Source organism: Mesorhizobium sp. M0991, assembly GCF_040318915.1.
In the GTDB taxonomy this organism is placed as follows: Bacteria; Pseudomonadota; Alphaproteobacteria; order Rhizobiales; family Rhizobiaceae; genus Mesorhizobium.
Window position 1 is genome coordinate 7,501 of the sequence record NZ_JAMYNE010000006.1, and the last position, 110,619, is coordinate 118,119.

Sequence of the window (110,619 nt, forward strand, 5' to 3'; positions counted from 1 at the left end):
TATGACGGCATCTACCGCACCGCCTATTCCTACGGCATGTCCAAGGCGATGACGCAACGGCTGATCAAGTTGCTGGCATCCAGTGTCGACTTTCAGTCGCGCCTCAATCCCACGGACCGTATCGAGGTGCTGTTCTCGCAGCCCGATGGCGACGACCAGGCGTCCGACGAATCCGAGCTGCTTTACGTCTCCGCGACTTTCGGCGGCACGACGCGAAATTTCTATCGTTTCCAGATGCAGGACGGCAGCACCGACTATTTCGACGAAAACGGCAGCAGCGCCGAGCAGTTTCTGCTGCGCAATCCCTTGCCCAATGGCCGGTTTACGTCCGGGTTCGGTGCCAGGCGTCACCCCATTTTGGGGTATGTGAAAATGCACACCGGCACCGATTGGGCAGCTCCCGTGGGATCGCCGATCATTGCCGCGGGCAACGGCGTCGTCGAAAAGGCCGGCTGGGCCGGCGGCTATGGCAAACAGATCATCTTGCGTCACGCCAATGGCTACGAGACGTCCTACAATCACCAGAGCGCCTTTGCTAAAGGCATCGAGCCGGGTGTTCGCGTTCGCCAGGGTCAGGTTATCGGCTATCTCGGCTCAACCGGCCTCTCCACCGGTCCGCACCTTCATTACGAACTGATCGTCAACGGCACCAAGGTCGATTCGATGCGCGTCCGCCTGCCGGTCGGCAAGACGCTGAATGGCGACGACCTCGTCGCCTTCAAGCGCGAGCGCGAACGCATCGACGACCTGCTCAAGCAGGAAGACAGCAATCAGTTGAAGGTAGCGAGCGCCAAGATCGAAGGCTGAGCCGACGTTTTCGTCGTCAGCTCTGCTGATTCGCCGTGTCGCGTGCCCATGGCAGCCGCTCGCCGGAAACCGTCGTCCACGCGGTGATTGCCGAAAGCAGGCAAAGCAGCGCGGTCACCGCGGCAACGGCCGCGAATGCCGCGTCGCTGGCGGCAAGTCGTGCCGCATCGAGGCCGGGCGCCAGGCCGGCGGGCGGCGGTTCGCCGAAGCCCGGAATCCCGGAGCCGGCACCGGTGCCGAGCACGCCGGCATAAACCCAGGCCGCCAGCGATCCCATCGCCGCCACGGCGATCAGGCCGCCGATGCGCGAGACGGCGTTGTTGATGCCCGAGGCCGCACCCGTATCCTTGTCCTCGACCGCCGTCATGATGGCGGTCGACAGCGGCGATACCACCAGCGCCATGCCGAACCCCATCAGAGCCATCAGCGGGAATACCCCGATCCAGAAATTGTGGATGCCCCAATAGGCCAGCAAGGCAAGTCCGGCAAAGGCAAGAGCCACAACCAGACTGCCGCTGGCGATCGGAAAGCGAGGCCCGATGCGGTCGGACCACTGGCCGACCGGTCCGGACAACAATGCGATCAATGCCGACAGCGGCAGGAAGATGAAACCGACCTCGGCCGCGCTCAGCCCCCATCCGGCGATCATGAGCATCGGCAGATAGAACAGATTGGCCGACAGCGCGAAATAAAGGAAGAAGGTCGCCACATTGGCGCCCGCGAACGCGCCGATCCGAAACAGCGACAGGTCGATCATCGGCTCGCGCCGCCGGCGCTCGAAAAGGATGAACACGACGAGCAAAACCGCACCGGCGGCAATACTCGGGCCGGACATCAGCCCCTCCCCCTCGCCGCTCATCGAGGTCAGGCCGTAAGCGAGAGCTCCGAACGCCAATATGGCGAGTGCAGCGCCGCCGAGATCGAGGCTGCGCTTTTCCGCCGGCGCGTCGGCAGGGACCTTGGCCAGCAGAAGATAGATCGAGATAAGGCCGAGCGGCAGGTTGATGGCGAAAATCGCCCGCCAGATGCCGTCGCCGAACGCCGACAGCACGAAGCCGCCCAGCACCGGGCCGAGCGCCGTCGTCAGTGCCGATGCCGCGGCCCAGATGCCGATCGCCCGCCCGCGTTCCTTTTTTGGATAGGCTTTGGCGATAATGGCCAGGCTGCCCGGCACCATGATGGCCGCTCCGACACCCTGGATAGCCCGAAACGCAATAAGCACCGCCGGGTTAGGCGCCAACGCGCAGGCGAGCGAGGCGGCGATGAACAGGACGATGCCGGCGACAAAGGAGTGGCGCAGGCCGAAGCGATCGCCGGCGGCGCCGCCGACGAGAATGAGGGCTGAAAGCGTCAATGCATAGGCATTGGAAATCCATTGTGCCTCGGCAAGGCTGGCGCCGAGGTCGAGGCGGATCGCCGGCGTCGCGATGGCCAGGACCGATCCGTCGATGAAGCCGAGCGCGGAAGCCAGGATCGCGGCGATCAGCACGAACCGCCGCTGCGCCTGCGGACAGAACGTATCGGCCGGAAGTGAGCCGGTCAGGGGAACGGCGCCGGTACCGACTTTGGTTGGCGTGTGCATGCCGCCTTACCTAGACCGCCCCCACGCCGGCGACAACCGGCCAGCAGGTTGTTCTCGTTGAAACCAGCCCGAACCTGGCCACACAGGCAGGGTCACGCCGATCCGGGTGCAAACGGCAGATGCCGTGCTAAGCTTCTCGCAGCGCTACAGACAAGGGGGAAATACCGCATGAAACGACCGCTCGAACCCTCGGCGGAAGGACGCGGGCGCGTCGTCGGCATCACCGACGGCGTGTTCGCCATCGCGCTCACCCTGATCGTTCTCGAGATCAGGGTGCCGTCGCATGAAACGGTACATTCCGAAAGCGAGTTGATCACCGCGATCACAGCACTGGCACCGCGCTTCCTGACCTATGCGCTCAGCTTCCTGACGCTGACCATCTTCTGGTTCGGCCAGCAGGCGCAGCCCGGGCTGATCGCAAAATCCGACAGACGGCTTGCCACGCTGAACCTCTGCTTCCTCGGCTTCATCGCCTTGCTGCCGTTCTCGACCGACCTTCTCGCCGACTTCCTTGAATTCAGGACCGCGGTGCTCGTCTACTGGCTCAATCTTTTGATGCTCGGCCTGACGCTGCTCGCCAGTTGGCGCTATGCGGACAAGAATGGATTTCTGGCCGAAGGTGTCGACGCGGAGACCACCCGAACGGTCTATCTGCGCATCGTCAAGGCACAGGTCCTGTGGGCGATCGGCGCCGCACTGTGCCTCGTCAGCCCGTTGCTCAGCGTCGGCTTTATCCTGGTGGTGCAGCTGATCTATGCGGCAGCGCTGCGCGCGCCACTGCTGCGCAAGGCCATCGGGAGAATGGAGCGACGCCTGTCCGCTTTAGGGTGTGTTGAGATTCAGGTCAGGCCGAGCCGAAAATGGTGGCTTCCGAGAACCGGAGCGGAGCGTACTTTTGGGTACGTGAGCACCGGAAGCGCAGGAAGCCGCCGTTTGCAGGCCGGCATCACCTGAATATCAGCATACCCTACTCGACGAACTCCACCGTCACGCCGGGCGTCACGATCTTGGCGAGCTCGCGCGCATCCCAATTCGTCAGTCGCACGCAGCCATGGCTTTCGGTCTTGCCGATCTTGGACGGATCCGGCGTACCGTGAATGCCGTAGGTCGGCTTGTCCAGCGCAATCCAGACCGAGCCGACCGGGCCGTTCGGCCCTGGCGGGATGGTCAGGATCCTGTCGTTTTCGCCCTGCTTGAAATTGATGTTCGGGTTGTAGGTGTAGTTCGGGTCCAATGCGACACGCGACACCGTATGCGTGCCGGACGGCGACGGTGTGTCCGACGAGCCGATAGTCGCCGGATAGGCTGCGACCAGCTTGCCCGCCGCATCATAGGCGCGGACCTGCTTGTTGGCCTTGTCGGCGATGATGCGCGCAACCGGCGTCGCCACCAGCCTGCCGAAATTGGCAACCTTGATGATGGTGCCCGGACGATTGAAATTGGCCTCCGGATTGAGCGATTTCAGATAGGTTTCATCCATATGGAAGCGCTCGGCCAGCGCTTCGGGTACCGACGTGTAGCCCATGCGATCGAGTTGGGCCTTTTGGCTGTAGTCCTCCGGTATCGAGGCGACATAGGGACCGGCCGCATCCTCGGGCGTGATCGTATAGGAGGCGAAGGCATCGCCGCCGGATTGCGCCAGGGCGGCCTGGATGCCGATCGCGTCGGTCGATTTCAGATTGCTGCCGGTGATCTCGTTATAGGCGGCGAGCGCCTTGTCGACATTCGAGCCGAAGCGTCCGTCGATGACACCGGGCGACGCACCGGCACGGTCGAGCAGCACCTGCAGCGCCGCCACGTCCTGGCGGGCGCCGAGCGAAAGCGACGGGTCGACCGCCGTCTTGCCGCCAGTGCTTGGCGGCGGGGCTGTGTCTGGCGGCAAGGCCGCCTGCTCGTTCGGCACTGTCGGCTCGACCGGCTCGATCGAGGCCTCGTTGAGCGGCTGGCGCTCGATGGTGCGTGGCCTCACCGGCAGCGCTGCCTCCGGATAATCGTTGCCGTAGCCGTCATCCCGTGGCGCTTCGGGGAAGGCTTCCACCGAATCGTCGCCATTAAAGTCGTAGTCGTCGGCCGGCGGCACGATGATCCTGCCCTCGTCTTCCAACTGCCTGCGGCGGTAGCGCGCCATGTCCTGCGGGTCGTCGAGATAATAGCGGTCGTCCTCGACCGGTCCGAGATTGCGCAAGCGCTCGCGGCGCAAGGCACGGCGGTCGAGCCTGGTCTGCGGCGGCTGGATAGCGATAACCTTGCCGGTCTCCGCATCGACGATTACGCGGTTTCCCCTGGCGTCGTAATAGATGTCGAGATTGCCGTTCTGGGCAATCAGAATGCCGCCCGGATCGGCAGCGCGAACAACCCCTGGCGCGGTGTCCGCCAGGGGTGAGGCCATCGCATTAGACGCCAGCAGCCCGGCAGCAAGCGCTGAAAGGGTGAAGATGGTGCGCAACATGGTGGCCAAGATTCTCCGGTCCGTAAATGCCGCCGTCGGCGTTGTCCTCGTAGGGCGCCGTGCGTCCTTTCGGACGCGCAAAGGTCGCTCCAACGCCTAAATCTCCGCATCGTGCTTTCCGAACATCGAATTCGATCTTCGGGCCGATGCGGCAGGCGAACCCCTTCGACGGCAAATCAGTTGTCAACCATAAGGTTCCAATATGAACCGGGCATGAAGATGGCGGATTTCTGGCCGATCATCCGACAGTGAGCCGCAATTCCTTGCGTGCCTGCTTCGTCAGCTTCAGCGCGACAAGACGGTGGCTTTCGCGCAAATAATCCTTCAGCGCCTCATCATCCATGCTTTCGCTTGTCCGGCGCTGGATCCATTTCATGCCGCGCGAGGCGAGATACGGCGCCGGCCGAAGGCCCGGCTGTTCCCTCAGCACATCATAGGCGATATCGGAGCATTTGAAGGTGACGAACGGCTCCTTGCCTTCACTCCAGCCGCCGATTGCAAACACCTTGCTGCCGACTTTCCAGACATGGGCGCCGCCCCACTGCACGACGTGGGTCGTCGAAGGCAGCGAGGCGCAGAAACTGTTGTAGTCGTCCAACGTCATCTGCGCCCCGCCAGTGGTGTTAGACCATGAACCGAAGGTCGGCCGATTTTTCGGAAAAGATCATGGTCAAAATTGAAGATAGGAGTTCCATCCCGATTCGATCGGGATGGAACAGGCACTTGGCTTGAAGTCAGGCGGCCGCCTCGGTTGCCACGACTGCCGGCTTCGAGCGGAAGTTCAAGCGGTCGGAGCCGGCGGTGACCTTGACGGTCGAGCCGTCGAGGATCTCGCCGAGCAGGATCTTTTCCGCCAGCGGATCCTGCAATTCCTTCTGCATCACACGCTTCAGCGGCCGCGCGCCATAGGCCGGGTCGTAACCCTTGGCCGCCAGCCAGTTGATCGCCTCCTGATCGAGCGAAAGCGATATCTTGCGGTCGACAAGCAGGTTTTCCAGCCGCTTGAGCTGGATTTGGACGATCTGGCCCATATCCTCGCGGCGCAGCCGGTGGAACAGAATCACCTCGTCGATGCGGTTGAGGAATTCCGGCCGGAACGAAGCCCTGACGACATTCATCACCTCGTCGCGCACGACGTCGACATCCTGGTCCTCGCCAAGATTGACCAGATATTCGGCGCCGAGATTGGAGGTCATGATGATCAGCGTATTGCGGAAGTCGACGGTGCGGCCCTGCCCGTCGGTCAGCCGGCCGTCGTCGAGCACCTGCAGCAGCACGTTGAAAACGTCCGGATGCGCCTTTTCGATCTCGTCGAACAGCACGACCTGATAGGGCCGGCGCCGTACCGCTTCGGTCAGCGCGCCGCCTTCCTCATAGCCGACATAGCCGGGAGGCGCGCCGATCAGCCGGGCGACCGAGTGCTTCTCCATGAACTCCGACATGTCGATACGCACCATGGCGCTCTCGTCGTCGAACAGGAAGCTGGCCAGCGCCTTGGTCAATTCGGTCTTGCCGACGCCCGTCGGCCCGAGGAACATGAACGAGCCGAGCGGCCGGTTCGGGTCCTGCAGGCCGGCGCGCGCACGGCGAACCGCTTTAGACACCGCCTGTACCGCCTCACCTTGGCCGACGACGCGCTTGCCGACCTCGTCTTCCATGCGCAACAGCTTGTCGCGCTCGCCTTCCAGCATCTTGTCGACCGGGATCCCTGTCCAGCGCGAGACGATATGGGCGACGTGGTCGGGGCCGACCACTTCCTCGACCATGCCGGCCTTGCCATCCCTGGCTTCGGCCTGCTTCAGCTGCTTTTCGAGTTCCGGGATTTTGCCATAGGCAAGTTCGCCGGCGCGCTGGAATTCACCCTTGCGCTGGGCAATGGCAAGTTCGTTGCGCGCCTCGTCGAGCTGCTTCTTGAGGTCGGCGGCAAGCCCGAGCTTCTGCTTCTCGGCCTGCCATTTCGAGGTCAGCTCGGTCGATTCTTCCTCGAGGTTCGAGAGTTCCTTCTCGAGCCGGGCGAGCCGGTCCTTCGAGGCATCGTCCTTCTCGACCTTCAGCGCCTCGCGCTCGATCTTGAGCTGCATGATGCGGCGGTCGATCTCGTCCAGCGCCTCGGGCTTCGAATCGACCTGCATGCGGAGCCGCGACGCGGCCTCGTCGACCAGGTCGATCGCCTTGTCCGGCAGGAAGCGGTCAGCGATGTAGCGGTTGGACAGGGTTGCGGCCGCGACCAGCGCCGAATCCGAGATGCGCACCTTGTGGTGCTGCTCGTATTTCTCTTTCAGGCCGCGCAGGATCGAGACGGTGTCTTCGACCGTCGGCTCATTGACGAAGACCGGCTGGAAGCGGCGGGCAAGGGCCGCATCCTTCTCGACATGCTTGCGGTATTCATCGAGCGTGGTGGCGCCGACGCAGTGCAGTTCACCGCGGGCCAGTGCCGGCTTCAGCAGGTTCGACGCATCCATGGCGCCATCCGCCTTGCCGGCGCCGACCAGGGTGTGCATCTCGTCGATGAACAGGATGATGCCGCCGGCGGCAGACGTGACTTCGGAAAGCACCGCCTTCAGCCGCTCCTCGAACTCGCCGCGGTATTTGGCGCCGGCGATCAGCGAGCCCATGTCGAGCGCCATCAGCTGCTTGTCCTTGAGCGATTCCGGCACATCGCCATTGACGATGCGCAGCGCCAGCCCTTCGGCGATCGCCGTCTTGCCGACGCCGGGCTCGCCGATCAGCACCGGATTGTTCTTGGTGCGCCGCGACAGCACCTGGATGGTGCGGCGGATTTCGTCGTCGCGGCCAATGACGGGATCGAGCTTGCCCGCACGGGCGTCCGCCGTCAGATCGCGCGCGTATTTCTTCAGCGCGTCGTAGCCCTGCTCGGCGCTCGCCGAATCGGCGGTGCGACCTTTACGCACGTCGTTGATGACCTGGTTCAACGCCTGCGGCGTGACACCGGCCTTGGCCAGGATGTCGGCGGTCTTGGCCGACTTTTCCATGGCCAGCGCCTGCAATAGCCGTTCGACGGTGACGAAGCTGTCACCGGCCTTCTTGGCCAGTTCCTCGGCGGTCGAAAACACCTTTGCCAGCGGCTGCGCCAGATAGAGCTGGCCATTACCGCCTTCGACCTTGGGCATTGCCTCCAGTGCCGTTTCGACGCCGAGCTTGACGTCACGGACATTGCCGCCGGCGCGCTCGATCAGCGACGCAGCCAGGCCCTCGTCGTCATCGACAAGGACCTTGAGGATATGCTCGGGGGTGAATTGCTGGTGATTGCGGGAAAGCGCCATGGTTTGCGCGGACTGGATAAAGCCGCGCACGCGCTCGGAATATTTTTCAAGATTCATGCCTGTCTCCTTCCGTCACCGGCCCGCTTCGCGGCACCGGATCAGATTGCGGTGACGGACCCGCCCGTTCGAGCCGGATCCTGTTCACGCAAGATATGGGACGCAAACCACGGACCCTCAAGACGCCTCGACACTGGCGGACGCATAATATCCCGAGCGCGCAAAACAAAAACGGCGGAGATTTCTCTCCGCCGTCTATGCATGTCGCGCAAAAGTGTGCAGCGGTTTTGCGATAACGACATGCATCAAAACAAGAACCTAAAGCGCGTCGCATGAGGCCGGTCGACGCGACGCGCTTTAGAAGGATGCGCTAAGATCGGCTGAACGTTTTTTCGATCAATTCTCGACGTCTGCGATCACAGCTTGACCGCCGGGGCCTTCAGCCGGCGCTGCATCGACATTGCCAGCGTCGGTGTTGCCAGTTTCGGCATTGCTTGTCTCGGCACTGTCAGGGCCGGCGTTGTCGTTGCCGCCATTTGCCTGTTCGACATCGAGGCGCGGGCGACGCGGACGCCTGGGGCGGCGGGCCGGGCTGTTTTCGGCAGCGGCTTCGTTGAGCTCGGCCTGGGCGGCGAGACCCGCCGGCGAAAGGTTGTCGAATTGCGGTGCGGGCTCACCCACAAAGACCGGCTCAGCGGCCGGCACGGGCTCCGCCTGCGCCGGAACCTCGTCGCGCCGTGGCTGTTCGACGCGCTGGCCACCCTGCTCGCCGCGCGAGGCATATTCGCCGCGCTGGCCGTTCTGGCCGTAACCGCCATTGGGGCGACGGTCGCGGTGGCGTCCGCTATTGTTGTCGCGGCCGTCACGGTTATCGCGGCCGCCGCGATTGTCGCGGCTGTTTTCCTGGTTCAGCGCCAGCTCGGCCGGCGTGCCATCGATGACCGGCTGCGGGCCGGCACCGTGATTGGCCGAAGCCGAAGCCTCGTTGGCATTGTTGTTGCCGGCATTGTCGAACTCGTCGCGATCCTCGTCGCCGTCATCGTCGAAATCGTCGCGATTCTGCTGCGCGTTCTGGATCGGCATCTGCGCCTGAGCGGCTGCGATGATGCGGTTATAGTGCTCTGCATGCTGGAGATAGTTTTCCGCCATCACCCGGTCGCCGGAGCTTTGCGCGTCACGGGCAAGGGTTGCGTACTTCTCGGCAATCTGCTGAGCCGATCCGCGGATCTTCACGTCCGGGCCGTTGCTCTCATAGTTGCGCGTCAGGGGATTCGGCCCCTTACGGTTGTTGTTGTTATTGTTGTTGCCGCCGCCGCCATTGTTGTTGCGACCGCGCATGCGCCTGTTTTGCTGTTGTGGCCTCATTAGACTCTCTTCACTTTGAAATTTTCGAAAAACTCTTCACGAACGGAGGCGCTCATGCGGCCAGCCGTTTCGTTCCTTCACCGGCGTTCGCCCGCATCAATTGCGTTGGCGCCACGTGCCATCCTGTTCCGGTTACTTCACTTGCCGGACGATTCCCGCACGAAGCTTGGGCGTCGTTTGCGCAAGAAGGCAGCTATTTCCAAGGAAAACCGAATCGCTAAGAGCACTGCCTGCTTCGTCTCATCCGGTTAAGGCGACCCTAGCCGCATTCCCCGGTATTGCCAAGCGCTTTTTTCGCACTGCATCACGGCTTCCACCGTTCGAACGCAAGAACTCTGTCGTTTCCGCCGAGATCACGAAACGCCCCGACCGAACGGAACCCGGCCGCGGAGAATATCTCCGTAACCTGTTGGTGCTGCGTATGGCCGATCTCGACCGCAATCCTGCCTTGGAGTTCCAAATACGCTGCCGCTCCTGCGGCGATCTTCCTGTAGGGGCTCAGACCGTCCACGCCGCCATCGAGGGCCTGGCGTGGATCGAAACCGCGGACCTCGTCCTGCAGATTTCCAATGTCGTCTGAGGGTATATAGGGAGGGTTTGCGACAATTACATGGTACCGGCCAGAAACTTTTTCAAACCAGTCGGATTTGAGCGGCGTGAACCGGCCGGCGAGCCCCAATTCCCCGGCATTACGCATGGCTGTGGCCAGCGCCTCCTGCGAAATGTCGACGCCGGTGGCGGTCGCGGCCGGAACGGCGCTGAGCAGCGCCAGCGCGATGGCACCGGTTCCGGTCCCTAGATCGAGGATGCGGCAGCCGCCCTCGCGTGCCGCCATTGCCTTGACGAAGGGCAGTATAGCCTCGACCAGCGTTTCGGTATCCGGCCGCGGCTCCAGCGTTTGCGGCGAAAGCGAAAGGCGCAAGCCGTAGAATTCGCGGTAGCCAAGGATCCGGTGTACCGGCTCGCCGGCGATGCGCCGCCGCAAGGCGGCTTCGATTGCCGCGGTCACGTCCGCATCGACCGCGCGCCCGGGATCGGCGATGGCCTGCGTGCGACTGGTGCCGGAAAAATGCTCGACGATCAGCCTCGCATCGAGCGCCGGATCCGCAACCCCGGCTGCGGCAAGCCGGTTTCGCGCCTCCCGCAGCAGCGGCGCAAGCGTGGCGGGCAGGCTGTCAGCCATCGATGCCGATATCGGCGAGCAGCTTCGACTGGTGATCGGCGATCAGCGCGTCGATGATCTCGTCGAGCTCGCCCATCATCACCCGGTCGAGCTTGTAGAGCGTCAGGTTGATGCGATGGTCGGTGACGCGCCCCTGCGGAAAATTATAGGTACGGATGCGCTCCGAGCGGTCGCCCGAGCCGACCTGCGACTTGCGCGATTCGGAGCGTTCCTCGTCCGCCTTGCTGCGCTCGAGATCATAGAGCCTGGCGCGCAGGATCTGCATGGCCTTCGCCCGGTTCTGGTGCTGCGACTTTTCCGCCTGCACCACCATGATGCCGGTCGGCAGATGTGTGATGCGCACGGCCGAATCGGTGGTGTTGACGTGCTGGCCGCCGGAACCCGAGGCGCGCATCGTGTCGATGCGAATGTCTTCTGCCCTGATCTCGATATCGACCTCTTCGGCTTCCGGTAGCACCGCGACCGTCGCCGCCGAGGTATGAATGCGTCCGCCCGCCTCGGTCGTCGGCACGCGCTGCACCCGGTGCACGCCGGATTCGAATTTCAAATGGGCAAAGACGCCCTTGCCCGAAACGGTGGCGATGATTTCCTTGTAGCCGCCGACCTCACCCTCGCTGGCCGACACCGTCTCGAAACGCCAGCCATGCGCCGCGGCATAGCGCTCGTACATGCGAAACAGGTCGCCGGCGAAAAGCGCCGCCTCGTCACCGCCGGTGCCGGCGCGGATTTCGAGGATGGCGTTCTTGTCGTCGGCGGCATCCCTTGGCAACAGCAGGATTTGGATGTCCTTCTGCAGCGCCTCGATGCGATCTTTGACCTCCGGCAGGTCGGCCTCGGCCAAGGCGCGCATCTCGGCGTCGGTGCCCTTGTCGGCGAGCATCGCCTCCAGATCGGCCTGTTCGCGCTCCGCGGCACGCAGTGCCCTGATCTTTGCCGCCATCTCCTGGATGTCGGCATATTCGGAGGCCATCCTGACATAGGCGTCCGGCGCCGGCCCGGCCGACATCTGCGCTTCGAGCATGTCGAGACGCTTGACGACTTGATCCATACGGTCGCGGGGCAGGTTGATCATGGCGAAGTCTATAGCGGTATAGAGCGGTCGTCGGCAAAGGCTTGCAGCAGCGCCCGCATCGGCAGGCCATGCGCCGGCGCCATCAGATTGTCGTCGAAGAACGCTTCCAGCTCGCTGAGCGGCAGTTCCGTCAGCATCGCCTTGACCGGGCCGATCGATGCCGGCGACATCGAGATCGAGTGGTAGCCAAGGCCGATCAGCGCCATCGCCGAAATCGGCTTGCCGGCAAGTTCGCCGCACAGAGTCACCGGCGTATGGTTGCGCGCCCCGGCGTCGGCAATCTGCTTCAGGACGCGCAGGAACGGCGTCGAGAGCGGGTCGAAGCGGTCGGACAATTGGGTGTTGCCGCGATCCACCGCCATGACGAACTGGAACAGGTCGTTCGAGCCGACCGAGACGAAATCGACCGCCTTCATCAGCTCGTCGAGCTGGAACAGCAGCGACGGTACCTCCAGCATCGCCCCGAGCTTCAGGCTGGTCGGCAAATGATGGGCAAAGCGCGACAGATGCCGCACCTCGCGATCGATGATCTCGCGCGCCTGCGCGATCTCGCCGAGTTCCGTCACCATTGGCAGCATCAGCTTCAGTTCGCGTCCACCGCACGCCTTGAGCAGCGCGCGGATCTGGGTGCGCAGCAATCCGGGCCGGTCGAGCGTCAGGCGGATGGCGCGCCAGCCGAGCGCCGGGTTCTCTTCCTGAATCGAGCCCTTGAAATAGGGCAGCACCTTGTCGCCGCCGATATCGATGGTGCGGAACGTCACCGGCTTGCCGCGCGCCGCCTCGAGCACGTCGCGATAGAGCCGCTCCTGGGCTTCGGCGCGCGGAAAGGTCGAAGCGACCATGAATTGCAGCTCGGTGCGGAACAGGCCGATGCCGGCCGCGCCCGCTTCGGCCAGTTGCGGCAGATCGACCGCCAGCCCGGCATTCATCAGAAGATCGACCTGGACACCGTCCTTGGTCACCGACGGCTTCTTGCGCAGCTCGCGGTAGACCTCCTGCCGCCGCGCCCTGAAGCGCACTTTCTCGGCATAGGCCGCCTCGAGGTCGGGCTGCGGGCGCAGATGGATCGCGCCTTCCTCGCCGTCGACGATGATGGCATCGCCGTTTTCCGCCATGGAAACGGCGCCCTTCATCTGGCCGGCGACCGGTATGCCCATGGCCCGCGCCACGATGACGACATGGCTTGTCGCGGCGCCGTCCTCCAGCACCAGCCCGCGCAGCTTGTCCCTGGGATAATCGAGCAGCTCGGCAGCACCCATGGAGCGGGCGACGATGATGGCGTCCTTGGGCAGCGAGGCCGCGACGTCCTCCGGCCCGCGCCCCATCAGCTGCCGCAGCAGCCGATTGGCGAGATCGTCGAAATCGCTCATCCGTTCGCGCAGGTATGGATCGGTCATGTGCAGCATGCGGGCACGCATGTCGCTCTGCACCTTTTCGACCGCCGCTTCGGCCGTCAGGCCGTTGCGGATCGCCTCCTCGAGCCGGCGTACCCAGCCACGGTCGTTGGCGAACATGCGATAGGCTTCGAGCACCTGGCGATGCTCGCCCTCGAAGGCGACGTCGCGGCGCTCCAGCATGTCGTCGATGGACAGCCTGAGCGAGCCGAGGGACGCGTCGAGCCGCCTGACCTCTTCCTCGCTGTCCTCGTTGAAAAGATTGGTGACGACGATGCGCGGCTCGTGCAGCACCACATGGCCGAGACCGACGCCTTCGTTGAAGGACAGGCCGGTAAAGCTTACCGGGCGGCGCAGATCGAGCTCGAGGCCGGGCCTTGTCAGCCGCTCCAGATCGCCGGTGGCGATCATCTCGGCGATCACCATCGCCGTTGTTTCCAGCGCCTCGACCTCGTCGTCGCGATAATGGCGCATGGTCTTGTTCTGCACGACCAGAACGCCGAGCGTCCGCCCTGCCCGCAGCACCGGCACGCCGAGGAAGGAATTGTATATTTCTTCCCCAGTCTCCGGCAGGTAGGCGAAGGCAGGATGCTCCTGCGCATTGGAGAGGTTGAGCGGCCGTGCCGAGGCCGCAATCGTGCCGACCAGGCCTTGGCCCAGCCTGAGCTGCGCCAGGTGGACGGCGTTCGGGTTCAGGCCTTCGGTGGCGTAGAGTTCGAGCACCGAATCGGCGCGCAGCACATAGAGCGAGCAGACCTCGGCAACCATGTTGGAGGCGATGTCGCGCACGATTCGGTCAAGCCGCTCCTGCGGCTCCAGCGGCTCTTGCATGAGCTCGCGGAGCCGTTTCAGCAAAACGCGCGGGCCACTGGCCGAATCACGCATCGCGGCTTCTTCTCCAATAGCGTTTCAACCGGTGCAGGTTGCCCTGCACAGCGGCACAAACGCAACAACTCAATTAGAGCGCCATCGTCCAATTGGACGCATAAAGGCCGCTCCAAGACTTTCGATCCGCTGCATCCTGCCTTCCGAAAATCGACTCCCGATTTCGGGCCGATGCAGTCTGCTACTGCTTATCCAGACCGTACACGGAATGCAAAGTGCGAACTGCAAGTTCCGTATAGGGACCGTCGATCAGGATCGAAATCTTGATTTCGGACGTTGTGATGGCGCGGATGTTGATCGCGCGGTCGGCCAGCGCCTTGAAGGCGGTGGCGGCGACGCCGGCATGGCTGCGCATGCCGATGCCGATGACCGAGACCTTCGACATGCCGGCTTCCGACTGCACCACATCGTAGCCGATCGTCGCCTTCAGCCGCTCGAGCACGGCAAGCGCCTTGTCGACGTCGCCGGATGGCACGGTGAAGGTCATGTCAGTGAACTTGCCGTCCTCGGAAATGTTCTGGACGATCATGTCGACATTGATGTTGGCCTCGGCCAGCGGCCCGAAAATGCCGGCGGCGACGCCCGGCCGGTCGCCGACGCGGCGCAGCGAAATCTGCGCTTCGTCCTTGGCATAGGCAATTCCGGTGACGACCTGCTGTTCCACGATCTCTTCCTCGTCGCAAATAAGCGTTCCCGGCGGATTGAGCAAATCCCCCATTCCGGGTGCATCGGGATCGTCGAAGGACGACCGCACAAAGGTACGCACCCTGTGCACCATGGCAAGCTCGACCGAGCGCACCTGCAGGACCTTGGCCCCGAGCGAGGCCATTTCTAGCATTTCCTCGAAGGAAATCTTGGCCAGCCGCCGCGCCTTCGGCTCGATGCGCGGATCCGTCGTGTAGACCCCGTCGACGTCGGTGTAGATGTCGCAGCGGTCGGCCTTGACCGCCGCCGCGATGGCGACTGCGCTGGTATCGGAACCGCCGCGGCCGAGCGTTGCGATCCGATTGTCCGGCCCGATGCCCTGGAAACCGGCGACCACCGCCACCTGGCCTTCGCCGAAGCGCTTGATCAGGAACGCACCGTCGATATCGAGAATGCGCGCCGCGCCATGCGCGTTGTCGGTCTTGATCGGGATCTGCCAACCTTGCCAGGAGCGGGCATGCACGCCGATATTCTGCAGCGCGATCGCCAGCAAGCCGGCGGTGACCTGCTCGCCGGACGCGACGACGGCGTCATATTCGCGCGCATCGTGCATCGGCGAGGCCTCGCGCGTCCATTGCACGAGCTCGTTGGTCTTGCCAGCCATCGCCGAGACCACGACGGCGACCTCATGGCCGGCGTCGACCTCGCGTTTGACGTGACGCGCCACATTGCGGATGCGGGCGATGTCGGCGACGGAGGTCCCGCCGAATTTCATCACAATGCGCGCCATGGAAGCGAAATGCCTTTGACTGGATGCCGGACCGAAGGCCGAAAAGAAATGCGCCAAGCTGTGGCCGGGCGCTCAATACGCGGCCTCCTTAGCCAAATGACAGTCGTTTCGCAAGGCGTGCCGCCGCTGCCGGCCGGGCGACACACCAGCGCAGCATCACGCCTGCACTGCTTCTTGCCAAAATGGTGCGCGCTTCAGCCCAGCTGTGCCGTGGCTCTCCACAGGCGCGGATAGTCGAGGATGAAACCGAGCGGCGAGACCTCCAGCATCTCGCTGTAGCCGAACATCGGGGCGGCATAGGCGTAATGTGCCGCATCGACGCGCTGATAGGTCTGTTCGAGGCGAACGAGCCTGAGTTCGGGAAATGTCAGATAGGCTGCCGGTGCGGGCGTCGCCGTGCCGACATTGAGGACAAAACGGCGAAGCGCCAGCAGGTTCGTGGCGGGCGTGAAGCCGAGATCGACATCGATGAGACCGTCGACTTCCGCTTGATGCTCGCCGTTCAGCGTCCATTGGCGATCGGTAAGCCGGTCGATGCCATAATGCAGCTCTTGCGTGCCGAGAAAACCGTCGGCGCGCGCCGAGCGCGTATGCCAGCCGGTATCGCAGTCCACCTCGTAGGCGATGCTGCACGGCTTGCCGTCATGGACGAAAAGCGCGTGTCCCCTGAGGTTCCACCCGGAACCCGCTTCCGACAGCAGGCAAGCGTCGTGGCCTTCCTGGTCAAGCCGGTGCCAAAGAATGGAAGCTTCCGTCCGCATCGTTTTGCACTCCTTCGAACACGATGTCTCTGCTTCGTCCGCCAGAGCCTAGGTGTTTCCTTCCGGCACACCATCAACTGACACGTGCTGACACAAATGCAGTCGGCAAAAGGCGGCGCCGACAGGCATCGCGCGCATCGCGCCGCCGGCGGTGAATTTCGCGCCTTGACATTCGCAGCCTCGCGCCCGACTTCCTAGCGTCCGAGGAGACCACACCATGCCAGAGCCCCGACGATCGACGATCGATGCCGGAGAGGTGGAACGCTTTTCCGCCCTTGCCGCCGAATGGTGGAACCCGAACGGCAAGTTCCGCCCGTTGCACAAGTTCAACCCGATCCGGCTTGCCTATATCCGCGACCAGGTGGCGGCCCGCTTCGGCCGCGATCCGCGTGCGGCACGGCCGTTCGAAGGCCTGCGCTTCCTCGACATAGGCTGCGGCGGCGGGCTTTTGTGCGAGCCGATGGCGCGGCTTGGCGCCGACGTGGTAGGCGCCGATGCCTCCGCCACCAACATCGAAGTGGCCAAGCTGCATGCGGCGGAAGTCGGCGTGAGCGTTGATTACCGCGCCACCACCGCGGAGGACCTGGCCGACGCCGGCGAAAAATTCGACGTCATCCTCAACATGGAAGTGGTCGAGCATGTCGCCGATGTCGATCTGTTCCTGGCCAAATGCGGCGAGATGGTCAAGCCCGGCGGCATCATGTTCGTCGCCACCATCAACCGCACGCTGAAGGCCTTGGGCCTGGCCATCATCGGCGCCGAATATGTGCTGCGCTGGCTGCCCCGCGGTACCCACCAGTTCGGCAAGCTGGTGCGCCCCGAGGAACTGGAAAAGGCGCTTGCCGGCGCCGGCCTGACCGTCATCGACCGCACCGGGGTCACCTACAGCCCGCTCGCCGACCGCTGGCAGCGCTCGAAGGACATGGACGTCAACTACATGGTGCTGGCGGAGAAGGCATCCGTCTGAAACTTACGCCTTCTGGCCCCTATGTCTTCTGGCTTTGCGCCTTGGTGGTGATGAACACGCCGGCGGTGATGATGATGGCACCGGCCCAGGTCAGTAGTTGATAGCGCTCGCCGAGGAAGAGCGTCCCGGCAAACAGCCCGACCGCCGCCGCGACATAGCCGATCTGGCTGAGATAGACCGGGCCGCCGACGGCTTGCAGCCGGAAGAAGAAGGCGAACATCGCCGAGGCTGATGCCACCTGTGCCGCAGCGACCAGCGGCACGCCGCCGAGCGAGCCGAATGCATCGCCGCCCAGCAGGACCAGAATGCCGGCAAGCAGCATCAAGGCTGCTGCCAGATGGCTGCCGACGGCAAGCTCGATCGGGCCGGTGCCTTCGGGCCAGTCGACGGTGCGGTAGATGTTACCGGCGGCGAGGCTGACCGGGATGAGCAGGCCCATCGCCACCCAGAAAAATTCGGCCGGCTGGCCCGCTTCGCCGCGCGTCACCGCCACCATGACTGCGCCGACGAAACCGACGACTATGCCGACGATGCCCAGCATGGTCGGGCGCCTGACGCGGAGCAGCATCGAGAACACCAGCGTGACGACCGGCGACAGCGTGAACATGATGCCGTTGTAGCCGGCGCCCAGATGCGGAATGGCTGAAAACATCAGCAGATTGGGGATAGCGTAGGAGACGGCCGCGGTGACGAAAAAATAGCGCAGCCTGTGCGGCGTAAGCCGCATGCGCTTCCCGTTGAGCAGCAATGCGCACAAAAGCACGCCGCCGGCACCAAGCGAGATGACGAAGGCCCAGACCATGGCGGGCACGCCGGCCGCCGTCGCGATCTTGCCGAACGGCAGCGTCAGGCCGAGCAGTCCGCCGGTGACAACCAGAAGGCCAAGCGCCGAGTCCCAGAGAAATTTCATCGCCGTCCCATCGCCTGTTCGCGGCACTTGGCCAAATATCGCAAGCTGAGGTAAGATAAGGTAAAGATTCTTCACGTCAAGATACATAACGGTGAGAGACATGGATCGCGCAGCAAAAGCGATCGAGCAATGGAAAAAGGAACGGCCGGATCTCGATGTCTCGCCGATGGCCGTGCTCGGACGGTTGAACGAGGCCGCCTCGCTGATCTCACGAGAGCGGCTGGCGCCGCTGTTTGCAAGTTACGGGCTGCAATCCGGAGAATTCGATGTGCTGGCGACGCTGCGTCGTTCCGGGCCGCCATACGCGCTGACGCCGACGGCTCTGTACGAGGCGACGATGGTGACGTCGGGCGCGATGACCAACCGCCTCGATCGGCTCGAGAAATCCGGCCTGATCAAGCGCGGGCCGCATCCCGACGATCGCCGCGGCATTGTCGTGCAGCTGACCGGGAAGGGCCTCGCTCTGATCGACGAGGCGGTGGCCGCCCACGTCGCCAACGAGCACCAGATACTTTCTGGGTTAGCACGCCCGGAGCAGACCATGCTGGCACGCCTGCTCGAAAAACTGATCGCGAGCCTGAGCTAACCGAACCGGCCAAGCGGCGGGCCGAGGGGATGGAAAAGCTCAAATCTTGGCCGCAGAGCCTCGTTTGGGCCGGCGAACAGCCCTGATCTTGCCGCTGTTTCCGCCGCCACAGAAAAACTGGTCATCGCCATCGGATTCGAGCCCCGACACGCCTGTTCCCGGCGGCATATCGAGCTTCTCCAGGACCTTTCCCGTTTCAGGATCGATCCGCCGGACATCGCTCTCCTCACCCTCCCAGGTGCCATGCCACAGCTCGCCGTCGACCCAGCTGACCCCGGTGACGACGCGGTTGGAAACGATGGTGCGAAGGATTGCCCCTGTCTCGGGATCGACCTGATGAATCTTTCGGCCCCGATGCTGCCCGACCCAGAGCGTTCCTTCGGCCCAGGCGAGCCCGGAATCACCGCCGTTGCCAGGCGCCGGGATCGTCGCCAGCACCTGGCCATTCTTCGGATCGATCTTCTGGATGCGATCCTCGGCGATCTGATAGAGGTGCTGGCCGTCGAAGGCCGTTCCGGCGTGTGCCGCAACATCGATCGAGCGCACCACTTTGCCGCTCGCTGGGTCGAAGGCGTTCAATCTGTCGCCTGACGCAAACCAGACATGCTCACCGTCGAAGGTAACGCCGTCCACGTGGTCGACACCCGGAAAGGGTCCATATTCACGGAGGATTTCGGCAGAGGATCGTTTCATAATTCCATCCTAGTAGCCCGGCAGTGGGCCGGGGAGTAACAAGATTGTCGGGAAACCCGGCAGCGGCGGGGTCATCCAGCGACGCGCCCGCCCGCGGCCGAACGACTGCACCTTGCGGGCCTGGGCGAGCTGCTCGAGCGCCCGCTGCACGGTACGCGAACTGGCTCCAAGCGCAATCGCCAGGGCCGAACTCGACCAAGACTCGCCGTCGGCGAGGAAGGCGAGTACGGCGGCATGCTCTTCTTCGACGGGCGGCGCTAACACGACGACCTCACCTGCGCGGCGCGGCGCCAGCGCAAAGCCCCGCTTCGTCGCGCTCACATCGGCCAACGTCCGAAGCTCCGCGCGAAGCCGCCCGGCTTCGACCCGTAACCGTGCGCGATGTGATTCGTCCGCGTCCTTTCCGCGGAAAGCGCGCGCAATAAGCGTCGATCTTGCCACGTCCCCCGGCCAGGCTTCGGCCAGCGCACGGGCCAGCGCGAACAGCACCGGGCGGGTCGCCAGCGAGACGACGGTGTCTGCGACTCGAACGACATTGCGACACGCATCCACCACGAGCGCCCCCGACGCCAGGAGGGCTTCGACTTCGTCGAGCAGGAGGGGCCGTTCCTCGCCACGCACGACAAGGCGTGCGGCCGGCGTGTCCAGCACCAGCGATGCGCTCTCCACCTCCGCCATCAGCGCGGGGATGCCGGACGCTCGCGCCGCCCGCGCCGCCAGGCCAAGTGCAGCGCGCGCAGGGCCGGTCCGCAAGCGGCGGATGGCGATGCCGGCGACAGCCAGCTCGTGGGCGGCACGCGATGCCGGCGGCAGCGGCGAGGGATCGAAGCCGTCCAGCCTGCGCTCGGCTTCGTCGAGATGGCCGATCAGCAGCAAGCGCCGAACCTCGAGGTTGCGCGCATGCGCGGCGTTGACTCGGTCGCCATGCTTTTCAAGCGTCGCCCGCGCGGCGTCGAGTGCCTTGGCCGGCCAGGCGAGGTCGCGCGAGACGAGCGCGATCTCGGCCTCGGCGACTATACACCTCGCGCGGGCCACGGCCTCCCTAGGGCTGAATGCGTGCGCCGCCCTCTTGAGGAGAACCTTCGCCCTATTCAGGTCGCCAAGCTGCGCCATCGCGATACCGCGCAACGCCAGTGCCGGCGCATCGTCGCGCAGCGCAACCCGCTTCAAGGCACCGAGCGGATCGCCCGCCGCAAGCGCATGGGCCGCGGCTGTGATCAGCGAGTCCATCGGAATCCCGTCACACTTGTCACTCCCATGGCTTCGACATCCGGCGCTAAGTCCATCTCACCAACCAGTCGTATCGACAACAGCGACTGTAGCCAACCTGAGTTGCGGCGCGATTATGCACTGAGTTCGAACGCAACGATAAGCACTAGGAGAGACGCAATGAAGATCGAAGGTTCAACCATCCTGGTGACTGGAGCCAATCGGGGCATCGGTCGGGCACTGGTCGAGGAAGCCCTGAGCAGAGGCGTAAAGCGCGTCTATGCCGCAACCCGCCAAGCCATGGCCCACCCGGACCGGCGTGTGACGTCCCTGACCATGGATGTGACCAACGCTGCGCAGATCCGGGAGGCCGTCGAGAAGATCGATGCTCTCGATATCCTCATCAACAACGCCGGCGTATCGCCCTTCGATGACCTCAGCGACCGTCGTGTGCTCGAACAACAGCTCGCCGTAAACCTCTTCGGCTCGTATGACGTTACCCAGGCTCTGCTGCCGTTGCTGGCCCGGTCGCGGGGAGCCATCGTCAACATTCTGTCGCTGGCTTCGATTGCCGCCGTGCCGTTCAGTCCGGCTTACTCGGTCTCGAAGGCGGCCTCATTCTCCCTGTCACAGTCGTTGCGCACCCTCCTGGCCGGACGGGGTGTCAGCGTCCACAGGGTCCTTCCCGGCCCGGTGGACACGGACATGACCCGGGGGCTGGACATCGCGAAGGCCTCTCCGGAGTCTGTTGCGCGGGCGATCCTGGACGGCGTGGAGAACGGCGAGGAGGAAATCTTCCCCGATCCCATGTCGGAATCCCTGGCAGAGGGCTGGCGCAGCAGTGCGGTCAAGGCGCTTGAACGCCAGTTTGCAGCCTATGCGGAAGCAAGCCCGTCAAGTGAAGCAAGCCCGTCAAGCAGTGGGCATGAAGGAAAGAGCGAAACGATTACCCGCGAGCCCCATCCTTGCTGCTCGGCCTGAAACTGCGAACGCTTGTGAAAGGGGGCGGCAGCATCGCCGCCCTCGACGCAGCCGGTCGGCTGTCGCAGGCGACGGCGCCGACCTTCACGATCACCGCGCTGCCTGGCGAAGAGATGCCTCGCTATGGCTGGAGCAGGTTGACGGATCAGTTGCGGTCGTCGGGGAAGCTTGGAATAGGCAAGAACTCGACGCCGTCGTCGGCGAGGCTCTTGGCCTCCTCCAGCGTCGCCTCGCCATAGATGCCGCGCGGATCGCTCTCGCCAAAATGGATCTTGCGCGCTTCCTCGGCAAATTTGTCGCCGACATAGTCGGCGTTCTCGCGCACCTTCTCCGCCATGGCCTTGAGCTGGGCCAGCGCCTGCTTTTGCGCCTCGCCCATGGCCAGCGCGATCTTTTCCTGGTTGCGCCCGGTCGAGACGGCAGGCGCCATCAGCGCCTTCTCGACCTTGTGCGAGCCGCAGGCCGGGCAATCGACGAAACCGCGCTTCTTCTGTGTGTCGAAATCGTCGTTGCTGCGGAACCAGGCCTCGAATTCGTGCTCGTGCTCGCAGATCAGGGAAAAGCGGATCAAGAGGCGGCACCCCTGAGCGGCATTGCCTCCGCCGAACCGGCGTTTACGGCAAAATCGCGTGCGTTTTTGAGATTCGGTATCTTCTTGCGTGCGGCGACTGACTGCGCCGCGTCGATCTCGGTGACGATCACAGCCGGCTCGTCATGGGCAGCCTCGGCGACGATGCGGCCCCAGGGATCGACGATCAGCGAATGGCCATAGGTTTCGCGGCCGTCCTCGTGCACTCCGCCTTGCGCGGCGGCAACCACATAGGCGCCGTTCTCGATGGCGCGCGCCCTGAGCAGCACATGCCAATGCGCTTCGCCGGTCTGGCGGGTGAAGGCGGCGGGCACCGAAAGCAGATCGGCGCCGGCCAGCGCCTCGGCACGGAACAGCTGCGGAAAGCGCAGATCGTAGCAGACGGCAAAGCCGAGCTTCGCGCCATCGATTTCGGCGACGACGGCCTCGGTGCCTGGCTCATAGGCGGCGGATTCGCGCCAGCTCTCGCCATTGTCGAGATCGACGTCGAACATGTGAATCTTATCGTAGGTGGCAATCGTGGCGCCGTCCGGCCCGAACAGAAGGGCGCGGTTGGCAAGCTTGCCGTCGGCACGCAGAATGGCGGTCGAGCCGATATGCAGGAAGATACCGAGCTCCTTGGCCAGCCTCCGCGACGTCGAGACGACGATGTCCTTGTCTTCGGAGGTGAAGGAAGCGGCCCGCGCTTGGCTGTCGCGGATCAGCGCGCCGGTCATTTCCGGGGTCTGGACATAGGTCGCGCCAAGGGCTGCTGCCTCGCGCACCAGCCGTTCCAAATCGACCGCATTGCGCTCCGGGCTGGTTCCCGAACGCATCTGGATCGCCGCCGCCTTGAAAGCACCCCCCGACTTGATGGCACCCATGGTCATGTCCTTATCTGGTCGAGCCGTTGGCGAGCAATCTGTCCAGCCGTCCTTCCGCCTCCAATTCGTGGAGATCGTCGGAGCCGCCGACATGCGTGTCGCCGATGAATATCTGCGGAAAGGTGGAACGGCCATGGGCCCGGGAGATCATTTCCTGGCGCAGTTCCGGCGAGAAGGAGGCGTCGTGCTCGGTATAGGCGACACCCTTCCCGTCGAGCAGCCGCTTGGCCGCGGTGCAATAGCCGCACATCATCCGCGTGTAGATCGTCACATCGACCATCGGTCAGCAATCCTGCCTCGTTCCGCTGTCATCTAGGCTATATAGGCGCCGATTCGTCGGCCCGAAAGTCCCCCGGCAGCACACGCGCGAAGGTCAATACGTCGACTGAGCCGGCACCGCCCTTCTTCAATGCTCTGGCGACCGCGCGGACGGTCGCGCCGGTGGTGTAGACATCGTCGATCAACAGCACCCGACGGCCAGCGATTTCGATCTCCGCCTCGTCAGGCACTTTGAATGCGGCGCGAACATTTTCCTCGCGTTTCCGCCGCTCCAGCCCGACCTGCTGGCGCGTGAGTTTGACGCGCTTGATGGCTGATGGCGCGAAAGACCGCTCCCCGAGCTGCGCCACCGCCCGCGCCAGTTCCGCCGACTGGTTGAACTGCCGCCTGAAGAAACGCCGCCAGTGCAGCGGTACCGGCACGACCACGTCGGCCTCGGCGATGAGCTCGGCACCGGCGCGAAGCATCCAGCGCGCCATCCACGGCGCCAGATCGGTGCGGTCCTGGTATTTCAGCCCTTGCACCATCTGGCGGGCAACGCCGGAATAGGCGACCGCCGCCCGCGCGCGCTCGAACGGCGGCGGGTCGGCTATCGCCTCCGCCGACAGGAAACCCTCACCCATACTGTGGGTGAACGGCGTGCCCATCACCGGGCACCATGGCCGTTCCAGCAGCCTGAGTTTCGGCCAGCAGGCGCCGCACAACACCCCGGGCTGCGAGACATGGCGGCGGCAGCCGGCGCAGACCGGCGGGAACAAGAGGCGCGCCGGCCAGCCCAGTGCCTTTCGGGCAATGCTCTTGATCGCAATACGCTTGATCTCTGGCATCGGATCGGCCACGTGGTTGGTCCTCCGCATCACTATATCAGAGAGCGAAGCACAAGGACCTGCCCATTGCAGCCTGTAATCGACACCTCGCTCTGGCTGGCGCGCAAGCGCCGGGCACTGGCCCGTCCCATCGCCGGCGCGGATTTCCTCATGCGGCGAGCAGCCGAGGATCTTGCCGACCGGCTCGGCGCCGTCGAACGCAGGTTCGGCAAGGCGGCCTCCTTGTTTTGCCAGACGCCGGCAGCAGCAGAGGTGCTCGCCGAAAGCGGCAAGGTGACGGAAAACGTGCGCGTCGAGGCCGACGCCGCTTTCCTGGGCGGCCAGCCAGGAGTGGTGGCGCCGTTGGAAACCGTGCCATTCGAACCGGAGAGCCTCGACCTCGCAGTCTCGCTGCTGTCGCTGCAGGCGATGAACGACATTCCCGGCATGCTGGTGCAGATCCGCCGGGCTCTGAAGCCGGACGGGCTTTTCCTCGGCGCCTTCGCCGGCACAGGCACGCTTTCCGAGCTGCGCGAAAGCCTGCTTGCCGCCGAGACCGAGCTCTATGGCGGCGCCAGCCCGCGTGTGATCCCGTTCACCGACGTCCGCGACGCCGGCGCGCTGCTGCAGCGCGCCGGCCTGGCGTTGCCGGTTGCCGACGTCGAGACGATCACGGTGCGCTACGATTCCCTGTTTGGTCTGATCGCCGATCTGCGCGCCATGGGCGAGACCAGCGCGCTTGTCGACCGCACTAGGCGGCCGGGCACGCGAGCGCTGTTCGCGCGCGCCGCCGAAATCTATGCGGAGCGGTTTTCGGATGCCGATGGCCGCGTCAGGGCGAGTTTCTCGGTGGTCTGGATGTCAGGCTGGGCGCCCGATGCCTCTCAGCAAAAACCGCTGAAGCCGGGCTCCGCAAAAATATCGCTGAAGACGATCCTGGAAAATCCCGGCGGCCCCTGACCGGATCCTTGCGCAAAAAGCTAAGCGTATCCCACGCAAAAACTAAGCGGGTCACTGCGCAAAAGCGTTGGCAAGCTTGCTGCTGTTGTCGCTGAATAGCCACTGAATCGCACCGGCAGCCCGGCCGACGCCAGCGACAATGGCAAGCGACAGCACGGCAACGATCAAACCATATTCGATAGCCGTCGCACCCCTCTCGTCTTCTAAAAATCGTTGCAGCAAGACTTTCATGGGCGCCCATCCCTCTTGCCCGAACCTAGCGCCGACCCGTTAAGAAAGGTTAACGCGACAGGCTTAACGGGCAGTGAAACAGCTGCATTGTAGAGATCTGTTGAGGACGTCAGCAGTCGCCGCTGCTTCTGCCATCGGCCCGTATAACGCAGACCGAACTGGGCAGCGGCTGCAGCACGCTCTTGCGTACCGTATAGCTATCGCGCTGGCCGATCGAGCCGGTGCTCATCGTATCAAGGCCGTCGCGGGCAAACTGCGACCGGGTCCGGCTGTCGAGGTAGGGCGTCGCGATCAACGCCAGCGCCACCGCGGCCGAGCCGAACAAAAGGGTGATGCGCAGTATTCCCATGCCGGCATTGGCGGCGCCAGGAAGGCGGTCGGGCCAAGGCGAGTCCCAGTCCTTGTCGAAGCTCATGCAAATCGCTCCCCAGCGGTGGAATCGGCGTAACCGCCTTGCGTCAATTTTTCACGGCCAGATAAATCTTTCATTAACGCTGCCGATATCGCGTTGCGGAGCTGCCCGGTTTACGGAGGTCGGCCGTTACAGCAGATCGATGAGGAACTGGATCAGCGGGGCATCGGCCGGCGGCATTGGAAAATCGCGCATCTGGCGCGGCCGCACCCATTTCAGCACCTGGCCTTCCTTCGGCTGCGCAATGCCACGGAAGCGACGGCAGACGAACAGCGGCATCAGCAGGTGAAAATCATCGTAGGAATGGCTGGCAAAGGTGAGTGGCGCCAGGCAAGGGATGTCGGTCTCGATGCCGACCTCCTCGTACAATTCGCGGATCAGGCATTGTTCCGGCGTCTCGCCAGGCTCGACCTTGCCGCCCGGAAACTCCCACAGGCCGGCGAGCTGCTTGCCTTCGGGCCGCTGCGCCAAAAGCACGCGCCCGTCGGCATCGACCAGCGCGCAGGCCGCGACCAGGAGCAGGCGCTTGCCGGCCGTGTTTGAGCCGCTCATGCGCCTTGTGGCCGGCGATAGTGATAGCGATAGACTTCGTCGAATCCGAGCGAACGGTAAAGCGCCAGCGCCGGCGCGTTGTCCGCCTCGACCTGCAGCCAGGCTTCCCGAGCCCCGCGCAGCCGCGCCCATTTCAGCGCCGACCGGATGAGATGGCGGCCATGGCCCTGGTTGCGCACCGATCTGTCGGTGGCGATCTCGAACAGGCCGGCAAGGTCGCCGTCATGCACGCAGATCAACGTTGCCAGCGGCTCGCTGCCGGCCTCCAGCGCAAACAGCCCCGCCTCCGGCTGGATGGCGCCGATGATCTCCGACAGGCCGGGCCGCAGCGACACATGCGAACCGCTCACCTTGAGCGCCGCGCCGATGAAACGGCTGATGTCCTTCAGCGGAATCTGGTCCATGGCATCTTCGAGCGCGGCGTCCGCCAACGGCAGCCGCATGACCAGCGATTCAGCGAATGTGCTCCAGCCCTCGCTGTCGAGGTACTTTGAAAGATCAGGCCCTGACAGCGGCGAGATGCGAAAGGTCACCGGCCTGCCATAGGCGTCGAAGCGGCGGCTGGCGCGGCCGATGCGCTCGGCAATGTGCTGGATGTCGCCCGGATCGAGCGGATTGACCGAATTCAGCCGCTTGGCCGGGTGGCCGGCCGTCAGCCGCACCACCCAGGTACCATCATAATGGACGGCGGCCGCCGGCCAGGCACGAAAGCCGGCCGCCTCGTAGCGGCGCACGATCGCCAACACGCTTGCCGGATGTCTGGAAGCCAACGCCATCAGCTCCGATAGTCGCCATTGATGGCGACATATTCCTTGGTGAGGTCACAGGTCCACACCGTCGCCTTGCCGCGGCCGATGCCGATATCGGCGCGGATGCGGATCTCGTCGCGCTTCATATACGCCGAAGTCGCCGCTTCGGAATAGGCGGCGTCGCGCTCGCCCTGATACGCCAGGCGGTTGTCGCCGAACCAGATCGACAGAAGGTCGCGGTCGGCCGGTTCGCCGGCCTTGCCGACGGCCATGACGACGCGGCCCCAATTGGCGTCCTCGCCGGCGACTGCCGTCTTGACCAGCGGCGAATTGGCGATCGACAGCGCGATGCGCTTGGCCGAGCGGGCCGATTTGGCCCCGGTGACGGTGACCTCGACCTGCTTGCGGGCGCCCTCGCCGTCGCGTACCACCTGCAGCGCCAGCGATTTCAGCACCTTGCCGAGGGCACGGCGGAAGGCGCCGAGGCGCGCATCCTTGGGGTCGGAAATTGCCGGCGCGCCGCGCCTGGCGGCAGCACCCGTGGCGAACATCAGCAGCGTGTCGCTGGTCGAGGTGTCGCTGTCGACGGTAACCGCGTTGAAGGTCTTGGACGTGCCGCGCGACAAGAGATCCTGCAGCACGGGTGCTGCGATCGGCGCATCGGTGGCGATGAAGGAAAGCATCGTCGCCATGTCGGGCGCGATCATCCCGGCGCCCTTGGCGATACCGTTGATGGTGACGTCGGCATCGCCGAGCTTGACCGTCGCGGTCGCCAGTTTGGGATAGGTGTCGGTGGTCATGATCGCCTTGGCGGCTTCGGTCCACAATTCCGGCTTGCCGTCCTTGACCAGCCCGGCCAGCAGATGGCTGAACTTGCCGGTGTCGAGCGGTTCGCCGATGACGCCGGTCGAGGCCAGGAACACCTCGCCTGCTGTGCAGCCGGCTGCTTTCGCTGCCACCTCGCCCGTGAGTGCCGTCGAGGCCCGGCCCTTCTGGCCGGTAAAGGCATTGGCATTGCCGGAATTGACGACCAGCACACGTGCCTTGCCGGCCACGAGGTTCTGCCGGCAGAAATCGACGGGCGCCGACGGGCACTTTGATTTGGTGAAGACGCCGGCGACGGTGGTGCCGGCGTCGAACACCATGGCCAGCAAGTCGGTGCGGTTCTTGTATTTTATGCCGGCCTCGGCGGTGGCGATGCGCACGCCCTCGATCACCGGCATCTTGGGATATTTCTTCGGCGCGAGCGGCGAAACCTGTGTGGACATGGAAGACCCCGGGCGGGAAAAATCGCGAAAGGAACGCCGGTTTGCCCGATAGCGCGCGCCGGCGCAAGGCGTTTTCACAGCCGTTGTGGGTGCCGGAAGCCTGACACCTGCCCCGGCCGCAAGCAAGACTGTTGCAAATTTGTTGGCGTCGCTGCGGCCGATAGCGCTATGATCCTGCCCGATGGGCAGGCTTGTGGTCTTGGCACTGGCGTTTCTGGGCTTTCTGCTGCTGCGCGCGGATGCGCAGACGGCGCGGCGCGTAGCGCTTGTGGTAGGCAACGGCAGCTACGCCGAAGCCGGCACGCTGGCCAATCCCGTCAACGATGCGCTCGACATCGCCGACAAGCTGCGCGCCATCGGTTTCGATGGTGATCGAAGGCAACGATCTCGGCAAGCGCGAACTCGAACGCAAGATCGGCGAATTCTCCGATGCGCTGCAAGGTGCCGGTGCCGGGCTGTTCTACTATGCCGGCCACGGCCTGCAGGTCGACGGGCGCAACTTCATCGTGCCGGTCGACGCCCGGCTGGACATGCCGGTCAAGCTGCAGCTCGAGGCGGTGCCGATCGACGAGGTTCTCGACATCATGGAGCAGCAGACCAAGGTCAGCCTGGTCTTCCTCGATGCCTGCCGCAACAACCCGTTTGCCCGAAGTCTCAGCCGCAGCGCCACGACGCGCTCGGCGACGGCCCTCGCCGGCCTTGCCCAGTTCGAGTCGACACGCGGCTCGTTCATCGCCTTCTCGACGGCACCCGGCGCCGTCGCAATGGACGGGACGGGGCGCAACTCGCCCTTTGCCGCGGCACTTTTGCGGCATATGGCCGAGCCCGGACAGAGCATCAACGACATGATGATCGCGGTGCGCCGCGACGTCGTTTCCGCAACGCGCGAGGCGCAGCGTCCGTGGGAGCAGGGATCGCTGCTCGAGCGTTTCGAATTCGTTCCGGGCGGAGACACTGCCCAGCAACCGAAACCGGCCGTCAGCCCGGCTCCCGCGTCGCAGGTGGCGGCGCTTGAGCGCTCCGTCGGCGACAAGGGTGCCATCGAAAAATTCCTGCGCGAAAACTATCTGGCGCCTGATGCCAGGAGAATGCGCGAAACGGTCAAGCGGCTTTACGGTTCGTCGGCCACCATCTACGGCACGCGTTACGACAGCGAGGCCATCGTCAAGGTCAAGACCGACTGGTTCGCGCAATGGGCGTCGTGGTCGTTCGGTCTTGAGCCCGGCAGCCTTGAGGTGACGCCGCATGGCAAGGACCGCGCCGACGTGGTTTTCGCCATGAGCTACGACTATGTGCCGAAAGGCAAATCGGCGCAGCGCCTGACCGGCAAGGCGCGCGTGACGCTGGAACTCGTGCTGGCCGGTGGCGCGTGGCGCGTTGCGTCGGAAACGTCGCAAGCGCTGGAATGAACATCACCGGACCGCTGGGTTGATGAACCCGCGAAACACCCGCTGCACGCCCGGAATCAGCCCCCAGATCATGATCGAGACCATCAGCGGCGCGATGACCAGCGTACGTTGCCAGATTTGCCATTCCTGCGTCAGCGGAAAAACCACGTACAGAATGGCAGTGATCAGCGGATAGACGCCGAGCAGCACCAGCAGGGCGAAGCGCAGGCGCGAAAAGCGGGTGGCGGCGGTCGAAGTCATTGTTGTTCTCTCTGTCGTTACGGAACGTTTCGTTCCATATAAAACGGATCGTTCCGTTTCGTCAAGAGGTCGTGTATTGTGGCTGCTGAAATCGCGGGTAAGGAAGCGGGTAAGGAAGAAGAGATGGGCGAAACCACCGATCCCGGGCGCAAGTCAGCCGGCGCACGGCGCAGCCCCGAAAGCGCCGATGCCATTCTCGATGCCGCCGAAGCGGTACTGGTCGAAGCCGGTTATTCCGGCTTCTCGATCGAGGCGGTGGCGCGGCGGGCGCGCGCTGGAAAACCGACGATCTATCGCTGGTGGCCAAGCAAGGCCGCCTTGCTGCTCGACGTCTACCAGCGGCAAAAGCGCGTCGACAATCCCGATACCGGGAACCTTGAGCAGGATCTCGTCGGCTTCCTGAAGAGCTTGTTCGCGCACTGGCGCGACACATCGTCGGGCAGCGTGTTCAGATCGCTGATTGCCGAGGCGCAGTCGGACGAAAAAGCCGCCGCCGCCCTCGCCGAATACGCAAGCGGGCGTCGCGTCCACACCGGCCAGATGGTCGAACGCGCCAAGGCAAGGGGAGAGGTGGCAGCCGATGTCGATGCCGCTGTCGTCGCCGACCTGATCGCCTCGTTTGCCTGGACGCACCTTCTGACAGACCGCCTGGACGAGGACGAAGCGATCTTACGCAGGGCAGTCGGCTATATCTTGAAAGGCATAGTCGCTGGCGACGCCGGCGACGCCACGGCGGTCCGGCGGCGGCGTCGACGCATCATCGCTCGCCCTACCAAATAGAAGCGACAGGGCGGCAGCGCGCCCTGTCGTAGCTCAATCTCGCCTACTTCGCGCTTTCCAGCGCGTCGACCGTCTTCTTCAGGTTCGCATCGGGGATGTCGACCTTGGCATTGGCGCGCAGCGATTTGACCAGCGCGAAATACTTGTCGCGGATAACCGCCTGACGGGCCTGGTCCTTGACCTGGTCGAACGCCGGCGGCTGCTTGGTGCGCTTGTCCTCGACCTTGATGACGTGCCAGCCGAACTGCGACTGCACCGGCTGCTCGGTGTATTTGCCGACCGCCAGCGCAAACACCGCCTTGTCGAATTCCGGCACCATCTGGCCAGGTCCGAACCAGCCGAGATCGCCGCCGCTGGTCTTGCCGCTCGGATCGCTGGTGTGCTCGTTGGCGAGTTTCTGGAAGTCGGCGCCGCCGTCGAGCTGCTTGATGATGGCGTCGGCCTCTTCCTTCGTCTTCACGAGGATGTGACGGGCGTGCACCTCGTTGGTGGGCGGCGTGTTGGCGATTTCCTGGTCGTAACGGGCGCGGACCTCGGCATCGGTGACCTTGTCGACGACGCCCTTCTCGACCATTTCGCCATGCAGCGCGCGCTGCTGCAGGAAGGCCATGCGGCGCTGGAAGTCGGGATCCTTGTCAAGGCCGGTGGTCACCGCCTGAGCCGCCATGACGCGGATTTCGATCGCCGCCGAAAGCGCCGCGGCGCGGCGCTGCTCGGGCGGAAGCTGCGCGAACTGCTGCGACAGCTCGCCCTCGGCAAGCCCAAGGTCTGCCTCGGTCAGCGTCTGGCCATTGATGGTGGCGACCACGGCGTTCGGATCGACCGGCTTGGCCGCCGGGGCGGGTGCTGCCGGCTGGGCAGGGGCGGCTTCCTGCGCCATCAGCGGCGACAGCGAGAGGGCCGACAGCCCGAATGCCAGACCAAGGCTGGCGAGCGACGCGCGGCGGAACAACAAGGACATTACGATTATCTCCAAAGCGGGGTAGCTAGAGCGGAATGGCTTCCAGACCAGCAGGATTGTGGCGGAATTTGGCGCGGTCGACAGGGCGAGCGCGGCGTTGACATCGAATGAGCCCCCTCTTATCTGTCCAACGACTTTGCGTCCAGAACCGTTTTCCGGGCGCTTTTTGCGCTTGTCCGCGTTCACGCGGATTTGATGGGGCCGGCCGGCGCCCGTCGCAATGACTTGGAATGCTATCGAAAGGGCCATTGGATGGTCAGTCTCGGCGGTCTCGCCCGTAAGGTTTTCGGCTCCTCCAACGATCGTCGGGTCAAATCGACCCGGCCGCGCGTCGAGGCGATCAATGCCATGGAAAACGAGATGCGGGCGCTCTCCGACGCCGAGCTTCAGGCCCGCACTGACAAATTCCGCCAGGACATCGCCAACGGCGCCAGCCTGGACGACCTCCTGGTGCCGGCCTTCGCCACTGTGCGCGAGGCCGCCCGCCGCGTGCTCGGCATGCGCCCGTTCGACGTGCAGCTGATCGGCGGCATGGTGCTGCACAATGGCGGCATTGCCGAGATGCGCACCGGCGAAGGCAAGACGCTGGTGGCGACGCTGCCGGTCTACCTCAACGCGCTCGCCGGCAATGGCGTCCATGTCGTCACCGTCAACGATTACCTGGCCACGCGCGACTCCGAATGGATGGGCCGCGTCTACAAATTCCTCGGCCTTAAGGTCGGCGTCATCGTCCATGGCCTGTCCGACGAGGAGCGCCGCGTCGCCTACGCCGCCGACGTCACCTACGCCACAAACAACGAGCTCGGCTTCGACTATCTGCGCGACAACATGAAATACGAGCGCGCCCAGATGGTGCAGCGTGGTCACAGCTACGCCATCGTCGACGAGGTCGATTCCATCCTGGTCGACGAAGCCCGCACGCCGCTGATCATTTCCGGTCCGCTCGAGGACCGTTCGGAAATGTACAACACCATCGACACCTTCATCATCCAGCTGCAGCCGCAGGACTACGAGATCGACGAGAAGCAGAAGACCTCGATCTTCACCGAGGAAGGCACCGAGAAGCTGGAGAACATGCTGCGCGATGCCGGCCTGCTCAAGGGCGAGTCGCTCTACGATGTCGAGAACGTCGCCATCGTCCACCACGTCAACAACGCGCTGAAGGCGCACCGGCTGTTCCAGCGAGACAAGGACTACATCGTCCGCAACGGCGAGATCGTCATCATCGACGAGTTCACCGGCCGCATGATGCCCGGCCGGCGCTATTCGGAGGGCCTGCACCAGGCGCTCGAAGCCAAGGAGCATGTGGCGATCCAGCCGGAGAACCAGACGCTCGCCTCGGTCACCTTCCAGAACTATTTCCGCCTCTACAAGAAGCTCGCCGGCATGACCGGCACGGCGCTGACCGAGGCCGAGGAATTCGCCAACATCTACAATCTCGACGTCACCGAGATCCCGACCAACCTGCCGGTCATCCGCATTGACGAGGACGACGAGGTCTACCGGACGGTCGAGGAGAAATACAAGGCGATCGTCAAGGAGATCAAGGAAGCCCGCGCCAAGGGCCAGCCGACGCTGGTCGGCACGACTTCCATCGAGAAGTCCGAGCAACTGGCCGAACGCCTGCGCAAGGAAGGTTTCAAGGATTTCGAGGTGCTGAACGCCCGCCACCACGAGCGCGAGGCGGCGATCGTCGCCCAGGCGGGCAAGCCCGGCGCCATCACCATCGCCACCAACATGGCCGGCCGCGGTACCGACATTCAGCTCGGCGGCAATGCCGACATGCGCATCGCCGAGGAGCTTGGCGACATGCCGGCCGGCCCCGAGCGCGAGGCCCGGGAAAAGGAAATCCGCGACGACATCGCCCGGCTGAAGGAAAAGGCGCTCGCCGCCGGCGGCCTCTACGTGCTGGCCACCGAGCGCCATGAATCGCGCCGCATCGACAATCAGTTGCGCGGCCGCTCGGGCCGCCAGGGCGACCCCGGCCGCTCGAAATTCTTCCTGTCGCTGCAGGACGATCTGATGCGCATCTTCGGTTCCGAGCGCATGGACGGCATGCTGCAGAAGCTCGGCCTCAAGGAAGACGAGGCGATCATCCATCCCTGGATCAACAAGGCGCTGGAAAAGGCGCAGAAGAAGGTCGAGGCGCGCAACTTCGATATCCGCAAGAACCTGTTGAAATATGACGACGTCTCCAACGACCAGCGCAAGGTGGTGTTCGAGCAGCGCATCGAGCTGATGGACGGCGAGGGCCTGTCCGAGACCATCACCGAGATGCGCGAAGGCGTCATCGAGGAGATCGTCGCCAAGAACATTCCCGAAAACGCCTATGCCGAGCAGTGGAACGTAGCCGGCCTCAAGGCCGAAATCGCCGAATTCCTCAATCTCGATCTGCCGGTCGAGGACTGGGTCAAGGAAGAAGGCATTGCCGAGGACGACATCCGCGAGCGCATCAGCCAGGCCGCCGAGGCCGCCGCCAAGGAGCGCGCCGAGCGTTTCGGCCCCGACGTGATGTCCTATGTCGAGCGCTCCGTGGTGCTGCAGACGCTCGACCATCTATGGCGCGAGCACATCGTCAATCTCGACCATCTGCGCTCGGTCGTCGGCTTCCGCGGCTATGCCCAGCGCGATCCGCTGCAGGAGTACAAGGGCGAAGCGTTCGAGCTGTTCCAGGCCATGCTGGGCAATCTGCGCCAGGCCGTCACCGCGCAATTGATGCGCGTCGAACTGGTCCGCCAGGCGGCCGACGCGCCGCCGCCCGAAGCCCCTGACATGTTCGGCAGCCACATCGACGGCAGCACCGGCGAAGACGATTTCGACGGCGGCGAGACGGCCGTGCTGGTCCGCCAGGAAAGCAACGCCATCGTCGCCCCCGAAGACCGCGACCCGAAGAACCCGGCGACCTGGGGCAAGGTCGGCCGCAACGAGGCCTGCCCGTGCGGGTCGGGCAAGAAGTACAAGCATTGTCATGGGGCGTTTGCGTAAGCACCCACCTCCCTTCTCCGTCATACGGGGAGAAGGTGCCCATAGGGCGGATAAGGGGCGGCAGAGGCGTTGGCGACTAGTCGATCTCCCCACTTGAGGGGGAGATGGCCGGCAGGCCACAGGGGGCGCTGTCCCGCCGATACCAAAATACGCATTTCGAATTTTCTGTATCTCGACCGTCGGTGGTGTTTCAGTTTGAAATCTAATAGCCGGGTGACGCACGCGCTGATGTCCGCGCTTCATGAAGATCGGAACCTGCTAAAGTGGGTAAAGACACTACTTCGATTCAATAACCCCGTTCGAGGTCGATCTTGTTGGACAGAGGCTCTCCTCTTGCGACTTGACCGCAGAGATCGGCGGCCTGATCGATTCCAGAATCCACCCAGAAGCTCGCGACATGAGGTGTGACGGTCACCTTGGGATGAGTCCACAACGGCGATGAAGCCTCCAGCGGTTCACGCTCAAACACGTCAAGACAAGCACCAGAAAGCTGACCTTCGTCGAGAGCGCGGATCAGGTCGGCTTCGTTGACATGCGCGCCCCTGCCGACATTCACAAGGTAGGCACCTCGCTTCATTTTTCCAAAGGCACTCGAGTTCAGTATCCCACGAGTGTCACCAGTCAGGGGAAGTGAACAGATAACGTAGTCGCGATTTGTGAGTGCGTCCGCAAGCTGGGCACGGCCAAAGTAACTGTGTATACCAGGAAGCGTCTTTTGATGACGAGACCAGACTGCTGTGTCGTAGCCAAAGTCCGCAAACAGCTTTGCGGCCCAGCCACCGATCCGGCCCGCACCCAGCACAACAATTCTTGTCTCGGAGATCTTCCGCGGCGCGATCGGATTCCACAACTTGCGGGCTTGTAGACTCATGTAATCCGCAACATGCCGTTGCTGGCAGAGAACGCGAAGGACGATGTACTGCACCACTTCCGAAGCCTGCTCACGCGTTGCGAGCCTGATGAGCGGAACACTCTTGGGAAAGCTCTGAAGATCAATACCCTCGACACCGGCTCCCAAATAGACGACGGCGCTTAGCCCCGTCATGGCATCAAAAAAGCCAGGACTGGCGCCCTTGTCGATCAGCACAATATCTATGTCACTTTTGTTCCCGGCGTCTGGCCAAAGCCTGAATTCCAGCTGCGGCACACGGGTTTTCAGCTCAGCAGCCCATACTTGTGCATCAATGTAGTCAGGATACTCATTGACCATCAGAACGGTAATGGGCTCGCCTAACACTTCGCCCCTCCCAGATTCAGGTAATCAGGCATCCACCGGATTACCAGTCTGTTGAGACTGAGGTTTGCGAAACTGGCACCAGTAGCAAGACCAGACCCCGGCAAAAATGGCGTTGGTGATCCGCCAAAGCCGTGATGTCTGCCCGCTGCTGGCCGAGGATATCGATTTCGCTTTCTTCAAGGCATAGTTCTCCCCTGGTTTTGCTGGAACGCATGACAACCGGGCCGGTCACGCCGGTGATGGATGGGGCGATGGCCGGAGTTCCGCGATCAGCCGCAGGATGTCGGTGAAGAGTTGCCTCGGGATAGCGACCTCCGCATCTGGAAGGCGACATAACGCCCATGGCTGATAACCTCGGCACCGATCTTGATGAGCTTCTTTGTGAGCTGGTAAGTGGTGCCAGAACATCCTTCCTGCTGTCGGCACTGTGGACGTTGCCGGGACGCAGGGCACAGCGTTCGAGGTCACCTAGCTGGTTGAATTCCACGCATCCCTCTTCTGGGATAGAGATTCTTGCAAAAGCCTATTTCGGCAGATGCTGCGATCAGGTTTTCACTGGCGGCTATGTTTGGCGATCTCAGCCCGACGCTCTGGCCTCATAATCTCGGCCCGCTTCTTGCCGCCTTTCGCGCCCAGCGCTTTCGCGGCAGGTCTTTGCCGTCGTCAATCACGTCGTCGGCTTCCTCGCCAGTGGCAATGCGCATGACGCGAACGGCATTGCCGATAATGTCGGCGGGGCGCTTCTGGCCTTTAGGTCCGGTTGGGATTCCTAGTTCTCCGCATGGCTAAAGACGACAGCGCCGTTGTCCTTACGAACTTCAACGGACACGATTCCATCGTCACCCTTTCGGGTTTGGAACATGGAGGTTGCATGATCTTTCGCGGTCTTCTCCTCGTCGAAGATCACCTTGTCGACGATGCCATGCCTTCCATACCAGATGACAGTGTAGACCATTGTTGCTGCCATGCATTCCGCTAAGCATATAGGCGTTTTCGCATATGGGGCAAACTAGATAGGCGTTTCCGCGTATTTCAAACTGAGACACTACCGAGCAGGGTGAAGGGCTGCGCGAATGATGAATATGAAGCCGCGCACCCGCCCCTCATCCGCCTGCCGGCACCTTCTCCCCGTATAGAGACGGGGCGAAGGAGGCCCACCCAACCGTTTCTTAATGTGTTTTCGCTACACGCATAGCCAGAAAAGAGGCGGAAAACGGAGTGTGATCGGGGTGCGCTTTTCCGCGGCGACGACAGCCGGGCGGTTCTTGCCGCAGCGCCTTGCGCTGCGCATCAGGCCGCTGCTTGGCCTGATCGATGCCGTGCTGTTCACCGCCGGCGCGCGCGGCGAGGCCGGCCGCATGTCGCTGATCGCCTTTTCGGTCCGCATCGTCAGCGCCGTCATCGCCTTCGTCAGCCAGGTCCTGATGGCGCGCTGGATGGGCTCGTTCGAATACGGCATTTTCGTCCTCGTCTGGGTGACGATGGTCATCGTCGGCAATCTCGCCTGCCTCGGTTTCCACACCTCGATCATCCGCTTCATCCCCGAATATCGCGAGCGCGGCATGATGGCAGAATTGCGCGGCATCGTGCAGGCCAGCCGGCTGTTCGTGCTGATTGCCTCCACCGTGATCGCCGGCCTCGGCGCGCTCGGCGTCTGGCTGCTGTCGGCCTTCATCGAAAACTATTATGTCGTGCCGTTCATCCTCGGCATCATCTGCCTGCCGATGATCGCCATGTCCGACCTTCTGCAAGGGCTGGCGCGGGCCAATTCCTGGGCGCTGTTCGCGCTGTCGCCGACCTTTCTGGTGCGGCCGCTGCTGATCCTGGCGTTCATGGCGCTGATGCTGCTGGCGGGCTACGCGCCCGACGCCAAAACGGCGATCTTCGCCGCCATCGCCGCCACCTATGCCACCACGCTCGGCCAGCTCATCGGCGTCACCTCGCGGATGGACAAAAGGATCCCGGCCGGGCCGATGAAGCTGCATTTCGGCCAATGGTTCATCGTCTCGCTGCCGATCTTCCTGGTCGAGAGCTTCTTCTTCCTGCTCACCAATGCCGACGTGCTGATGGTCGGCGCCTATCTCGATCCCAACGACGTCGCTGTCTATTTCGCCACCGTCAAGACGCTGGCGCTGGTGCATTTCGTCTATTTCGCCGTCAAGGCCGGCGTTGCCCAGCGCTATGCCCAGTTCACCCATGGCGAGCCGCACAAGCTCGCCGCCTTCGCCCGCGAAACCGTGTCGTGGACGTTCTGGCCGTCGCTGGCGATGGCGCTGCTGGTGCTGGCGCTGGGCGAGCCGATGCTGACCCTGTTCGGCCCGGAATTTTCCGCCGGCTATCCGCTGCTGTTCCTGCTGGTGTTCGGCGTCGTCGCGCGGGCCGCCGTCGGCCCTTGCGAAAGCCTGCTCACCATGAGCGGCAACCAGAACATCTGCGCCGCCGTCTATGCCATGACGTTGGCCTTCAACATCGCGCTCAGCGTCGTGCTGATCCCCCTCTTCGGCCTGTGGGGCGCGGCGATGGCCACCGTCTTCGCCATGATCTTCGAGGCCGGCGCGCTGTCCTTCACGGTCTGGCGCAAGCTCGGCATCGCCATGGCCATTTTCGTGCCCGCCAAAGGAGCCGCCTGATGGCTGCCGTCCCCTTGCTCGAGGAAACCAGCGGCGGCCCGGCCGGCGCCATGGTGTCCGGCCTTGCCGGGCTTGCCCGCGAAGCCGACCCCGCCCATGTCGAGATCCTCGCCAACAACCGGCCCGAGCGCAAGCTTGCCATCTATCCGGCCTCCGCCGGCTTCGACCTGGTCGAGGAGCTCGACTATCTCTGCACCCGCACGATCGATCCCAACGTCTTCTTCAATCCGCGCTTCCTGGCGCCGGCCATGCCGAGGCTCGAGGACCGCGAGGTGCGGCTGGCGGTCATCCGCGACGGCGACCAGTATCGCAACCGGCTGCGCCTGCTGGTGCCGTTCTCGGTCGAGCGGCCGATGGTGCCGCTCGGGGTTCCCGTGATGCGCACCTGGTCGAGCCCGTTCGGCCCGATCGGCACGCCGCTGATCGACCGCGACGATCCGATCGGCGTGATCGAGGATTTCTTCTCGATGCTGTCGAGGCCGCATCTCAAACTGCCGAAGGTCTTCGTGCTGCCCGACATAAGGCTGGACGGCCCGGTTGCGAGCCTGCTCGCCAGCGTCGCCGAAACGCGCGGCCTGACGCTGGTCACCACCGGCAAGGCCGAGCGCCCGGTGCTCGAAAGCGAGCTCGACGGCGAGGAGTATCTGAAAGCTTCGCTGCGCGCACACCATTATCGCGAGTTCCGCCGCCTGAAGCGCCGCCTCGCCGACCTCGGCCGGCTGGAGCATGTCGTGGCGCGCGGGCCGGACGAGATCCGCCACGCCATCGAAAATTTCCTGACGCTGGAGGCTGCCGGCTGGAAAGGCCGCGAGCGCACCGCCATGGCGATCGACCGCTACCGCGCCGCCTTCGCCCGCGAAGCGGTGCACCGGCTGGCCGAGCAGGATCTCTGCCGCATCCATTCGCTGACGCTCGACGGCCGCACCATCGCCTGCCTGGTCGTCTTCGTCGAGGCCGGCGTCGCCTACACCTGGAAGACCGCCTATGACGAGACGCTCGCTGCCTATTCGCCGGGCACGCTGCTGATGATCGAGGTGACCAGGCAGCATCTCGACGACCCCAACATCATGATGACCGATTCCTGCGCGGTGCCCGACCATCCGGTGATGAGCCGGCTGTGGTCTGAACGCAAGCCGATGGGCACGCTGGTGATCGGGCTGACGCCGGACGCCGACCGCCCCGCCCGCCAGGCGGCGTCGCAGCTTCACCTTTACCGCGAAACCCGCAACATGGCGCGCCTGCTGCGCAACCGGATGAGGAGCCTGCTGCGGCGGCGCTAGTGCATCGGGTCCAAAGTGGGACCCGGCCGTCCGTCTCCGCACCATCGGCCCGCTTGGGCCTAGGTCGTCAGGGTTAATTCTCCCGATCGGCGGAAAGGATTAGCATCGACGCAGTCCCAACCGGGATGAGGCGATCAATTTCGGCCGCGCGTCCAGCATCACTGCCGCCTCGGTCCTGCACGGCCAGAACAAAAAAATCTGGGAGGAATGCATGACGAAAACAACTCACCTCAGGCGTCTCGGTATCCTCGCCTTGGCAGGTCTCGTTGGCGCGTGTCTGAACGCCGCCACTCCTCGGGCCGCCGAACCCGACAAGGCCGAGATCGATGCCCTGCGTAAATCGCTGTCCAGGTATGAAGACTACAAGGTTGCCATTCGCGAGCTTTATCTATCGACGGTTGGATGCGTCTTCTACAGCGGCGAAAAGGTAGAGGGAGCGATGGACTACCCGAAGGGCGCGATGGGCATCCATTTCGTCAACGTCACGACTGTCGGCCCGACTGCGGATCCGACGCGCCCCAATGTGCTGATCTATGAGCCGGTCGGTAACGAATTGCGCCTGGTCGGCGCGGAATGGCTCGTGCCCTTGACGCCCGACACCAAGGAGCCGCCGAAGCTTTTCGGACAGACATTCCAGGGGCCGATGGAGGGGCATTATCCGCTCATCCCGAAGGAGTTCCACCACTACGACCTTCACGCCTGGCTGTTCAAGGACAACCCGCTCGGAATGTTCAGCCCGACGAACCCGGACGTGAAATGCGACAATTATGCGTTCCCGATGCCGGAGCAGCCGACCAAGATGGTGCCGGGGCCGATGTGATAGCGACCTCCGTTACAGTCTGGGTTGTCGAAAGCGCTCGGGGCCTCAGTTACCCCAGGAGGCTCCTGGGATAACGACCAAACCGAGCTCTCTCGACGGATGGGAAATGGTGCCCCTAGCCGGGATCGAACCAGCACTCCTTGCGGAACTCGATTTTGAGTCGAGCGCGTCTACCAATTCCGCCATAGGGGCTCAGGCCGGGCGGCCTGGATGGGCGCGGACTATACGGTTGGAGGCCTGTTCGTCAACGGCCAATTCCCGAGATCCGGTCTCGCTCAAGCCTCAGCCTTTCGATTTCGTGAAGCAGCTGCCATTGTGCAGCGCGGAAAATCTTTCTAGACAGGCGGCGCATGTCATTGAAGCACCTTGTCCGACGAGGTTGATGCGGGGGCGCTTCCAAGTCTTGTTTGTTCATGTCGTGATCCCAAGACCGCTACTGGTTTGGGCGTGCATTAGGAGTGCCGATGCTTCGCGGACTTTACGACTGGACCTTGTCGCTGGCGGCGAGCAAATCCGCCGAATGGTGGCTGGCCTTCATCGCCTTCGTCGAGAGCTCGGTGTTCCTGGTGCCGGCCGACGTCCTCTATCTGCCGATGGCGCTGTCGCGACCGGATCGCGCTTACCGTTATGCGCTGGTTGCCACCGTCGCCTCGGTGCTGGGAGGCATCGCCGGCTGGTTCATCGGCCATTATGCCTATGATGCGGTGGCGCGGCCGATCCTCGAATTTTATGGCAAATATGACGAGTTCGAGGCGATGCGGGTCTCGTCGGGTGTCGGCTTCATCATCCTGATGCTGGTCACCTCCGGCCTCGCCCATCTGCCGCCGATCAAGGTCGTGACGATCCTGTCCGGCGTCATCGGCGTTCCTTTGCTGCTTTTCATCGTGCTGGCAATTGTTGCCCGCGGAGCCCGCTTCCTGTTTCTCGCGTGGCTCTTGCGCCGCTATGGCGAGCCGATCCGCCACTTCATCGAAAAGCGCCTTGGCCAAATTGCGGGCGCCGCCGCCGCTGCCCTGATTTTGCTCTATATCGTCGTCAAATACGCCGTCTGAACGGCATCGAACCGAATGGACTGAGTCCGATGACAGCGACCGTGAATCCCGATACCGGACGCCAGCGGCTGCGCACCGCCCTGTTTCTCGCTGTCGCCATGGCCGCCACGGTCGGCTCGGCGCTGGCCTTCCAGTATCTCGGCGGCTACATCCCCTGCAAGCTCTGCCTCGAGCAGCGCACCCCTTACTACGTCGGCGTGCCCTTGATGCTGCTGGCGGTGCTTGCGTCGGCTCTTCAGGCGCCAGCCTGGATAAGCCGTGGCCTGCTGGCCATTGGCGGCCTGCTGATGCTCTACGGCGTCTATCTCGGCGTTTATCACTCCGGCGTCGAATGGGCGTGGTGGCCGGGCCCGACCGATTGCACCGCAGCCGCCGGGCCGGTGGACACCGGCGGCAAGGGCGTGCTCGACGCGCTCGACAAATTCGTCCCGCCCTCCTGCGACAAGGCGGCGCTCCGCATCCTCGGCCTGTCCTTGGCTGGCTGGAACGCCATCGCCAGCTTCGTCCTCGCCGCAGTCGCCTTCCGCGGAGCATTTGCCCGAGATTAGTCTAGCGCGGCGCGAGATCATCCAAGAATTCGGCAGGCTGAGTCGTATGAAGTGATTTTCGAGAACCGCAGCGGAGCGTACTAAAGTACGTGAGCACCGGAAGCGCAGAAAATCGCTTCAGACGGCCTGCCTCCCGAATTATCGGATGATCTCAAGGTTCGAGTTCGACATCCCAGTACAGATAATCCATCCAGCTTTCGTGCAGATGGTTGGGCGGGAACAGCCGGCCGTTATTATGCAAATCATGCACCGTCGGCTGGTAGGGCTTCTGCAGCGGCCACATCTTGGCGTGGGCCGGCATCATGCCGCCCTTCCTCAGATTGCAGGGCGAGCAGGCAGCGACGACATTCTCCCAGGTCGTGGCGCCGCCGCGATGGCGAGGAATGACATGGTCGAACGTCAGATCGTCCGGCGTGCCGCAATATTGGCACTGGAAACGGTCGCGCAGGAAGACGTTGAAACGGGTAAACGCCGGATGCCTCGACGGCTTCACATAAGCCTTCAGGCTGACGACGCTCGGCAGCTTCATCGAAAAGGTCGGTGACGAGACGGCGTGTTCGTATTCGGCGACGATGTTCACCCTCTCGAGGAACACCGCTTTGATGGCATCCTGCCAGGACCAGAGCGACAGGGGGTAATAGCTGAGCGGACGGTAATCCGCATTCAGCACCAGCGCTGGAAGCCCATCCGGAGATACGGCAACCGTCACGTCGTTGACCTCCTTCACCCTAGAACCGGTCGACGCGGATACTGTAAGCCCGACATGACAGGGATGTGAAGCGGATTGTCGATCATGCCGGGTCTCAAAAACGCATGATTTCAATGCTTTTTTGCGGATTCAGGCCGGAGGCGCGGCATCCCTGCCCTTCAATTCGCGATAATAAGCCCAGAAAAGCCGCGATGCGACACCGCGCCACGGGCTCCATGATTCGGCAAGCCGGATCAGCATTTTCTCCGGCGGACGCGGGTCGATGCCGAGCGCATGGCCGACCGCGCTCTGCAACGCAACGTCGCGCGCCGGAAAGATATCTGGGTGTCCGGCGGCAAACAAAAGGTAGACTTCAGCCGTCCACGGGCCGATGCCCGGCACCCTGGTCATGGCGGCGATAGCCTCGCTTGCATCGAGCCGGCAGAGGTGATCGAGGTCGAGCCCGTCGGCCACCGCCTGGGCGACGGCAATCAGGCCGCGCTGCTTGGGCCGCGACAGTCCAGCGTTGCGAAAGATCGCCTCATCGGCGGCAAGAATCGCCTGCGGCGTCAGCGGGTCGAGCAGTTTCGTCAGCCGGCCGAAGATGGCGTCAGCGCTCGCGCGGGACACTTGTTGTGAAACGACGATCGAAGCAAGGCTTCTGAACCCCGACTCCGACAACCTGAGCGGCACTTCGCCGGCCATGCCGCGCACCTTGTCCAGGCGCGGATCAAGCAGGCACAGCGCGTCCAGGCCTTCTACAATGTCGTCAAGGTTGGCGATGCGTTGCATGTCTGCTTGTTCCAAAATCAAAAGTGCCGCACGCTTCGTCACGCGTCCCTCTGGACGCGCGACGCTGCCGGCGCAAAGTAGCAATTGGCGAAAGCGCCGCACAACCCGATTGCCGCCGGACAATGACACTGCTGACATTCCGCTTCGCGCCGAGCCCGAACGGCGAACTGCATCTCGGCCATGCCTATTCGGGCCTGCTCAACCAGAAAATGGTAAAGGCCACGGGCGGACGCCTGCTGCTGCGCATCGAGGATATCGACACGACGCGCTGCACGCCGGAATTCGAGGCAGGCATTTTTCGCGACCTGAAATGGCTGGGGCTTGGCTGGGAGGAACCGGTGCGCCGCCAGTCCGAGCATTTTGCCGAATATCGGGCGATGCTCGAGCGGCTGATCAAGGAAGAGCTTGTCTATCCGGCCTTCATGAGCAGGAGTGAGATCCGCGCCTTTATCGCCGACAGCGAGAAGCGCGGCCGCGACTGGCCCCGCGACCCGGACGGCGTGCCGCTCTATCCCGCCGCCGACAAGGCGTTGACGGCGAGCGAACGCAAGCGGCGCATCGCCGAAAATGTGCCATTTGCCTGGCGGCTGGACGTCGATGCTGCAATAGCGCGCGCCGGCAAGGACCTGTCATGGGCCGAATACACGGACGAGACGCTCTCCGCGACGCGTCGTGTCGAAGCCCATCCGCAGGATTGGGGCGACGTGGTCGTGGCGCGCCGCGAAATCCCGACCAGCTATCATCTCGCCGTCACCATGGACGACGCGCTGCAGGGCGTCAGCCATGTCGTGCGCGGCCAGGACCTTTATTCCGCGACCAGCGTGCAGCGGCTGCTTCAGCAACTGCTTGGGCTGCCGCAGCCGGCCTATTTTCACCATCGCCTGATCCTCGGCCCAGACGGACGAAAGCTGTCGAAGAGTCTTGGTGATACCGGCCTTGCCGTCCAGCGTAAGGCGGGCGCATCGCCCGCCGATGTCAAGCGGCTGGTCGGTCTCTGGACTAGACCGGTGAGCTGACGGCCATCAACGGCGCTCCTTCAATTCAAATGACTCTATGGATCAACCGTTTGGTTTTGCTTGCCGGCCCGAACGGCATTAAGCAGTCGCCGCAGTCGATCCCTCACCCGAATTCATCGCGGCCTCCGGAAAATGCACAGCCTCAAGCGGTTCATCCCCGCCTCTTTCGTCGTCCTGTGGGCGACCGGCTTCATCGGCGCGCGCTATGCCATGCCGTGGGCGGAGCCCTTTACGTTCCTGGCCGCGCGCTTTGTCCTGGCCGCAATCCTGCTTGTCGCTTTGATGGCCGCACTTGGTTCGAGCCGCGCCACCCGCGATGAGGCGCTGCACGCGACCGGTGCCGGCATCCTGATGCATGGCATCTATCTCGGCGGCGTGTTCTGGGCCATCCACCGGGGCATGCCCGCCGGGCTTTCAGCCCTGATCGTCGGCCTGCAGCCGCTGATCACGGCGGTGCTCGCCGGCCGGCTTCTGGGCGAGGCCATCCTGCCGCGCCACTGGGCCGGTCTCGGCCTCGGGTTGATCGGCGTGGTGATCGTGCTTTGGCCGAAGCTCGGCGCGCTCGGCGGCGGCGTGACGGCCGAGACGCTGGTCGCCTCATTTGTCTCCGTACTCGGCATGAGCGCCGGCACCATCTGGCAGAAGCGCTTTGCTTCCGGCGGCGATCTGGTGGCTGCCACGTTCTGGCAATATGTCGGCGGCGCATCGGTGATGGCTCTGGCCTCGCTCGCCTTCGAGACCCGAACGGTCATCGTCAATGGCGAACTGATCTTTGCTATGGCCTGGCTCGTGCTGGTGCTATCGATCGGCGCCATCTTCCTGTTGATGGTGATGATCCGCGACGGCGAGATGTCGAAGGTCGCCTCGCTGTTTTACCTCGTGCCGGCCGTCACCGCGGTCATCGCCTGGGCATTGTTCGGTGAGCAATTGAGTCCGCTCCAGATCGGCGGCATGGCGATCGCGACGCTCGGCGTCGGGCTGGCGACGGCTCAGCCGCCGACGCGGGCACGCGCCTCTAAATAGCGGCTGATCGCGGCGTTGAGCTCGCCACCGAGGATGAAGATCGCTGAGACGATATAGAGGAACACGACGGCGATCATGATCGAGGCGAGGCCGGCATAGGTCGTCACATAGGACGAGAAATGATCGAGATAGGCGGCGAAGATGGTCGACCCGATGAGCCAGCCGACCAGCGTGAAGATGATGCCAGGCACGATCGAAACGAAGCGGCGCTTGCCGGCCGGCAACCAGAAATGCACGGCGAACAGGCCGCCGATGATGACGACCGAGGCGATGACGTAACGCCACAGCGTGATCGTGCCCATATAGGGTTTTATCCATTCGAAATGCGACTCGGCCAGCCGTGCCAGCAATGGCGCGAAGACCAGCAGCACGCTGATGGCCAAAAACCCGGCCGTCGCGATCAGCACGAAGATGATGCTCTGCACTCGCCGGTAGATGATGCCGCGCGTTTCCGAGACACGATAGGCCCGGTTGAGCGAAGTGCGCAGCGCCTCGATGCCGTTCGAGGCGAAGTATCCTGCAAGCACGATACCGTAGGTCAACAGGTCACTGCGCCGGACAGTAAGCACGTTGAGCACCTCGCGCGCGATCGGTTTGGCGATCTGCTCGGGCCATGTGTCGAACACAAGGTGCACGGCGGTGTCGGCGAAAGCCTGCGCGCCGAAAAAACTCGCCAGCGTCGTGGCGAAGATCAGGAAAGGAAAAAGCGCCATCAGCGCGGTGATCGCCAGATGGCTGGCCATTGCCCAGCCGTCGTCGGTGTTGAAATGGCCGAGCGCGTCGTAGAGGACGCGTTTGAGGGCTACGATCTTCCGCAACAAGAACCGCGTTCCCTTCGATTGTCCCGACGCCGCGAATATGGGAAGGGTTTGCGGTAAATGACAACCCTAGGTCAAACCACCATTCCTCCCGGAGAAGAGTTGCGCACCATCATTGTCACAGGTGCCTCTTCCGGTATAGGCGCCTATTGCGCCCGAGCGCTGAGGGCGGAAGGCTGGCGGGTGTTCGCAACGGCCCGAAGGCCCGAGGATATCGCCGCGCTCGAGGCCGACGGCATTGAGGCCTTTTATCTGGACTACACCGAGCCCGGATCGATCGAGGCGCTGGTGGCGTCGGTGCTGGAACGGACCGGCGGCCGGCTCGATGCGCTCTTCAACAACGGCGCCTACGGACAGCCCGGCGCCGTCGAGGACCTGCCGGTCGAGGCTTTACGGCAGCAGTTCGAGGCCAATGTCTTTGGCTGGCATGATCTAACTCGCCGCGTCGTACCGGTGATGCGCCGCCAGGGCCATGGCCGTCTCGTTCATTGCTCGTCGATCCTCGGCCTCGCGCCGCTGCCTTTCCGCGGCGCCTACTCGGCATCGAAGCACGCCGTCGAAGGATTGATGCTAAGCCTGCATCAGGAACTCCTCGGCAGCGGCATCCATGTTTCGCTGATCGAGCCGGGAGCGATGAAATCGAAGATCGCCACCAACAGCCTCCCCTGGTTCCTGGCAAATATCGATCACGAGAATTCCGTTCATCGCCTCGCCTATGCGGCGCAACTTAAACGGCTGCGGGCCGGCGGCAGCACATCGCGGCTGAAGCCCGGGCCGGAGGTGGTTTATGCCGCCTTGCACCATGCGCTTCTGTCGCGGCGCCCGCGCCCGCATTATGTGGTAACAGTGCCGGCCAGGATCGGCGCGATCCTTAAACGCATCCTGCCGTCATCGATACTCTACCGCCTGCTCGCCAAACGCGCCTGAACGCAATCCAACTGGAACACACCATGGCAACCGTCTTCAACATCCTCGCCGTTCTCGTCATGGTCGCCGTGGTGATCGTGCTGATCCGCGGCCTCATCAACATGATGCGCGGCGGCTCCAGCATGACCTCCAACAAGCTGATGCAGACGCGCGTGCTGTTGCAGTTCGTGGCCTTGGTGCTGATCATGCTGGCGGTGTATTTCACCCGTAAGTGACGCAGCAGCCACCAGCCGGGAGGTAACCCGTGGTCAAGCTCAACAAGATCTACACCCGCACTGGCGACGATGGCACGACCGGCCTCGGCTCTGGTGAGCGGCGGCTGAAATCCGACCTTCGCATCGACGCCTACGGCACCGTCGACGAGGCCAATGCCTGCATCGGCATGGCCCGCATTCATACAGCGGCAATGAATCCGGCGATCGATGCGATGCTCGGCCGCATCCAGAACGACCTTTTCGATCTCGGCGCCGATCTGGCAGTCCCCGATAATGGCAAGCCGCTCGACTACGAGCCGTTGCGCATCATCGCCTCGCAGACCGACCGCATCGAACAGGATATCGATCTCCTCAACAAGGACCTTGAGCCGCTCAAATCCTTCGTGCTCAACGGCGGCACGCCGGCAGCGGCTGCCCTTCACCTCGCCCGTACGGTGGCCCGACGCGCCGAGCGCATCATGGTGGCGCTGTCGCAAGCTCCAGACGAGCACGTCAACCGCGAGGCGATAAGATACATCAACCGTGTCTCGGACTTTCTGTTCGTCGCCGCACGCGCGGTCAATGACAATGGAAATGCCGACGTGCTATGGGTTCCCGGCAAGAACCGCTGAATCCGCCGGAAGCGGGAGAGGCCCGATGTTCATCCCGCTTTACGACACCAACCGGCTGCGGCACATCAAGCTGCAATATGTAACGATCAGCCTGATCGCGCTAAACGTGCTGGTCTACTTTGTCACGACGCTTGGCGGGGAGGATTTCGCCAACGCCGCGGTGCTGGGCCTCGGCTTCATCCCGTCGGTTGTGCATGACAGCGTCGAGCTCGCTCCGCAATTTGTCGTCATTCCGGAAAGCCTGAGCTATCTGACCTATTCCTTCCTGCACGCGGATACCTTCCATCTCGGCGGCAACATGCTGTTCCTGTGGGTGTTCGGTGACAATGTCGAGGATGCACTCGGCCATGTCCGCTACCTCGTCTTCTACCTGCTTTGCGCCATCGCCGGCGCTTTCTTCCAGGGTCTGGTGGCCTGGGATTCGCCGGTGCCGCTGATCGGCGCGTCGGGCGCCATCGCCGGTGTCGTCGCTGCCTACCTGATCCTTTATCCGCGGGTGAAGGTATGGGTGCTGGTCTTCGCACGCATCCCGTTGCGCATCCCGGCCTTCATCCCGCTCATCCTGTGGATCCTGTTCCAGATCTTCATGTTCGCGCAGGGAGGCGAGGATCAGGTTTCCTGGGCCTGCCATATTGGCGGCATCATCGCTGGAGCCGTGCTGGTGCTTGTCTTGCGCAGCCGCGGCGTGCCGCTGCTCGCCGCTGCGGATGAAGAGACTGTGGTGGTCGCCGGCCAGGTGCCCGTAGCCGTGGAGCCGGCGCCAAGCGAACCACAACCTGCGCAGCAGGCGCCGCGCTGGGGCCGGGGGACCGTTTCCGGTCCGGACTGAACCGATTTGAGTGCTTCGCCGAGGATCCGAGTGCGCCCCGGATATTGACGCGCGAGGTCGCCGCAACTACGGAAGCGCCACCCTACTGGCGTGGCGAAGACCAGAATTCCGTCCGGAATGTCGGCTTTCGACAACTCTGAAGAGGTGCACGCTGCTATAGCGCGCCCGACGAGCGTGAAGAGACTATCGTGAAAGAGGTGACAGGCAAATGAAGATCCTTGTGCCCGTGAAGCGGGTTGTGGATGCGAACGTCAAGGTCCGGGTGAAGGCGGACGGTTCGGCGGTGGAACTCGCCAACGTCAAGATGGCGATGAACCCGTTCGACGAGATCGCGGTGGAAGAGGCGATCCGGCTGAAGGAGGCTGGCAAGGCCGAAGAGATCATCGTCGTGTCGATCGGGCCGCAGCAGGCACAGGAGACCTTGCGCACCGCGCTCGCCATGGGCGCCGACCGCGCCATCCTGGTCAAGACCGACGAGCAGACCGAGCCGCTGGGCGTCGCCAAGGTGCTGAAGGGCGTCGTAGAGGCAGAACAGCCCGGCCTGGTCATTCTCGGCAAGCAGGCGATCGACGATGATTCCAACCAGACCGGCCAGATGCTGGCCGCACTTCTCGGCTGGGCGCAGGGCACCTTCGCCTCCAAGATCGTGCTCGACGGTGACAAGGCCACGGTGACGCGCGAGGTCGATGGCGGCCTGCAGACGCTGGAACTGAAGATGCCGGCAATCGTCACGGCCGATTTGCGGCTGAACCAGCCACGCTACGCGTCGCTGCCCAACATTATGAAGGCCAAGAAGAAGCCGCTCGACGAGAAGAGCCCTGCCGACTACGGCGCCGACGTCAAGCCGCGGCTGAAAGTGATCAAGACCGAGGAGCCGGGCGGCCGCAAAGCGGGCGTCAAGGTCAAGAGCGTCGCCGAACTGGTGGACAAGCTGAAAAACGAAGCCGGCGTGCTGTGAGGCCAGGAAGGGATAAAAAATGACAATTCTGCTGATTGCCGAACACGACAACGCGGCGCTTTCCGACCAGACTGCCAAGGCGCTTTCGGCGGCGCTGCAGATCGGTTCGGACGTGCATGTGCTGGTTGCCGGCAAAGGTGCCAAGCCGGCAGCGGACGCCGCCGCCAAGCTCAAGGGCGTGAGCAAGGTGTTGCTCGCCGAAGCCGACGAACTGACCGAGCGTCTCGCCGAACCGCTGGCGGCACTCGTCGTTTCGCTAGCCGAGCCATACGAGACGATCATCGCGCCGGCGACCTCGTCGGGCAAGAACGTCGCGCCCCGCGTGGCGGCGCTGCTCGATGTCGCCCAGATATCGGAAATCATCGAAGTCGTGTCGCCCGACACCTTCAAGCGGCCGATCTATGCCGGCAACGCCATACAGACGGTGCAGTCGAGTGACGCCAAGAAGGTCATCACAGTGCGCACCGCTTCCTTCCAGGCAGCACCCGAGGGCGGTTCCGCGCCGGTCGAGACGGTCCAGGCGGCGGCCAATCCCGGCCTGTCGAGCTTTGTCGAGAACAAGCTCTCCGAGACCGACCGTCCAGAGCTGACCTCGGCCAGGATCATCATCTCGGGCGGCCGTGCGCTGGGCTCCTCGGAGAAGTTCCAGGAGGTCATTCTGCCGGTCGCCGACAAGCTCGGTGCGGCGGTTGGCGCATCTCGCGCCGCCGTCGATGCCGGCTATGCGCCGAACGACTGGCAGGTCGGCCAGACCGGCAAGGTGGTAGCGCCCGACCTTTATATTGCCGTCGGCATCTCCGGTGCCATCCAGCACCTTGCCGGCATGAAGGATTCGAAGGTGATCGTTGCCATCAACAAGGACGAGGAAGCGCCGATCTTCCAGGTCGCCGACTACGGCCTTGTCGGTGACCTCTTCGTCATTCTGCCGGAACTGCAAAAGGCGCTTTGACGCCTTCTGCCAAAGCGTATTAAATTCTGAGGGGTGGGGTAGACGAAGTCGCCCCGCCCTTTTAGTTTGCACTGCACAAAAAACGGGCCGCAAAGGCCTCGATGGGATCGGGTAATGAGTAAGATCGAGACGATCGGCATCATCGGCGCGGGCCAGATGGGTGGCGGCATCGCCCACGTGTCGGCGTTGGCGGGCTATAAGGTGCTGGTTTACGATATTTCGCCCGACCGCATCGAAAAGGGCATCGCTACCGTCAGCGGCAACATGGCCCGTCAGGTCGGCTCCGGCAAACTCGAGGAAAAGCTGCGCAATGAGGCGATGGCGCGCATTTCGGCGGCACCGGCCATGGCCGACCTTGCGGGCGCCGACCTGGTGATCGAAGCTGCGACAGAGGACGAGACGGTCAAGCGCAAGATCTATGCCCAGCTCTGCCCGCAGCTCAACCCCGAGGCTATCCTGGCGACGAACACGTCATCGATCTCAATCACGCGGCTGGCTTCGCAGACCGACCGCCCTGAACGCTTCATCGGCATGCATTTCATGAATCCGGTTCCGGTGATGAAGCTGGTCGAACTGGTGCGCGGCATCGCCACCGAGGACCAGACTTTCGAGGCGGCAAAAACCTATGTGAAGCAGCTCGATAAGACGATCACCGTCTCGGAGGATTTCCCGGCGTTCATCGTCAACCGCATCCTGCTGCCGATGATCAACGAAGCGATCTACACGCTCTATGAAGGTGTCGGCTCGGTCGATGCCATTGATACCGCCATGAAGCTCGGCGCCAACCATCCGATGGGGCCGCTGCAGCTTGCCGATTTCATCGGGCTGGATACCTGCCTGTCGATCATGCAGGTGCTGCATGACGGCCTGTCGGATTCAAAATACCGCCCTTGCCCGCTGCTGGTCAAATATGTCGAGGCCGGTTGGCTCGGCCGCAAGACCGGGCGCGGCTTCTACGACTATCGCGGCGAGCATCCCGTTCCGACACGCTGATCGCTACCGCTACCAGCGCACGAAAAGCCGTCCGCCGAGCGCCCCCAACACGCCAAGGATGGCGATCGCGATCGTGTACCAGGTGCCGACGAAAAGCGGCGAATCGTCGAAGCAATGCGCCGCATAGAAGGTCGCCGACAGCCCGCCGGCAAGCAGGCCCGCCGCCGCACCGGCAAGCACCGGCCGTGTCGGCGCGCCATGACGCAGCACCGCGAGAAAGACGGCAAGCGGGCCGATGCCGATCAACGGAATGAAGGTCAGGCAGATGACCATGTTCGTCCCGACCAGGCGTGTGCCCCAGTCGGACGCAGGCACGACGAGGAGTTCGAGAATCACGGCCACAATCACCAGCAGCGGCGCGGCGATCATCCAGCTTGCCGCCCGGCCGGTCGATGCACCGGGCGTCGACAGCGCACGCACCAGGACAAAGGCGCTGGCGGCAAGAGCGATCGTGAAGACGAATTTGGACAGGAACCGCATCGTGTGCATGGCGATCGCAATGTCGGGGCGCGGGCCGATCGTCAGCCAGAAAACCGCGGCCGCGATCACGATGGCCGCGCCGGCGGCAAGCCACCAGGCGGCGCCCAGCGGCAGCGCCTTGCTGCGGGCATCGGCGTCGAGCGCCTTGACGAGATCTTCGGTCCTCATGTTATTCCCGCCCCGCCCTGAACCGTTTGGCAATGGCGGCAAGCCCGCGGTGCAGTGACACCCGCACAGCCGTCTCGCTGATGCCGAATTTGGCCGCGGTCTCACCGATTGACCGGCCTTCGACCGATACGGCCGAGACGACGGAACGCTGTGCCGGCGACAGGCTGTCGAGCGCCCGGTTGACGTCGCGCTCGCTCACCGTCTCCGATTCCGGCTCGGCAAAGGTCTCGGCGATTTCGTCGATCTCGACCTCGATCCGCCGGCCGCGCCGCCGGAACGCATCGATCAGCTTGAAGCGGGCTATTGCATAGACCCAAGGCAGCACCGGCGCATCACGGCGCCAGGTGTGTCGTTTCACATGAATGGCCAGCAAGGTTTCCTGCACGACATCCTCGGGATCCACCCCGCCCTGCACAATCTTGCGCCGGGCAAAGCCACGAACGAGCGCGGCGATCCGGTGCAGAAAGTCGGCATAGGCCCTTTCGTCTCCGGCGATCGCGGCCCGCAGCAGCCGTGAAAGCTCGGCTTCGTCCTTGCCGCTCACAAGAGTTCACTCCCGATATTCGCGTCTCGGCGCTGATTTGTTACGGGGCCGGCGAAATAATGTCCAAGGCAAATTAGCTGAGCATCACGAAAGTTTGCTCCTTTTGAGCGATTGAGCGGGCCAGCAATGTTGACTGCGCTAGTCATGTATTGATAGGTGCAGCGTGCCAAGCCAAAGACAATCGAAATCGAGGACGATGCCATGAAATATGCTCTTTCCGCCCTTGCCGGTGCGACAGCACTTGCAATCAGCCTGATCGCCGGCCCGGCAATAGCAGAGGACGAGGGCATCGTCGTCTACAACGCCCAGCACGAAAACCTGACCAAGGCCTGGGCCGAGGGATTCACCAAGGAAACCGGCATCAAGGTTACCGTCCGCAATGGCGGCGACAGCGATTTCTCCAATCAGATCGTTGCGGAAGGCACCGCTTCGCCCGCCGATGTATTCCTGACAGAGAATTCGCCGGCCATGGCATTAGTCGAGGCGGCCGGCCTGTTCGCACCGGTCGACGCCGAGACGCTGGCCCAGGTTCCGCAGGAGTACCAGCCGGCGAGCGGCAAATGGGTCGGCGTCGCCGCGCGCAGCACCGTCTTTGCCTACAACAAGACCAAGCTGACCGCCGACCAGCTGCCCAAATCGCTGCTCGATCTCGCCGATCCGAGCTGGAAGGGCCGTTGGGCCGCTTCGCCCTCCGGCGCCGATTTCCAGGCGATCGTCAGCGCGCTTTTGCAGCTCAAGGGTGAGGCAGCGACGGCCGAATGGCTGAAGGCGATGAAGGAGAATTTTACCGCCTATAAGGGCAACAGCACGGTGATGAAGGCGGTCAATGCCGGCGAGGTCGAAGGCGGCGTGATCTATCACTACTACTACTACGGCGATCAGGCCAAGACCGGCGAGAACAGCACGAATGTCGAGTTGCACTATTTCAAGCACCAGGACCCCGGCGCTTTCGTCTCGGTTTCCGGGGGTGGCGTGCTGGCCTCGAGCAAGCACCCGAAGGAAGCGCAGGCTTTCCTGAAATGGGTCACCGGCAAGGGCGGCCAGGACGTGCTGAAAACAGGCGATTCGTTCGAATACGCAGTCGGCAAGGGCGCCGAGTCCAATCCGAAGCTGGTGCCGCTGGCCGATCTGCAGGCGCCGAAAGTCGACGCGACGGCGCTGAACTCGAAAAAGGTGACCGACCTGATGACGGCGGCCGGCTTGCTTTAGCCGGCGTTCGTCCTAAAAGGGCAACCGACTGCGCTCCTGTGGGAATTCGCTTTCCGCGGGAGCGCTCTGCTTTCAAGATGGCATCTGTCCATGACCGCAAGCTGCTCGCCGCATTGGCCGACGATCGTTTCCGCCTCCGGGCGGAAACGGCACAACGTCTGATCTGATGCAGTCGGCGATCGATCTCGAACCTTCAGGCTTGCCGGCCGACACCACAGCCGTGCGGGCACGTCGTTGGTCGGTCTCATGGATTGCGTTGGCTGCCGTCTTTGTCTCGCTGTTTGCGCTGCTGCCGCTTGCCTTCATCGTCTGGGTGGCGATACAGACCGGCTGGGAAGCCGTGGCGGCGCTAGTGTTCAGGCCGCGCGTCGGCGAGCTTCTAGTCAACACCAGCCTGCTGGTGGTGCTGGCGGTACCGATCTCGATCGTGCTGTCGGTGGCGCTGGCCTGGCTGACCGAGCGCAGCGATCTGCCGGGTGCCCGCTTATGGGCCTGGCTGTCGGTGGCGCCGCTCGCCATTCCCGCCTTCGTCCACAGTTACGCCTGGATCACCATGGTGCCCAGACTGCACGGCCTGTGGGCCGGCGTGCTTGTGTCCGTCATCGCCTATTTCCCCTTCCTCTATCTGCCGGTGGCGGCAGCCTTGCGCCGACTCGATCCGGCTCTCGAGGATGCAGCGGCAGCGCTCGGGCTTGGCCCCTGGCGCGTGTTCAGGCGTGTCGTGCTGCCGCAGCTCCGGCTCGCCATTTGCGGCGGCTCCCTGCTGGTCGGCCTGCATCTCCTGGCCGAATACGGGCTCTATGTCTTCATCCGCTTCGACACCTTCACCACCGCGATCGTCGACCAGTTTCAGTCGACCTTCAACGGTCCCGCCGCCAACATGCTGGCCGGCGTGCTGGTGACCTGCTGCTTCGTGCTGCTCGGGCTGGAGGTGCTGGTGCGCGGCGAGGAGCGCTATGCCCGCGTCGGCTCGGGTGCTGCGCGCCACCAGCAGCGCACGAGCCTTGGGCGCGCCACCATTCCTTGCCTGCTGCTGCCCGCTGTTACCACGCTGCTGGCGCTCGGGGTGCCGTTCGTCACTATCGGTCGCTGGCTCATGGCCGGCGGCGCCGATGTCTGGCGGCTCGACGAGATCGGCCTGGCGCTTGGTCAGACACTGTTCCTGGCGATTGCCGGCGCGCTGCTCGCCACCGTCGCGGCAATGCCGATGGCGTGGATTTCGATCCGCGCGCCGGGGCGGCTGCAACGCGTCCTGGAGGGCTGCAACTATATCGTCGGCGCGTTGCCCGGCGTTGTCATCGCCCTGGCGCTGGTCACCATCGCCGTGCGTATCGCCATGCCGCTCTACCAGACCCTGTTCACCATCCTGGTCGCCTATGCGCTGATGTTCCTGCCGCGCGCCCTGATTAGCCTCAGGGCGTCAATTGCACAGGCGCCGGTCGAGCTCGAACGCGCCGCCTCCAGCCTCGGCCGGTCGCCGCTCAAGGCGCTGTGGTCGACGACCATCCGCCTGTCGGCGCCGGGTGCCGCGGCCGGCATGGCATTGGTCGCGCTGGGCATCATGAACGAGTTGACCGCAACCCAGATGCTGGCGCCCAACGGCACCCGCACGCTGGCCATGGCGTTCTGGTCCTATAGCGGCGAGATCGACTATGCGTCGGCGGCGCCTTATGCCCTGATCATGGTGGCGATGTCGCTGCCTTTGACCTGGCTGCTCTACGTCCAGTCGAAGCGGATGGCCGGGCGATGAGCTTTCTCGAGCTGAGCGGCATCCACAAGCACTACGGGCCCGTCGCAGCACTTGCCGGCGTCGACCTCAGCCTGGCCAGCGGCAGCCGTACGGCAATCGTCGGGCCGTCCGGCTGCGGCAAGACCACCTTGCTGCGGCTGATCGCCGGCTTCGAGGCGCCGGACCAGGGCCGCATCGTGCTCGATGGCGAGGTGCTGGCCGATGGCGAAACGGCCGTGCCGGCGCATCGCCGCGGCATCGGGCTGGTGGCGCAGGACGGCGCTCTATTCCCGCATCTGAGCATCGCCGCCAATATCGGCTTCGGCATGGGGCGTCACGAGGAAAAGCGCAGTGAGCGCATCGCCGAGCTCGCCTATGTCGTCGGGCTGGACAAAGGGATCCTGAAGCGCCGCCCGCACGAACTCTCCGGTGGCCAGCAGCAGCGCGTCGCGCTCGCCCGCGCCATGGCCATGAAGCCGCGGCTGATGCTGCTCGACGAGCCGTTCTCGGCGCTCGACACCGGCCTGCGCGCCTCGATGCGCAAGGCCGTGGCCGAGCTCCTTGAAACCGCCGGCATCACCACCATCCTGGTCACCCACGACCAGGCCGAGGCGCTGTCATTCGCCAGCCAGGTCGCGGTGATGCGCGACGGCAACTTCTCGCAGGTCGGCACGCCGCGCGAGCTCTATTTCAAGCCTAAGGACAGGATGGTCGCCGAGTTCCTTGGCGACGCCATCGTCCTGCCAGCAAGAATCGCCGATGGCTTCGCCATCTCGCCGCTCGGCCGCATCGCCGTCGACAGCTCGGAGCGGCGCGACGTTGCCCGCATCATGCTGCGGCCGGAGCAGGTGTTGCTGAAACGCACATCGCGTGAAGGCATGTCCGGCACGCCGGACATGCTGTTCGGCGAGGTGACGGAATCGGAGTTCGCCGGCTCGATGTGCACCATCGCGGTGCGTCTGTTGAACAGCCCCGATCCGCCCGACGCAGCCGCCATCGGCAACACGCCGTTGATCCTGCGCAAGCCGGGCATGGACGCGCCGGCGATCGGCGAGATCGTCCGGCTGACCGTGTCGGGCAAGGCGCATGTGTTTGCCTGAACGATTTTGCGCACGCATAGCACCACTCGGCACATGAAAGACCAGTCTCAATCGACTCGTTTGCCGGCCTGATCGAACCAATGCAGCTTTTCGGACCTGGCCACGACGCGCAATTGGTCGCCTGGCTTGGCGCTGGCGCGGCCTGAGACGCGCACCACAATGCGGCTGCCGGCTGCCACGCAATGGAGAAAGCTTTCGGCACCGACCGGTTCGACCGCTTCCACTGTCGCCGGCAGCGCGAGCGCGCCGGCCGGCGCCTCTGCCGCGAAGGTGATATCGGCGTCCTCCGGACGAAAGCCGAGTGTCACCGCCTTGCCCAGTCGAGGCGCCAAGCCAATCACCGTACCGTCCGCCAATACCGAGCTTGGGGAGGCCCCTGTGAGCGCCAGCAGATTCATCGGCGGTGCGCCTATGAACGAAGCGACGAAGGTCGAGGCCGGTTTCTCGTACACATCAAGCGGCGCGCCGGTCTGCTCGACCAGTCCAGCGTTCATGACGACGAGAATGTCGGCCAGCGTCATCGCCTCAAGCTGGTCGTGCGTGACATAAACCGAGGTGACGCCAAGCGAGCGCTGCAGATTCTTGATCTCGATGCGCATCTGCCCGCGCAATTTCGCATCGAGGTTGGACAGTGGTTCGTCGAACAGGAAGACCTTCGGGTTGCGCACGATGGCGCGACCCATGGCGACACGCTGGCGTTGACCGCCGGAAAGCTCGCGCGGGCGCCGGTCAAGCAGCGCCGAAAGCTCCAGTACCTTGGCAGTCGAGCGTACCCTGCTGTCGATCTCGTCCTTCGGCGTGCCGCGGTTGCGCAGTCCATAGGCCATGTTGTCATAGACCTTCATGTGCGGGTAGAGCGCGTAGTTCTGGAATACCATGGCGATGTCGCGTTCGGTCGGGCCAATGGCGTTGACCACCTTGCCGTCGATGGCGACTGTACCGGCCGAAATCGTCTCGAGCCCGGCGATCATCCTCAGCAGCGTAGACTTGCCGCAGCCGGAGGGGCCGACCAGCACGCAAAGCTCCTTGTCGGGAATGGCGATGGAAACGCCCTTCACGGCCTCGACGCCGCTGGGATAGATTTTCCTAACATCCTTCAGATCGACGGTCGCCATCGGCTTCTCACTTTTCGGATTCGACCAGACCGCGCACGAACCAGCGTTGCATCAGCACGACAACCAGGATCGGCGGCACGATGGCCAGCATTGCCGTGACCATCACCAGGTGCCATTGGGTGTCGGCATCGGCGAAGGAAACCATCTTTCTCAGCGCGATGACGATGGTGTTCATGTCGTTGCTGTTGGTGACGAGCAGCGGCCAAAGATACTGCGTCCAGCCATAGATGAAGAGGATCACGAACAGCGCGGCGATGTTTGTCCGCGACAGCGGCACCAGAATATCGAAAAAGAAGCGCCATGGCCCGGCACCGTCGACACGCGCCGCCTCGACCAATTCGCCCGGTATGGTCATGAAGAACTGGCGAAACAGCAGCGTTGCGGTGGCCGAGGCGATCAGCGGAACGATCAGGCCGGCATAGGTGTCGATCATGCCGAGATCGACCATCACCTTGTAGGTCGGCAGGATGCGCACCTCGACTGGAAGCATCAAGGTGATGAAGATCAGCCAGAAGAAGGTCATGCGCAGCGGAAAGCGGAAGAACACGATCGCGTAGGCCGACAGGATCGAGATGAAGATCTTTCCGACCGCGACGCCGAGCGCCATGATCGTGGTGTTGAGGAGCAGCCTGCCGACGCTGACCCCGCCGATACGACCAATGCCGCCGAACAACGCCTCGCTGTAATTGTTCAATAGCTGGCCGCCGGGCAAGAGCGGCAGGGGCGGCCTGAGGATCGTTTGCAGCGTGTGTGTCGAGGCCACGAAGGTGTAGTAGATCGGAAAAGCCACGATCAATATGCCAAGGATGAGCACGGCATGGGCGATGAAGGTGCGGAGCGGGGACTGGCCGATCATCGCTGCCCTCAGCCGTAATGGACTTTGCGTTCCACATAGCGGAACTGGATCGCTGTGAGCGCGATGACGATGGCCATCAGGATGACCGACTGCGCCGCCGAGTCGCCCAGGATCAGATTGACGAAGCCGTCATTGTAGACCTTGTAGACCAGCGTCTCGGTCGTCTTGCCCGGCCCGCCGCCGGTGACGGCATGAACGATGCCGAACGTGTCGAACAGGGCATAGACGGTGTTGACGACCAGCAGGAAAAAGGTTGTCGGCGCAAGCAGCGGGAAGACGATGGTCCAGAAGCGCTTGGTTTCGCCGGCGCCGTCCATGGCCGCCGCTTCGATCAGCGTTTTCGGCACCGCCTGCAGGCCGGCGACGAAGAACAGGAAGTTGTAGCTGATCTGCTTCCAGGCAGCAGCCGACACCAGCAGGATCATGGCGTGGTTGCCGTTGAGCAGTGGGTCCCATGCGATGCCGAGGCTTCTCAGCAAATAGGCCAACGAGCCGATCGAGGGATTGAACAGGAAAAGCCAAAGCATGCCGGCAATCGCCGGCGCCACGGCGTAAGGCCATATCAACAGTGTGCGGTAGAGACCTTTGCCACGCACGGCCTTCTCGGCCATGACCGCGAGCAGCAGGGCCACAACCATGGCAACGATCGCGGTCGCAAGCGAGAACACCACCGTGACCTTGATCGAGTTGAGATAGGCCGGATCGGCTAGCACCTTCCGGAAATTGGCAAACCAGACGAACCTGCTCTTCAGCCCGAACGGGTCTTGCCTGAGCATCGACTGGTAAAGCGCCTGACCGGCCGGCCAGTAGAAGAAAACCAGGGTGATGGCGAGTTGTGGCGCCACCAGCAGGTAGGGCAGGATCTTGTTGGGAAAGACGATGCGTGGAGACAGGCTGATTTCCCTCGCTATCCAGGCATCGCCCACGCGCGCTCGCGTGGGCGATATTCCAACCGACTAACCGAGATGATCTCGTTAGTTGTCCAGGGCTTCCTTGATCGCGGCGTTGCCGCGCACCACCGCATTGTCGAGTGCTTGCTGGGCGGTTTGCTGGCCGGCCAGCATCTTCTCCAGCTCCTCGTTCTGGATATCGCGCACCTGCGGCAGATTCGGCAGGCGCACGCCCTTCGAGTTGTCGGTCGGCGACTTTCCGGTCATCTGCAGGATGGGTGTCTCGCGGCCGGGGTTCTTGTCATAGAAGCCTGATTTCTTGGTCGCCTCGTATGCGGCGAGCGTCACAGGCAGGTATCCCGACTTCTGGTGCAGATATTCCTGCACATCGGTCTTGGACAGATAGGCAAAGAAGGCGGCAACGCCCTTGTATTCCTCGTCCGACTTGTTGCCGAACACCCACAGGCTGGCACCGCCCGGCGTCGTGTTCTGCGGGGCACCCTTGGCGTCGCTGTCGTAGGGAAGCTGGCCGATGCCATAGTTCATGCCGGACTTGACGATATCGCCGAGGCCGCCCGACGATTCGGTGAAGATGCCGCATTCGCCGGCGAGGAATATCTGCTTGGCTTCGGAGGTGCGCCCGCCATATTTGAACGTGCCGTCCTTGGCCAGGTCAGCGAGCGCCTTGAAGTGGTTGACGAAAATCGGCGCATTGATCTTGAGTTCGACATCACCGCCAGCCAGGCCATTCTGCTGAGTGGCCCAAGGCACGTCGTTCCACGCCGCGAAATTCTCCAGATGGATCCAGGTCAGCCAGGTCGAGGTATAGCCGCAAGATGCGGCGCCGCTCGTCTTGATCTTCTTGGCAGCTTCCCACACCTCGTTCCAAGTCTTGGGCGGATTGTTCGCGTCGAGGCCTGCCTTCTGGAAGATGTCCTTGTTGTAGTAGAGGATCGGTGAGGAAGAGTTGTAGGGGAACGACAGCATGGTGCCGTCCGGCTTCGAATAATAGCCGACGATGCCGGGCAGATACTGGCTCTTGTCGAAGGTCATCCCGGCGCCGGTCATCACATCGGCCACCGGCTTGATCGCACCCTCGGCCGCCATCATCACGCCGGTGCCGACATCGAACACCTGGAGGATATCGGGCGCCTGGCCGGCGCGGAAAGCGGCGATGCCGGCATTCAGCGTCTCCGGATAGGTGCCCTTGAACACCGGAACGAGCTCATAGTCGCTCTGGCTGGCGTTGAAATCCTTGGAGATCTTGGCGACGACCTCGGCATTGGCGCCGGTCATGGCGTGCCACCAGCTGATCTGCGTGACGGCGAAGGCGGAGGTGGTGGAAAGCAGGGTCAAGGTGGCGGCGATACCGGCCGCGAAGCCGAAGAACTTCATGTTTCATCTCCCGTTTATCATTGGCGAAAGGGGCACTTCCGCAAAGCCAATATGTGGCGCTGATGACAATCGGACAACGGTTTTGTTGCGGATCAATGAACATCATTTCTTCCTAAAGTGCACTCGCTACCGAAAGCGGGGCACCAGAAACCACATCACCGCTTTTTCGGCGCAGCGGCGCCGTTTTTCCCCCGAAAAGGTCGGCCTCACCGCCCACGGGTTAACCATTCGTTAAAATCTCCAACTGCTAATCAGTCACACCTCCCCTGTTAGTTTTGGCAGACCGAGTGAACCAGGATGCTGACGGTCTATAATTGTATCGTAAATCAGCACGACCTGAGACTGGTTGCGCTCGCCGCACTCGTCTGTGGAATTTCTTGCTTCTCAGCGGTTAATCTCCTTAAACATGTCGGCCGATCGACCGAACGAAACCGGCTTGCCTGGCTGATGATCGCCGCGGCCTCGACCGGGTTCGGCATATGGGCGACGCATTTCATCGCCATGACCGCGTTTACGCCGGGAATACCGAACGCATACAATCCGGGATTATCCGCCTTTTCGCTTGCCGCCGCCGTCATCCTGACCGCGCTTGGGATGTGGGTCGCCACTTTGCGCCGCGGCGTCGACCATTTCCTCGTCGGCGGCGCCATTCTCGGTGGCGCCATCGCGACGATGCACTACATCGGCATGGCGGCTTTCGAGGTCGAAGGCCGGGTCGTATGGAACCTACTCCTTGTCGCGATATCGCTTCTGGCCGGCGTGACCCTTGCGGCACTGGCGCTCCTTGTCGTCTTGCGCCGCCCGTCAGCGCTCGCCACTCTCGGCGGCGCCGCGCTTTTGACGCTGGCGATTTGCAGCTTGCATTTCATCGCGATGGCCGCTGTGTCGATCATTCCGGATTCCTCGATTGAAATATCCGAACATTCCATCGAGCCCATTTCCCAGGCCTTTGCCGCGGCGGTCGCCAGCCTGGTAATCCTTGTGCTATCGGGTGCCGCGCTGTGGATCGACCTGCGCTTTCGCCGCCAGAAGCTCGAGGCCGATCGCATGCACGATCTCGCCAATGCCGCGGTGGAAGGTCTGATCGTTTGCGATGGCACCCGCATCGTCAGCGCCAATGACAGTATGGCGAAGCTGACCGGAACAGCGACAGCCACCCTCAACACGATGCAACTCGGTGAGCTTTTCGACGGACAGAGCGCAGCCGATATGTCCGGCTTCGGCGAACAGGCGCAGGAAGCGAAATTAAGGGGCAGCGACGGCGCGAGAATTCCTGTCGAGCTGATCACCAGGAAGATCACCTACTGCGGCAGGCCTCATACGGTGCTTGCCGTTCGCGACATCCGTGAGCGCAAGAAGGCGGAAGAAGAGATCCTCCGCCTCGCGTATTTCGATCCACTTACCGGGCTTGCCAACCGGCGGAGCTTCTCTTCCCGGCTGGAAGCAGAATTCGCCTCGATGGATCGTGGCGGCAAGGATGGATATCTGGCGCTCCTGCTGCTCGACCTCGACCGGTTCAAGCAGGTCAACGACCTCTACGGCCACGGTGCCGGCGACGCCATGCTGCAGAAGCTGGCGCACTGCATTGCCGGCATCCCGCGCCAAGGCCAGTTGCTCGCGCGTCTCGGCGGCGACGAATTTGCCATCATAGCTCCGAACCTCCCCGACCCCCTGGCCGCAGGTCGGATAGCCGAGGACTTGCTGGCGGTGATCCGGGAGGAAAACAGGGTTTCGGTCGGCTCCGGCCTCGTCTCGGCCAGCATCGGCATCGCCTTCTTTCCCCTGGATGCCGAAGACCAGGCCGGCCTGATCAGCCATGCCGACACGGCACTCCATCGCGCCAAAACCGAAGGCAGGGACACCTACCGGTTTTTCGAGATAGCCATGGGCACCGCGGCCCGCGACAAGCGCGTGATGGAGCATGAATTGCGCCAGGCGATCGCCCGCAAGGAGTTCCACCTCGTCTATCAGCCGCAGAAGGAGATCCGCGGCGGCAGGATGATCGGCTTCGAAGCCCTGGTCCGTTGGCAGCACCCTGAGAGGGGTGACATTTCTCCGGCCGTTTTCATCCCCGTGGCCGAGGACAGTGGCGCAATCGCGCAGATCGGCGACTGGGTGCTGACGACGGCTTGTAACGATGCTGTTCGCTGGACAAACCCGCTGATGGTCGCCGTCAACGTCTCCGCCGTGCAGCTTCACAATCCGAACTTCAGCCGCAAGGTGCACGACGCACTGTCGAGATCCGGCCTGGCACCCGGCAGGCTCGAACTGGAGATCACCGAAACGGCCCTGGTGAAGGACATGCCGCGCGCGCTGGCAACCTTGAGGCAGGTCAAGGCGCTTGGCGTGCATGTGGCGATGGACGATTTTGGCACTGGCTATTCTTCGCTGTCCAACCTCAGCGCCTTTCCCTTCGACAAGATCAAGATCGACGGGTCGTTCATCAAATCGGTCGACAGGAACGCCCAGTTCGCGGCGATCGTTCGCGCCGTGCTGGGGCTTGGACGCGGTCTCGGCCTACCGGTCCTTGCGGAGGGCATCGAGACGCCGGGTGAATTGCAGTTCCTGGACGCCGAGGCTTGCGAGATCGGGCAAGGCTATTACCTCGGCAAACCGGCTCCGATCGAGCCATTCGGCGAACTGACGGGCGTGGCCGCTCCGGCAATCCGCACCGCCAGCCGACGCGGCGCAAGCATTGCCGTGCTCAAGCCGCGCCTGCGCACGGTCTGATCCTATCCTGGCTGGAGCGCCGCCTCGACCAGACGCTTGGCATCCGGCCCCGACCATTCGGCTGGGCCGTTCATATGGGCGATCAGGCAGCCTTGCCCGTCGATCAGCATGGTGACGGGCAGACCGAGCGCCAGGCCGCGCGTCTTGACGTCGTTGAACAGCGCCATGGTGGCATCGCGATAGTAGCCGAGCGACTTGACGCCGGTGTCCTCCAGGAACTTCTTCGGCTTGGCATCGTCACCGGCATCGACGTTGACGGCAACAACCTGAAACGCATCGCTGCCCATCTCCTTCTGCAGCGCATCGAGCGCCGGCATTTCGGCGCGGCAAGGTGCGCACCATGTCGCCCACAGATTGAGCAGCACCGTCTTGCCGGCATGATCGGCGATCGTCGTCGGCTTGCCGTAGGGGCCGTTGAAGGCAAGGCTTTTCAGCGATTGCGGCGGATCCGCCGGCAAAAGCGCGGCAACCTGGCCGGTAGCAGCGGCGGCGATCTTCTTGGCACGGTCGGTCTTGGCGGCGCAGGCTACGTCGTCCTTGCCGCCGCCGGCGGCCACTTGCGCGGGCGCCTTGTTGCCAGAACTGCTTTCCCTGACATATACCGCGACCGCGCCGGCCAGCACGCCCGCAACCAAAGCGGCGAGGATGAGACGCAAAGCCGGGAAAAATCTATTGCCGTCTGCCATTTTTGAAAAACTGCTCCGGAGCACGGGTTATAGCGATGAACGACAAGAAGGCCAGCAACCAGATGTGGGGCGGACGTTTTGCCTCGGGTCCGGCGGCAATCATGGAAGCGATCAACGCGTCGATCTCGTTCGACCGCAAACTCTATGCGCAAGATATTCGCGGCTCGATCGCCCATAGCCAGATGCTGGCGCAAACGGGCATTGTTTCGGCGGCCGATCAAGAGAAAATCGCTCACGGGCTGAACACGATCCTGGCAGAGATCGAGGCCGGCACATTCGAGTTCTCGACCAGGCTGGAAGACATCCACATGAATGTCGAGGCCCGCCTCGCCGATTTGATCGGCCCCGCCGCCGGCCGCCTGCACACCGCCCGCTCGCGCAACGACCAGGTGGCGGTCGACCTCAGGCTGTGGGTCAAGGACGAGTGCTTTCGCGTCGCCGAGGCGCTGAAGGGCCTGATTACGGCGTTCCTGGACCGGGCCGAGGAGCATGCGGCAACGGTCATGCCTGGCTTCACCCACATGCAGGCGGCGCAGCCGGTGACCTTCGGCCATCACTGCATGGCCTATGTCGAGATGTTTGCGCGCGACTTGTCTCGCGTCCGCGACGCGATCGAGCGGATGGATGAAAGCCCGCTCGGCGCTGCCGCCCTTGCCGGCACCAGCTTTCCCATCGACAGGCACCAGACGGCGAAGGCGCTTGGCTTCCGCGAGCCGATGCGCAATTCGCTCGACAGTGTTTCGGACCGCGATTTCGCGCTCGAGTTCCTGGGCGTAGCAGCGATCTGCGCGACGCATCTGTCGCGGCTGGCCGAAGAGATCATCATCTGGTCGACGCCGCAATTCGGCTTCGTCAGGCTGTCGGATAGTTTCTCGACGGGTTCGTCGATCATGCCGCAGAAGAAGAACCCCGACGCTGCCGAACTGGTGCGCGGCAAGACCGGCCGCGTCACCGGCCATCTGGTCGGGTTGCTGACGGTAATGAAGGGCATGCCGCTGACCTATGGCAAGGACATGCAGGAAGATAAGGAATCCGTCTTCGACGCGGCAGAGACGCTCGACTTGATGCTGGCGGCAATGACCGGCATGGTGCGCGACATGACGGTGAACACTGCCGCGATGAAGAAGGCGGCCGGCGCCGGCTATTCGACTGCGACCGACCTCGCCGACTGGCTGGTGCGCACGCTCGGCCTGCCGTTCCGCGAGGCGCACCATATCACTGGTCGGGCGGTGGCGCTGGCCGAGGACAGGAAGATCGGGCTCGACAGGCTTTCGCTGGAGGATCTGCAGTCCATTCACCCCGGTATCAGCGCCGACGTGTTTTCGGTTCTCGCCGTGCAGAATTCTGTAAAGAGCCGCACGAGCTTCGGCGGCACCGCGCCGGCCGAGGTGCGCAAGCAGATCCGCTACTGGAAAAAGGGGCTCGCCAAGGCGTAAGACGCGGGGTGCAATGGCCGCAAAACTCGGCTAGAAGCGGCTGCGGGCAACAGTTTCGGACGGATGGCACGATGACCGGAAGCAGGATTTTGGTGACGCTGACGCTGCTGGCGGCAATGGCGACCGTTGCGGCTTGCGGCAGGAAGGCTGCGCTCGATACGCCGTACGCGGCAGCCGTGCAGGCCCGCAAGGACGCTGAGAAGGCCAAGCAACCTCTGCCGCCGGAGCCGGAAAAACCTGTCGAGGACAAGAAATTCATCCTCGACCCGCTGCTCTGATTTTCGGACCAATCTCGTGAACCATTTCGACTACCGCGACGGCGCGCTGCATGCCGAGGACGTGGCGATATCAGACATCGCCGCCAGCGTCGGCACGCCGTTCTACTGTTATTCGACGGCGACGCTGACCAGGCATTTTCGCGTCTTCACAGAGGCCTTTGCCGGGCTCGACGCTCTCGTCTGCTATGCCATGAAAGCGAATTCCAACCAAGCCGTGCTGAAGGTGCTGGCAAGGCTCGGCGCCGGCGCCGACGTGGTCTCGGAGGGCGAATTGCGCCGCGCTTTGGCGGCCGGCATCCCGGCAAGCAAGATCCTGTTTTCGGGCGTCGGCAAGACCGCGCGCGAAATGGATTTTGCGCTCTCGGCCGGCATTCTCTGTTTCAACGTCGAATCCGAACCGGAGCTGGAGCTGCTGTCGGCCCGCGCCACCGCGCTGGGCAAGATCGCGCCGATCTCGCTGCGCATCAATCCGGATGTCGACGCCAGGACGCACAAGAAGATTTCGACTGGGAAGGCCGAGAACAAGTTCGGCATTCCCTGGCAGCAGGCACGAAAGGTTTATGCCCGCGCGGCTGAGCTGCCGGGCATCAAGGTCACCGGCATAGACACCCATATCGGCAGCCAGATCACCGAATTGCAGCCCTTTGACGACGCCTTCGCGCTGCTGGTGGAGCTGGTCGGCGCCTTGCGCTCCGACGGTCATGCCATCGAGCATATCGATGTCGGCGGCGGCCTTGGCATTCCCTACCGCGTCGACAACAACCCGCCGCCTTTGCCCGATGCCTATGCCCGGATCGTCAGAAAGCATGTCGCCGAGCTCGGGCTGAAAGTGATGTTCGAGCCAGGCCGGCTGATCGTCGGCAATGCCGGCATCCTGGTCGCGGAGGTGATCTTCGTGAAGAAGGGCGACGCCAAGAACTTCCTCGTCGTCGACGCGGCGATGAACGATCTGATCCGGCCGACGCTTTACGACGCTTTCCACGACATCAGGCCGGTGGCGCAGCAGCCGGCCGCATCACCACGCATGAAGGTCGACGTCGTCGGCCCGGTTTGCGAGACTGGCGACTATCTCGGGCTAGACCGTGACCTGCCCCGGCTGAAATCCGGCGACCTGATCGCTGTCGCCACCGCCGGTGCCTATGGCGCCGTCCAGGCCGGCACCTACAACACCAGGCCGCTGGTCCCGGAAGTGCTGGTCGATGGCGACCGCTTCCACGTTGTACGCCCGCGCCAGACCTATGACGAATTGATCGGGCTGGATTCGGTGCCGGACTGGTTGAAGTAGAACTCTGCAGCTACAGCCGGTGCTGAATGAGCGCCCTGGTTTCGGCGATCCTGTCTTCGTTCCGGCGATAGAATATCCACTGCTTGATGCGCTTGCTACGCAAAAGCCCTGCCTGGGTGAGCACGCGCATATGCTCGCTGAGCGTCGCCTGGGTGATCCCCAGCTTTTCCGCGATCAGCAGCGCGCAGACCCCGTCCTCGATCAGATCGCCGTCCGCCTGCGGCGGAAAATGCGCGCGCGGGTCCTTGAGCCAATCGAGGATCTGCAGCCTGCGCTCGTTGGCGATCGCTTTGAAGACATCGACCTCTTGCATTTAGGTACTTTGCCAAGTTACTAAGTAATGTCAACTCTGAACGTCAACTTTGGGGAGTGAAGCATGCTGCACGGCCACACGATCACCCGCGAGCGCATCGCTGCAATGGAGCCGCGCATCCGGCCCTTCGTGCGCCACACGCCGGTGCTGCGCGTCGACATGGCCGATTTCGGCCGCCCGCCTCTGCCTGTCGACCTGAAGCTTGAGTGCTTGCAGCATTCCGGCTCGTTCAAGGCGCGTGGTGCGTTCACCAATCTCCTCGAACGGCCGGTTCCTGCGGCCGGCGTCGTCGCCGCATCGGGCGGCAACCACGGTGCCGCTGTCGCCTATGCCGCCATGCGGCTCGGCCACAAGGCGACCATCTTTGTTCCCGAAGTGAGCCCGCCTGCCAAGCTGGACCGCATCCGCGGTTACGGCGCCGAGCTGATCGTCGGCGGCGCCCGTTATGCGGAGGCACTGGCCGCCAGCGAGAGCTTCGCCGAAAAATCCGGCGCGCTGCAGATCCACGCCTTCAACCAGGAGGAGACGCTGGTCGGGCAAGGCACGCTCGGCCTCGAAATCGAGGCCGACCTGCCGAAGCTCGACACCCTGCTGGTCGCTGTCGGCGGCGGCGGACTGATCGGCGGCATCGCCGCCTGGTTTTCCGGCCGCATCAGGATCATCGCGGTCGAGCCTGAGGGTGCGCCGACGCTTCATCGCGCCTTCGCGGCGGGCCGACCCGTCGACGCGCCGGCTGAGGGCATCGCCGCCGATTCGCTCGCGCCAAAGCGTGTCGGCGAAATGATGTTTCCTATCGCCGAGGCGTTCGTCGAGCGCTCGATCCTGGTCGGCGACGACGACATTATCGCCGCCCAGGCGGCGCTGTGGGACCGCGTGCGAATCATCTCCGAGCCGGGCGGTGCGGCCGCCTTCGCGGCGCTCCTGTCCGGCCGCTACGCACCGGCTGCAGGCGAGCGCGTTGCCGTACTGGTCTGCGGCGCAAACGCCAATCCGGCGAAATTCTGACAATATCCGGGGCATTATTGTTCACGTTTTGGGGAACCGCCTCGCCTTCGCCGTGTTTGTTGGTATCCTTAGACCGATGTGCATCCGCTTGGACGCACGAAGTACGCGCTAAGATTTTAGGTCTTCGCATCGTGCTTCCCGAAAATCGACTTTTCGGGCCCATGCGATAGACTCGTGAGGCCCGGGCTATCCCGCCCGGCCCAGGAAGGGCCGATGACGCAACGACCCATCTTCACCAGCGATCGCAGTCTGGCCAGGCGCCTTGCCTTGAGCCGGCTGGGGACGCAGGTCTCGATAATCGTCGAACGCGGCTGGCCATTGCTGCTGCCACTGATCATCGTCGCCAGCCTGTTCCTCAGCATCTCGTGGCTCGGCCTGTTCCCATTCTTGCCCGATCTGGCTCGGATCGGTCTCATCACCGCATTCGGTGTCGCAGCGCTTGCCGCACTCTACCCGCTGCGTTTCTTCCGCACGCCATCCAGTGCCGAGGTCGACCGCCGCATCGAGGCGGCCAACCGATTGCTGCACAGCCCGGTGCAGGTCCAGACCGATCGCCCGAGCGGCAAGGAAAGCATTTTTTCGCAAGCCCTGTGGCGCGAGCATCAGAGGCGCATGGCGGACCGGCTGGGCGAGCTTGGCGGCGACGTGCCGCGCACACGCGTGCCGGAACGCGACCCGTGGGCGCTGCGCGCCGTTGCCGCGCTTTTGTTGGTCACTGCTTTTGCCTTCTCCTTCGGGCCGTCGGGCGGCAGGCTGAGCGACGGTTTTGTTGCCCGTGCCGCGCGTGACGTCGTGCCGCCGCGCATTGATGCCTGGGTGACGCCGCCGGCCTATACCGGCAGGCCGCCGGTATTCCTCAACGCCCCGGTCCTTGCCAACAACGCCAATCAAGCGGCGCCGACCTTCACCGTTCCGGAGGGCAGCGATGTGTCACTGCGCGTCACCGGCGGTTCGGGCGAGGAAACGCTGAGCTACGCCGACACCGGCGGCAACAGCCGCGCCATCGATCCGACAGGGCCGCAATCCAGCAAGCCGGAGGCAAATACGGCAACGCCTTCAACCGTGCGCCAGTTCAGCGGCAAGTTGACGGCCGACGGCATGCTGACGCTGCAGTCCGGCGACGGCGAGCTCGGCCGCTGGGCCTTCGCCATAATTCCCGACAAGCCGCCGCAGATCCGCTTTGTCGGCGAGCCGAAGCGCGCCGTCAACGGCGCCTTCGAACTCAACTACCAGATCGACGACGACTATGGCGCGGCCTCCGCCAAGGCGGTTTTCGCATTGGCCGATCCGCAGGCGCCCAACGCGCATCCGCTCTATGGCCCGCCGGAAATGCCGCTGACGTTGCCGCGCCGCGGCGGCAAGGCCAATGCAGCCAAGACGACGAAGGACCTGACCGACCATGCCTGGGCCGGTGGCAACGTCAAGCTGTCGCTTGTCGCCACCGACGGTGCCGGACACACGGCGACCAGCGAAACCAAGACGCTGGTGATGCCGGAGCGGCCATTCTCCAATCCATTGGCGCGGGCTGTGGTCGAGCAGCGCCGCATACTGGCGCTCGACGCCTATGCCAAGGACCGCGTGCTCGACCTGATGGATGCGATCACGCTTAGGCCCGAAGACACGTTCGACAACATGGCGCACTACCTCGCCATCATGAGCGCCCGCACCCGGCTGAAGATGGCCGACAGCGACGACCAGTTGCGCGACGAGGTCGCGTACCTTTGGGAGATCGCGCTCGGCATCGAGGAAGGCAATCTGTCGGCGGCCGAGAAGCGGCTGCGCCAGGCGCAGCAGGCGCTGCAGGATGCGATCAAGAACGGCGCCAGCGACCAAGAGATCGAGAAGGCGATGAAGGAACTGCGCGAGGCGATGAACCAGTTCCTGCAGGAATTCGCGGCGCGGGCGCAGCAGAATCCGAATGCGCCACAGATGCAGCAGAACGGCCAGGAACTGCGCCAGAGCGATATCGACCGCATGATGGACCAGATCGAGAACCTGGCGAAATCCGGCAATCGCGACCAGGCGCAGCAATTGCTGTCGGAGCTGCAGGACATGATGAACAATCTGCAGGCAGGCCGCCAGCAGCAAGGCGGCCAGCAGGACAGCGAGATGCGCCAGCAGATGGACAAGCTGGGCGAAATCATGCGGCGCCAGCAGGAGATGATGAACGACACTTTCCGCATGGACCAGATGCAGCGCGGCCAGCAACAGCGCGGACAGAACCGCGACGAGCAGCTCGGCGAGAACGGTGAGCCAGGCCCGATGGACGAAGAGGGCAAGCCAGGCCCGGGTGACGACCGCGATCCGCTCGGCCGGCCGAAGCCGATGACGCCGCAGGAATTTGCTGATGCGCTGAAGCAATTGCAGGAAGGCCAGGGCAAGCTGCAGAGCGAGCTCGATCAATTGAGGAAGAGCCTCGAAGGCATGGGCCTCGACCCCAACGAAGGGTTTGGCGAGGCCGGCAAATCCATGGGCAATGCCGAACAGGCGCTCGGCGAGGGCGAAGGCGACCAGGCCGTCGGTCACCAGGGCCGCGCGTTGGAAGCCTTGCGCAGGGGCGCCAAAGACATGATGAAGCAATTGCAGGCGATGCAAGGCGACCAGGGCGGCAACGGGCAGGGCGGGCGCCAGCAGAATGCCGACCGTGACCCGCTCGGGCGGCCCCGCACCAGCGAGGGTCCCGATGACGGAAGTTCGGTGAGAGTGCCTGACGAGATCGACGTGCAGCGTGCCCGCCAGATCCTCGAAGCGATCCGCAAGCGGCTCGGCAACGCGCTCAGCCCCGATATCGAGCGCAGCTATCTGGAGCGGTTGCTGGAGCTGAAGTAAGGCTGCCCCCAATATTCGGAAGATCGCCGTGCGGTCCGTGGTGGCCGCCACCGCCGGACTGAGCGGCACGTTTTAACGGTTGGTGAACGCCTCGCGGATCGCCTCTTCCATACCGTCGATGGCCTCGCCGGAAGCGTTCGGATTGCGCCGCAGCACTACGTTCGAGGAATCGATGTCGCCGAACCCGTCGGCGGCTGTAAGCTCGCGGCAGCCGGCCGGGATGTTGCTGCGCGAGATCGGCGCAATCGCCAGTCCGGAGGTAACGGCGAGCCGCAGGCCGCCATTGGTATCGCTGGTGTAGGCGACACGATAGGTGAGACCGCGCTGTTCCAACGACTTTATAGCGAAATCCTTGCACCAGCCGGCACGGTTGTAGAGCGCGATCGGCACCGGCCGCTCCTCATGCATGTGATGCAGTTCCGACGTCACCCATACGGTCGGATCATGCATCAGCACCTCACCGCCTGACAGATCCTGCCATTCGAACACCACCGCCAGATCGAGCTCGCCGGCGGCGAGCGACGCGATCTGCGCACCGGAATGCGCGTAGCGGACAGTGATGTCGACCTGAGGATGGCGCTTGGCAAAGGCGCCGAGCGCGCGCGACAGGATCGCGTGGCCATATTCCTCCGGGATACCGATGCGCACCGGCCCGCCAAGCGGCGCCACGACCATCGATGCCGCCGTCTCGTCGAGCAGCGAAACGATGCGCCTGGCGTTGGCGATGAGTTCGCCGCCGCGCCGCGTCAGCGCCACACCGCGCGAGCCGCGCTCGAACAGGCTGTCGCCGACCATGCCTTCGAGCCTCTTCATCTGCATCGAGACCGCCGACTGGGTGCGGCCGGCCCGCTCCGCCGCCTTGGTGAAATTGCCGGTGTCGGCGACCGCCACGAAGGTGCGCAACAGGTCGCTGTCGAGATTGGGTTTCATGTGCCCGCCATAAGAAAATCTGATAGCTGGCATCATTCCAATTCGTTTGCAACATGTCAAACGGCGGACGATAGTTGCCTCACCCATTGGATATGCGGCCGCGAAATCGGCCGCGGACCAAGCAAAAGTCCTCACTCGTACCCGCTGCCCGAAACGGTGGCGGGTTCTTTTTACCCGGATGCAGGCCTGCTTTCGGCCGCGCAAGCGGGAGACAGGAGCGCCTATGCAGAATCGGCTTGTGCTCGGCATCCTCAGCCTCTGTCTCGGCGTGCTGGTCTTTTCGCTGCAGGATCCGCTGGTCAAGGCGGTGTCGAGCCACTATCCCGTCACCGAGGTGATGGCGATCCGCTCGATAGTCGCCCTGCCGATCCTGGTTTTCCTCGTCCACGCCGATGTCGGATTGCAGGCGATCCTGTCGAAGCGGTTCGGCATGCTTACGATGCGCGCCTTCATCCAGTTCACCTCCTATACGGCCTACTATCTGGCAATCGCCGCCCTGCCGCTGGCTGACGCGGTGGCGCTCTATTTCATGGCGCCGCTGTTCATCATGGCGCTGGCCGGCCCCTATCTCGGCGAACGCGTGTCCTGGCAGGCGCTCGCCACCGTCCTGGTCGGCATGCTCGGCGTGCTGGTGATGGTGCGCCCGGGCGCCGGCTTGTTCGACTGGGCGGCGCTGCTGTCGCTAGGCTCGGCTCTGCTCTACGGTTTCTCGCAGCTGATGGCACGCAAGATCGGCGACACCGAATCCTCGACCGTCATGGCGTTTTATCAGAACGGCGCCTATCTGGCCGGTGCTGCCTTGGTGGCGGCATTGTTTTGGCTGGCAGGCATTGACCATGCTGTGCATCCGAGCCTCGAATTCCTCGTCCGGCCATGGGTCTGGCCGACGACGCCGGATCTGCTCAAGATGGGAGCATGCGGCTTCGTTGCCTCGGCCGGCATGATCCTGTTGTCGCAGGCCTACCGGCTGGCGCCTGCCAACAGCGTCGCCACCTTCGAATACACCGGTATCATCTGGTCGCCGCTATGGGGTTTTCTGTTCTTTGCCGAAGTGCCGCGACCAGCGACGGCGACCGGCGCAGCCCTCATCATCGGCGCCGGCCTGTTTGCGCTCAATGCCAGCCGGCGCCGGAGCGGCGCGCCAGCCATTGCGGCGACCTGCGACCTTGCCTGAAGGCGGTCGGCCTTGGGCTTTAGGCGAAGCAGGCGAGCGCCTGTTCGACGCGGGCGCGGATTTCAGCCAGCGTGAACGGCTTTTGCACGACGTCCAGAATGATGCCGTTCAATTCCTCGGCGCGCTCGCGCTGGTCGGCATGGCCGGTCATCAGCATGATCTTCATCGCCGGGAACAGCGCCGCTGCCGCCTTGGCCATCTCGATGCCGTCCATTTCCGGCATGCGGATGTCGGACAGCACAAGGTCGTAGCTCCCTTGCGCCGCCCGGATCAGAGAAAGGCCATGTGCGCCGTCGGCGGCAACAGTGACATTATGCCCGGCGCGTTCGAGCGCACGAGCGGCGAGAGTGCGGACGGATTCATCGTCCTCGACGATCAGGAGCTTTGCCATGGGCAGAATATTTGGCGGGGAAAAGTTGATGTTTCCTGAAGGCGCTGAGGCTCGATGAGGCCTTTCAGAATTCGCTCCGGCGAGTCAGATGGCGTGGTTTTCGAGAACCGGAGCGGAGCGGCCGTTCCAGTCCGAGAGCTTCGCGCACGATCCCGAATTCGGTTTCGATTTCGGAAAGGATCATGCGCAAAATCAAAAGTGCTACAGCGTCCTTTGCGCGTCCAAAGGACGCGCGGCGCTGTAGGAAGCGCAGAAAACTGCGTCAGGTGGCGGCCGGAGTAGAATTATCAAAAGGCCTCAAGCGTCGCCCTTGACGATGCCGACGAAGGGCAATTCGCGAAACGCGTGGGCGACGTCCATGCCATAACCGACGACGAAATAATCGGGGCAGTCGAAGCCGACATAGTCGGCGTTGAGCGTGGTCTGGCGGCGCATGCGCTTGTCGAGCAGCACGGCGATGGCACAGCTCCTCGCGCCGCGCGACAGCATGAGGTCGCGAGTGAAGCTCAGCGTCTTGCCGGATTCCAGAATGTCGTCGATGAGAAGCACGTCGCGACCGGCGACCTCGTTGTCGATGTCGCGCAGCACCCTCACCTCACCGCTGGTCGTGCCGGCGCCATAGCTGGAGATGAAGATGAACTCGACCTCGGGCGACAGGCCGACATCGTGCATGGCACGGATAAGATCGGCGGCGAAGATGAACGATCCCTTCAGCACCGAGATTACCAGAAGGTCGTGGTAGTCGTGCCCGGCGATCTCCTTGGCAAGTTCCAGGTTCCGCCGCGCGATGGCGGACGCCGAAAACAGGACTTCGATGTCCTTGCCGCGCACAACTGGCATTGGCTGCCTTTCCAGAAATGATCGCCTTTGTAGGCGAAGCCGACCGAAACGGTCTTCAACCCGTTTCTAGGCCTGTCGTGCCATCTGGCAAGGCCAATCTTTCGCAGGGCGCCCGCGAACGGTCGGATGTCCCAGCGCGTCGCGAATCGCTTATCTGGTGACCTGTTGATTTTCTGGCGCCGCTCTAACGAACCAGTGCATGGCCGCCCGAAATCCAGAAGGCGGCAAAGGCGGCACCGACGCCGAAAATCCAGAAGATCGGCCCACCATGCACCCACAACGGCCGTTCGACGGCGGTTTCGGCCTTGCGCAACATGTCCATGCCTTCGATCGAAGGCGTAGAAATCATGCGCGCAGGCGGTGGCGCAAAGTCTGGACGTGTAAAATGGCGGGGCAGCACCTCATAGTCGGCATCGATGACGTCGACGGTCACATCATGCATGATGCGTTCCGGCTCGGCGGCCGGATCGGTCATGATTTCGCCGGAAACCGGGCGCGCGGTTCGATCCTCAGCCATCATGGCCCAACACTACGGCACCTGTCCGCTGTTCGTTTCTTTTGGGTAAACGGAAATGGTTAACGCTTCCCCACCGGAACCCCTGTGACTCGCTCGAAAAGCCCCCAAATTAACTGTCGGTTAACCATGCCGGCCGATGGTCTTTCCACAGAAAGGGCTGGCATCTTGCCGCCGAGAATTTCAGGTCGTCGAAAGTGATCCGCTTCGAAAATGTCGGCCTCCGTTATGGCATGGGTCCGGAGATTCTCCGCGACATCTCCTTGCATATTCCGGAGCGCTCCTTTCAGTTCCTGAGCGGGCCTTCAGGCGCCGGCAAGACGACGTTGCTGCGGCTTTTGTTCATGTCGCTGAAGCCGACGCGCGGCCTGATCACCATTTTCGGCAAGGACCGCTCGCGCATCTCGCGTACCGAATTGCCGCATCTGAGACGACGCATCGGCGTGGTGTTCCAGGACTTTCGCCTGCTCGACCATATGACCACCTACGAGAACGTGGCCTTGCCGCTGCGCGTGCGCGGCCGCGAGGAGGCGACCTACCGCACCGACGTCACCGAGCTGCTGAAATGGGTTGGCCTCGGCGAGCGCATGCATGTGCTGCCGCCGGTGCTGTCTGGCGGCGAGAAGCAGCGCGCCGCGATCGCCCGAGCGTTGATCGAGCAGCCCGAGATCCTGCTCGCCGACGAGCCGACCGGCAATGTCGACCCGCCGCTAGCGCGACGCTTGCTGCGGTTGTTCATCGAGCTCAACCGGCTGGGAACCGCCGTGGTGATCGCCACACACGACCTTGGCCTGATGGAACAGGTCGACGCACGGCGAATGATTCTGGCCGGCGGAAGGCTGGACATCTATGACTGAGCTCTCCGTCGAACATTTCGAGGGTCAGGACGCCGCGGCGGCAAAGCCCCGCGTCCAGCGCAAAATGGCGCCGATCGTGCCGGCGCAGAACATCGCCGGCCGGGCGCTGGTGCTGGTCATCGCCATCATGACGTTTCTGTCCTGCCTGACGTTTGGCGCCGTAACGCTGGTACGTGACACCGCCTCCGTCTGGGAGAACCAGATCTCGCGCGAAGCGACCATCCAGATCAAGCCGGTCGACGGCCTCGACATGGAGGCCGCACTTGCGCTGGCCTCGCAGATCGCGGGCGAATTCCCTGGCGTGAAAAGCGCCAGGATCGTCGACCGCGAAGCAACGGCCCGGCTGCTCGAGCCTTGGTTGGGCTCGGGCCTGAACATCGATGAGCTACCGGTGCCGCGCTTGATCATCATCACCATCGACGAGAACAGTCCGCCCGATTTCGCCGCACTTCGCGCGGCGATCACGCCGAAGCTGCCGAGTGCCTCGCTCGACGATCATCGCACCTGGGTCGACCGGCTGGTTGCCATGGCGCGCACCACGGTAACGATCGGTATTGCAGTGCTGGCGCTGATGCTGTCGGCGACGGTGCTGACCGTGGTGTTCGCGACGCGCGGCGCCATGGCCGGCAACGGCCACATCATCGAGGTGCTGCATTTTGTCGGCGCCGAGGCGCGCTTCATCGCGCGCGAATTCCGCCGGCATTTTCTGGTCACCGGCATGAAGGGCGCCGCGGCAGGCGGCGCCGCGGCGATCCTCGTCTTCATCGTCTTCTCCTGGTGGTCGTCACGCAACATGGCAACGCCGCAGGCCGACCAGGCGACCGCCCTGTTCGGCAATTTCGCCATCGGCTCCGCGGGCTATCTCGGGGTCGCTGTCATGGTGCTGGTGATCGGCGCGCTGACGGCGGCAACCTCCCATTTCACCGTGGTTACCTATCTCAGCGACATCGACATTCGCCAGCCGGACGCCGGCTAAAGGAAAGATCGATCACGGATGAAAACGTATCGTCACGAAAATTGCATTTTTTTCCTACCAAAGGCCGTATTTCGGGATTAACCATTTCATGATGGACGTTCGGGACTCGACCGATACCGGTGGGTGCATGCCAGTGCTGGTTGCGCGTCCGCATGAATTCGCCGGGCCCGATGAATTTGCCAAGGCGGATCAATTCGCCAAACATGGGCGGCTGCTGGCAGCCCGCTCCTTGCGCATCTCGGCTCTCCTTCTGCTCGCCTCTATGGCGCTGTTTGTCGCCGGCTTCGGCTGGTTCGCCAATACCGTCAGCCGCCTGACTACGCCCGCCAATCCGGCAAGGGCCGACGCTATCATCGTGCTGACCGGCGGCCAATCGCGCCTCGACGCTGCGATGGGCCTGCTTGCTTCAGGCAAGGGCGAGCGGCTGCTGATCAGCGGCGTCCATCCTTCCGCCAGCCGCCGCCAGCTTCAGGCCGCGACCGGCGGCGACAAGAGGCTGTTTTCCTGCTGCGTCGACATCGACCGCGCCGCGCTCGACACGATCGGCAATGCCGAGGAAAGCGCCAAATGGGTCGAGGACCATGCCTACGGCACCGTCATCCTCGTCACCAACAATTATCACATGCCGCGCAGCCTGCTGGAAATGGGCCGGCTGCTGCACGGCGCCAGGCTCGAGCCCTATCCGGTGGTCAACACCAACCTCGAGAATGGCGGCTGGCTGACCAAGCCGGAAGCGCTGCGCGTGCTGTTCACCGAATACAACAAATACCTGCTGGCGCTGGCGCGCGGCATCATGCCGGTGAAGCAACCGCCCAACGGCGTCACGCTGGCCGACGCCGCAGGCGGAAACTGAACGGCACCGACACTTTTTATTCTCTGGCTGCTGCACCCGAGCGCAAGCGCGCGATCTCCTGCTCGAGCCGTTCTATGCGCCTGTCGCGTTCGGCCAGTGCTGCCGCCACGTCGGCCGCTTCGAAACGCTGCGGGATGTGCTGCGAGCAATTTGAATCCCAAGCCGCAACCGCAAACAGGATGACCTGCTCGGGTCGCGCCTGATAGTCTTGCGGCATAAGCTTTGCTGTCAGCTCGCCATCGCCCTCGACGACGCGCGCTTTGCCCCAGATCTTGATGCGCTGCCGGTGTGCATAATCGATCAGGAACAGGAAAGCCTGTGGGTTGTCGCTGAGATTGCCCTGGGTGATGAACTGCCTGTTGCCGGCAAAATCGGCAAAGCCGATCGTCCGCTGGTCGAGCACCTTGAGGAAACCAGCAGGCCCGCCGCGATGCTGGATGTAAGGCTGCCCGTCCGCATTGGCGGTCGACAGAAAGACGCTGGTCTGCGCCTCGATGAAGGCGGCGAGATCGGGCGTGATTTCCGCCTGCCAGCCGCCACGCTCCTCGACACGGGCATAGGCCTCGCGCGAGCCCTTGCGGGCCTGGATCGCCTTCACCGTCGGGGTGAAGGCGACATCGCTGGTATGAGCGTTCATGAAAACCCTCCTTACGCGCCGAGTTGCGCTGCATTGTTCACTCACGAAATAGGGCCTTCCATCTTCGAGATGCAGATGCCATACCTGCAACCTATCCTTCCATTTTTCGGAAGGGCAAATTTTCGGGAGAGCTATGGATCGCCTCCAGTCCATGTCGCTTTTCGTTGCCGCAGCGGAGACAGGCAGCCTCTCGGCTGCCGGGCGCCGCTTCGGCATTCCGCTGACGACGGTCAGCCGCAAGGTTTCGGACCTGGAAAAGCACCTGAAGACACGGCTGTTGAACCGCTCGGCGCGGCAGCTGTCGCTGACCGATGCAGGCCACGCCTATCTCGCCGCCTGTCGTCGCATTCTCGATGAGGTCGGCGAGGCCGAGCGAATTGCCGCCGGCGAATACAGCGCCCCGACCGGCGAACTGATCGTCACTGCGCCGATCGTCTTCGGCCGCCTGCATGTGCTGCCGGTCGTCACCGGCTTCCTCTCCGTCTATCCTGAGGTAAGTGTGCGGCTGACACTCGCCGACCGGATAACCCAGTTGGTCGAAGAGCACATCGATCTCGCCATCCGCATCGGCGAGCTTGCCGATTCGAGCCTGATCGCCACCCGCCTGGGTTCAATCCGCCGCGTCGTTTGCGCGAGCCCGGCCTATCTCACCGAGCACGGCACACCGAAAACGCCGCAAGAGCTTGCAGCACACAGTGCAATCACCTTCGAAGGGCTCACCGCCGCAGCCTGGAGCTTCGCCACCGGCAAGGCTGAATTCAGCGTGCCGGTCCGCTCCAGGTTACGGGTCAACACGGCTGAGGCAGCAATCGATGCGGCGATTGCCGGTGTCGGCGTGACGAGGCTGCTTTCCTACCAGATCGCCGCCGCAGTCCGGTCGGGTACGCTGCGCCCGGTGCTGCAGGAGTTTGAGCCCGACCCATGGCCGGTGAGCCTCGTCCATGCCGGCCAAGGGCTGCTGCCGGTGAAACTGCGCGCATTCCTCGACTTCGCCGCCCCGCGCCTGAGACAGCGCCTGCTGCAGGCGGCGTGGCAAACGTGACGAAGACGGCCCATCGCAAGGCCGGGCCGATCGCCCGCCTCGCGGCGTTTCCTTTTTGCCGGCGCTTGGTGTAACCAACGCACACCTCCTCACCGGGCACTTGCTGTATGCTCTATCTCCGCTCGCTGGCGTTCAATCTCGCCTTCTACCTCAATTTGATCGTCCAGATGATCCTCTGGACCCCGTATTATTTCCTGTCGCCGCGCCATCGCGCCTGGTTCGTGCCGAAATTCTGGTCGCGCACCAGCATGTGGCTCTACGACAAGATCGCCGGCACCAGAAGTGAGATCACCGGCCGGGAAAACCTGCCTGAAGGCTCCTTCATCCTGGCGCCGAAGCACCAGTCCTTCTGGGACACGATCGCTTTCCTGCCGTATCTCGACGATCCCGTTTACATATTGAAGCGGGAGCTGACCTGGATCCCGTTCTTCGGTTGGTACATCTTGAAGATGCGGATGATTCCGGTCGATCGCGGCAGCCGCTCGAAGGCATTGAAGATGGTGATCGCCGCGACCAAACAGGAATTGGCGCGCAATCCGCGCCAGCTCATCATCTATCCCGAGGGCACGCGCCGGGCGCCGGGCGACGAACCGGTCTACAAATACGGCATCGTCGAACTCTATGCGCAACTTGGCATTCCAGTCGTGCCAGTCGCTCACGTCGCCGGCCTCTATTGGCCGCGCCGCAAATTCCTGCGCTATCCCGGTACGATCAAGGCGCGCTTCCTGCCGCCGATCCCGCCCGGCCTCGGCAAGGAAGAATTCATGCAGCGGCTGATCGGCGAGACGGAGGCCGCCTGCGACCAGCTCCTCGTCGAGGCGTCGCAGACGCCAAACCCGCCGCCGTTGCCGCCGACGGCGGTGAAACGGCTTGGTGAGCTGGACGGGAAACCCGAATTGAAAGGCTGAGGCAACGGCCGCGGATGCCAGAATGGCTCACGGCAGGGCAGCCAGGGCGGCTGTTGCAATCAGCGTCACCGCAAACACCAGATTGATGATCCGCGACGCCAGCGGTTTGTGCAGCAAACGTGCAAAGGCCGCGCCGGCGAGAAGCCACAAGAGATGAATGGCAACGATCATCAAGACGAGAACCGCCAGCTTGGCTGAAATAGCAAGACCGGCGGCGGCGCCGGAAGACGCGCCGGCGAACACGGCGGCAATCGCCACATAGGCTTTCGGGTTGGCAACGGCCAGAAGGAACCCGCCAAGGAAGGTGGGAAGGGCCGCGCCACCGACGCGTGCCGCCAGTGGCGGCGCCGTCGCTATCTTGAACGCCAGGTAGAGGATGTAGGCTGCCGAGACGACCGCCAGCAGCGCTGCGAGCTTCGGCAGCGCGGTGAGAACGGCCATGATGCCGGTCGCCACCACCAAAAGCACGAGGACCGTGCCGACAACGATCCCCGAGGCATAGCGGAGCGAATCGCGCAGGCCGAACGCGGCGCCGACCGCGGTGACACTTATCGTCGCCGGCCCCGGGCTGCCCATGACGATGGCCGATGCCAGCACAAGCGCCAGCAATTGCTGCCATAGCTGCTGATCGAGAAGAACCTGTCCGGCCATGCGGCGTCCTGCATCCTGTGACGATGCAGGGACGGTAGGACAAGGCAGCGGTGCCGGTCTTGAACGATCGTGCGCGGCTATGCGCTGGCCTTGTCGAGCTCGGCGATATCGTCCGGGCTGAGCTGCAACGACGCGGCACGCACCAGGCTGTGGAGCTGGTCGAGCGTCGTCGCGCTGGCGATCGGAGCGGTGACGCCGGGCCGCGCCATCACCCAGGCAAGCGCCACTTCCGCTGGCTTGGCCGAATGTCTGGCTGAAACGGCATCGAGCGCTGAGAGAATGAGCATGCCGCGGGTGTTGAGATAGCCCTTCACGCCGCCACCGCGCGGGCTTTTGCCGAGGTCGGCCTCGCTGCGGTACTTGCCGCTCAGAAACCCCTTGGCGAGGCTGAAATAGGTGATGACGCCGATGCCCTCGGCCACGCACAGATCGCGCAGCGGACCATCGAAGGACGAGCGGTCGTAGAGATTGTATTCCGGCTGCAGCACCTCGTAACGCGGCAGGCCGCGCAGGCTTGCCACGTCGAGTGCGGCGCGCAACTGGGCGGCGTCGAGGTTGGAAGCGCCAGTATAGCGGATTTTGCCCTTATCGAGCAGTCTCTGGTAGGCGCCGAGCGTTTCCTCATAGGGAGTGGCCGGATCAGGCCAGTGCGACAGATAGAGATCGACAGTATCGACCTGCAGCCTCTTCAGCGAGGCGTCGATGGCCTTTTCGATATAGGCGGCGGACAGGTCCCTCTTGCCCTGTCCCATGTCCGAGCCGACCTTGGTGACGACGACAACCTTTTCGCGGTTGCCGCGGCTCTTCATCCATTTGCCGATGATGGTTTCGGATTCGCCGCCCCGGTGGCCGGCAATCCAGCGCGAATAGGAATCGGCCGTGTCGATGGCGTTGAGGCCGGCGTCGACGAAGCGATCGAGCAGGTCGAAGGAGGTTTTCTCATCGGCGGTCCAGCCGAAGACATTGCCGCCCAGAACCAATGGCGCGATGGATAGGTCGGTGCGACCGAGACGACGTTTCTGCAAGGCTGATCTCCATGGTGATTCATGCTGGGGCGGGTGGGAGCCGCCGACCGGGCTAACTATGTCGCGCCGCGGCGACGTCAAACGCATAGCCTCCTTTCCAGCCCGCCGGCGCTTCACAAAACCGCGACCCGCCGCGCCGCGTCCGGGATATCCAAACCAGCAGCCTCTGAAGAAACGATCTGGCAAGTTTAGCACATAGATTGTCAAATCTGCCAATTCTGACTTTTGCCGGCCGACCGTAGGTTCCACGGCACCGACGCAAGTCTCGGCACGGTCTGGCCGGGCCCAGACTGTTTGCCCCCGATCGTTTGTTATGGAGACCGGCATGAAAGCAATTGTATTTGACGCCATCGGCTCGCCGCGCGACGTGCTCTATGTGGATGACCTGCCGATGCCGCGGATCGGCGACGACGATGTGCTGCTCAGGATGGTCTCGGCCTCGATCAATCCGGGCGACTTCCTGTTTATCCAGAACCTCTATCCCGAACCGAAGAAGCCGCATTTTCCCCAGCAGATCGCCGGAAACCATGGTGCCGGCATCGTCGAAGCCGTTGGCGCAAACGTCCGGTTTGAACCGGGCACGCTTGTCGCGTTCAGCTATTATGGCAGCTGGGCCGAGTACGCGGCCATTCCCGCCGACTGGCTGATCCCGTTGCCTGCCGGCTATCCTGTCGAACGCGCCGGGCAGATGGTGAACCCCATTACCGCGTGGGATCTGCTGGTGGATTCCCGTGTGCGGCCTGGCCAGTGGCTGGCTGTCACGGCCGGCTATTCGTCGATTTCGACAATGGTGATGCAGTTCGCCCAACGACGCGGCATCAACGTCATCGCGGTTGTGCGGCGCTCGCACCAAAGCTTCGACCTGAAAACGCTTGGCGCCGCTGCCATTCTTGACCTTTCGGACTTGAAGGCAAGTATCCGGGAAGCGGTGATGGATATCACCGGCGGCGCCGGATTGAACGGGATTATCGACAATGTCGGCGGACCTGTCAGCGGCGAATTGATCCGCACCCTGGCGCTCGGCGGGCAGATGGTGATCAATGGCGGCATGAGTGCCGAGCGCTTCGAACTGCACAATTTCGATGTGTTGCTGAGCGGCGTCGAGATCAGGGCGAATATCTATCGCTATTTCTTTTCGCCGCCGGTCGAAGCCGACCGACCTGTCCTACGCGAGATCATCGACACCTTCGGCCAGCCCGACTTCCACGTTCCTGTCGGCGGTCTCCACGCGCTGACCGAGTTCAAGCTTGCCGTGGCAAACAGCCTGGATCGCGCCGATCTTGGAAAACAGATTTTCAGGACATAGCCCAGGCCACGACACCGAGGCTACGTCGCGATCCGTCTCGTCACGTCTTCCAGCCAGTGATCGCTTATACCCAGTGCTTCGAGGTGCTCTAGCGTGCTGAGCACGTAATCCTCATTCCTCCCCGACTGGCCGACGGCGCCGCGAACGACGGTCGCCGCCTCGGCCGGGTCGAGCGCACCGGCATATTGCTCATGACTGCGGTCCACGACATAGGCGACGGCTTCGACCATCTCGCCCCCATCCGTTTCACTCTTGTCGAGGCGAACGCTGAGTACACGTTCGAGATAGACGTTGGTGACCAGTTCGCGCTCGCGCAGATAGGTGATGACCTCGTTGCGCAGCTCGCCTGGAACCCGGAACGCCAGCCCGATGCAGGAGCCGCCGCGGTCGAGGCCGAGCACCAGGCCCGGCCGTTCGCGCGTGCCGCGATGCACGAAAGAATAGACGCAGAGCGAACGGCGATAGCCATGCAGGCGGGCGCGCCGCGTCTCGACATGGGCGAATCCCGGCCGCCAGATCAGTGAGCCGTAGCCAAAAACCCAAAAATCGCCCATATCGCCAAGCCTGATTGTGACGAACCACCCCACCGGTGGTGTTTCAGTCCGTCTACCCGTTGTTGCCGCAAGCGACAGCCCGCCCGTGCCACCCGCGTTAACGAAAGCCGCAGCATGACGTCAAGTGACGAGCGCCCGCCGCCCAGCCAACGTCGCCGCCTGTTGTGGCTTGCCGCATTCATTCTCGTGCTGTTCGGCATCTACAGCGCGGGCTGGTTCTACCTGGCGGACCTGGTCGAGAGCGCGACCGACAAGGCGGTCGCCGATCTCGACGTCAACGGTATCAAGGCCGAGTGCGCCAATCTCGCGGTTAGGGGCTATCCCTTCAGCTTCACCCTTTCCTGCGACAGTCTGGCTTACGAGGACGACCGCCGCAACGTCGCGGCATCGACAGGCAAAATCAACGCAGCCACGCAGATCACCCGGCTTTTGTCGCCTGCCGCCGAGCTCAGGGGGCCGCTCAGGACCTCTGTTCCCGGCATGACCCCGCTGTGGATCGACTGGGATGATCTGCGGGCCGACATGAAGCTGTCCTGGCCGCTGCCGAGGCGCCTCTCGCTGCAGGCAGAAGGCCTGTCCGGCCAGACCGATCCGGCAGACGACACCGATCCCGTCTCGCTGTTCAGCGCCGGAACCGCCACCGGACAATTGCGCCCAAACGGCCCGGACATCGACTATGCCGGCAATTTCACCGATCTTGAAATCGACGCGGCGGCCATCGACGGGCGCGTCTTGCCGCCGCTTGACGGCAGCGGCGACGTGACGCTGAAGAACGGCGTGACGCTGATCAAGGCAAATCCGAAGAGCCTGCGCGGCCAGGCGGCCGAAATCCACGAGCTCGATCTGTCGTCCGGAACTGCGCGCATCACCGTTTCCGGACCGCTGTCGGTCGATGACGACGGTCTCATAAATGCCGACCTGACGATCAAGCTCACTGATCCGAAGGCCGTGGCGGCAATCCTCGCCACCGCCATCCCCGAGCAGAAGAGAGAGATCCAAACCGGCTTTGCCGGACTGGCGCTGCTCGGCAACCAGCCGTCGATGCCGCTTAAGATCGTCAGGGGCAAGGCCTCGCTCGGCTTCATCCCGCTCGGCAAGATCAAGCCGCTCGACTAGAGCAATTCCAGGAAAAGTGTGAAACGGTTTTCCGTCCGGAATTGCGCAAAAACAAAGAGATAGAGCGGTTCGGCGTTTCTGTGAAACGATGAACCGCTCCAAGCCGGTACGGCCTGCGATCGGCTTGCCGCGGCTTATCCCTTCGGCGGGTGTTCGACTGCCTGGCGGCCGAAATCCGGTACGTCGATGTCCTGGCCGGCCTCGATGATCGAGCGGCGGACGGCGCGAGTGCGGGTGAACAGGTCGAACAGTTTTTCGCCGTCGCCCCAGCGGATCGCCCGCTGCAGCGAGGAGAGATCTTCGGAAAACCGCGCCAGCATTTCGAGAATGGCGTCCTTGTTGTGCAGGCAGACGTCGCGCCACATGGTCGGGTCGGACGCCGCGAGACGGGTGAAGTCGCGAAAGCCGGAAGCCGAGTATTTGATGACCTCGGACTTGGTCACCGACTCCAGATCGTCGGCGGTACCGACGATGTTGTAGGCGATGATGTGCGGCAGGTGCGAAACGATGGCCAGCGTCATGTCGTGATGCTGCGGGTCCATCGTGTCGATGTTGGAGCCGCAGCGGCGCCAGAATTCCGAGAGCTTTTCCAGTGCCGCGGGATCGGTGCCGGGCAGCGGCGTGAAGATGCACCAGCGGTTCTCGAACAGTTCGGCAAAACCGGCATCCGGTCCCGATTTTTCGGTGCCGGCCAAAGGATGGCCGGGGATGAAGTGCACGCCATCAGGGACATGCGGCTGCATCTGCGCGATGACCGACGCCTTGGTCGAGCCGACATCGGTGAGGATGGCGCCCTTCTTCAGCGCCGGTGCGATCTCCGCGGCGACGGTACCCGAAGAGCCGACCGGCACCGAAACGATGACCAGATCGGCGTCGCGAACCGCCTCTTTCGCGTCCGTCGTGTAGGTGTCGCCAAGGCCAAGTTCGCGCGCCCGCGCCAGCGTCTCCTCGCTGCGCGTCGAAATCGCGACTTGGCCGGCCAGTCCCTCGCGGCGGATGACGCGGGCAAGCGACGAGCCGATCAGGCCGATGCCGACCAGCGCGATCTTTTCGAACATCGGTGAGGTCATGGTGTTCTAGCTTTTCAGGAATGTCGCGAGTGCTGCGACAACGCCGCGGTTGGCCTCTTCGGTGCCGATGCTCATGCGCAGCGCGTTGGGAAAACCGTAGCCGGAAACGCGCCGCAATATGTAGCCGCGCTGGCTGAGGTAGTCGTCGGCCGCCTCCGCCGAATGCTTTTTGTCCTCGGGAAAGTGGATGAGGATGAAATTGCCGACGCTCGGCGTCACCCGCAGCCCAAGCCCCTCCAATTGCTCGCTCAGCCAAGCCAGCCAGGTCTCGTTATGCGCGACGCTGCGTTCGATGTGGGCGCGGTCGCGGATCGCCGCGATGCCGGCCTCGATTGCCGTCGCATTGACATTGAAAGGTCCCCGCACGCGGTTGATCGCGTCGATGACGTGCATTGGCGCATACATCCAGCCGATCCGCGCGCCGCCCAGGCCCAATTTGGAGAAAGTGCGGGTCATGACCACGTTTTCCGCGCTGCCCACCAACTCGACGCCGGCTTCATAGTCGTTGCGCCGGACATATTCGGCGTAAGCGGCATCCAGCACCAGAAGCACGTTTCGCGGCAGGCCGGCATGCAGGCGGCGCACCTCCTGGAACGGCACGTAAGTGCCGGTTGGATTGTTTGGATTGGCAAGGAAGATGATCCTGGTGCGCGGCGTCACCGCGGCAAGGATCGCGTCGATGTCGGCGCGTTCGTGGGTCTCCTTGACCGTTACCGGGACCGCACCGGCCGACTGTATATAGATCTTGTAGACCATGAAGCCGTGTTCGGTGATGATGGCTTCATCGCCGGGTGCGAGGTAGGTCTGCGCCAGCAGGCCCAGAATCTCGTCGGAGCCGTTGGAGCAGACGATGTTCGCCGGGTTGAGCCCGTGCACCTCGGCGATCGCTTCCCTCAGGCGCCTGGCGCTGCCGTCGGGATAGACCGCGAGCTTGTCGGCGACCGCGCGCGCGGCCTCTATCGCCTTTGGCGAAGGACCGAGCGGGTTCTCGTTCGCCGACAATTTATGGACCTTGGCGACACCTTCAGACGCCGCGCTCTTGCCGGGCACATAGGCTTCGATGTCCATGATGCCGGCGCGGGGCGTTGGACGTATCTGATCCGGTGTCTGGCTCATTCCATGAAATCCGTCGAGGATGCCTCCATCCGGAGGCCGCAGCGGAAATACAAGCCGTGGCCCGGAATGTCGAGGGGCGGCAATTCGGGATCAAGAACTTGCCGTTGACGAAGCCATGCGCGAGTCATAGAAGAACGGCTACAGTTCCGTGGTGATTTGGCCGGTCGGCTTGCAGCCACGTTAAACAACTTGCTAAAGGGCCGTTTGCATCCTGTAACCGGCTTTGCGAAGGCATGGCCGGTTTTTTGTTGCCCTGACTGGTTGTTGCTCCAGACTGGCGGCAGCTGAAGCCCGGGCAAGGAGATGTGATGGTCGCTTTGCGCGCTCGAAAAACCAACAACGAGGCCGACCAGCCGTCGAGCCCGGTGTTGCGTTTCGGCGCCGACAAGCCGCTCAAGCTCGACGCCGGCACGCTGCTGTCGCCGTTCCAGATCGCCTACCAGACCTATGGCACGCTCAACGACGCGCGCTCCAACGCCATCCTCGTCTGCCATGCGCTGACCGGCGACCAGCATGTCGCCAACACCAATCCGGTGACCGGCAAGCCGGGCTGGTGGGAAGTGCTGATCGGCCCCGGCAAGATCATCGACACCGACCGTTTCTTCGTAATCTCGTCAAACGTCATCGGCGGCTGTCTCGGCTCCACCGGCCCCGCCTCGACAAATCCCGCCACCGCCAAGCCCTACGGGCTCGACCTGCCGATCATCACCATCCGCGACATGGTGCGGGCGCAGCTGAAGCTGGTCGAGCATTTCGGCATCGAACAGCTGTTCAGCGTGCTTGGCGGCTCGATGGGCGGCATGCAGGTGCTGCAATGGGCCTCCAGCTATCCGGAGCGCGTCTTCTCGGCGCTGCCGATCGCCACCGGCGCCCGCCACTCTTCGCAGAACATCGCTTTCCACGAGGTCGGCAGGCAGGCAGTGATGGCCGACCCGGACTGGCACGGCGGCAAATATTTCGAGCATGGCAAGCGGCCGGAAAAGGGGCTGGCGGTGGCGCGCATGGCCGCCCACATCACCTATCTGTCGGAAGCAGCGCTGCACCGCAAGTTCGGCCGCAACCTGCAGGACCGCGAAGCGCTGACCTTCGGCTTCGATGCCGACTTCCAGATCGAGAGCTATCTGCGCCATCAGGGCATGACCTTCGTCGATCGCTTCGATGCCAACTCCTATCTCTATATGACCCGGGCGATGGACTATTTCGATCTCGCCGCCGACCATGGCGGCCGGCTGGCCGATGCCTTCGCCGGCACCAAGACGCGCTTCTGCCTGGTTTCGTTCACCAGCGACTGGCTGTTCCCGACCGAGGAGAGCCGCTCGGTCGTGCACGCGCTGAACGCGGCCGGCGCCTCGGTCTCGTTCGTCGAGATTGAGACCGACCGCGGCCACGACGCCTTCCTGCTCGACGAACCGGAACTGTTCGCCGCCATCAAAGGCTTCATCGCCTCGGCCGCGCGGGCGAGAGGGCTCGGCGCATGACCCCGAAAAGTTGCAGGCTGTTCGGATCAGGACCATGCGCCAGGCATCAGCGCATGACCCCGAAAAGTTGCAGGCTGTTCGGATCAGGACCATGCGCCAGGCATCAGCGCATGACCCCGAAAAGTTGCAGGCTTTTCGGATCAGGATCATGCGTCAGGCAAGAGCCGAACGCATGAGCGTCAACCGCGCTCAGCGCGTCGACCTCGAAGTCGTCGCCGATCTTATCCCGCCGCAGTCGCGGGTGCTGGACGTCGGTTCCGGCGACGGGCTGCTGCTCGAATTGCTGCAGGCTACCAAGAAGGTCGATGGCCGCGGGCTGGAACTGTCGCAGCGCGGCGTCAACGAATGCGTGGCGCGCGGCCTGTCGGTCATCCAGGGCGATGCCGACAAGGATCTCCAATTCTATCCCGACAAGGGTTTTGATTTCGTCGTCTTGTCGCAGACCCTGCAGGCGACCCGCAATCCGAAGCTGGTGCTCGACGAACTGCTCCGGATCGGCAACCGCGCCATCGTCTCATTCCCGAATTTCGGCCACTGGCGGGTGCGCTTTTCGTTGCTCTTCAACGGCCGCATGCCGGTGACCAAGGACCTCCCCTATTTCTGGTACGACACACCCAACATCCATTTTTGCACCATTCGCGACTTCGTCAATCTGTGCGACGAGCTTGGCGCGACGGTGGAAAAGGCAACCGCGCTCGACGCCAACGGCCAGCGAATCGGCTTCTCGATGCCGTGGTGGTTCTGGAACTTTTTCGGCCAGCAAGCGGTGTTTCTGCTGAAGCGATAGGTTTGACAGGCAGAAGCAACGATCCCCGATCTGCGCAAGAAACCATATTTTCAATTTTCCAGCCAATGAAGTTGCCCGGCAGTTTTTGTTGCTTTAACAGGGTCTATCGGTTGGTTTGGGGGAAGCAATGAAGACAATAATATTAGCGACAGCTTTGATATCGGTCGCTTTGATCTCCGGATGCACGACATCGAAGACCGATTTCCAGAATGGACAAGTCGCGTTGAGCGGCAGCCCGGCGCTGAAACGACAGGCGATCCAGCGGTGCATGACCAAGTTCAAGATGCGGTTCGGCAAGGTTGAAAGGGCAAACCTCGCTGCGCTCATGAACGTCCCGGACGCCGGACTGGACCACACGTTCTGCACGCGATTGATGAACGGCTTCGCGAACGGCAGGATCAACTACTCGGATTACCTCGCTGCATTGTCGCACGGCGACATGTCCAACGCGATCAAGGTGCTGCAGGGGCGGTGAAGCTGCCGATGATGCGGACGCGATCCAAATTCGGTGCCGCCGGCCAAACGGCGACACCATAGAAATAGAAGCTGCCCTTAGCCGCTCCTCTTCTATTCAAGCAAGACGACGCGCAGCCTTCGCGGCTTTGCGGGAGGCCTGCCTGTCACCTGAGAGACTTTTCCGACCAGCACCGATGATTTCCCCTCGCCTGCGCTGTCCTTATCGATGAGCGCGCCTGGATGGTCCGGCGGCCGGGATAGAGAGGTGATCCATGGGATCGTTGCAAGGTCAGAATGTCGTCGTCGTCGGAGGCAGCCGTGGTGTTGGCCGCTCCATCGCGGAGGCCGCCCTCAAGGAGAAAGCGACGGTGCTGGCCGTCGCCCGCGGAAAACAGGCTCTGGCGCAATTTGCCTGGGAGGTCTCGGGTGTGAAGACGCTCGCGGTCGATGCGACGGTGGACTCCGCCCCCGATAAGGTCTTCGCCGCGCTGGAGCCGGACGTGCTGGTGATCTGTGCAGGTGCGCTGGCGCCTTCCGCGCCGGTGCATGAACAGAACTGGAAGGCGTTCTCCGCAAACTGGGACACGGACGTCAAGGCCTCGTTCCTGTTTTGCCGGGCCGCTCTGCGGCGTCCGCTCAAGCCGGGAACCCGGATCGTTCTGATCTCCAGCGGCGCGGCCTTGACCGGCGGGCCACCGAACGCCGGCGGCTATGCCGGCGCAAAACGCATGCAGATGTTCCTGGCCGGTCATAGCCAGAAGGAGGCCGACCGGCTCGGCCTCCGCCTGCGCTTCATGGCGCTCGCGCCGATGCGCATCATGCCGGAGACCGGCGTCGGCAAGGCCGGCGTCGACAGCATCGCGGCCTATATGGGCATCCAGCCGGCGGACTTCATCGCCGCCATGACCGACATGCAAACGCCGGCCGATGTCGGACGGGCGGTGGTCGCGCTCGCCACCGGCCAACCGCAAGGCAGTTCCTTCATGGTGAGCGGGAGCGGCCTTGCACCGGCCGCCTGAGGCGCGCGTAATGCGAACCTAACCCGGAAGTCCCATGACAGACGCTCAGCCACCTCTGGACCCAGCACGCCAGCCGATTCTCGATCGGCTGGCCTTCGAGAAGGTCACGGCCGCGCATCGCCGCGAGCTCAAGCTGCATTGCTATCGCATGATGGGTTCGCTGCACGAGGCCGACGACCTCGTCCAGGACACGTTGCTTCGCGCCTGGCGCGCAAGATCGGAGTTCGACGGGCGGGGTTCGGTTCGCGGTTGGCTCTACATGATCGCGACCAACGCTTGCCTCAACGCCATCAAGGCGAGGTCGAGGGCGCGTCGCATTCTCCGGGAACCCGGACGGCCGCCCTCCCACGGGGCGGCCATGGGCGGGCCTGTAGCCGACATCGCCTGGCTGGAGCCCTACCCCGACGCGGAGCTTCCAGACATTGCCGGCAGCGAGCCAGGTCCGGAAGCTCGTTACGAGAGCCGCGAGGCCGTCCAGATCGCCTTCGTCGCCGCGATCCAGGATCTGCCGCCCAGACAGCGCGCCGCGCTGCTGCTTGCCGACGTCCTCGGATGGTCGGCTGTCGAGGCGGCGCGTTTGCTGGGCGGATCGACGGCTTCGATCAACAGCGCGTTGCAGCGGGCCCGCGCAACGCTGGCGGCGCGCTATCCTCAGGGACGGCCGGCCAGCCGATCACGGCCCAGCCCCGAAGAAGGCATGCTGCTCGAACGCTACATGCAGGCCTGGCAGGCCGCCAATCTCGACAGCTTGATCGAGCTCCTGCGTGAGGACGCCATCTATACCATGCCGCCCTGGCGCGAATGGTATCAAGGCCGCGAAGCGATCCGCGGTTTCTTCGAGACCGTTTGGCCGAGGTTTGGCGGCTTCCGCACGCTGGCCACCCGCGCCAATGCCCAGCCGGCGGTCGGGGTTTATTCCCGCAGCCACGATGGCCCTGAATGGCGGGCCCATTCCCTGCATGTGTTCGACGCGGCCGAGGGCGGGATCGCTTCCTTGACGATCTTCATAGGGCCGCTCGGGCCATCTCTGTTCCCGGCCTTCGGCCTGCCACCAGCCTAGCTTACCCCTGGCAAGCCTTACCGGTCGAGTTCCGGGAAATACGGGTCGGAGAAAAACCGCCGGTCGCGCTCGCCTTGCAGGCAGTCGATCGGTGCGTCGACGCGGATCGTCCTCGGATCTTCCCTGGGATACTCGATGCCGCTGACCTCGAGGATCAGTTTGCGGCGAGTGGCGGTGGCGAATTCGGAAGCAGCATAGATCGGCAGCACGAACGAGCCCGGCCCGCCGGTAACGCATTCGGCATAATACCGGTCGAGATGACTGAAGGTAGGTGACGGGCTGATCAGGATCGGCAGGCCGTTGATGACGATGCCCTTCGCCAGCGCCGCATCGCGTGCCGTTGTGACCGGCAAGCCGGTGTTGTTTGGGCCGTCGCCCGAGACGTCGATGACGCGGCGTTTGCCGGCGAAGGCCGTGCCGTTGAAAAGCTCGGCGCCGAAGGCCACTGCACCGGAAATCGAGGTGCCGCGAAAGCTCCTGAACGGGCGGGCCGCGATCTTGTCGGCGAAAGCGTTGGCGCTCTCCTTGCTGTCGACGACCTGCCAGGCAATGACCGCATCGTCGCGGATCGTGCCGGCCCATTCGAAATAGGCGATGGCGATGCGGCCGGAGGTGCCGGCACGCACGGCGTTGATGAAGTCGGGGTGGCGCAGCGCCGCGACATAGCCGGCGCGCTGCAGGGCAAACTCCCTTTCATCCATCGACTGCGAGATGTCGACGGCCAGCACCAGTTCGACATCGACGGCAATTGCATTGGCGGGCGCGGCCGCAGGTGCCGCCGGGGTGCAGGCAAGGCAGGCGAGCAGGGCGAGAGCGTCAAGCATGGCCGATCGGAACGTCCCCATCTGAAACGATCGCGACAGTTTTTCGCCGCGATCGCGGCGAAATAAAGCTTGCCTTCTATTTCTTTCGGCCAGCCGAGGCGATAGCCAGGGGCGGTTCGATGGCACCTGCCCTGATACGGGCGGGCTTGAGTGGCGGTTGGCCGGCATCCTTGACGATGGTCAACGCCCGCCGGAAAAAGCGGGCATTGTGCTGGCCGCGGCCGATATTGAGGATCGCGGCGTCGGGAAGGCGCTTCTCCAGCATCGACAGCACTTGCCTCAGCGTCGGGCCGTCGAACGCGTCCAGCGCCTCGTCGATGATCACCCATTTCGGCCGTCGCAAGGCGAGCCTGGCAAAGGCCAACAGACGCTGCTCGTCGTCGCTGAGTTCACGCTCCCAGCGCGCCGAGCGATCGAGCGAGGACGACAGGCGCTGCAGCCCGACATCCGCCAGCACCTCCGAAATCTCGGCATCGCTCGCCTCCGCCGCGCCGTCTGAATGGTTGAGCACCTCGCGCAGCTTGCCGAGCGGGAAATAGGGCGTACGCGGAACAAAGATCGGCGCTTCTCCGGCCGGCATGCCGATGCGGCCGCTGCCCCATGGCCACAAACCGGCAATGGCGCGGAAGAACAGCGTCTTGCCGGCGCCCGGATCTCCGGTGATCATGACGCGGTCGCCGGCGCGGATTTCAACATGCGGCTCGGCAAGCTTGGTGCATCCCTCCGGCGAGGCAATCTCAAGTTTCTCGAAGGTGAGGCTGCCGTCCGGATTTTCGCCGAAGGCGATACGCCTTTCCGTATTGTGCAGCGCGTCGGTGTCGCCGAGCGCGATGCGGAAGTCGGCGACCCGCATCAGCGTGGCGCGCCAATCGGCGATGCCGCCGATATTGTTGATGAACCAACGCAGCGAGGAATGGACCTGGTTGAAAGCGCCGACTGCCATCATCAAGCCGCCAAAGCTGATATCGCCGGCGAAATAGACCGGTGAAGCGACAAGGATCGGCGCGACGACAGTGATCCAGCCATAGGTGTCGGTAACCCAGGAAAGATTGATCTGGGCGCTGTAGATGCGCCGCATGGCGCCCAGCACCATGCCAAGATCGAATTCGAGGCGGCGCCTGGCATCGGCCTCGCCATGCGCGAGCGCGATGGCATCGACATTCTCGTTCACGCGAACCACCGAGGAGCGCAGCTCCGCTTCGCGCGTATAGCGATCGTTGTTGAAGCGGATCAGCGGCCGCCCGACCAGCCAGCTCAACCACGAAGCGGTGCCAGCATAAAGGATCGCCGCCCAGACCATGTAGCCGGGTATGGCCAGCGAATGGCCGCCTATGTGGAAGACGAAGCCGGAAGACAGCGACCACAGAACCCCAACAAAGGAGGCAAGCAGGATGCAGGACTGCAGCAGGCCGATGCCGAGGCCGGTGGAAAGATCGGAGAGATGCCCGGCATCCTGCTGCAGGCGCTGGTCGGGATTGACGCCGATGGCGCCGGCATGGGTCAGCCGGAAGGCACGCGCCGGCCGCATCCATTCGTCGATCAGGTCGAGCGTCAGCGCCTCGCGCAGCTTCAGGCGGAGCATCTGGTCGAGCCAGGTCAGGCCGACATTGAGCACCACAAGCCCGCCGGCGATGCCGGCAAAGACCAGAAGCTGATGCAGGAAAGCCGGCATGTCGCGCCGCGCCAGCGCGTCGTAGAAAGGCTGGTTCCAGCGATTGAGCAGAATCTGCCCGATCGAGCTCGCCACGATGACTGCGACGATGCCGATCGCGGCCCAAAACAATTGCCTTCGCACTGGCGAGGTGGTCAGCGCCAATTTGATTGTTGCCAGCTGCTCACGCAGGCTGCTGGCTTCAATCGACGTGGCAAGCTTCTGGGCACTGGCCTCGACATCCGGAAGATCAGCCATGAGTGGATCCTTGCATTCGGAAGCGGTGCTGAAACCCGGTCATAGAATCGACCGCGTATGCCTTCAATCGGGCAGCCAACCTGTCCGCGACAGATAGGTGAGAAAAAGCCTGCGTCGGATCACGAACGCGTCATCTTGGCGGCGCCAGACGTTCGGTCCGCGACAGCCGGCCAAGCGTCGGCGCGCCATGCGGCGAGAGAACCGGCACGAAGACACGGCGGGACGCGCGCTGGGCAACCGGCACGCCTTGATAGAGCCGCTTCTGCGCCTCGACGACGATAACGCCCGAAAAGATCGGCCAGAAGCGCCGGCCGGCGCGTTCCAGCACATTGTGGAACTGCATCATGAAGCGTCGCGGCGACGGCGGGAAGAACAGCGCATCGGACCACGCCGCCGGCGTGAAATTCGCTTCGCGCAGCAATTCGGTCAGCTGGCCGCGCGAGAACGGCCGGCCATTGCCGAAAGGCGTGTGCTCGAAGCGCGCCCAGACGCCGCGCCGGTTGGGCACGACGATGACGACACGGCCGGCCGGCGACAGCACCCGCCAGATCTCGTTCAGCGTCTCGCGCGGGTTCTCGACATGTTCGAGCGAATGGACGAGCAGCATGCGGTCGATGCAGGAATCGACCAGCGGCAGTTCCTCATCGAAGACCAGGGCGGTCGCTGTCGGCCCGGTCGCCGGCCAGACCACTGCGCCCTGCGTCGCCGGCATGAAGGCAAAGACACGCTCGGCATCGCTGCCGAAGCGCTCCAGCCACGGCAAGGTGTAGCCGAGGCCGACCAGCCGCTCGTTGGGCACGACGGCCCATATCGAGGACAGCGCCATGGTGATCGAGCGTTCGGCCAGGCGGCCGAGCGTGGTCGAATAAAACGAACGGAGGTCGACAATGTCTGAATGCATGGGCGGAACGGTAGCTTCGAAGCAGTCCAAGTTCAACAAAGGCAGATGACATCGGCTGGCAGGCGCCCTATGTCTGCGCCAATAAAGGGAGAGATACGATGCCGGTCGAGATCGAACAATTCATGTGCCGCAGCGACAATTTCGGCGTGCTGGTGCATGACCCGAAAAGCGGTCAGACGGCGCTCATCGATGGGCCCGAGGAGGCGCCGATCCTGGCGGCGATCAAGCGCACCGGCTGGACCCCGACGATGATCCTGACCACTCACCACCATCTCGACCATGTCGAGGCCAATCTGGCGCTGAAGGAGCGTTTCAAGCTGCGCATTGTCGGGCCGGAAGCCGAAAAGGCAAAGATTCCCGGCATCGACGAAACTGTCGAGCAAGGCTCGGTCGTCCACCTCGGCGACGAGCGGATCGAGGTCATCGCCACACCCGGCCACACGGCAGGCCACGTCACCTATCATCTACCGGCGTCGAAAGTGGCATTCGCCGCCGACACGCTGTTTGCGCTCGGCTGTGGGCGGCTGCTCGAATGCAAGCCGCCGGTGATGTACGAATCCTTGAAGAAGCTCGCGGCGCTGCCGGCCGAGACGGTCGTCTATTGCGGCCATGAGTATACGCTGGCCAATGCCCGTTTCGCGCTGACCGTCGACCCGACCAATTCGGCGCTGAAAGAGCGCGCCGCGAAAGTCGAGGCGCTGCGCGCCGACGGCAAGCCGACGCTGCCGACGACGATCGGCGAGGAACTGTCGACCAATCCGTTCCTGCGCTGGCACGATCCGGCGATCCGCAGGCATCTCGGCCTGGAGAAGGCCTCCGACGCCGAAGTGTTCGCCGAGATCCGCAAGCGCAAGGACAATTTCTGAGCGGCGCCAGGAGCTAGGGTCATGACCAGTTCCGCCGAAATCATCGCCCTGCTCGGCCTGAAGCCGCATCCGGAAGGCGGCTGGTATGCCGAGACCTTTCGCGACGGCGCGGCAGGCACGCGCGGCCATTCGACGGCGATCTATTTCCTCCTCGAGAAGGACCAATTGTCCGCCTGGCACCGGGTCAAGGACGCGGCCGAGGTCTGGCATTTCTATAACGGTGCGCCGCTGGCGCTGTCGATACACCGAGAAGGCGGTCCCGTCATCGAGGAGATCCTCGGTACGGCGCTTGCCGCGGGCGAGCGGCCGCAGATCGTCGTGCCGGCAGGCTGGTGGCAGTCGGCACGCAGCCTCGGCGAATGGACCCTGGTCGGCTGCACCGTGGCGCCGGGTTTCGATTTCGCCGCCTTCGAACTTGCCGAACCAGGCTGGCTGCCGGGCACGCCCTAGGCACCTAGCCCAGCAGGAAACCCAGCGTGATCGCGAGCTGGCCGGCGTAATACAGCGCCCAGACCGCATGGCGCACCCAAATGCGATGCGGCGAGATGGCGGGCAGCAGGAACCTTTCCGAAGCGAGCAGCCCGTCGGACAGGATGAGCAGGACGATGCCGCCAATGACCCAGACGCTGTTCAGGGTGAGCGCCGCAATGCCCATGGCAAGCAGTGCCGCGGCATGCACACCGATCGGCAAACGCAAGGCGGGGCCGACGCGGCGCCGGAGCGCGAAAAGCATGGCCAGCACCGACACGACCATCGCCAGCACGATCGCTGCCCGCCATGGCTCGGCCGAAAGCAGTCCGAGGCCGCCGCCGGCACGCAGGAACAGCACGACGTAAAGCACATGCGCGGCAAGAAAGCTGGCCGTGCCACCAAGAAATGCCTTCTCGCCGTCGCGCGACAGGAAGGCGTCGCCGATGGCACTGGCGCCCAGCGCGGCGACGAGCAGCCATGGGCCGCCCTGCTGCACGACCAGCACCGCCAGCATTGCAACCGCCAATGTCCTTGCCGCCGACCGCGAAAGACGCGGCCGCATGCCGAGGCTGAACGCGTAAATCACCGTCGCCGCCAACGAAAACACCAGCGTCGCATTGGCATTGGCATCGATGCCGCCGGGAAACGGCATCATGCGTTTGCCTCGCTCGTAGCCCTCTTGCGCAGGAACAGCGATTTCGCCGCCAGCGCCGCGCCGCCGGTGATCAGCACGCAGGCGGCGAGGATGCGCCATGACGGCTCGGCGAAGCCGGCGGCGATCAGCACCAGTGTCGACAGCAGCGGCGCGGCATAGCTCGCCGCCCCCAGCACCTGGATGTTGCCGCGCTTGACGCCTATGTCCCAGGCATAGAACGCCGCCCCCACCGGCATCAGACCGAGGCCGAGCACGGCCAGCCACTGGCCGGCGCCGTCGGGCAGCACCGTCTGTTCAAGCAACAGATGGCAGACGAGCGAAAGGGCCGCGGTGGCGGCGCAGAACCAGGTGACGGTGCTGGTCGGTACCGACGGGAAGCGCCGCGACAACAGCGAATAGGACGACCACAGCACCGCACAGACGCCGGCCATGGCGTAGCCGAAGGCATAACGCGCATCGAAGGCAAGCCCGCCGCCCTTGGTGACGATCAGGACCGTGCCGGCAAGGCCGAGCAGCGCGCCGACGATATGGTTCCAGGCCAGCCGCTCGCCAGGCATCAGCGCCGATCCCAGCACGATCAGCAGCGGCCACAGATAGGCGATCAGACTGGCCTCGACGGCCGGCGCATTGCGCAGCGCGGTGAAGTAGAAAAAGTGGTAGCCGAACAGGCCGGCAATGCCAATCACCCAGACTTTGCGTGGTATTTTGACCTGGCGCGGTGTCTTCGCGGCGCCGTCGGCTGCCGGCATGAACAGCCGGGCAACCAGCCCGACGCAGGTGCCGATCGTAAAGGTGATTGCCGAAAGCAGGAACGGCGGCACGGCGCCCGAAGCATCCGTAAGCAGCGCCAGCAGCGCCCACATGGCGACCGCGGAGAAGCCGATCAGTGTTGCGCGCGCCATATCCGTCGCCCCCGTGCCCATCGTTGGCGGCGCACCATCACGCCTATTCGTTTGCTTCGAACCGCTCCGCGCTGATCGTCAACGGGCCGATTTGCGTGCTGACCGTGGCGCGGATCGGCGCATATACGCCGCTTTGGCCGACCGGTGCAAACGTCACCATGATGCGGCTGCGTTTCTTCAGGTAGTTCAGCGCCTTGCGGTTCTTGCGGTAGCCGGCCACCGGCTCGAAGCCTAGCCTGCAGGTGACCGTATCGCCCTTGTAGCCGGTCACCGAGATCGACCCTTTCGACTCGTAGGTCAGTTTCAGATCGGCACGCATTTCGCCGTCATAGAGCTTCACCGTGCGCCCGCAGACCTGGTCGAGGCTGTCGGCATGGATGACGGTCGCGGCCATCGGATCGAGGACGGATACGAGATCGCTGCCGACCAGCGGTATCCAGTTGTTGGGATTGCGCTTCTTCGGCTCAGGCACGACCTTGGTCGAGGTGACGACGCCGTTGGCAAACTGGATGTCGATCATCGATGCCTTCTTGCCGGACGTGTAGTCGGCGTGGAACGCTTGCGGCTGCAACTGCTTGCCCGAAATCTTGCCCTTCGACGAGATCGTGCCTCGCGTATCGTCGAACAAAGTGGCGAGCCCGGCGGCGGAGACGCTGCCCTCGATCGAATAGGTGTCGCCCTCGTAATCGCTGGAGAATTTCGCCTTGGCCACGGAGAGGCCGAGGAACGACACCGAATACTCGCCCGTGAAGGATTGCGGCTCTGCGGTCGAAGCCGTCGTCGACAGCACGACGGCCACCAACACGATCAGGGCATGGAGGAAAGAACGAGGCATGGCGGGTCCTTGATTGTCGACCGGACGGGCGGCTCCGGTCTGGCATGTCCCTGTGCGACCGTTTATAGGCTGAATTCCGGCCTTAATGTGAAAGGCGGCTTCGGCAGGAAACGCTGGGGCTGGTCGGTGGGAGCTGACGGAAGCCGGAAATGAAAAACCCGCCTCGGTGGGCGGGTCGGCGGTGCGAACCAGCACCATACCGAAATTAATAGCATAGCTGCCGGCACAAAGCAAGAACAAAATGTGGCGCCCTCGACGAATTTGCCGATCTCTCCCTTGCGGAGGAGATGGCCGGCAGGGCAGAGGGGGTGTTACGGATCGCCAAGGTTCAGTTTATCCTCCCAGTGCCGAGAGTTTTGGCTGCAACGGTGCTAAGTCGGAGGGACAGCCCCTCTGGCCTGCCGGCCATCTCCTCCGCAAGGGGGAGATCGGCAGCTTCGCTGGTAGCGCCTTCTCCGAAAGTGCGATTCCCCTCTTCCGAGCAACCCCAAGCTTGACGCATCGGCGAAATGCAACTATGGAACGCCAACTTTTTCCATAAGGCCGCCTGACCGAAACCGCGCGCCACCCGGCGCGGGTCGAATGTTTGGCCAGGACCGAGAACCGAAGGTTAGTATCATGTCCCGCACCTGCGAACTCACTGCCAAGGCAGTCATGTCCGGCAACAATGTGAGCCACGCCAACAACAAGACCAAGCGTCGCTTCCTGCCCAATCTCGTCAATGTGACGTTGATCTCGGAAGCGCTGAACCAGAATGTGCGCCTGCGCATTTCGGCCAACGCGCTGCGTTCGGTCGAGCATCGCGGCGGCCTCGATGCCTTCCTGGTCAAGGCTGACGCCAAGGAATTGTCGCAGCGCGCCCGCCTGTTGAAGAAGCAGATCGCCAAGAAGCTCGCCGAACGGCCGGCCGCCTGAGTTTTTCGGCGGCAGCCGCCTTCCAGGGCGTGACCGGGGTTCCGGATCGGGTTCCGCTGGTTCCATCACCCAGGATAAAAAAATGATTTTCCTCTCGCGGTACCTGCCCTTCGTGGCGGCCATGGCACTCGTCGTCGTGGCTTCGAACATCCTTGTGCAGTTCCCGATGCAGGGTGCAATCGGCGGGCTGTCGCTGGCCGACATCCTGACCTGGGGCGCCTTCACCTATCCGTTCTCCTTCCTAGTCACCGATCTCGCCAACCGCCGCTACGGCCCGGCGGTGGCGCGCAGGATCGTCTTTGTCGGCTTCATGACAGCGGTGGTCTGCTCGATCGTCATCCCACCGCTGCTGTTTCGCCACGGCCTGATCGAATTCGAGACCGCCGCCGACCGGCTGGTGCGCATTGCCGCGGCGTCGGGCGCGGCCTTCCTCACCGCGCAGTTGCTCGACGTCACCGTGTTCAACCGGCTGCGCCGGCAGAGCTGGTGGCGCGCACCGATCGTCGGCACGCTGGTCGGCTCCGTCTTCGATACGGTGGTGTTTTTCACCGTCGCCTTTGCGGCGGCTTTCGCCTTCGCCGGGCCGAACGACGGCTTTGCGCTGGAGACCGCGCCGCTGATGGGCGTGCTGCCGGTCGAGACGATGCGCTGGATATCCTGGGCGCTCGGCGATCTCAGCGTCAAGCTGGTCATAGCGGTGGTGGCGCTGATCCCTTACAGGCTGCTTGCCGCCCGCTGGAGCCAGCCGGCACTGGCGGCATAGAGCATGATCCCGAAAAGTGGGAACCGGTTTTCGGACAAGATCATGCTCAAAGACTATCGAGCATGATCCCCTGGCTTCAACTGGACTCGGCAAAAACGCCTGACGGCGGACAGGAACTCCGCCTGAAGCGGCGCGGCGGCGAATTCTCGATCATGCTTGGCGCGAACGAGCTGATGAACAGCCGGCTCAGCGGTTCCGAAGAGGCGCTGGCCAAACTGTCTTGTCAAAGGATTGCCGGCCGCCTGAACCCAAGCATCCTGATCGGCGGCCTCGGCATGGGCTTTACCTTGCGCGCGGCGCTGGCCGAGCTTGGCGCCGATGCGAAGGTCACCGTTGCCGAACTGGTACCGGCGGTCGTGACGTGGGCGCGCGGCCCGATGGCCGAGGTTTTCGACGGCTGCCTTGACGACCGGCGCGTAGGCATTCGCGAGACCGATGTCGGTCAGCTCATCCGATCGCAAGCATCGGCCTGGGACGCGATCCTGCTCGACGTCGACAACGGCCCCGAGGGCATCGTCTACAAGGCCAACGATGCGCTCTACAGCGGCACCGGCCTGATCAGCGCGAGAGCAGCTCTCAAGCCCGGCGGTGTGCTGGCGGTCTGGTCGCAGGGCCCTGACGCAGGTTTCACCCTCAGGCTCAAGCAGGCGGGCTTCACGGTCGACGAGGTTAAGGTGCGAGCTCACGGCAAGCGCGGCGCCCGTCACATCGTCTGGCTCGCGAGCAAGGGGCAATAGGCCCCTTGTTGGACGCCGCCCGATACCCCGACGAACCTCTACTGCGCGTTCTGAAGCTCGGCAGCGAGCGCCTGCAGCAGCCCGCGCGTGCCCTCCTCGCGCCCTTGCGCTGAATCGACGCCATCGAAGAACGCACCCTGTTCGGTATAGGTCAGGCGGGTGCCGTCGCCGGAAGGTGCAAGCTCGACGGTGGTGAGAGACGCCGACAGCGGCTGCGGCCCGACCGCCATCCGGTAGGAAAATACGATGCGCCGGTCAGGGACGATGTCTTGGAACTGCGCATCGAGCCTGATTTCCGGGCCGCCCTGATAGCTGAACCGCGAAACCTCGCCGCCGCCGACACGGAAATCGAAGGTGAATTCGGCGATGGTGAAGCCGTCACCTTCGACGCGCCAACGCCGCACCGTCGCCTTGTCGGCAAAGGCAAAGAAGACGCGCTCGGGCGATTGTGGATAGGTCCGCTCGATCGTGAAGGTCGAATGGATGACGGAGTGCTCGTCGTTCACGGGCGCAATCTGGTTCATTTCTTGTCGTCCTTTTCCTGGTCGTGGAGTGTTGCGTTCGGTTGGGAAGTCTCCGCCAGGATCTGGCCGAGACGGTCGAGGTGGCGTTCGGCCGGCGTACGGCGCGCGGCGATCCAGTCGGCGAGCGGGGCGAGCCCGCCGGGCTCGATCCGGCAGGTGCGCACGCGTCCGACCTTCTCGCTTCGGATCAGCCCGCACGCTTCCAGCGCCTGAAGATGCTGGAGCACGGCGGCGAACGTCATGCCGAACGGCTCCGCCAACTGGCTGACGGTGGCCGGCCCGCGGCTCAGCCTTTCCAGGATTGCCCGGCGCGTCGGCTCGGCAAGAGCTCGCAGGATGCTGTCGATCTCGGAATACTTAAGCATAGACTTGAGTGTCCCTTCGATGGCACAAATTGTCAAGTCTTGACTAAAGTGTTTTTTGCAGGCGGCGAATCTGGCTGGAACCCGCAGGTTATTGCCAGGGGGCATTGCCAAGGGAAATTACACGAGCTGCGAAACGGCGCGGAAACGCCAGCATCGCCGTCAGCCGGTCAATGGCCGATCGCGCGTCAATCCTCGTGCAGGATGAATTCCAGATAGAGGTTGCGCTGCAGGATCGAGTGGTTGTCGTCGGACATCAGCGACACGATCAGCGCGCCGTCGTCGCGGGTCCAGACGTCGAGGGCTTCCATATTGTCGATCTGGTAACCCATGTCGGCTTCAAGCAGCACCGGCCCGTCGGCAACGGCGCCCTTCTCGACGCTTTCGCCATAGATGCGCCGCAGACGCATCTTGACGCCGCCGGCCATCGAAAAACTGCGCTCCAGAAGCAACAGGTCGCCATCCGGCAGGAACGCGCCGTCGGTGATATCAAAATCGCCATTGCGCTTGACGGTGAAGACGCCCTTGCGAGGCCCTTCGATGATCGCGGCAAAGATGTTGCCGGCTTTGTCGAGGCTCTTTTCCGACACCACGACCAGCCCGCCCGCGTGCTGTCCGTAAGGATGGGCGCGGGTGACGGTCTCAAAGCCCCGATTGCGGCGGAGTTCCCCGGCCGGGATCAGGAAGTCCAATTGCCTGAACGGCGCCTTCATGTCGTCCGGGTCGATCTTGAACTCTGCGATACGGTGATCGCGCTCGAAGCCGACCGTGGCGATGCCGTCCTGGACCGCGAGGCCTTCGGCATCGACCGCCCATTTCTCGCCGATCGGCTGGCCGGCCGCATCGACCATCTGCTGCATGCGAAAATTCTCGATGCCGGAAGGCCGCTTGTCGGCATCGTGGACGAGAGTGCCGAAGAACCAGAAACCAGTGTCGGCGACGCCGATGAAATCGCTGCCGGGCTTGAGGAACCGAAGCGCCGACAGCGCGCCGAAATCGCGCGTCGGCGAGGTCATTTCGAGCCCGCCGACGAATTCGAGCGGCCCGAACTGTTTGTCCGGCCGGCCGATGTGGAATTCGCTGATCGGCCGTGCCGAGATTTCGGCCGGCTCGACCGAGGCCGGGCCGGCAGCGATAGCCGGCGCCAAACTGATGCCTAACAACGCAGTGGCGGCCAAAAGCTTCTGCCAAAAGCCGCCGCGGGAAAAAATCATCCGGCGCGCCGCATGCTGCCGCGCCGCGTATCGCGCACAGTTTCCTCGGCGAACAGCGAGGCCAGCTGTTCGGTCATGGCGCCGGCCAGCTCTTCGGCATCGACGATGGTGACGGCGCGGCGATAGTAGCGGGTGACGTCGTGGCCGATGCCGATGGCCAAAAGCTCGACCGGCGAGCGCGTCTCGATGAGTTCGATGATGGCGCGCAGATGCCGCTCGAGATAATTGCCCGGATTGACCGACAGCGTCGAATCGTCGACCGGCGCGCCGTCCGAGATCATCATCAGGATCTTGCGCTGCTCCGGCCGCGCGATCAGCCGGTTATGCGCCCACAGCAGCGCCTCGCCGTCGATGTTTTCCTTGAGCAGGCCCTCGCGCATCATCAGCCCGAGATTGCGGCGCGCCCGCCGCCACGGATGGTCGGCGGATTTGTAGATGATGTGGCGCAGATCGTTGAGCCGGCCGGGGTTCGGCGGCTTGCCTTCCTTCAGCCATTTCTCGCGCGCCTGCCCGCCCTTCCAGGCGCGGGTGGTGAAGCCGAGGATTTCGACCGAGACGCCGCAGCGTTCCAGCGTGCGCGCCAGGATGTCGGCGCAGGTCGCCGCGACGGTGATCGGGCGGCCGCGCATCGAACCCGAATTGTCGAGCACCAGCGACACCACCGTGTCGCGGAATTTGGTGTCGCGCTCCTGCTTGAAGGACAGGGGCTGCATCGGGTCGATGACGACGCGCACCAGCCGCGCCGGATCGAGATAGCCCTCTTCGAGGTCGAAATCCCAGGAGCGGTTCTGCTGCGCCATCAGGCGACGCTGCAGCCGGTTGGCCAGCCGCCCGACGACGCCGGAAAGGTTGGCGAGCTGCTTGTCGAGGAAGGCGCGCAGCCGGTCGAGCTCCTCCTCTTCGCACAATTCCTCCGCGCCTACGGTCTCGTCGAAGGCCGTGGTGAAGACCCTGTAGTCGATCTCTTTCGGCAGATTGGTGAAGGGGTTGTCGTTGCGGCGCGCCTCGCCGGGCGTCTCCGCATCGGCGTCGTCATCGTCGGAGAGATCCTCGGCGGTGGCGTCGGAGGCTTCCGTCTCGGCCGATTGCTCGTCGTCGGACGATGCCTCGGTATCCTCGGACTGCGACTGCTCGGAGCCGGAATCGTCCTCGCCGCCCTCTTCGCTCTGCTCCTCGCCTTGCGGCTGGTTTTCGTCGTTGTCCTCGGAGTCTTCCGTCTCCTGGTCGTCGCCGAGCTCCTCGGCCATCTCCATGGAGGCGAGCATGTCGCGCACGACGCGGGCGAAAGCCTGCTGGTCGTCGAGCTTTGCCGACAGCCCGTCTAGGTCGGCGCTGGCCTTTTCCTCGACCCAGGGGCGCCAGAGATCGACCAGCCGTTCGCCGCTCTTCGGCGCAGTGCGCCCGGTCAGCTTTTCGCGCACCATCAGCGCCAGCGCTTCCTCGATCGGCGCGTCGGCCTTGTCCTTGACGTCGACGAGGTTGGCCCTGGCGTATTTGTCCTCGAGCATCGAGCCGATATTGTCGGCGACACCCTGCATGGCGCGAGAGCCGATCGCCTCGACGCGGGCCTGCTCGACCGCGTCATAGATGGCGCGGGCCTGCTTGCCTTCCGGCGCCAGCCTGGTGTGGATGCGCACATCGTGGCAGGCGCGCTTCAGCGCCATGGAATCGCCGAGCCCGCGGGTAATGGCGATGTCCGCCTTCGAGGCCTTCTTCGGCAGTTCGGGCAGCCGGGCGCGGCTGCCGGCCAGCGCCGGCCGGTCCTTGGCGAAACCGACTTCGAGATCCTTGTCGCCGGCGATCGCGCGCATGCAGACGGTGACGGCACGCTTGAAGCTGTCGTTCTCAGCGCCGGTCTTGGATTTGTTTCGCGTGTTGTCGCCCGGACCCGCCATCGAGACTCTGCTTAGCCCAACACGACGTTGGCGGCGCTCTCCGGCAGATCTTCGCCGAAAGCGCGCTGGTAGAACTCGGCGACCAGCGAGCGTTCCAGCTCGTCGCATTTGTTGAGGAAGGTCAGCCGGAACGCCATGCCGATATTGCCGAAGATCTCGGCATTCTCGGCCCAGGTTATGACCGTGCGCGGGCTCATCACCGTCGACAGGTCGCCGTTGATGAAGGCCGAGCGCGTCATGTCGGCGACACGCACCATCTTGTTGACGATCTCCTTGCCCTTGCCATCGCGATAATGCTTGGCCTTGGCCAGCACGATGTTCACCTCATTGTCGTGCGGCAGATAGTTCAGCGTGGTGACGATCGACCAGCGGTCCATCTGCGCCTGGTTGATCTGCTGGGTACCGTGGTAGAGGCCTGTGGTGTCGCCCAGCCCAACCGTGTTGGCGGTCGAAAACAGCCTGAAGGCCGGATGCGGGCGGATGACCCGGCTCTGGTCGAGCAGCGTCAGCCGGCCCGACGATTCCAGCACCCGCTGGATGACGAACATCACGTCCGGGCGGCCGGCATCGTACTCATCGAAGCACAGCGCAACATTGTGCTGGTAGGCCCAGGGCAGGATGCCGTCGCGGAATTCGGTGATCTGCAGCCCGTCCTTGACGACGATCGCGTCCTTGCCGACGAGGTCGATACGGCTGACATGGCTGTCGAGATTGACACGCACGCAGGGCCAGTTGAGGCGGGCGGCGACCTGCTCGATATGCGTCGACTTGCCGGTGCCGTGATAGCCCGACACCATGACCCGGCGGTTATAGGCAAAGCCGGCGAGGATCGCCATGGTCGTGTTCTTGTCGAACAGGTAGTCCGGATCGATGTCGGGGACATGCTCGCTCGTCACCGAATAGGCCGGCACCACCATCCTGGAGTCGAAGCCGAATGTCTCCTTCACCGACACCGTGGTGTCGGGCAGGTTGGCGATGTCGCGATCGACCTTGTTCATCTCTATCAACGTCTCCACAAGCGAAACGCCGCGTTTCGCCGGCAATCGATTTTGTTCGGGGGCGGTCTTAGAGCCTTTTCCAACCTTATGAAAGTTGGAAAGCGACACGAACCGTAAGGTCGCTCAGCACAAACCTGCCTGCTTGAGCACGCGATACGCCTGAAGCACATCGCGGAACCGGTCTTCCGAACCTCTGTCGCCGCCATTCGCATCCGGATGGTGGCGTTTCACAAGTTCCTTATAGCGCGCCTTGATATCCTTGCCACTTGCCTTTGTATCAAGGCCAAGCGTTTCCAGTGCCTTGGCCTCAAGCGGCTTGGCCTTGCGCTCGCGTGCTTCGCGCGGGTCCTTCGGGCCTTTGAACAGGTCGAAGGGATCGCGCATGCGATTGTAGTAGCCGGCGCGGCCGGAGCGCGCCTGGGCGAAGTCGGGCGAGGAGCGTGTCGAGGCACCGTTGACGCCCATTTTCCAGGTCGGCCGGTGGCCGGTCATGGCTTCCTTCTGGAAGCGGGCGATCTCGGTATCGGGAACGCCCGAGAAATAATTGAAGCCCTTGTTGTACTCGCGCACATGGTCGAAGCAGAACTGGAAATACTCGCCTTCCTTCATCCGTCCGACCGGGGCGCGGTGGGTACCGGCCTCCTTGCAGCCATCCCACTGGCAGATCGGCGAACGCGACTTCAGCTCCGCGTCCTTCTCCGGGCGGATGCGAATCTTTTCGAAATATTTTGGGTACGGCTTCATCTCACCCATTTATGGGCTGTTCGCGGATGCGAAACAAGAATTGACATTTTCGCGATGATCGCCCTAACCGCTGAATCGCGGCATAAAACCGGCGAATGGCGAATTTTGTGCGATGACGTAGATGTGGTGAAGGGAAGCGGCGATGTCCATACAGGCAACGATGGAAGATAAGCTGAAAAAGGCGTTTTCGCCGGAACGGCTGGACGTCATCAACGAAAGCCATCTCCATGCCGGGCATCATCATGTGGATTCCGGCCATCACGCCACCTTCGATGGCGCCGGTGAGACGCATTTCCGCGTCCGCATCGTCGCGCCCGCCTTTGCCGGCATGAGCCGCGTCGAGCGTCACCGCGCCGTCAACGATCTGCTGGCCGAGGAGTTGAAATCCGGCGTCCACGCCCTGGCAATCGAGCCGGCAGCGCCCGGCGAAACGACCCGCTGGTAATTCAGCCGAGGCTCGCCCTCAGGAAAGCCATCACCGCGGCGGTCAATGCATCGCCCTCGGTGCCGAAGTCGCGATTGATCGACATGTGCGAATAGGCGCTACCGTCGAACAGCGTGACTCTGGTTCCGGTGGCGCGCAGACGCCCGGCAAAGGCCTGCGCGTCCGCTGCACGGGTCTTCGCCCGCGAATGGGCGATGAAGGTTGCCGGGTGCTTGCGGCCTTCGACATAGGTGACAGGCGACAGCGCGCGCCACTGCGCCGGATCGGGAAAGGCGCGGGCATAGACCCCTTCCATGCCGCCGCTCCTGGCCAGTGCCTCTAGGTCGTAGGCCCTGGTGTCGTCGAGGACCAGCGCCGCGACGCCGGGCAGGCCGCCGCGCAGGCCGGTCAATGCGACGAGATGGCAGCCGGCCGAATGGCCCATGGCGACGATTCGGCCCGGATCGCCGCCATGCCTGGCGATGTTGGCACGGACGTAACGATAGGCCAGTTCGACATCCGCCGCCTGGGTGGCGACATCGGCTTCAGGCAGCATCCGGTAGTCGATCGAGACGAAGCAGAAGCCATTGTCGAGCAGGAAACCAGGCTTGGAGTTGACATTGTTGCGGTTGCCGACCCGCCAGGCGCCGCCATGGACGAAGAAAACGACCGGCAGGCTGTTTGCGCCGTCGCGGGAATAGATGTCGAGCTTGGCCGGCCCATAGTCGAAGGTTTCGGGCGACGGCGAACGCAGCCGCAATGCCGCCGCCTGTCCCGGCAGCAGCGCCGCCATCGACGCCAGAAGCAGGCTTCGCCGATCGATCGTCATCAACTCCTGACTACCCACAGTTGCCATGGGGCGCGCACTGTCATTCGCCAAGCATCGCCGGCTTGATCCTCAACCGCGCGATCCGGTTCTTGTCGCGCTTCATGACGACGAAGCGCTTGCCGTGAAACGTAAAGGCCTGCTTTTCGTCCGGGATCGACTGCGCCTCGTGGATGACAAGGCCGGCAATGGTGGTGGCTTCCTCGTCCGGCAGGTGCCAGTCGAGCGCCCGGTTGAGGTCGCGGATCGACACCGTGCCGTCGACGACGACGGAGCCGTCGGCCTCCTGCTTGACGCCCTGGATGTCGATGTCGTGCTCGTCAGCGATCTCGCCGACGATCTCCTCGATGATGTCCTCCAGCGTCACCAGTCCCTCGACCTCGCCATATTCGTCGACGACGATGGCGAAATGCGCCTTGCGGCGCAGGAAGGCGTTGAGCTGCTCCTGCAGCGTCGTGGTGTCGGGCACGAACCACGGCCGCGACGCGATCTTCATCACGTCGATCCTGGAAAAATCATTGCCGACCTCGTTCAGCGCGCGCAGCAGATCCTTCGCGTGCAGCACGCCGACAATGTTGTCGAGCGAGCCCTTCCACAACGGCATGCGGGTGTGCGGGCTCTGCAGGATCTCGCGAACCACCGCTTCGGGCGGGTCGTCGGCGTTGACCGAGCGCATATTGGTGCGGTGGACCATGACGTCGGAGACTTCGAGCTCCTCGAGGTCGAACAGGCCGCCGATGCGGGCGCGGTCCTCGCGCACCACCTGGCCGTCGCGGCGGAAATCGTCGACGGCGCCGCGCAATTCCTCATGCGCCGAGCGCTGCGGCTCGATGCGCTGCAGCTCGTAGCCGAAGGCGGCGAGCAGGCGCCGGCGCAAGACGAAGCCCAGCAGACCGAGGCCGGCGAGCACGGCAGCCGCGATCCAGCCGGCCTGGCTCATCCCGGATGGTTCTCCCTGAGGAACGCCAGCACTTCCGAGGCCGGCACATCCCTGGCGATGAAGGCCTGGCCGACGC

113 protein-coding genes, 1 tRNA gene, 2 pseudogenes and 1 riboswitch (2 of these 117 cut by a window edge) are annotated in these 110,619 nt (G+C 63.6%); of the genes and pseudogenes, 52 read left to right on the top strand and 64 right to left on the bottom strand.

What is annotated here, in order from left to right; genetic code table 11:
- On the top strand, positions 1-807 hold the end of the coding sequence (locus NKH70_RS11045) for a M23 family metallopeptidase (RefSeq protein WP_352714082.1). 1,152 nt of this gene lie to the left of the window's left edge; only the last 807 of its 1,959 coding nucleotides appear in the window; the start codon falls outside the window, past its left edge; its stop codon occupies positions 805-807.
- A 16-nt stretch (positions 808-823) separates the two neighbouring features.
- Here the strand turns inward: NKH70_RS11045 and NKH70_RS11050 are convergent, their stop codons facing one another.
- On the bottom strand, positions 824-2,389 hold the full coding sequence (locus tag NKH70_RS11050; protein WP_352714084.1) for an MFS transporter: 1,566 nt from the start codon (positions 2,387-2,389) through the stop codon (positions 824-826).
- 168 nt (positions 2,390-2,557) lie between these two features.
- Between NKH70_RS11050 and NKH70_RS11055 the strand changes: the two genes are divergently transcribed.
- Positions 2,558-3,343 carry a TMEM175 family protein gene (locus NKH70_RS11055; protein ID WP_352714086.1) on the top strand — a complete coding sequence of 262 codons (786 nt, stop codon included), beginning with the start codon at positions 2,558-2,560 and terminating at the stop codon, positions 3,341-3,343.
- A 13-nt stretch (positions 3,344-3,356) separates the two neighbouring features.
- Here NKH70_RS11055 and NKH70_RS11060 read toward each other — a convergent pair whose 3' ends face one another.
- From NKH70_RS11060 to NKH70_RS11100, 9 genes are all read right to left on the bottom strand, one after another.
- Complete coding sequence (locus NKH70_RS11060; RefSeq protein ID WP_352714088.1) at positions 3,357-4,838, bottom strand: L,D-transpeptidase family protein; 1,482 nt, start codon at positions 4,836-4,838, stop codon at positions 3,357-3,359.
- 238 nt (positions 4,839-5,076) lie between these two features.
- On the bottom strand, positions 5,077-5,442 hold the full coding sequence (locus NKH70_RS11065) for an MmcQ/YjbR family DNA-binding protein (RefSeq protein WP_352714090.1): 366 nt from the start codon (positions 5,440-5,442) through the stop codon (positions 5,077-5,079).
- Positions 5,443-5,572: 130 nt separating this feature from the next.
- On the bottom strand, positions 5,573-8,179 hold the full coding sequence (gene clpB / locus NKH70_RS11070) for an ATP-dependent chaperone ClpB (RefSeq protein WP_353025256.1): 2,607 nt from the start codon (positions 8,177-8,179) through the stop codon (positions 5,573-5,575).
- A 336-nt stretch (positions 8,180-8,515) separates the two neighbouring features.
- Complete coding sequence (locus tag NKH70_RS11075; RefSeq protein ID WP_502908346.1) at positions 8,516-9,457, bottom strand: DUF4167 domain-containing protein; 942 nt, start codon at positions 9,455-9,457, stop codon at positions 8,516-8,518.
- A gap of 331 nt (positions 9,458-9,788) precedes the next feature.
- Positions 9,789-10,667 (bottom strand): peptide chain release factor N(5)-glutamine methyltransferase, encoded by an 879-nt coding sequence (gene prmC / locus NKH70_RS11080; RefSeq protein WP_353025257.1) that lies wholly within the window; start codon positions 10,665-10,667, stop codon positions 9,789-9,791.
- A complete protein-coding gene (gene prfA, locus NKH70_RS11085) occupies positions 10,660-11,739 on the bottom strand; it encodes a peptide chain release factor 1 (RefSeq protein ID WP_352714097.1) in 1,080 nt (359 codons plus the stop codon). Before prfA ends, prmC begins: the two co-directional genes overlap by 8 nt.
- An 8-nt stretch (positions 11,740-11,747) precedes the next feature.
- Entirely contained in the window at positions 11,748-14,018 is a 2,271-nt protein-coding gene (gene ptsP / locus NKH70_RS11090) for a phosphoenolpyruvate--protein phosphotransferase (protein WP_352714098.1), read from the bottom strand.
- A 181-nt stretch (positions 14,019-14,199) separates the two neighbouring features.
- On the bottom strand, positions 14,200-15,453 hold the full coding sequence (locus tag NKH70_RS11095; RefSeq protein WP_254816709.1) for an aspartate kinase: 1,254 nt from the start codon (positions 15,451-15,453) through the stop codon (positions 14,200-14,202).
- A gap of 194 nt (positions 15,454-15,647) precedes the next feature.
- Positions 15,648-16,214: a putative glycolipid-binding domain-containing protein gene (locus tag NKH70_RS11100; RefSeq protein WP_352714099.1), complete on the bottom strand. Its 567-nt coding sequence runs from the start codon at positions 16,212-16,214 to the stop codon at positions 15,648-15,650.
- A 217-nt stretch (positions 16,215-16,431) separates the two neighbouring features.
- On the opposite strand from NKH70_RS11100, the gene ubiG reads away from it, so the two are divergent.
- Positions 16,432-17,181: a bifunctional 2-polyprenyl-6-hydroxyphenol methylase/3-demethylubiquinol 3-O-methyltransferase UbiG gene (gene ubiG, locus NKH70_RS11105; protein ID WP_352714101.1), complete on the top strand. Its 750-nt coding sequence runs from the start codon at positions 16,432-16,434 to the stop codon at positions 17,179-17,181.
- Between the two features lie 19 nt (positions 17,182-17,200).
- Here the strand turns inward: ubiG and NKH70_RS11110 are convergent, their stop codons facing one another.
- Positions 17,201-18,091 (bottom strand): DMT family transporter, encoded by an 891-nt coding sequence (locus NKH70_RS11110; RefSeq protein WP_353025259.1) that lies wholly within the window; start codon positions 18,089-18,091, stop codon positions 17,201-17,203.
- A gap of 100 nt (positions 18,092-18,191) precedes the next feature.
- On the opposite strand from NKH70_RS11110, the gene NKH70_RS11115 reads away from it, so the two are divergent.
- Positions 18,192-18,677: a MarR family winged helix-turn-helix transcriptional regulator gene (locus NKH70_RS11115; protein WP_352714104.1), complete on the top strand. Its 486-nt coding sequence runs from the start codon at positions 18,192-18,194 to the stop codon at positions 18,675-18,677.
- Positions 18,678-18,716: 39 nt separating this feature from the next.
- On the opposite strand, the gene NKH70_RS11120 is transcribed toward NKH70_RS11115, so the two are convergent.
- Together NKH70_RS11120 and NKH70_RS11125 are read right to left on the bottom strand one after the other, a co-directional pair.
- A complete protein-coding gene (locus NKH70_RS11120; protein WP_352714106.1) occupies positions 18,717-19,370 on the bottom strand; it encodes a Vgb family protein in 654 nt (217 codons plus the stop codon).
- Between the two features lie 9 nt (positions 19,371-19,379).
- Positions 19,380-20,600, bottom strand: coding sequence for a helix-turn-helix domain-containing protein (locus NKH70_RS11125; protein ID WP_352714107.1), 1,221 nt, complete (start codon positions 20,598-20,600; stop codon positions 19,380-19,382).
- Positions 20,601-20,759: 159 nt separating this feature from the next.
- Between NKH70_RS11125 and NKH70_RS11130 the strand changes: the two genes are divergently transcribed.
- Entirely contained in the window at positions 20,760-21,560 is an 801-nt protein-coding gene (locus NKH70_RS11130) for an SDR family NAD(P)-dependent oxidoreductase (RefSeq protein ID WP_352714108.1), read from the top strand.
- Between the two features lie 145 nt (positions 21,561-21,705).
- Here NKH70_RS11130 and NKH70_RS11135 read toward each other — a convergent pair whose 3' ends face one another.
- From NKH70_RS11135 to NKH70_RS11150, 4 genes are read right to left on the bottom strand one after another with little or no spacing between them, the layout of a single operon-like run.
- Complete coding sequence (locus tag NKH70_RS11135) at positions 21,706-22,131, bottom strand: DUF1178 family protein (protein WP_352910459.1); 426 nt, start codon at positions 22,129-22,131, stop codon at positions 21,706-21,708.
- The gene (locus NKH70_RS11140) at positions 22,128-23,012 is read right to left on the bottom strand and encodes a carbon-nitrogen hydrolase family protein (RefSeq protein ID WP_352714111.1); all 885 of its coding nucleotides are present in this window, start codon (positions 23,010-23,012) and stop codon (positions 22,128-22,130) included. The genes NKH70_RS11135 and NKH70_RS11140 overlap by 4 nt, the downstream gene beginning before the upstream one ends.
- A 10-nt stretch (positions 23,013-23,022) precedes the next feature.
- Positions 23,023-23,292, bottom strand: a complete 270-nt coding sequence (grxC, locus tag NKH70_RS11145; RefSeq protein WP_352714113.1) for a glutaredoxin 3 — start codon at positions 23,290-23,292, stop codon at positions 23,023-23,025.
- Positions 23,293-23,329: 37 nt separating this feature from the next.
- Positions 23,330-24,130 (bottom strand): ComF family protein, encoded by an 801-nt coding sequence (locus NKH70_RS11150; protein ID WP_353025260.1) that lies wholly within the window; start codon positions 24,128-24,130, stop codon positions 23,330-23,332.
- A gap of 54 nt (positions 24,131-24,184) precedes the next feature.
- Between NKH70_RS11150 and NKH70_RS11155 the strand changes: the two genes are divergently transcribed.
- Positions 24,185-25,057: a methyltransferase domain-containing protein gene (locus NKH70_RS11155; RefSeq protein WP_352714117.1), complete on the top strand. Its 873-nt coding sequence runs from the start codon at positions 24,185-24,187 to the stop codon at positions 25,055-25,057.
- Between the two features lie 51 nt (positions 25,058-25,108).
- Here NKH70_RS11155 and NKH70_RS11160 read toward each other — a convergent pair whose 3' ends face one another.
- The 5 genes from NKH70_RS11160 to argJ form a co-directional block, all read right to left on the bottom strand.
- Entirely contained in the window at positions 25,109-25,288 is a 180-nt protein-coding gene (locus NKH70_RS11160; protein ID WP_352467599.1) for a Flp family type IVb pilin, read from the bottom strand.
- 109 nt (positions 25,289-25,397) lie between these two features.
- Complete coding sequence (locus tag NKH70_RS11165) at positions 25,398-25,703, bottom strand: hypothetical protein (protein ID WP_352714119.1); 306 nt, start codon at positions 25,701-25,703, stop codon at positions 25,398-25,400.
- A 126-nt stretch (positions 25,704-25,829) separates the two neighbouring features.
- Entirely contained in the window at positions 25,830-26,252 is a 423-nt protein-coding gene (locus tag NKH70_RS11170) for a (deoxy)nucleoside triphosphate pyrophosphohydrolase (protein WP_352714121.1), read from the bottom strand.
- A complete protein-coding gene (locus NKH70_RS11175; RefSeq protein ID WP_352714123.1) occupies positions 26,249-27,028 on the bottom strand; it encodes a GNAT family N-acetyltransferase in 780 nt (259 codons plus the stop codon). The genes NKH70_RS11170 and NKH70_RS11175 overlap by 4 nt, the downstream gene beginning before the upstream one ends.
- Positions 27,028-28,269, bottom strand: coding sequence for a bifunctional glutamate N-acetyltransferase/amino-acid acetyltransferase ArgJ (argJ, locus tag NKH70_RS11180; RefSeq protein WP_352714125.1), 1,242 nt, complete (start codon positions 28,267-28,269; stop codon positions 27,028-27,030). The genes NKH70_RS11175 and argJ overlap by 1 nt, the downstream gene beginning before the upstream one ends.
- Positions 28,270-28,450: 181 nt before the next feature.
- Here argJ and NKH70_RS11185 point away from each other — a divergent pair.
- Together NKH70_RS11185 and NKH70_RS11190 are read left to right on the top strand one after the other, a co-directional pair.
- Positions 28,451-28,582: pseudogene (locus NKH70_RS11185) on the top strand (caspase family protein); the annotation flags it as partial.
- A 55-nt stretch (positions 28,583-28,637) separates the two neighbouring features.
- Complete coding sequence (locus NKH70_RS11190; protein WP_353025261.1) at positions 28,638-29,678, top strand: caspase family protein; 1,041 nt, start codon at positions 28,638-28,640, stop codon at positions 29,676-29,678.
- Positions 29,679-29,681: 3 nt separating this feature from the next.
- On the opposite strand, the gene NKH70_RS11195 is transcribed toward NKH70_RS11190, so the two are convergent.
- Positions 29,682-29,918, bottom strand: coding sequence for a putative antibiotic biosynthesis monooxygenase (locus NKH70_RS11195; RefSeq protein ID WP_352593928.1), 237 nt, complete (start codon positions 29,916-29,918; stop codon positions 29,682-29,684).
- A gap of 123 nt (positions 29,919-30,041) precedes the next feature.
- On the opposite strand from NKH70_RS11195, the gene NKH70_RS11200 reads away from it, so the two are divergent.
- Entirely contained in the window at positions 30,042-30,698 is a 657-nt protein-coding gene (locus NKH70_RS11200) for a TetR/AcrR family transcriptional regulator (protein WP_352714574.1), read from the top strand.
- A gap of 43 nt (positions 30,699-30,741) precedes the next feature.
- Here NKH70_RS11200 and NKH70_RS11205 read toward each other — a convergent pair whose 3' ends face one another.
- Entirely contained in the window at positions 30,742-31,659 is a 918-nt protein-coding gene (locus tag NKH70_RS11205) for a peptidylprolyl isomerase (RefSeq protein ID WP_352714129.1), read from the bottom strand.
- A gap of 252 nt (positions 31,660-31,911) precedes the next feature.
- Here NKH70_RS11205 and secA point away from each other — a divergent pair, with 252 nt between their 5' ends.
- Positions 31,912-34,644 (top strand): preprotein translocase subunit SecA, encoded by a 2,733-nt coding sequence (secA, locus tag NKH70_RS11210; RefSeq protein ID WP_352714131.1) that lies wholly within the window; start codon positions 31,912-31,914, stop codon positions 34,642-34,644.
- A 286-nt stretch (positions 34,645-34,930) separates the two neighbouring features.
- Here secA and NKH70_RS11215 read toward each other — a convergent pair whose 3' ends face one another.
- The 3 genes and pseudogenes from NKH70_RS11215 to NKH70_RS11225 all read right to left on the bottom strand — a co-directional run bounded on the left by NKH70_RS11215 (position 34,931) and on the right by NKH70_RS11225 (position 36,836).
- A complete protein-coding gene (locus NKH70_RS11215; protein WP_352714133.1) occupies positions 34,931-35,881 on the bottom strand; it encodes a 2-hydroxyacid dehydrogenase in 951 nt (316 codons plus the stop codon).
- Positions 35,882-36,109: 228 nt separating this feature from the next.
- Positions 36,110-36,267, bottom strand: a pseudogene (locus NKH70_RS11220) (IS1380-like element ISCARN79 family transposase); the annotation flags it as partial.
- A 383-nt stretch (positions 36,268-36,650) separates the two neighbouring features.
- Positions 36,651-36,836 (bottom strand): hypothetical protein, encoded by a 186-nt coding sequence (locus NKH70_RS11225; RefSeq protein WP_352467585.1) that lies wholly within the window; start codon positions 36,834-36,836, stop codon positions 36,651-36,653.
- A 274-nt stretch (positions 36,837-37,110) separates the two neighbouring features.
- Between NKH70_RS11225 and NKH70_RS11230 the strand changes: the two genes are divergently transcribed.
- From NKH70_RS11230 to NKH70_RS11240, 3 genes are all read left to right on the top strand, one after another.
- Positions 37,111-38,511 carry a lipopolysaccharide biosynthesis protein gene (locus NKH70_RS11230; protein WP_352714576.1) on the top strand — a complete coding sequence of 467 codons (1,401 nt, stop codon included), beginning with the start codon at positions 37,111-37,113 and terminating at the stop codon, positions 38,509-38,511.
- Entirely contained in the window at positions 38,511-39,791 is a 1,281-nt protein-coding gene (locus NKH70_RS11235; protein WP_352714137.1) for a GNAT family N-acetyltransferase, read from the top strand. The genes NKH70_RS11230 and NKH70_RS11235 overlap by 1 nt, the downstream gene beginning before the upstream one ends.
- 211 nt (positions 39,792-40,002) lie before the next feature.
- On the top strand, positions 40,003-40,611 hold the full coding sequence (locus tag NKH70_RS11240) for a hypothetical protein (RefSeq protein ID WP_352714139.1): 609 nt from the start codon (positions 40,003-40,005) through the stop codon (positions 40,609-40,611).
- A 107-nt stretch (positions 40,612-40,718) separates the two neighbouring features.
- On the opposite strand, the gene NKH70_RS11245 is transcribed toward NKH70_RS11240, so the two are convergent.
- Positions 40,719-40,803, bottom strand: a tRNA-Leu gene (locus NKH70_RS11245).
- Positions 40,804-41,075: 272 nt separating this feature from the next.
- Here NKH70_RS11245 and NKH70_RS11250 point away from each other — a divergent pair.
- A complete protein-coding gene (locus NKH70_RS11250; RefSeq protein ID WP_023677958.1) occupies positions 41,076-41,663 on the top strand; it encodes a YqaA family protein in 588 nt (195 codons plus the stop codon).
- Positions 41,664-41,692: 29 nt separating this feature from the next.
- The gene (locus NKH70_RS11255; protein ID WP_352714140.1) at positions 41,693-42,211 is read left to right on the top strand and encodes a disulfide bond formation protein B; all 519 of its coding nucleotides are present in this window, start codon (positions 41,693-41,695) and stop codon (positions 42,209-42,211) included.
- Positions 42,212-42,362: 151 nt separating this feature from the next.
- Here the strand turns inward: NKH70_RS11255 and NKH70_RS11260 are convergent, their stop codons facing one another.
- Together NKH70_RS11260 and NKH70_RS11265 are read right to left on the bottom strand one after the other, a co-directional pair.
- Positions 42,363-42,920 carry an HNH endonuclease gene (locus NKH70_RS11260; protein ID WP_023677956.1) on the bottom strand — a complete coding sequence of 186 codons (558 nt, stop codon included), beginning with the start codon at positions 42,918-42,920 and terminating at the stop codon, positions 42,363-42,365.
- A gap of 129 nt (positions 42,921-43,049) precedes the next feature.
- Entirely contained in the window at positions 43,050-43,691 is a 642-nt protein-coding gene (locus NKH70_RS11265; protein WP_352714142.1) for a DNA-3-methyladenine glycosylase family protein, read from the bottom strand.
- Positions 43,692-43,813: 122 nt separating this feature from the next.
- Here NKH70_RS11265 and gluQRS point away from each other — a divergent pair, with 122 nt between their 5' ends.
- Positions 43,814-44,707 carry a tRNA glutamyl-Q(34) synthetase GluQRS gene (gene gluQRS / locus NKH70_RS11270; RefSeq protein WP_352714144.1) on the top strand — a complete coding sequence of 298 codons (894 nt, stop codon included), beginning with the start codon at positions 43,814-43,816 and terminating at the stop codon, positions 44,705-44,707.
- Between the two features lie 132 nt (positions 44,708-44,839).
- The gene (locus NKH70_RS11275) at positions 44,840-45,730 is read left to right on the top strand and encodes a DMT family transporter (protein WP_352714146.1); all 891 of its coding nucleotides are present in this window, start codon (positions 44,840-44,842) and stop codon (positions 45,728-45,730) included.
- Here the strand turns inward: NKH70_RS11275 and NKH70_RS11280 are convergent.
- A complete protein-coding gene (locus NKH70_RS11280) occupies positions 45,697-46,551 on the bottom strand; it encodes a YihY/virulence factor BrkB family protein (protein ID WP_292656768.1) in 855 nt (284 codons plus the stop codon). The genes NKH70_RS11275 and NKH70_RS11280 overlap by 34 nt on opposite strands.
- A 57-nt stretch (positions 46,552-46,608) precedes the next feature.
- Between NKH70_RS11280 and NKH70_RS11285 the strand changes: the two genes are divergently transcribed.
- From NKH70_RS11285 to NKH70_RS11315, 7 genes are all read left to right on the top strand, one after another.
- Positions 46,609-47,475: an SDR family oxidoreductase gene (locus tag NKH70_RS11285; protein WP_353025264.1), complete on the top strand. Its 867-nt coding sequence runs from the start codon at positions 46,609-46,611 to the stop codon at positions 47,473-47,475.
- A gap of 23 nt (positions 47,476-47,498) precedes the next feature.
- Positions 47,499-47,690, top strand: coding sequence for a twin transmembrane helix small protein (locus NKH70_RS11290; RefSeq protein ID WP_023677950.1), 192 nt, complete (start codon positions 47,499-47,501; stop codon positions 47,688-47,690).
- A gap of 29 nt (positions 47,691-47,719) precedes the next feature.
- A complete protein-coding gene (locus tag NKH70_RS11295; RefSeq protein ID WP_352714152.1) occupies positions 47,720-48,301 on the top strand; it encodes a cob(I)yrinic acid a,c-diamide adenosyltransferase in 582 nt (193 codons plus the stop codon).
- 25 nt (positions 48,302-48,326) lie between these two features.
- Entirely contained in the window at positions 48,327-49,130 is an 804-nt protein-coding gene (locus NKH70_RS11300; protein ID WP_352714154.1) for a rhomboid family intramembrane serine protease, read from the top strand.
- 208 nt (positions 49,131-49,338) lie between these two features.
- Positions 49,339-50,088, top strand: coding sequence for an electron transfer flavoprotein subunit beta/FixA family protein (locus NKH70_RS11305; protein ID WP_023677947.1), 750 nt, complete (start codon positions 49,339-49,341; stop codon positions 50,086-50,088).
- A gap of 19 nt (positions 50,089-50,107) precedes the next feature.
- Positions 50,108-51,037 (top strand): electron transfer flavoprotein subunit alpha/FixB family protein, encoded by a 930-nt coding sequence (locus NKH70_RS11310; RefSeq protein WP_292656754.1) that lies wholly within the window; start codon positions 50,108-50,110, stop codon positions 51,035-51,037.
- Between the two features lie 114 nt (positions 51,038-51,151).
- On the top strand, positions 51,152-52,030 hold the full coding sequence (locus tag NKH70_RS11315) for a 3-hydroxybutyryl-CoA dehydrogenase (RefSeq protein ID WP_353025266.1): 879 nt from the start codon (positions 51,152-51,154) through the stop codon (positions 52,028-52,030).
- Between the two features lie 9 nt (positions 52,031-52,039).
- On the opposite strand, the gene NKH70_RS11320 is transcribed toward NKH70_RS11315, so the two are convergent.
- Positions 52,040-52,678, bottom strand: coding sequence for an NrsF family protein (locus NKH70_RS11320; RefSeq protein WP_352714157.1), 639 nt, complete (start codon positions 52,676-52,678; stop codon positions 52,040-52,042).
- Between the two features lies 1 nt (position 52,679).
- Positions 52,680-53,222: a sigma-70 family RNA polymerase sigma factor gene (locus NKH70_RS11325; protein ID WP_352467572.1), complete on the bottom strand. Its 543-nt coding sequence runs from the start codon at positions 53,220-53,222 to the stop codon at positions 52,680-52,682.
- Positions 53,223-53,423: 201 nt separating this feature from the next.
- Here NKH70_RS11325 and NKH70_RS11330 point away from each other — a divergent pair, with 201 nt between their 5' ends.
- The 3 genes from NKH70_RS11330 (at position 53,424) to NKH70_RS11340 (ending at position 57,260) form a co-directional block, all read left to right on the top strand.
- Positions 53,424-54,431: an iron ABC transporter substrate-binding protein gene (locus tag NKH70_RS11330; RefSeq protein WP_352714159.1), complete on the top strand. Its 1,008-nt coding sequence runs from the start codon at positions 53,424-53,426 to the stop codon at positions 54,429-54,431.
- A gap of 166 nt (positions 54,432-54,597) precedes the next feature.
- Complete coding sequence (locus NKH70_RS11335; protein ID WP_352910387.1) at positions 54,598-56,181, top strand: ABC transporter permease; 1,584 nt, start codon at positions 54,598-54,600, stop codon at positions 56,179-56,181.
- The gene (locus tag NKH70_RS11340) at positions 56,178-57,260 is read left to right on the top strand and encodes an ABC transporter ATP-binding protein (protein WP_353025268.1); all 1,083 of its coding nucleotides are present in this window, start codon (positions 56,178-56,180) and stop codon (positions 57,258-57,260) included. Before NKH70_RS11335 ends, NKH70_RS11340 begins: the two co-directional genes overlap by 4 nt.
- Before the next feature lie 47 nt (positions 57,261-57,307).
- Here the strand turns inward: NKH70_RS11340 and ugpC are convergent, their stop codons facing one another.
- From ugpC to ugpB, 4 genes are all read right to left on the bottom strand, one after another.
- Positions 57,308-58,375 (bottom strand): sn-glycerol-3-phosphate ABC transporter ATP-binding protein UgpC, encoded by a 1,068-nt coding sequence (gene ugpC / locus NKH70_RS11345; RefSeq protein ID WP_352714165.1) that lies wholly within the window; start codon positions 58,373-58,375, stop codon positions 57,308-57,310.
- A 7-nt stretch (positions 58,376-58,382) separates the two neighbouring features.
- A complete protein-coding gene (gene ugpE, locus NKH70_RS11350) occupies positions 58,383-59,231 on the bottom strand; it encodes a sn-glycerol-3-phosphate ABC transporter permease UgpE (RefSeq protein ID WP_353025270.1) in 849 nt (282 codons plus the stop codon).
- A gap of 8 nt (positions 59,232-59,239) precedes the next feature.
- Positions 59,240-60,124 carry a sn-glycerol-3-phosphate ABC transporter permease UgpA gene (ugpA, locus tag NKH70_RS11355; RefSeq protein ID WP_352714578.1) on the bottom strand — a complete coding sequence of 295 codons (885 nt, stop codon included), beginning with the start codon at positions 60,122-60,124 and terminating at the stop codon, positions 59,240-59,242.
- Positions 60,125-60,205: 81 nt separating this feature from the next.
- Positions 60,206-61,516: a sn-glycerol-3-phosphate ABC transporter substrate-binding protein UgpB gene (gene ugpB, locus NKH70_RS11360; protein WP_352467566.1), complete on the bottom strand. Its 1,311-nt coding sequence runs from the start codon at positions 61,514-61,516 to the stop codon at positions 60,206-60,208.
- A 297-nt stretch (positions 61,517-61,813) separates the two neighbouring features.
- Between ugpB and NKH70_RS11365 the strand changes: the two genes are divergently transcribed.
- On the top strand, positions 61,814-64,246 hold the full coding sequence (locus NKH70_RS11365) for an EAL domain-containing protein (RefSeq protein WP_352714168.1): 2,433 nt from the start codon (positions 61,814-61,816) through the stop codon (positions 64,244-64,246).
- Positions 64,247-64,248: 2 nt separating this feature from the next.
- On the opposite strand, the gene tlpA is transcribed toward NKH70_RS11365, so the two are convergent.
- A complete protein-coding gene (tlpA, locus tag NKH70_RS11370) occupies positions 64,249-64,932 on the bottom strand; it encodes a thiol:disulfide interchange protein TlpA (RefSeq protein ID WP_352714170.1) in 684 nt (227 codons plus the stop codon).
- 35 nt (positions 64,933-64,967) lie between these two features.
- Between tlpA and argH the strand changes: the two genes are divergently transcribed.
- The 3 genes from argH (at position 64,968) to lysA (ending at position 67,931) form a co-directional block, all read left to right on the top strand.
- The gene (gene argH, locus NKH70_RS11375; protein ID WP_352714172.1) at positions 64,968-66,368 is read left to right on the top strand and encodes an argininosuccinate lyase; all 1,401 of its coding nucleotides are present in this window, start codon (positions 64,968-64,970) and stop codon (positions 66,366-66,368) included.
- A 71-nt stretch (positions 66,369-66,439) separates the two neighbouring features.
- Positions 66,440-66,646 carry a hypothetical protein gene (locus NKH70_RS11380; protein WP_023677931.1) on the top strand — a complete coding sequence of 69 codons (207 nt, stop codon included), beginning with the start codon at positions 66,440-66,442 and terminating at the stop codon, positions 66,644-66,646.
- A 16-nt stretch (positions 66,647-66,662) separates the two neighbouring features.
- The gene (gene lysA, locus NKH70_RS11385; RefSeq protein ID WP_352714174.1) at positions 66,663-67,931 is read left to right on the top strand and encodes a diaminopimelate decarboxylase; all 1,269 of its coding nucleotides are present in this window, start codon (positions 66,663-66,665) and stop codon (positions 67,929-67,931) included.
- 10 nt (positions 67,932-67,941) lie between these two features.
- On the opposite strand, the gene NKH70_RS11390 is transcribed toward lysA, so the two are convergent.
- Positions 67,942-68,244, bottom strand: coding sequence for an ArsR/SmtB family transcription factor (locus NKH70_RS11390; RefSeq protein ID WP_352714176.1), 303 nt, complete (start codon positions 68,242-68,244; stop codon positions 67,942-67,944).
- Between the two features lie 63 nt (positions 68,245-68,307).
- Here NKH70_RS11390 and NKH70_RS11395 point away from each other — a divergent pair, with 63 nt between their 5' ends.
- The gene (locus tag NKH70_RS11395) at positions 68,308-69,249 is read left to right on the top strand and encodes a threonine/serine dehydratase (protein WP_352714177.1); all 942 of its coding nucleotides are present in this window, start codon (positions 68,308-68,310) and stop codon (positions 69,247-69,249) included.
- 213 nt (positions 69,250-69,462) lie between these two features.
- Entirely contained in the window at positions 69,463-72,078 is a 2,616-nt protein-coding gene (locus tag NKH70_RS11400; RefSeq protein WP_352714178.1) for a TIGR02302 family protein, read from the top strand.
- Between the two features lie 72 nt (positions 72,079-72,150).
- Here the strand turns inward: NKH70_RS11400 and NKH70_RS11405 are convergent, their stop codons facing one another.
- Complete coding sequence (locus NKH70_RS11405) at positions 72,151-73,008, bottom strand: LysR substrate-binding domain-containing protein (protein ID WP_352714180.1); 858 nt, start codon at positions 73,006-73,008, stop codon at positions 72,151-72,153.
- Between the two features lie 223 nt (positions 73,009-73,231).
- On the opposite strand from NKH70_RS11405, the gene NKH70_RS11410 reads away from it, so the two are divergent.
- A complete protein-coding gene (locus tag NKH70_RS11410) occupies positions 73,232-74,182 on the top strand; it encodes a DMT family transporter (protein ID WP_352714182.1) in 951 nt (316 codons plus the stop codon).
- 19 nt (positions 74,183-74,201) lie between these two features.
- Here NKH70_RS11410 and NKH70_RS11415 read toward each other — a convergent pair whose 3' ends face one another.
- The 3 genes from NKH70_RS11415 to NKH70_RS11425 form a co-directional block, all read right to left on the bottom strand.
- Positions 74,202-74,573 carry a response regulator gene (locus tag NKH70_RS11415; protein WP_353025271.1) on the bottom strand — a complete coding sequence of 124 codons (372 nt, stop codon included), beginning with the start codon at positions 74,571-74,573 and terminating at the stop codon, positions 74,202-74,204.
- Positions 74,574-74,870: 297 nt separating this feature from the next.
- Positions 74,871-75,413, bottom strand: coding sequence for a hypoxanthine phosphoribosyltransferase (gene hpt, locus NKH70_RS11420; protein WP_254816654.1), 543 nt, complete (start codon positions 75,411-75,413; stop codon positions 74,871-74,873).
- A gap of 184 nt (positions 75,414-75,597) precedes the next feature.
- Complete coding sequence (locus NKH70_RS11425) at positions 75,598-75,888, bottom strand: hypothetical protein (RefSeq protein ID WP_352714184.1); 291 nt, start codon at positions 75,886-75,888, stop codon at positions 75,598-75,600.
- A 236-nt stretch (positions 75,889-76,124) separates the two neighbouring features.
- Between NKH70_RS11425 and ftsE the strand changes: the two genes are divergently transcribed.
- From ftsE to NKH70_RS11440, 3 genes are all read left to right on the top strand, one after another.
- A complete protein-coding gene (gene ftsE / locus NKH70_RS11430; RefSeq protein ID WP_023677923.1) occupies positions 76,125-76,784 on the top strand; it encodes a cell division ATP-binding protein FtsE in 660 nt (219 codons plus the stop codon).
- Complete coding sequence (locus tag NKH70_RS11435; protein ID WP_352505094.1) at positions 76,777-77,760, top strand: cell division protein FtsX; 984 nt, start codon at positions 76,777-76,779, stop codon at positions 77,758-77,760. The genes ftsE and NKH70_RS11435 overlap by 8 nt, the downstream gene beginning before the upstream one ends.
- An 88-nt stretch (positions 77,761-77,848) precedes the next feature.
- Complete coding sequence (locus NKH70_RS11440) at positions 77,849-78,613, top strand: YdcF family protein (protein ID WP_352714186.1); 765 nt, start codon at positions 77,849-77,851, stop codon at positions 78,611-78,613.
- Between the two features lie 16 nt (positions 78,614-78,629).
- Here NKH70_RS11440 and NKH70_RS11445 read toward each other — a convergent pair whose 3' ends face one another.
- Positions 78,630-79,250, bottom strand: a complete 621-nt coding sequence (locus tag NKH70_RS11445; RefSeq protein WP_352714187.1) for a pyridoxamine 5'-phosphate oxidase family protein — start codon at positions 79,248-79,250, stop codon at positions 78,630-78,632.
- Positions 79,251-79,383: 133 nt separating this feature from the next.
- On the opposite strand from NKH70_RS11445, the gene NKH70_RS11450 reads away from it, so the two are divergent.
- Positions 79,384-80,292, top strand: coding sequence for a LysR family transcriptional regulator (locus tag NKH70_RS11450; RefSeq protein WP_352714189.1), 909 nt, complete (start codon positions 79,384-79,386; stop codon positions 80,290-80,292).
- Positions 80,293-80,399: 107 nt separating this feature from the next.
- On the top strand, positions 80,400-81,200 hold the full coding sequence (locus NKH70_RS11455) for a lysophospholipid acyltransferase family protein (RefSeq protein ID WP_352714191.1): 801 nt from the start codon (positions 80,400-80,402) through the stop codon (positions 81,198-81,200).
- 27 nt (positions 81,201-81,227) lie between these two features.
- Here the strand turns inward: NKH70_RS11455 and NKH70_RS11460 are convergent, their stop codons facing one another.
- Positions 81,228-81,851: a LysE family transporter gene (locus NKH70_RS11460; protein ID WP_352714193.1), complete on the bottom strand. Its 624-nt coding sequence runs from the start codon at positions 81,849-81,851 to the stop codon at positions 81,228-81,230.
- Between the two features lie 77 nt (positions 81,852-81,928).
- Complete coding sequence (locus NKH70_RS11465) at positions 81,929-82,876, bottom strand: aldo/keto reductase (protein WP_352714195.1); 948 nt, start codon at positions 82,874-82,876, stop codon at positions 81,929-81,931.
- A 325-nt stretch (positions 82,877-83,201) separates the two neighbouring features.
- Here NKH70_RS11465 and NKH70_RS11470 point away from each other — a divergent pair, with 325 nt between their 5' ends.
- Positions 83,202-84,182: a quinone oxidoreductase family protein gene (locus NKH70_RS11470; protein WP_352714197.1), complete on the top strand. Its 981-nt coding sequence runs from the start codon at positions 83,202-83,204 to the stop codon at positions 84,180-84,182.
- A 20-nt stretch (positions 84,183-84,202) separates the two neighbouring features.
- Here the strand turns inward: NKH70_RS11470 and NKH70_RS11475 are convergent, their stop codons facing one another.
- Positions 84,203-84,736 (bottom strand): gamma-glutamylcyclotransferase, encoded by a 534-nt coding sequence (locus tag NKH70_RS11475; protein WP_352714198.1) that lies wholly within the window; start codon positions 84,734-84,736, stop codon positions 84,203-84,205.
- Between the two features lie 114 nt (positions 84,737-84,850).
- Here NKH70_RS11475 and NKH70_RS11480 point away from each other — a divergent pair, with 114 nt between their 5' ends.
- Positions 84,851-85,852 carry a DUF2125 domain-containing protein gene (locus NKH70_RS11480; RefSeq protein WP_352714199.1) on the top strand — a complete coding sequence of 334 codons (1,002 nt, stop codon included), beginning with the start codon at positions 84,851-84,853 and terminating at the stop codon, positions 85,850-85,852.
- Positions 85,853-85,986: 134 nt separating this feature from the next.
- Here the strand turns inward: NKH70_RS11480 and NKH70_RS11485 are convergent, their stop codons facing one another.
- Complete coding sequence (locus tag NKH70_RS11485) at positions 85,987-86,922, bottom strand: prephenate/arogenate dehydrogenase family protein (protein ID WP_353025274.1); 936 nt, start codon at positions 86,920-86,922, stop codon at positions 85,987-85,989.
- A gap of 6 nt (positions 86,923-86,928) precedes the next feature.
- The gene (gene hisC / locus NKH70_RS11490) at positions 86,929-88,038 is read right to left on the bottom strand and encodes a histidinol-phosphate transaminase (RefSeq protein ID WP_352714201.1); all 1,110 of its coding nucleotides are present in this window, start codon (positions 88,036-88,038) and stop codon (positions 86,929-86,931) included.
- A 138-nt stretch (positions 88,039-88,176) separates the two neighbouring features.
- Positions 88,177-88,254: riboswitch (SAM riboswitch) on the top strand.
- Between the two features lie 92 nt (positions 88,255-88,346).
- Here hisC and metX point away from each other — a divergent pair.
- The 5 genes from metX to NKH70_RS11515 all read left to right on the top strand — a co-directional run bounded on the left by metX (position 88,347) and on the right by NKH70_RS11515 (position 92,838).
- The gene (metX, locus tag NKH70_RS11495) at positions 88,347-89,516 is read left to right on the top strand and encodes a homoserine O-acetyltransferase MetX (RefSeq protein WP_352714202.1); all 1,170 of its coding nucleotides are present in this window, start codon (positions 88,347-88,349) and stop codon (positions 89,514-89,516) included.
- Positions 89,517-89,688: 172 nt separating this feature from the next.
- The gene (gene metW, locus NKH70_RS11500; protein WP_352714580.1) at positions 89,689-90,303 is read left to right on the top strand and encodes a methionine biosynthesis protein MetW; all 615 of its coding nucleotides are present in this window, start codon (positions 89,689-89,691) and stop codon (positions 90,301-90,303) included.
- Between the two features lie 223 nt (positions 90,304-90,526).
- Positions 90,527-90,778 (top strand): hypothetical protein, encoded by a 252-nt coding sequence (locus NKH70_RS11505; protein ID WP_352714204.1) that lies wholly within the window; start codon positions 90,527-90,529, stop codon positions 90,776-90,778.
- A gap of 253 nt (positions 90,779-91,031) precedes the next feature.
- Positions 91,032-91,778, top strand: coding sequence for an SDR family NAD(P)-dependent oxidoreductase (locus NKH70_RS11510; RefSeq protein WP_352910319.1), 747 nt, complete (start codon positions 91,032-91,034; stop codon positions 91,776-91,778).
- A 34-nt stretch (positions 91,779-91,812) separates the two neighbouring features.
- A complete protein-coding gene (locus NKH70_RS11515) occupies positions 91,813-92,838 on the top strand; it encodes an RNA polymerase subunit sigma-70 (protein WP_352714207.1) in 1,026 nt (341 codons plus the stop codon).
- 17 nt (positions 92,839-92,855) lie between these two features.
- Here NKH70_RS11515 and NKH70_RS11520 read toward each other — a convergent pair whose 3' ends face one another.
- The 3 genes from NKH70_RS11520 to NKH70_RS11530 all read right to left on the bottom strand — a co-directional run bounded on the left by NKH70_RS11520 (position 92,856) and on the right by NKH70_RS11530 (position 96,472).
- Positions 92,856-93,662 carry a DUF1194 domain-containing protein gene (locus NKH70_RS11520; protein WP_352714209.1) on the bottom strand — a complete coding sequence of 269 codons (807 nt, stop codon included), beginning with the start codon at positions 93,660-93,662 and terminating at the stop codon, positions 92,856-92,858.
- 76 nt (positions 93,663-93,738) lie between these two features.
- Positions 93,739-95,571 carry an ABC transporter ATP-binding protein/permease gene (locus NKH70_RS11525; RefSeq protein WP_353025275.1) on the bottom strand — a complete coding sequence of 611 codons (1,833 nt, stop codon included), beginning with the start codon at positions 95,569-95,571 and terminating at the stop codon, positions 93,739-93,741.
- 130 nt (positions 95,572-95,701) lie between these two features.
- Positions 95,702-96,472 carry a class I SAM-dependent methyltransferase gene (locus tag NKH70_RS11530; RefSeq protein ID WP_352489400.1) on the bottom strand — a complete coding sequence of 257 codons (771 nt, stop codon included), beginning with the start codon at positions 96,470-96,472 and terminating at the stop codon, positions 95,702-95,704.
- 98 nt (positions 96,473-96,570) lie between these two features.
- Here NKH70_RS11530 and gloB point away from each other — a divergent pair, with 98 nt between their 5' ends.
- Together gloB and NKH70_RS11540 are read left to right on the top strand one after the other, a co-directional pair.
- Positions 96,571-97,338: a hydroxyacylglutathione hydrolase gene (gloB, locus tag NKH70_RS11535; RefSeq protein ID WP_353025276.1), complete on the top strand. Its 768-nt coding sequence runs from the start codon at positions 96,571-96,573 to the stop codon at positions 97,336-97,338.
- Between the two features lie 21 nt (positions 97,339-97,359).
- Complete coding sequence (locus NKH70_RS11540; RefSeq protein ID WP_352714212.1) at positions 97,360-97,788, top strand: cupin domain-containing protein; 429 nt, start codon at positions 97,360-97,362, stop codon at positions 97,786-97,788.
- Between the two features lie 4 nt (positions 97,789-97,792).
- Here the strand turns inward: NKH70_RS11540 and NKH70_RS11545 are convergent, their stop codons facing one another.
- The 3 genes from NKH70_RS11545 to NKH70_RS11555 are packed head-to-tail and all read right to left on the bottom strand — an operon-like array spanning position 97,793 to position 100,201.
- Positions 97,793-98,464 carry a lysoplasmalogenase family protein gene (locus NKH70_RS11545; RefSeq protein ID WP_352714214.1) on the bottom strand — a complete coding sequence of 224 codons (672 nt, stop codon included), beginning with the start codon at positions 98,462-98,464 and terminating at the stop codon, positions 97,793-97,795.
- Positions 98,461-99,366 (bottom strand): aromatic amino acid exporter YddG, encoded by a 906-nt coding sequence (gene yddG / locus NKH70_RS11550; protein ID WP_352714216.1) that lies wholly within the window; start codon positions 99,364-99,366, stop codon positions 98,461-98,463. Before yddG ends, NKH70_RS11545 begins: the two co-directional genes overlap by 4 nt.
- A gap of 43 nt (positions 99,367-99,409) precedes the next feature.
- On the bottom strand, positions 99,410-100,201 hold the full coding sequence (locus tag NKH70_RS11555; RefSeq protein ID WP_352714218.1) for a DUF3108 domain-containing protein: 792 nt from the start codon (positions 100,199-100,201) through the stop codon (positions 99,410-99,412).
- A gap of 618 nt (positions 100,202-100,819) precedes the next feature.
- Between NKH70_RS11555 and rpmB the strand changes: the two genes are divergently transcribed.
- From rpmB to NKH70_RS11570, 3 genes are all read left to right on the top strand, one after another.
- The gene (gene rpmB, locus NKH70_RS11560; protein WP_352714220.1) at positions 100,820-101,116 is read left to right on the top strand and encodes a 50S ribosomal protein L28; all 297 of its coding nucleotides are present in this window, start codon (positions 100,820-100,822) and stop codon (positions 101,114-101,116) included.
- Between the two features lie 82 nt (positions 101,117-101,198).
- Positions 101,199-101,879 (top strand): queuosine precursor transporter, encoded by a 681-nt coding sequence (locus NKH70_RS11565; RefSeq protein WP_352714222.1) that lies wholly within the window; start codon positions 101,199-101,201, stop codon positions 101,877-101,879.
- Between the two features lie 62 nt (positions 101,880-101,941).
- Positions 101,942-102,616, top strand: a complete 675-nt coding sequence (locus tag NKH70_RS11570; RefSeq protein ID WP_352714224.1) for a polyamine aminopropyltransferase — start codon at positions 101,942-101,944, stop codon at positions 102,614-102,616.
- A gap of 38 nt (positions 102,617-102,654) precedes the next feature.
- Here the strand turns inward: NKH70_RS11570 and NKH70_RS11575 are convergent, their stop codons facing one another.
- The 6 genes from NKH70_RS11575 to NKH70_RS11600 form a co-directional block, all read right to left on the bottom strand.
- Positions 102,655-103,140, bottom strand: coding sequence for an SRPBCC family protein (locus NKH70_RS11575; RefSeq protein ID WP_352714226.1), 486 nt, complete (start codon positions 103,138-103,140; stop codon positions 102,655-102,657).
- Positions 103,137-103,505 (bottom strand): ArsR/SmtB family transcription factor, encoded by a 369-nt coding sequence (locus tag NKH70_RS11580; RefSeq protein WP_292664933.1) that lies wholly within the window; start codon positions 103,503-103,505, stop codon positions 103,137-103,139. Before NKH70_RS11580 ends, NKH70_RS11575 begins: the two co-directional genes overlap by 4 nt.
- A gap of 185 nt (positions 103,506-103,690) precedes the next feature.
- Entirely contained in the window at positions 103,691-104,716 is a 1,026-nt protein-coding gene (locus tag NKH70_RS11585; protein ID WP_353025279.1) for an esterase-like activity of phytase family protein, read from the bottom strand.
- Positions 104,713-106,611, bottom strand: coding sequence for a cobaltochelatase subunit CobT (cobT, locus tag NKH70_RS11590; protein WP_352714230.1), 1,899 nt, complete (start codon positions 106,609-106,611; stop codon positions 104,713-104,715). The genes NKH70_RS11585 and cobT overlap by 4 nt, the downstream gene beginning before the upstream one ends.
- A gap of 11 nt (positions 106,612-106,622) precedes the next feature.
- A complete protein-coding gene (cobS, locus tag NKH70_RS11595; RefSeq protein WP_352489391.1) occupies positions 106,623-107,609 on the bottom strand; it encodes a cobaltochelatase subunit CobS in 987 nt (328 codons plus the stop codon).
- A gap of 123 nt (positions 107,610-107,732) precedes the next feature.
- The gene (locus NKH70_RS11600) at positions 107,733-108,362 is read right to left on the bottom strand and encodes a J domain-containing protein (protein WP_254816626.1); all 630 of its coding nucleotides are present in this window, start codon (positions 108,360-108,362) and stop codon (positions 107,733-107,735) included.
- A 133-nt stretch (positions 108,363-108,495) separates the two neighbouring features.
- On the opposite strand from NKH70_RS11600, the gene NKH70_RS11605 reads away from it, so the two are divergent.
- Entirely contained in the window at positions 108,496-108,798 is a 303-nt protein-coding gene (locus tag NKH70_RS11605; protein ID WP_352489390.1) for a BolA family protein, read from the top strand.
- A gap of 1 nt (position 108,799) precedes the next feature.
- Here the strand turns inward: NKH70_RS11605 and NKH70_RS11610 are convergent, their stop codons facing one another.
- The 3 genes in view from NKH70_RS11610 to aroB are tightly spaced (at most 40 nt apart) and all read right to left on the bottom strand, a layout consistent with a single transcriptional unit that may run on beyond the window.
- A complete protein-coding gene (locus NKH70_RS11610) occupies positions 108,800-109,606 on the bottom strand; it encodes an alpha/beta hydrolase (protein ID WP_352714232.1) in 807 nt (268 codons plus the stop codon).
- A 40-nt stretch (positions 109,607-109,646) separates the two neighbouring features.
- Entirely contained in the window at positions 109,647-110,543 is an 897-nt protein-coding gene (locus NKH70_RS11615) for an HlyC/CorC family transporter (RefSeq protein WP_353025280.1), read from the bottom strand.
- Positions 110,540-110,619: the 3' portion of a 3-dehydroquinate synthase gene (aroB, locus tag NKH70_RS11620; protein ID WP_352714235.1), read on the bottom strand. 1,042 nt of this gene lie beyond the right edge of the window; only the last 80 of its 1,122 coding nucleotides appear in the window; its start codon lies off the right edge, out of view — the gene reads right to left on this strand; its stop codon occupies positions 110,540-110,542. Before aroB ends, NKH70_RS11615 begins: the two co-directional genes overlap by 4 nt.

Excerpts from the sequence above, each read along its gene's own strand:
- NKH70_RS11255 (WP_352714140.1), top strand. The coding sequence starts at position 41,693 with ATGACAGCGACCGTGAATCCCGATACCGGACGCCAGCGGCTGCGCACC.
- secA (WP_352714131.1), top strand. The coding sequence starts at position 31,912 with ATGGTCAGTCTCGGCGGTCTCGCCCGTAAGGTTTTCGGCTCCTCCAAC.
- NKH70_RS11275 (WP_352714146.1), top strand. The coding sequence starts at position 44,840 with ATGCACAGCCTCAAGCGGTTCATCCCCGCCTCTTTCGTCGTCCTGTGG.
- gloB (WP_353025276.1), top strand. The coding sequence starts at position 96,571 with ATGCCGGTCGAGATCGAACAATTCATGTGCCGCAGCGACAATTTCGGC.
- NKH70_RS11615 (WP_353025280.1), bottom strand. The coding sequence starts at position 110,543 with ATGAGCCAGGCCGGCTGGATCGCGGCTGCCGTGCTCGCCGGCCTCGGT.
- NKH70_RS11410 (WP_352714182.1), top strand. The coding sequence starts at position 73,232 with ATGCAGAATCGGCTTGTGCTCGGCATCCTCAGCCTCTGTCTCGGCGTG.
- NKH70_RS11445 (WP_352714187.1), bottom strand. The coding sequence starts at position 79,250 with ATGAACGCTCATACCAGCGATGTCGCCTTCACCCCGACGGTGAAGGCG.
- NKH70_RS11365 (WP_352714168.1), top strand. The coding sequence starts at position 61,814 with ATGCTGACGGTCTATAATTGTATCGTAAATCAGCACGACCTGAGACTG.
- NKH70_RS11480 (WP_352714199.1), top strand. The coding sequence starts at position 84,851 with ATGACGTCAAGTGACGAGCGCCCGCCGCCCAGCCAACGTCGCCGCCTG.
- NKH70_RS11585 (WP_353025279.1), bottom strand. The coding sequence starts at position 104,716 with ATGATTTTTTCCCGCGGCGGCTTTTGGCAGAAGCTTTTGGCCGCCACT.
- tlpA (WP_352714170.1), bottom strand. The coding sequence starts at position 64,932 with ATGGCAGACGGCAATAGATTTTTCCCGGCTTTGCGTCTCATCCTCGCC.
- NKH70_RS11435 (WP_352505094.1), top strand. The coding sequence starts at position 76,777 with ATGACTGAGCTCTCCGTCGAACATTTCGAGGGTCAGGACGCCGCGGCG.
- NKH70_RS11160 (WP_352467599.1), bottom strand. The coding sequence starts at position 25,288 with ATGAAAGTCTTGCTGCAACGATTTTTAGAAGACGAGAGGGGTGCGACG.
- NKH70_RS11475 (WP_352714198.1), bottom strand. The coding sequence starts at position 84,736 with ATGGGCGATTTTTGGGTTTTTGGCTACGGCTCACTGATCTGGCGGCCG.
- NKH70_RS11340 (WP_353025268.1), top strand. The coding sequence starts at position 56,178 with ATGAGCTTTCTCGAGCTGAGCGGCATCCACAAGCACTACGGGCCCGTC.
- argJ (WP_352714125.1), bottom strand. The coding sequence starts at position 28,269 with ATGTCCACACAGGTTTCGCCGCTCGCGCCGAAGAAATATCCCAAGATG.
- NKH70_RS11065 (WP_352714090.1), bottom strand. The coding sequence starts at position 5,442 with ATGACGTTGGACGACTACAACAGTTTCTGCGCCTCGCTGCCTTCGACG.
- NKH70_RS11335 (WP_352910387.1), top strand. The coding sequence starts at position 54,598 with ATGCAGTCGGCGATCGATCTCGAACCTTCAGGCTTGCCGGCCGACACC.
- NKH70_RS11525 (WP_353025275.1), bottom strand. The coding sequence starts at position 95,571 with ATGGCTGATCTTCCGGATGTCGAGGCCAGTGCCCAGAAGCTTGCCACG.
- NKH70_RS11545 (WP_352714214.1), bottom strand. The coding sequence starts at position 98,464 with ATGATGCCGTTTCCCGGCGGCATCGATGCCAATGCCAATGCGACGCTG.
- ugpE (WP_353025270.1), bottom strand. The coding sequence starts at position 59,231 with ATGATCGGCCAGTCCCCGCTCCGCACCTTCATCGCCCATGCCGTGCTC.
- clpB (WP_353025256.1), bottom strand. The coding sequence starts at position 8,179 with ATGAATCTTGAAAAATATTCCGAGCGCGTGCGCGGCTTTATCCAGTCC.
- NKH70_RS11450 (WP_352714189.1), top strand. The coding sequence starts at position 79,384 with ATGGATCGCCTCCAGTCCATGTCGCTTTTCGTTGCCGCAGCGGAGACA.
- NKH70_RS11400 (WP_352714178.1), top strand. The coding sequence starts at position 69,463 with ATGACGCAACGACCCATCTTCACCAGCGATCGCAGTCTGGCCAGGCGC.
- NKH70_RS11200 (WP_352714574.1), top strand. The coding sequence starts at position 30,042 with ATGGGCGAAACCACCGATCCCGGGCGCAAGTCAGCCGGCGCACGGCGC.
- NKH70_RS11165 (WP_352714119.1), bottom strand. The coding sequence starts at position 25,703 with ATGAGCTTCGACAAGGACTGGGACTCGCCTTGGCCCGACCGCCTTCCT.
- NKH70_RS11175 (WP_352714123.1), bottom strand. The coding sequence starts at position 27,028 with ATGGCGTTGGCTTCCAGACATCCGGCAAGCGTGTTGGCGATCGTGCGC.
- NKH70_RS11520 (WP_352714209.1), bottom strand. The coding sequence starts at position 93,662 with ATGCTTGACGCTCTCGCCCTGCTCGCCTGCCTTGCCTGCACCCCGGCG.
- NKH70_RS11540 (WP_352714212.1), top strand. The coding sequence starts at position 97,360 with ATGACCAGTTCCGCCGAAATCATCGCCCTGCTCGGCCTGAAGCCGCAT.
- ugpB (WP_352467566.1), bottom strand. The coding sequence starts at position 61,516 with ATGAAGTTCTTCGGCTTCGCGGCCGGTATCGCCGCCACCTTGACCCTG.
- NKH70_RS11565 (WP_352714222.1), top strand. The coding sequence starts at position 101,199 with ATGATTTTCCTCTCGCGGTACCTGCCCTTCGTGGCGGCCATGGCACTC.
- NKH70_RS11235 (WP_352714137.1), top strand. The coding sequence starts at position 38,511 with ATGGCTGCCGTCCCCTTGCTCGAGGAAACCAGCGGCGGCCCGGCCGGC.
- NKH70_RS11610 (WP_352714232.1), bottom strand. The coding sequence starts at position 109,606 with ATGACGATCGATCGGCGAAGCCTGCTTCTGGCGTCGATGGCGGCGCTG.
- NKH70_RS11330 (WP_352714159.1), top strand. The coding sequence starts at position 53,424 with ATGAAATATGCTCTTTCCGCCCTTGCCGGTGCGACAGCACTTGCAATC.
- hpt (WP_254816654.1), bottom strand. The coding sequence starts at position 75,413 with ATGCCAGTTGTGCGCGGCAAGGACATCGAAGTCCTGTTTTCGGCGTCC.
- NKH70_RS11440 (WP_352714186.1), top strand. The coding sequence starts at position 77,849 with ATGATGGACGTTCGGGACTCGACCGATACCGGTGGGTGCATGCCAGTG.
- NKH70_RS11575 (WP_352714226.1), bottom strand. The coding sequence starts at position 103,140 with ATGAACCAGATTGCGCCCGTGAACGACGAGCACTCCGTCATCCATTCG.
- NKH70_RS11605 (WP_352489390.1), top strand. The coding sequence starts at position 108,496 with ATGTCCATACAGGCAACGATGGAAGATAAGCTGAAAAAGGCGTTTTCG.
- NKH70_RS11110 (WP_353025259.1), bottom strand. The coding sequence starts at position 18,091 with ATGAAATTTCTCTGGGACTCGGCGCTTGGCCTTCTGGTTGTCACCGGC.
- NKH70_RS11075 (WP_502908346.1), bottom strand. The coding sequence starts at position 9,457 with ATGCGCGGTCGCAACAACAATGGCGGCGGCGGCAACAACAATAACAAC.
- NKH70_RS11320 (WP_352714157.1), bottom strand. The coding sequence starts at position 52,678 with ATGAGGACCGAAGATCTCGTCAAGGCGCTCGACGCCGATGCCCGCAGC.
- NKH70_RS11115 (WP_352714104.1), top strand. The coding sequence starts at position 18,192 with ATGGATCGCGCAGCAAAAGCGATCGAGCAATGGAAAAAGGAACGGCCG.
- prmC (WP_353025257.1), bottom strand. The coding sequence starts at position 10,667 with ATGGCTGACAGCCTGCCCGCCACGCTTGCGCCGCTGCTGCGGGAGGCG.
- ptsP (WP_352714098.1), bottom strand. The coding sequence starts at position 14,018 with ATGCGTGATTCGGCCAGTGGCCCGCGCGTTTTGCTGAAACGGCTCCGC.
- NKH70_RS11140 (WP_352714111.1), bottom strand. The coding sequence starts at position 23,012 with ATGGGTGCCATCAAGTCGGGGGGTGCTTTCAAGGCGGCGGCGATCCAG.
- cobT (WP_352714230.1), bottom strand. The coding sequence starts at position 106,611 with ATGGCGGGTCCGGGCGACAACACGCGAAACAAATCCAAGACCGGCGCT.
- NKH70_RS11060 (WP_352714088.1), bottom strand. The coding sequence starts at position 4,838 with ATGTTGCGCACCATCTTCACCCTTTCAGCGCTTGCTGCCGGGCTGCTG.
- NKH70_RS11460 (WP_352714193.1), bottom strand. The coding sequence starts at position 81,851 with ATGGCCGGACAGGTTCTTCTCGATCAGCAGCTATGGCAGCAATTGCTG.
- rpmB (WP_352714220.1), top strand. The coding sequence starts at position 100,820 with ATGTCCCGCACCTGCGAACTCACTGCCAAGGCAGTCATGTCCGGCAAC.
- NKH70_RS11250 (WP_023677958.1), top strand. The coding sequence starts at position 41,076 with ATGCTTCGCGGACTTTACGACTGGACCTTGTCGCTGGCGGCGAGCAAA.
- NKH70_RS11510 (WP_352910319.1), top strand. The coding sequence starts at position 91,032 with ATGGGATCGTTGCAAGGTCAGAATGTCGTCGTCGTCGGAGGCAGCCGT.
- NKH70_RS11225 (WP_352467585.1), bottom strand. The coding sequence starts at position 36,836 with ATGGTCTACACTGTCATCTGGTATGGAAGGCATGGCATCGTCGACAAG.
- NKH70_RS11290 (WP_023677950.1), top strand. The coding sequence starts at position 47,499 with ATGGCAACCGTCTTCAACATCCTCGCCGTTCTCGTCATGGTCGCCGTG.
- NKH70_RS11050 (WP_352714084.1), bottom strand. The coding sequence starts at position 2,389 with ATGCACACGCCAACCAAAGTCGGTACCGGCGCCGTTCCCCTGACCGGC.
- metW (WP_352714580.1), top strand. The coding sequence starts at position 89,689 with ATGAGCGTCAACCGCGCTCAGCGCGTCGACCTCGAAGTCGTCGCCGAT.
- NKH70_RS11530 (WP_352489400.1), bottom strand. The coding sequence starts at position 96,472 with ATGCATTCAGACATTGTCGACCTCCGTTCGTTTTATTCGACCACGCTC.
- NKH70_RS11485 (WP_353025274.1), bottom strand. The coding sequence starts at position 86,922 with ATGACCTCACCGATGTTCGAAAAGATCGCGCTGGTCGGCATCGGCCTG.
- NKH70_RS11130 (WP_352714108.1), top strand. The coding sequence starts at position 20,760 with ATGAAGATCGAAGGTTCAACCATCCTGGTGACTGGAGCCAATCGGGGC.
- NKH70_RS11285 (WP_353025264.1), top strand. The coding sequence starts at position 46,609 with ATGACAACCCTAGGTCAAACCACCATTCCTCCCGGAGAAGAGTTGCGC.
- NKH70_RS11390 (WP_352714176.1), bottom strand. The coding sequence starts at position 68,244 with ATGCAAGAGGTCGATGTCTTCAAAGCGATCGCCAACGAGCGCAGGCTG.
- NKH70_RS11240 (WP_352714139.1), top strand. The coding sequence starts at position 40,003 with ATGACGAAAACAACTCACCTCAGGCGTCTCGGTATCCTCGCCTTGGCA.
- NKH70_RS11300 (WP_352714154.1), top strand. The coding sequence starts at position 48,327 with ATGTTCATCCCGCTTTACGACACCAACCGGCTGCGGCACATCAAGCTG.
- ugpC (WP_352714165.1), bottom strand. The coding sequence starts at position 58,375 with ATGGCGACCGTCGATCTGAAGGATGTTAGGAAAATCTATCCCAGCGGC.
- metX (WP_352714202.1), top strand. The coding sequence starts at position 88,347 with ATGGTCGCTTTGCGCGCTCGAAAAACCAACAACGAGGCCGACCAGCCG.
- NKH70_RS11555 (WP_352714218.1), bottom strand. The coding sequence starts at position 100,201 with ATGCCTCGTTCTTTCCTCCATGCCCTGATCGTGTTGGTGGCCGTCGTG.
- ubiG (WP_352714101.1), top strand. The coding sequence starts at position 16,432 with ATGCCAGAGCCCCGACGATCGACGATCGATGCCGGAGAGGTGGAACGC.
- NKH70_RS11170 (WP_352714121.1), bottom strand. The coding sequence starts at position 26,252 with ATGAGCGGCTCAAACACGGCCGGCAAGCGCCTGCTCCTGGTCGCGGCC.
- NKH70_RS11125 (WP_352714107.1), bottom strand. The coding sequence starts at position 20,600 with ATGGACTCGCTGATCACAGCCGCGGCCCATGCGCTTGCGGCGGGCGAT.
- gluQRS (WP_352714144.1), top strand. The coding sequence starts at position 43,814 with ATGACACTGCTGACATTCCGCTTCGCGCCGAGCCCGAACGGCGAACTG.
- NKH70_RS11310 (WP_292656754.1), top strand. The coding sequence starts at position 50,108 with ATGACAATTCTGCTGATTGCCGAACACGACAACGCGGCGCTTTCCGAC.
- NKH70_RS11580 (WP_292664933.1), bottom strand. The coding sequence starts at position 103,505 with ATGCTTAAGTATTCCGAGATCGACAGCATCCTGCGAGCTCTTGCCGAG.
- NKH70_RS11315 (WP_353025266.1), top strand. The coding sequence starts at position 51,152 with ATGAGTAAGATCGAGACGATCGGCATCATCGGCGCGGGCCAGATGGGT.
- NKH70_RS11305 (WP_023677947.1), top strand. The coding sequence starts at position 49,339 with ATGAAGATCCTTGTGCCCGTGAAGCGGGTTGTGGATGCGAACGTCAAG.
- cobS (WP_352489391.1), bottom strand. The coding sequence starts at position 107,609 with ATGAACAAGGTCGATCGCGACATCGCCAACCTGCCCGACACCACGGTG.
- NKH70_RS11515 (WP_352714207.1), top strand. The coding sequence starts at position 91,813 with ATGACAGACGCTCAGCCACCTCTGGACCCAGCACGCCAGCCGATTCTC.
- NKH70_RS11415 (WP_353025271.1), bottom strand. The coding sequence starts at position 74,573 with ATGGCAAAGCTCCTGATCGTCGAGGACGATGAATCCGTCCGCACTCTC.
- NKH70_RS11055 (WP_352714086.1), top strand. The coding sequence starts at position 2,558 with ATGAAACGACCGCTCGAACCCTCGGCGGAAGGACGCGGGCGCGTCGTC.
- NKH70_RS11265 (WP_352714142.1), bottom strand. The coding sequence starts at position 43,691 with ATGCAACGCATCGCCAACCTTGACGACATTGTAGAAGGCCTGGACGCG.
- NKH70_RS11455 (WP_352714191.1), top strand. The coding sequence starts at position 80,400 with ATGCTCTATCTCCGCTCGCTGGCGTTCAATCTCGCCTTCTACCTCAAT.
- NKH70_RS11100 (WP_352714099.1), bottom strand. The coding sequence starts at position 16,214 with ATGCGGACGGAAGCTTCCATTCTTTGGCACCGGCTTGACCAGGAAGGC.
- NKH70_RS11205 (WP_352714129.1), bottom strand. The coding sequence starts at position 31,659 with ATGTCCTTGTTGTTCCGCCGCGCGTCGCTCGCCAGCCTTGGTCTGGCA.
- yddG (WP_352714216.1), bottom strand. The coding sequence starts at position 99,366 with ATGGCGCGCGCAACACTGATCGGCTTCTCCGCGGTCGCCATGTGGGCG.
- NKH70_RS11600 (WP_254816626.1), bottom strand. The coding sequence starts at position 108,362 with ATGGGTGAGATGAAGCCGTACCCAAAATATTTCGAAAAGATTCGCATC.
- NKH70_RS11195 (WP_352593928.1), bottom strand. The coding sequence starts at position 29,918 with ATGACTTCGACCGCCGCCACCCGCTTTTCGCGCCTGCGCTTCGCCCTG.
- NKH70_RS11120 (WP_352714106.1), bottom strand. The coding sequence starts at position 19,370 with ATGAAACGATCCTCTGCCGAAATCCTCCGTGAATATGGACCCTTTCCG.
- prfA (WP_352714097.1), bottom strand. The coding sequence starts at position 11,739 with ATGATCAACCTGCCCCGCGACCGTATGGATCAAGTCGTCAAGCGTCTC.
- NKH70_RS11380 (WP_023677931.1), top strand. The coding sequence starts at position 66,440 with ATGACCGGAAGCAGGATTTTGGTGACGCTGACGCTGCTGGCGGCAATG.
- NKH70_RS11470 (WP_352714197.1), top strand. The coding sequence starts at position 83,202 with ATGAAAGCAATTGTATTTGACGCCATCGGCTCGCCGCGCGACGTGCTC.
- NKH70_RS11095 (WP_254816709.1), bottom strand. The coding sequence starts at position 15,453 with ATGGCGCGCATTGTGATGAAATTCGGCGGGACCTCCGTCGCCGACATC.
- NKH70_RS11570 (WP_352714224.1), top strand. The coding sequence starts at position 101,942 with ATGATCCCCTGGCTTCAACTGGACTCGGCAAAAACGCCTGACGGCGGA.
- NKH70_RS11405 (WP_352714180.1), bottom strand. The coding sequence starts at position 73,008 with ATGAAACCCAATCTCGACAGCGACCTGTTGCGCACCTTCGTGGCGGTC.
- argH (WP_352714172.1), top strand. The coding sequence starts at position 64,968 with ATGAACGACAAGAAGGCCAGCAACCAGATGTGGGGCGGACGTTTTGCC.
- NKH70_RS11395 (WP_352714177.1), top strand. The coding sequence starts at position 68,308 with ATGCTGCACGGCCACACGATCACCCGCGAGCGCATCGCTGCAATGGAG.
- hisC (WP_352714201.1), bottom strand. The coding sequence starts at position 88,038 with ATGAGCCAGACACCGGATCAGATACGTCCAACGCCCCGCGCCGGCATC.
- grxC (WP_352714113.1), bottom strand. The coding sequence starts at position 23,292 with ATGGTCGATGTGACGATCTACACGCGGATGATGTGCGGCTATTGCACC.
- NKH70_RS11425 (WP_352714184.1), bottom strand. The coding sequence starts at position 75,888 with ATGACCGATCCGGCCGCCGAGCCGGAACGCATCATGCATGATGTGACC.